Source organism: Coleofasciculus sp., from assembly GCF_046565525.1.
In the GTDB taxonomy this organism is placed as follows: domain Bacteria; phylum Cyanobacteriota; class Cyanobacteriia; order Cyanobacteriales; family Coleofasciculaceae; genus Coleofasciculus.
This window is the reverse complement of record NZ_JBKHUP010000003.1, coordinates 1-115,343: the sequence shown is the minus strand read 5'-3', so window position 1 is coordinate 115,343 and position 115,343 is coordinate 1. Positions and strand designations below refer to the sequence as shown.

The following is a 115,343-nucleotide window of genomic DNA, read 5'->3' as shown; positions in this document are numbered from 1 at the left end:
TCAATATCCACCTCCAACGCCTTCGCCCGATTGCGGTTTACCTCAATCTGTAACTGGGGGGTATTGGCTGCATAAGTACTAAACACCGCCTGCAACTGGGGATTCTGATTGCCAGCACCCAGTAATTTCCCCATATTTTCAATCAACCTATCTAAGCTAAAATTACCTCGGCGGTCTTGGAGTTGAAATTGGAACCCGCCGAAACTACCCAATCCCCGAATAGAGGGTGGATTCACAGCAAATACCCTGGCTTCTTTAATCCCAAACAAAGCACCACGGACTTTATTAATAATTGCTTCTGCTGACTGAGACGGATCAGTCCGTTCTGACCAAGGTTTCAACGTGGTAAAAACGATCGCGCTATTCGCCGTATTGCCACTAAAGCCAAAACCCCCCACCGCAAACGTGGCTCGCACTTCATCCAAGGGTAAAATAATATCTTCAATCTGCTCAATCACATCATGGGTGTAGTTGAGAGACGAACCCTCTGGTCCTTGGACAATGGTCATAAAATAGCCTTGGTCTTCATCCGGGAGAAACGCCGACGGGACACTTTCGTAAACCCACACCGTTAGTGCCAACAAGCCAATAAACGCCACAATCACCAGAGTTTTCACGCGAGTCAGGATAATCAGAAGTCTCCGATATCGCTGCTGCATTCCCTCCAGGAACCAATTAAATCCATCAAAAAAGTGACCCCAAAACCCCGTCGCCTCTGGCTTTTGCCGCAAGATTAAGCCAGAAAGGGTTGGGGTCAACGTCAGCGCCATAAAGGTGGAAACGGCAATTGAAAACGCGATCGTTAAGGCAAATTGTTGATATAATGCCCCCGTTGTCCCCGGAAAGAATGCCACCGGAATAAATACCGCCATTAACACCAATGACGTGGCAATTACCGCCCCCACCAATTCCCGCATGGAAATAATCGCCGCTTGCCGAGATTTTATCCCCCCCCGTTGAATCTTTGTGGTGATATCTTCAACCACCACAATCGCATCATCCACCACCATCCCCGTGGCTAGGGTCAAACCAAATAGGGTTAAACTGTTAATCGAAAAATCAAAAATCTTGACAAAGGCAAACGTGCCAATGAGAGACACAGGAATCGTAATTGCCGGAATGATAGTCGTGCGCCAATCCTGTAAGAAAACAAAGATAACCAAAACCACCAATCCCACCGCTTGTAGCAGGGTAAATACCACTTCCGAGAGCGACTGATTAACAAAATCTGTGGTATCAAACCCGATATCATAAGTCATTCCTGGTGGGAAATCCTCCGCCAGTTTCGCCATTTCTGTTTTAACGGCTTTCGCCACATCCAGGGCGTTACTTCCGGGAACGGTAATAATTCCTAACCCGACGGCTTCATTTGCTCGAAATCTCAGGAATGTGCCATAATTTTGCGCCCCCAATTCCACACGCCCCACATCGTTAAGTTTAATCAGGGTGCCATCTTCATCTGTGGCTACAATCAGTTCTTCAAAATCCGACACCGTTTCCAAGCGGCTAATTGCCCGCAGGTCAATTTGATATTGCTGTCCCTCTGGCGCTGGGGGTTGACCGATACGCCCTGCACCTATCTGGAGATTCTGTTCCCGCAGTGCATCGACGACATCTTGAGCCGTCAGGTTACGACTCGCAAGGCGTTGCGGGTCTAGCCAAAGCCGCATCGCATAAGTACGTTCGCCAAAAATTCGCACATTACCCACCCCATTAACCCGTTTCAGGGCGTCTACGAGATAAAGGTCAGCGTAGTTACTTAAAAAGAGGTTATCGTACTCGCCATTTTCTGAGTACAGACCAAATCCCATCAGGAAGTTATTAGATTCCTTATTTACCGTGACCCCGGTTTGGAGTACGGATTCTGGCAATTGGGGTTCAGCTAAAGACACGCGATTTTGGACATCAACCGCCGCGATATCCTGATCTTTGTTGGCTTCAAAGGTGATATTGATTGAACTGGTGCCATCATTGCTACTGCTTGATGTCATGTAGCGCATCCCATCGACACCGTTAATTGCCCGTTCCAAGATAGTCGTCACCGCATTTTCCACGGTTTGAGCATCGGCACCGTTATAGTTGGCTTGGACACTGACTTGTTTGGGACTAATATCGGGATATTGGGCAACAGGTAGCGTGGGAATACTAATTGCTCCGATTAACAAGATGATCAGGGAGCAAACAGTGGTAAAGACAGGTCGTTTAATAAAAAATTCGACAAACATTTAAATGGTTAGAAACAATTAAAGTTAACGGTGGGGAGTGTCATTGGTCATTGGTCATTTGTGGTTAGGTTTGTAGGGGTGAATATATGGGGGACTATCTGTTGTCACTGTCACATCAATGCTTCTTCCCATATATTCACCCAAACCCGAGAACCCAAAAATAAGGAATAGTTACGAAACACAAAGGACGAATGACAAAGGACAAATGACTAGGAATCTGGAATAATCGGAGCGCCATCGGATAAATTGAGGATACCTGAGACAACGATTTTATCTCCGGGTTCAATACCTTCAAGGACTTGGTATCGATTCCCTTGAATATTACCCAATGTCACGGGTCTTTGCTGGGCGATGAGTTCAGGGGCGCCCGGTTTGGCTTCCTCTGGGGGTTGGGCGACAAAGACAAAAGGTTTCCCAGCTAGACGAGATACAGCATTGACGGGAATTAACACACCAGGGCGTTTTTCCCAGATGACTCGTGCATCCACTTTCTGCTGATCGTACAGGCGACCATTTGGATTAGAAAAGGTGGCTTTTGTCAAGAGGGTTTGGGAATCTCTATTCACTTGCGGTGAAATAAAGCTAATTCGCCCGGTAGCAATGGGGGGTTCGGTTGCTGGGGTGCCTTGGTTTCGCAGTTCAACGGGGAGTCCCTGGCGCACCCTCTGGCTTTGCTGTTCGTCAATGGGGATTTCTACGTCTAAGGTTTGGTTTTGAGTAATGGTGGTTAGGGTATCACCCACATTTACATAGTCTCCCACTTTGACGAGAATATCCCCAACCACTCCATCAATCGGGGCGACGACGCGATTAAATTGCAACTCCTCTTGCCTAACTTCCACATCCGCCCTAGCACTGGAGAGGTTAGCGGCGACTCTGGCTTCAGTGGCTTGGGCGGCTTGGACTCGTTGTTGTGCCACATTCAGGGCTTCCTTAGAGGCGGCTAAGGCTTGGGCGGCGGCGTCACGGGCGGCGATGGCTTGATTGCGATCGCGTTTTTTATCATCGAGTTCTTGTCTGGGTTGAACCCCTTGATCTACCAACTGTTCAGCCCGTTGATAGTTCACCCGCGCTAATTCTAAGTCTGCTTCTCGACTTTGCACTTCAGCCGCTTGACGCCCCACTTCGGCTTTGAGACGAGCAATATCAGCTTGGGCGGCTCTGACTTCGGCTTGAGCATTATTCAGGGTAGCGGTTTGGGCATTCACATCTGCGATCGCACTTCTGAGTTCGGCTTCACTCCGTTCCGGCTTCAGTTGTAAAATTAAAGCGCCAGCTTCTACGCGATCGCCTGATGCAGCCACAATTCGGGTAATTCTACCAGCGGCTTCGGGTCGTAATTCAACCTTTTGTTTTGCCTCTAAAGTACCCACAAACTGAGAACTTTCTTCCAGCGTACTCGGTTGCACCTGTTCCAGTTTCACGGGGACATCCTGAGGTTGCTGGGCGGTTGGGGGTGAGTTGTTTTGCCGTAAAAAATGCCACGCCGCCCAACCACCACCACCAAACACTAAAACGGTGAATAACAATCCCAGCCATAATTTTGGCGTGGGTGACGATTTTCCCTTGGGTTGGTCGGCTTCAGAGATAATGGAATCCGAGGATTCCCACGCTTGGTTGGAAGGGTCAGGGATAGATGTTTGGGAGTCGGAGGATGCCATAATTGTGTTTTGATGATGGAAATTCTGATTTGACGCGACAGTCCATCGTTGACTTGCTGGTTCAGATCGTGAGAACTGTCAGGTAGATGCCGCCAGCCAAGAGGGTAAACCTGTCCTCACTTGTTTATATTACTTAAGACTTGAACAAAATATATCCTCCAGTCGGGTATATCGAGGTGGGGGACTCCTAGTGCAGCGATCGGGGAGCTAGGGTTGTAGAGACGTTACATGGAACGTCTCCTAGCTGGGGGAGATAGTAGCTTTTGGCGTTATTTCTGCCTTCTTGCACTAGAACCCATCAACGTTAAATTGAAAACGATAAGAGGCAATAACAATGACCAAGAGATTGCAAGATCTATCTTCCGCTAGATAGCTATCTCTGAAAAATACCGCTTACGATAAGCATCATCTTTAAATAATCTTTACTTCACCCCAAGGGGGTCAATTAAATGGCTGCTCCCATTGAATTTTCTTTGTTTGCTCCTTACAACCAAGGAGCCTCATTGATTGGCTCTTTCTCTAATTGGCAAGAAATTCCCATGGAGAAAGATGAGCAGGGCTATTTTCGCACATCCGTTGAACTTGAGGATGGTATTTATAAATACAAATTCCGGGTTCAATCCAATTCTTGGTTTTTTGAAGCCGATCAATGGGTAGATGTCAATGATCCCTACGCTACCGATATTGAAGATCCGACTCAAAACTGCGTCGTGCGGATCAAAGATGGAGAACGCATCGTCGATACTTACGTTTGGATGCATGATGATAAACCCCTACCTCCTGATCATGAATTAGTCATCTATGAAATGCATGTCGGTGACTTTTCTGGTGGCGAAGATGATGCTTATCCACGGGGGAATTACCAGCATGTTATTGAAAAATTAGATTATCTGGTGGAATTGGGAATTAACGCCATTGAGTTAATGCCTATCAAAGAATATCCCGGTGACTACAGTTGGGGGTACAATCCTCGCTACTTCTTTGCTACTGAGTCCAGCTATGGTTCGACAGATGAATTGAAACATCTAATCGATGAGTGTCATGCCAGAGGAATTCGGGTGATTATGGACGGTATCTACAATCACTCAGAAGCGGAAAGCCCTCTCACCCAAATTGACCATGATTACTGGTATCATCACGCTCCCCGTGACCCAGATAACAACTGGGGACCTGAATTTAACTACGAACATTACGACGAAAATCTAGAGACTTACCCAGCGCGGAAGTTTATCGGAGATGTTGTCCGTTTCTGGATCACTGAATATCATATTGATGGCATCCGTTACGACGCAGCGCGGCAAATTGCCAACTACGAATTTATGCATTGGATTGTTCAAGAGACTAAAAAAACAGCAGAGGCAAAGCCATTTTACAACATTGCTGAATATATTCCCGACAATCCCAGCATCACCAATGTTGATGGACCGATGGATGGTTGCTGGCATGATAGCTTTTATCACACGGTCAAACCTCATATCTGTGGTGACAGGTTTGATTTAGAATCTCTTAAGGATGTGATTGATTGTAAGCGTCAAGGCTACCTGGGAGCGACTAATGTTGTAAATTACCTAACTAACCACGATCACGAACGCCTGATGGTTGAGTTAGCCAATCGGGAAATCTTTGATGAAGAAGCTTTCAAACGGCTCAAGTTAGGGGTAGTTTTGTTAATGACAGCAGTCGGTATTCCCTTACTGTGGATGGGTGAAGAGTTTGGGGAATATAAGCCGAAATCTATGGAATCGAGAAAGATTAATTGGCAATTACTAAGTAATGATAATAATCGCGTTTTGTGTGACTACTATAAAGGGTTGATCGGACTGCGAGAAAACAATCAGGCTCTCTATGCAGAGAACATTAATTTCTTCTTTGAAGATGCAGACGCCAAAGTTCTGGCGTATGTGCGCTGGAATGGTGAAGGCTCTCGTGTTGCTGTCGTTGCCAATTTTTCTGATAATTTCCTCGCTGAATATACTCTTTCCAATTTTCCGGAGAATGGCATTTGGCACGAATGGACAGGTAACTATGAGGTGGAAGCCCGCGATAACAATTTAACTCTTGACATTGGCGGATACGAAGCCAAAGTGTTTGTCTGGCAGTAAGGAATCCAATCCGCTCCGCGATCGCGTCTTTAGTAGGGTGGGCATTGCCCACCTTATTTTTATGAATAACATTGAAATTTTTGTCAACACAAAGTAGCAAACCGCAGTTAGCGATAGCCAAAATTTACGCATTCATAACATTCGTATTCGTAGGGGAGAAGCATTCGCGCCCAGATTTTTCGGTTCGACGGCTAAATTGCCGTCGCGAATGCTTCGCCCTGTCTGTCTTTCTGAAGATAAATTTGTATAGTCTATAGTTTCTAGTTCGGTGGGTTCAACCTCAATTGGTTCTGAATCAGTATTGCAAGCATTCCATAACTCCTGAGAAGATAGTTCAGATAGAACCTGCTGGCGACAGTTTAAATAATCCTCAATAATTGCATTTTCTGAGTTAGCCATTTTATTGAAAAGTAACAAATTTGCAAAATAGACAATATTGGTGATATGATTATATATCAATTTTAGTGCATCTTTTGTACTCTACCTTATTGGCAAAATCGGTATCAGGCACACACAAGTCCTGTTAGCCAAGCCTTCTGTTTAGGAGCAACTCACAACCAGACGCGCCCCTGTGCGTCTCTACACTCAAAACTATTTAACTCAAGGACGGGTTTTGAGGTAACATTATCATCAATAGCTAGCGCCAAATAGCCGCTCAAAACTATGCCCGAAAAGCGAAGGGTAAAGTCGGGGCGGGTTTAGTCGCATCTGGGTAAGCCCAAAAACGATAGTCGTCAAACCCGCCCCTACAAACTCAAAACTCAAAACTCTTAAACTGATGCCTCAACTTCCTCCACTCAATACCGAAACCCTTTGGCAAATATTGAATGAAGAACTAGATGATGATACTGTAAATCAAATCGTCTGGCACTATTTGGGTTATCGCTATGACCAAAAAACAAACCAATGGGATTGTACCAATGTACCTCCGGAATGGCAACAGGACTATCCGGAACCGCCTAACTTTATCGAGAGTCGTCCCGCCACAGTTAAATTAACTCGTTCGATTCCCAAGGAAAATAAACAGTTATTGAAAGAACAGTTAGGATTTAAAGGCTATAAAATCGGCGAATTTGGTCCGAGACAGACTCGTCGAGCCACGGCTGCAAATTGGCTGTTAAGTTACATGAAAGATACGGGATTGAGCCAGGAGTGAATTTACTGATCACGAATAGCATCACCAGCTTAATATTAACCAACCTTGGGCAATGGTTTAGCGATCGCATCCTCCTGAATGTTCCCGTCAGCGAGGGTGAGGGGAATGTCGCAGAACTTGTCAGTTTCCTGATTATTCTGTTATTAGTCGCCACAGGAGTGGCTTTGATTTCGCGACGATTCCGTATTCCTTACATTACGGGGTTAGTGTTAGCCGGATTAGCGATTACGGAACTCTTACCCAGTCGCGTCGGGTTGGATTCGGCGCTGATTTTTAATCTCTTTTTACCGATTCTCCTGTTTGAAGCGGCAATTAATACCGATATTTCTCGCCTCCGCAGCACGATTAAACCCATTGTTTTTCTCGCCGGACCTGGTGTTTTACTCTGTGCGGGGATTACCTCAGTTTTATTGAAATTTGAGTTAGGCATAGATTGGATACCCGCTGCACTAGTAGGTGTGATTTTATCCATTACCGATACTGCTTTAGTCATTGCTGTCTTTAAAGAGGTTTCGGTTCCCCACCGATTGGTTACTCTAGTTGAGGGAGAAAGCCTGCTCAACGATGATGTCGCGTTAGTCTTATTTAGTCTAATTTTGACAATTCATGAAACGGGGGCATTATCGGCGCTGGATGTCGTTCAAGAATTTTTATTCGTACTCATTGGTGGTGCTTTAGTTGGCGCGGCGTTGGGATATCTGAGTATTGGGTTATTGAGCAAAACTGAAGATCCCTTGGGCGGAATTTTACTCACCGTGGCTCTGGCTTTAGGCGCATTCCAAACGGGACAGGTTTTGCATGTGTCGGGTGTAGTTGCTGTGGTAATCGCGGGACTGATTGTGGGCAACTTTGAACATTCACAGGTGACATCCGCCTCGAATCAAGTTACTTTATTTAGCTTCTGGGAATATGCCGGATTTGGCGTTAATACGTTTATTTTCTTACTGATTGGCTTAGAGATTAACGTGATTACCCTGTGGCAAACCTTACCTGCTGTTTTTTTAGCCTTAATCGCCTATCAAGTTGGGCGAATGTTGACTGTTTATCCCTTGCTATCCTGGGTGCGTTTTTTTGATAAACCAATTCCAGTACGTTGGCGACATATCCTCTTTGCCGGTAATATTAAAGGCTCACTCTCCACCGCCCTAGCCTTGAGTCTACCTGCTGATTTGCCGGGACGAGAAACTCTGATTGCGATCGTTTTAGGCATTGTTTTAATTTCTTTGGTGGGACAGGGGCTAAGTTTACGTTGGGTGGTACGGCGTTTGAAGTTATCTTATCGTTCAGAATCCTATCAGCAGATTGAGGAACTGCAAGCTCAATTGATGACGGCTAAAGCGGCACAAGATGAATTAGACAGTCTCCTGAAAACTGGGGTATTACCGAAATCGATTTATGAAGAAATGCGAGCCTCCTATCAACTGCGAGTCGCCACGGCTGATAGAACCTTGCGGGAAATCTATAATCAGCGTTCAGAAGACTCACCAGAAAATCGGCGCGATCGCACGAAACTAGAAGCGATTCGTCGGCAATTACTCTTAGCAGAAAAAGGAGCGTTAACAGACGCCCTGCGGAAGCGGATTCTATCTGAAGCTGTGGTGCAAGAGCGGATAAAAAAAATCGATGAGCAGTTGTTGACATTAGAGGATGATTAGTGCAGCATGGCGTAAATTTAGGCTTACCTCCTTTATGTTATAGTTAAACAAGTAAGTGTATGGCTAGATATAAAATTAAATACCAAGATGTTCAAAGAGACTGCTTTGACAGCAAAAGTGAAAAAGGGATGAGCAAGATTATCACTGACCGTCGAAATTCATTAGCAGTGGCGATAGAGGGTTGTCGTTATCATGTTATTGGTTACCCAAATAAGGCGATCTATCCTGTCCATCGTCGTCGGCAGCGTATTAAGGGGAGTAGGGGAACAACAGTTTCCGGTAATACTTCTCAGCTAATCGCTGCACAAACTTTGAATCCACCAAAGGAACAAACTATCACTTCCGATTCTTTAACGATGAGAGCTATACAAGCTTTCATGGATACTGAGGATGAATGGGCAGAGGTGTACGCTAATCTTGCCAAATCCTGAATTTATTCCAGAAGATGCCGTTATAGCTATCCACGAACGATTAATAGAAAGGTTTGGTGGGGCGCTGGGTTTAAGAGACAAGGGCTTACTTGAATCAGCTCTTTCCCAGCCCCAGCAAACTTTTTTTGGTGAATTACTCCATCCAACTATTCATGAACAAGCCGCCGCTTATCTTTATCATTTAGCCAAGAATCATGCTTTTATAGATGGCAATAAGAGGATTGCCCTAGCAGCAGCAATTACTTTTCTTCAACTTAACGGTTATAAACTAACTCTTTCCAAGCCTGAAGCTGAGCAGTTGGTATTGAATGTGGTTGAATCAAAGATAACGAAAGAGGAACTTTTCGTCATATTCGATAACCATATTCAATCCCTAAAAGTTTAACGTAGGGACTTGCAATAAAAACAGATTAGAGCAATAATTTCCCCTTGTATTCCCTGTTTTGTAAATCTATTCGAGCGGCGCAAGTTTAGAACCAACCCCTAAAAAATTGATGACTTGGTGCAACAGTTCCGCTTTTGTCACAACAAGTATCGTTGATCCTTGTTCGAGTACCGTATTGTCATGAGGAATTACTAAATCTGCATGAGGATGGGATTGATAGCCAATAATTAAAGAACCGACAGGAAACCGAGAATCCTGAATCACTTGAGTCACAGTACGACCCGTTACATCCGACTCTCCAGGTATCCCAAGTTTAAATACTTCCACCTGACCCTGTTCATAGTGCATAATCGATTCCACTTCCGGATATTCTATCGCGTTGACCATACGATTTACGGCTAAGTCAACGGTGCTAATGATATGATGAGCGCCAGCAATGCGTAGAGGCTCTTTAAAATCCCGTTGGCGGATGCGAGTAATAATATGGGGAACCCCATAGTGTTTAGCCAAGGTAACCATTGCTAGATTCAAAGCATCATCTCGCAGCACCGCCGCCATCGCATTGGCTTTGCGAATCCCAGCTTCGAGTAGCACTTGGGTAGTGACGGCGCTCCCTTCAAATGCCATAACCCCCACTTGTTCGCGAGCATACCGACAAGCTGTAGGATCTGTATCAATAATCGCGATCGTATGTCCTAATTCCACTAACTGCTGGGCTAAACTCAACCCCACTAATCCCGCGCCGCCGATTAATACGTACATGATTCCTTTGTCCTTTGTCATTTGTCATTTACTTCCCCAGCTTCAAGAGCTCCCAGAGGTGTCATGGCACCTCTGGAACATTGCTTCCCCAGCTTCCCCTGTTTAGCGGATGACAGAGGCTGACGAAAAATGGTACAAAATCATAGTTTAAAAATGGGATAATTAAGCGAGGAAGCGGAATGTACATTATCCAGGTTGCCTCTGAATGCGCCCCTGTGATCAAAGCCGGAGGCTTAGGGGATGTGGTATATGGTCTAAGCCGGGAGTTAGAAATTCAGGGACATTGCGTCGAGCTGATTCTGCCCAAATACGATAATATGCGCTATGACCACATCTGGGGACTCCATGATGCTTATATTAATCTATGGGTACCGTGGTATGGTGCGGCAATTCACTGTTCCGTCTATTGTGGTTGGGTTCATGGACGAGTCTGTTTCTTTATTGAACCCCATTCCCAGGATAATTTCTTCAATCGGGGCTGCTACTACGGTTGTGATGATGATAACGTGCGGTTTGCTTTCTTCTGTAAAGCCACGTTAGAGTTTCTACTGCAGAGTAATAAACGTCCTGATGTCATCCACTGTCACGATTGGCAGACGGGTTTACTCCCAGTCATGCTCTTTGAGATCTACAAATATCATGGCATGGGGAATCAACGGATATGCTACACCATTCACAACTTTAAGCACCAAGGAATGGGGGGAAATGAGATTCTTGGGGCAACCGGGTTGAATCAGGAATCCTATTATTTTCAGGATGATCGCTTGAAAGATAATTTTAATCCCTTTGCCATAAACTTTATGAAAGGCGGTATTGTGTACTCTAATGCCGTTACAACTGTTTCTTCTCATCATGCCTGGGAAGCTCGTTTCACGCCCATAGGATGTGGGTTAGGTCATATCTTACATTTGCATCAGGATAAGTTTACCGGGATTCTCAACGGCATTAACGATGTTTTTTGGAATCCGGAACAAGACCGCTATATTCCCTATCCCTACGCTCCAGATACCTTTGAAGACAAAGTGAAAAATAAAAAAGCGTTGCGGGAACAGCTGCTGCTACAGGATGTCGATAAACCGATTGTGGCATTTATTGGTCGTTTAGATGATCAAAAAGGAGTTCATCTCGTCCATCACGCCATCTACTATTCACTCCACAAGGGCGCTCAATTCGTTTTATTAGGTTCAGCCACAGCGGCGGCAATTAATTCCTGGTTCTGGCACGAGAAATACTACTTAAATGATAATCCTGATGTCCATTTAGAACTAGGCTTTAATGAAGAATTATCTCATTTGATTTATGCCGGATCAGATTTTATTCTGGTGCCTAGTAATTACGAACCCTGCGGACTAACTCAGATCATTGGCTTAAAGTATGGAACCGTACCAATTGTGCGGAGCGTGGGGGGACTTGTTAATACTGTATTTGACCGCGATCACGACTCGACTCACCCCATGGAAAAACGCAATGGGTATGTATTCAATCACACCGATTATTATGCGTTGGAATCCGCGATGGATCGGGCGTTGGGATTGTGGTATGACTATCCTGAAGAGTTCCGTAAATTGGCACTTCAAGGTATGGCGTATGATTACTCGTGGAGTACTTCGGCATCTAAGTATGTGAAAATTTATGACATGATCCGACATCAATAGGGTCTGCTGAATAAGTGCAAGCGGTGGGGGTAGAGAGATGGGGAGATAATGATCAATATACTGTAGGGGCGACCCGCCTGCATCAATGAACACCACTCATCCACTCCATTGTATCGGGTCGCCCTTTACTCAAGAATTTCCAGAGAAGATGGTTTAAAATCGCCTAAAAGGGTCGAAAAAGAATGGAAAAGGTAATCCCATTGTCTTGCAGAGAACCTCCTTCATCCTCAACACTATTCAGGGGAATCCCCCAATACAGTTGCGCGGACCAAGACGGATCTCGTTGCCACAAAAGTCCTAACCCAATACTGGTTAAGGTGTTAGGACTCGTAACTTCATCCTCGTGGTTCCAAACTGTGCCAATATCAAAAAAAGGAGCGATTTGGACAGTCCCAATCCCCTCCGGTTGGCGGATAATCGGTAAACGAACTTCCACGGAACCAATAATTCCATTGTCAGCCACACGTTGATTTTGGCGATAGCCGCGCACGGTATCAATTCCACCAATACTGAACTGTTCTAGAGGTAAGAGAGAATCATTCGATAGTTGCGCTCCAGCGCGAGCGATAATGATACTATCAGCGCCTAAAGCCTGCACCCACTGAAACTGTCCCACCCAACTCATAAAACGCCCATCAATTCCCGTATCATTGATTGTGGCATCAAAAGCATCTAAACCAAAACTAAACTGCGATCGCGCGGCTAAGACGCGATCCGTTGAACGATTTACCCAGTCTTGGCTAAACCGCAATACGGTTACTTTCGATTCCCCATCTTCAGGTCCGAGGGAAAAGGAAAATGGGATATCCTCAAGGACAAAAGTTTGACTTTGACGCAAATCCAGGGACAAGGAAAGGGCAAAGTCACTCGTCGGCTTGTGGACAATCGGTTGGCGAAACCCAACTGAAAAGGTTTCCGAGTGGGAGTTAATGTCTAAGACTGAAAACGGATCTTCGACAATTTCACTATCGCTATGGTTATAGCTGAGCCTTAACTTACCATCCCTGGGATTTAAGGGGATTTCATAGCTAAGACCATACTGATCAACACCTTCAGTTATGCTATAGTCTGCACTCAAGCGATCGCCTAATCCCAACAGATTCCGATTCTCTACTCTCACTGTCCCCCCTAGGGAACCGACACTGGGAGAGTCTCGATTTTCTATAGTCACAGCACTTGTCCAAGGTTTTGCCTCTTCTAGCTGTAGGGTTAAGACACTCGTACCTGCTATCGTTCCCGCCGATAACTCCGCTTGAATTTGATCGAGTACCGGATCAAGTTGCAGCAGTTGCAGTGCTTCTTCCAAGCGACGAAGATTCACCGGGGTTTGAGCCGCCAACTGAATCCGCGATCGCACATAATCCTCCTGCAAACGTTCCAATCCTTGAATATCAATCCGTTCAATACTACCTTCAACCACCTGAATACTCACCACACCATCAGTAATATCCTGAGACGGCAAAAAAGCACCAGAGGTGGTGTAGCCATTATCCGTATATAACCGGGTAATCGCCGTGCGAATCGCTAATAATTCTTCAAAGGAAGCATTTTGACCAATAAAAGGCGCAACAACGGCTTGTAATTGAGTCCCAGAAAAAACCGTACTCCCTAATACCTCCACTCGTTTTATCTTGACATTTATATCTAAATCTGGTATAGATGTTGGGTTAATTTCCGGAGTGGGTGTGAGTGGGGGAAGTGATGGGGGCGTCTGTGGGGGCGTCGTCGGTAAAGAAGGCAGAGTGGGACGGGTGGGTTCCAGGATACCCGGTGGAATATCCGGATTAGTTTGACTCATCGATGGCAAGTCTTGAGCTAGGGCGGTACAACTCCAGCTCAAGTACAGCATATTTAAAGCCCAAAGAAACCGTTTAAACATGAAACCGTAGCGCAAAGGTCATCGGTTGACAAGGATGCAGAGAAACCCCGGACTGTTTTAAGCGTCTAGTTGCCCAAAAAAATAATTCATACCCCATTGCCTTCATGCTAAGTAATATTCTTTTATTTCTTGTTCTGCTTTTATCATCAGTTACCGGAAGAAATACAATATAGTAGCAGCTTGCGAAGACTAATTGTCCCCTGTTTTTGCACGTTGAGAAATCCTGAGATTCTCAAATTTAGACCACCCAGTTCCGGTGGAAATTTCCTAAAATAGAGTTAATCGTTATCGTTGTTCCGAAAAATGTCCCACGGTTGGCAGCTTTGGCGTCGATTTATTGGATTATCCTTAGCCAGCCTTGTCTTTTGTATCAGCTTTCATCCCTGGTCCACTGGGCAAGCCGAATCCGCAACAGAAATTCAACAGCAGCAATTGCTCACACCAACTGCTGAAAAACAGCTCGTGTCCAAGGGAATTGAATCCTATCAAATCGGAGAATTTGCCCAAGCCATTACCTTTTGGGAACAAGCCCTACCTCAAATCACCGACGAAAAAGATAGAGCAATTGTTCACAATAACCTAGCTTTAGCCTATCGGCAAATGGGGGAACTAGCTCAGGCGATCGCGCACTGGGAAAAGGCGATCCAAATTTACCAGGCTTTGCCCGATGCAGAAAACCGCAAACAGATCGCGGGGCTATTAACTGAACAAGCCCAAACCTACAATGATTTAGGACAGCATCCGCGAGCGATTACTCTCTTAGAGTCAGCCATTGAACTCACCACTAAATACCCAGATCCCTTAACGCAAGCAGCCGCTCAGGGCGCTTTAGGCAATGCTCACTGGAGTTTGGGAAACTATGATCAGGCGCTGTCTGCCCACAAACGTAGCCTAAAAATTGCCCGCGAATTGAATAATACCAGCTTTATCGCCACAGCTTTGAATAACTTGGGGAATGTTTACATGAGCCAAGCCACCCGGTATAGTTATCAGGCGCAGGTGGCTGAGTTAGAAGGAGATATTGAACAGACAACGCGCTTAACCCAAGAAGCGATTCAGGATTGGACCCAAGCAAGAACATTTTTTGAGCAAAGTCTACAAACGGCTCAAGCCTTAGAGAGTTTGACCGAAATTAAAGCCTTAATGAATTTAAATCGCTGGGTGATTAGTCGTCATCTAGTCAATGTTGGTAATAATTCAGCCCAACCATTGAGTAGTGCTGATCAAGAATTTCTCCAGACGAATTGGCAACGAGTCAGAGAACTCCTAGTCAGAATACCCGATTCGCGACAGAAAGCCTATACGTTGATTAACCTAGCAGAGAGTTTTCAACGTATCGAATCAGAGGCTTCGACACAGGAGTCGATCCAGCTTTTGAGCCAAGCCATGATGGTTGCTCAAAAGATTGGCGATGCTAAAGCTCAATCCTTTGCCCTAGGGAGCTTAGGACAATTGTATGAATCAGCCGGAGACTACAGCACGGCGATGGAGTTGACTCGCCAAGCGGAATTTAGAGCCCAGCAAATTCAATCATCCGATAGTTTGTATCGCTGGCAATGGCAAGCAGGGCGGATGCTGAAAGCTAGAGGAGCCACCACTCAAGCCATTTCCGCTTATGAACAAGCAATCGTGACGCTGCAAAACATTCGCGGTGATTTAGTCACGAATAAAGAGTTACAACTGGATTTCCGGGAACAGGTTGAACCCGTTTATCGGGAATTGATTGATTTGCTCCTGAATGCTTCTAGTGGCGATTTGAGCGATCCTAATTCCCAGGTAGCAGCCTCACCCCTGAAAAAAGTCATCGATATCGTCGAACTGCTCAAACTAGCAGAGTTGGAAAACTTTTTCGGCGATGAATGTGTGCAAGTAGCGAAAGACAAAGCCCAAAATGAGAAAGGATTAGCCGATGCCAATGCGGCTGTCATCTACTCGATCATTTTGAACGATCGCGCCGAAATGATCCTGCGCTCGCCCGATGGTTCCCTGAAAAACTATCCTGTCCCCATCAGTAAGGAAGATATGGAAGCCGAGATTGAGCAGCTACGCTACTTTCTCGAACTGCGAACCACAGAGCAATATATCTTCCAAGCAAAAGAAATTTATAATCTGCTGATTCGTCCTCTGGAAGCTGATTTAGCTCTCATGCAACCCAAGACGTTAGTCTTCATCAACGATGGCGTCTTGCGTCAGATACCCATGAGTGCGCTGCATGATGGTCAAAAGTTTTTGATTGAGAAGTATCCCATTGCGATTACCCCCAGTCTGTCATTGACTACGAGTCAACCGTTAGATCACAATCACTTAAGTGTGTTGAGTATGGGTTTAACGGTTGCTAGACCTCCCTTTTCCGCCCTCACGAATGTAAAAGCTGAGCTAAATGCGGTCGAAGAAATATTAGGCGGGACTGAGTTAATTGATCAGGAATTTACATTCTCGAACTTGCAAGCAAAACTACGACGCAAAAATTTTCCCGTTGTTCACATGGCAACCCATGGCAAATTTGGTGTCGATTCCCAGAGTACATTTCTACTGGGTTATGATCAACAAATTAGTATTGAAGAACTCGACAATTTATTGCGTTCTCGCGGTCGTCGAGAAGCGGTGAAACTCCTCACCTTGAGTGCTTGCCAAACGGCGACGGGTAACAATCGCTCAGCCTTAGGAATTGCGGGTGTCGCTGTTCGAGCGGGTGTCGAGAGTGCTTTAGCGACGCTGTGGTATATCAATGATGAAGCGACTGTTCCGCTGATTGCCGAATTTTATAGCCAACTGAGCCAACCTGACATCACCCGGGCAGAAGCGTTAAGACAGGCGCAGCTTCAGATGATCTCTAATGTCAACTATAATCATCCTGCGGTTTGGTCGCCGTTTATTCTGATTGGGAATTGGAATTAGTTAGGGCTTGCTCAATCGAAGTGAACAGTTAAAACTCAAAACTCAAAAGAGGGAGTAGGGATATACCATTTATCCCTACTCCCGTTATTGCACGAATGTTCACGCTCTACCCGCTTTCCGTTACATAAGACCTACTCGAAGCTAGTGGGCTGTCCACTAGAATGTTGATAGTCTTGTGGCAACATTGAGCCGTTCTTGCTGCGTCACTTGAGTTAAACCAACTTGCTCAAGCAGTGCCAGAAAATCATCGTTGGTGGCTAACTCATGGGAATTAGCTGTTGGAACTTTGGACATCGCCGCTAAGGCATCGTACCAAAGCCCAGATTCAGCATAGCTCCAAGCGCGATCGCGCCACACCTGTGTTGGCACATTGCTCTTGGTAGGAGGAGTCGATGGCAGTTGTTGTTCTAAAACCCCTGGTGTGCGTACACGCTCAATCCAGCTAATAAATACGGGATTGGCTGACGGACGCTTGGTATTACAGATCAGAGTTACTGACCATTTATAGGTTCGTCCGGTTTGCAGTTCAGGTCGGTCTTTGGGAAGTTGCAACTGCATCATTCCCATCTGGGGAGAGTCAATCTGTTTCTCAAATAGCGGTTCAGGAACTCCAGGTTCCACTAGAGCAAACCGCATGGGTACAGAGACAGGCTGTGATAAGTGCCAGAAAAAGGTAGGATGACCCGATGTGGTTTGTCCAGCATAATCCTCCGATGGGATCAATAACGTAACTAAATCGTTGGTTAACGATTGGCTACAGCCGCGTGAACCCGACCCAATCGTCCGCCGTGGATTACTTGCCACGGGTGGTATATATTGTTTAGACGCACGATTGGTTGACGTTGATTTTAACTCCGCATTGGCGGGTAGATCTTTCCAGGTCGAGGTCAGAACTTCTAATTTTTTTGACGACTGAAAAATCAGGGGTTCAGGTAGATCTAAAAAGCCGAACATTTGCAGGGAAAGAATTGAAGCTGTCCCGGCAATGATCGTTACTAGTTTTTGCCGAGTAGTGTTCATGAGGTTAAGTCCTTCGTTTCATAAGGGTCTTTTTACAAAGGGTTTGGATGTGATGCACCTACTCTCTCTAGCTTTTGAAAAATTTTGCCTGAAGAATTTTAGACTCAATAGCGCTCTTTGCTGGCAAAATCTAAATCATTATACAGGGCATTTTGAACAACTACAGCAAAATTTGATAAACTGCGGTTAACTGTTCGCGCCCTTTGAGTCTAACCTGACCGATCTGTTTCGTGGGGAATTGATTTTGCAGATGCTGATAGGTTTCTTCATTGATTAAAATCCGGCAAATTCCCCCATCTAGAGTTTTATCGTAACTTTCTAATCGAGCCGCGACATTCACGCTATCTCCTAGGGTGGTATAGTCGAGCCTTTGAGAGTTTCCCAAGCTACCTGTGACGACATCTCCTGTAGCAATTCCCACGCGCATCGCTGTTTGGGGATAGCCTTGACGTTGCCACTCTTGATTGAGGGTTTGCAGTTTCTGTGCCATGGCTAAAGCACAGCTGACGGCGGCTATAGCATCTTGAGCAATTTCCTCGGATGTCGTGCGTTTAATCGGCACGCCAAACACAGCCATCACCGCATCTCCGATAAACTTATCCACAACACCGCCATGGTCTAGCACCGTCCCAGCCATAGCATCCATATATTGGTTCAGCCAAGCCATAAGCACTTCCGAACCCATATTTTCTGCTACTGTACTAAACCCTTTCAGGTCTGAGAACAGAACCGTGGCAGTCATTTTCTGACCACGTAGACGTCCTTCTTTGAGAAGTTGTTCGCGATCGCGCCAAATTGCTTCGGCGATTTGCTTCGTTACATGGCGACCGAATAAATTCATAACAGTGTGTCGCTCTTCACGCTCGAAGTTGGCGATGTACCCCGTAGTTGCTGTAGCGGCACCCAATAAAGCCAAGGCGGGAGGAATTACAGGAATCCACCAACTGCTGATGATAAAGGCTAAGTAGCTGCTCCCCACCAAACCTGCCAGCGCAAACAAAAGGCTGATTAGTGTCCAACGCGGCAGTAATTTAGCCAAACCTCCAGCATCTCGCAAAACCCAACACAGGGTTGCACCCGTTAAAGACCAGAGGAAAATCCAGACCACTTCGATGGGTTCGGACCAAGTTTTGAGTCCAGAACGTCCGTCTAAGGCTGAACTGAGCAATTGACTAATTATGTTAGCCTGAGCTTCTATCCCAGGTGTGCGCTCTTGGGTGGCAATTTTATCACCACTATAAGGGGTGTAGAAGAAATCATTCAGGCTAGTTGCCGTTGCCCCAATTAAAACGAGGCGATCGCGCATTAAGTCTGGTGGTATCCGATCTTCGAGTACCTCTGTCAATGACACCCTGGAAAAGGTACGCGCCGGACCCCTATAGTTTAGCAAAATCTGGTAACCCCCGTCATCTGCGCTAACATAACCGCCGTCATTCGCTGAAAAAGGTTGAAATGTTCCCTTCCCTAAATGAAAAATTTGGGGATTCGTTTGTGACGGTTGAGCTATGATATTTTGCGCTTCTAAATACATCAACGCCAGTCTCATGCTAAACGAGACAGTGGGTTGATCGTTTTTAACCATATAAAGCAACCCTCGACGCAGCTTGCCATCTGCATCGACCACCACGTTATTAAACCCCACTTGTCCTTTTTGGTCTAACATCGGTGGGGGAGCTACACTGGCGTTAGGATCTTGCTGATTAATTTTTTCTATCCCGATTAAATTGGGAGTTGTTTCAAAAACATTGACTAATTCGTTCTGACCGGGCAAAACAGGTAAATCTCGATAAAGGTCAAGACCAATCACTCTGGGGTTTTGACCTTTTATGGTTTTGAGGAGTTTAGCCAGGACAGAATCAGGAATGGGCCACTGTCCAACCTTTTTTAGATCCGCCTCACTAATTCCCACAATCAGAATTCGTTCATCAACAGGTTCTTGAGGACGCCAACGAAAGTATTGGTCAAGAGCTGCCCATTCCCAAGGCTGTAAAAAGCCGAGCAGCCGTAATAAAATAACGAGTCCAGCTACACCAGGAGCAACAGTCCAGACACCTCGCCCTGCCCAAATTTTTTGTCTCAGTTCTTTCCACATCCTATGTATCAGCGCTCCTTGATGGTTAGAAGGCTAGTACAAAAAGGCAGATGGCTGCACTGGTTTAGGGTATCTGCTTTTTCGCCTATTGTTAACGGGTAGATGTTTGAAGCGGCGCTGCACTAGCTCTTTCACTTTACCTTATTCAAGGGTGAAGTAATTGGAACCGAAAAATTAGGTTTTAAGGAATAAATTATTATTGAAACTTTAAATTCGCCCTCGATAAATACTGTTTTGGAATAATTATTCCTGATGATCAGGATGCTTTTAGATCACTTGTACTGTAACGGGAGCGAGAGCGAACTGCTATAGAACACCAGTCGATGTAATCGAAATCGATCCCCTAATTCCCAAAAAACCGTAACAAAAACTACACACTTATCCCTCTTGTAGAGACGTTCCACGCCTTACGTCTCTACCAACTGCTATTAGGGGACTCGCTATTCTTCTGGTGATGCCGCCTGATAGCAGATTAAATCATCAGTGTTAATCATCGCCACCAGTTCAGGAGCAGTACCCACTATGATACGTCCATCAGACGTTACCATCATACCGCGAGCTTCTTGAATTGGGTCACCGGGTTTCCAGAAACTGGGGGTTGAGGATGGGGAATTGACCCTTGGCGTCGTTGCTTGTTGTCCCCCATCGCCAGTAATTCCCTGAACCTGAGTGACAGTATAGCGACCCTGTAGTGGATCATAGGGGGTATTGGGTAAACCACCCGTACCTGTCACGATAAAGCTTCCTTGCTCTTTATTGCGATGGGTAAGGCAACTATCGGCAATTACTTGCTCTGGAGGGACAAAAGTAGTGGATAGGGACGAGATAGAATTTTGATCCAAGCTCAGAGAAGATACTGATAAGCTACCAGACGTCGCCGTGGAACTCGTACCCAATGCCTCTACTGAAATATCCACTCGCTCATTCCCGCGAAATGGTTCAAAGGAGCCTGGGTTGCGACCTACGGCTGTTGCTTGACCACTGGAGAAAAGGTCTGCCAGAAACACGGGAGAGACAATCTCAATATTACCTCCCCTGCCATCAAAGGCATTTGCCAGAATGTCACTATCTTCTAGAGCGATAAAAACATCGGAGTTAATTGTAATATTACCGCCGCCGCCAATACTCCTAAAAACGCTGGCACTAATCAAGCTACCGTCGCGTAGACGAATATCCTCAGCCGTGATGTCAATGTTACCTCCCCCTGCTTGAGTTGAAGTAGCCCTGATTTCCGCTCCATCTCGGAGTCTTAAGTTATTGGTTGCAATCTCTAAATTTCCCGCATCACCTGTTCCTTCGCTGGAAACTTCTAATCGGCTAGGAATAACCCGACCATCTCCTCCTAAACCCTGACCAATAACTTCGACAGTATCTGATGCGCTTACCGTTAAAGTTCCACCTTGACCAGTACCGGAGGTCACCGCTGATATTTTTCCTCCATCTTGAATTCTCAAGTTATTAGTGGTAATGGCTAAATTTCCTGCATTCCCTGTTCCTAAGCTATCCGTTTCTAAGGTACTAGAAATAACTTGACCGTTTTTATCAATACCGATGCCGCTAATTTCCACAGAATCGGAAGCGTTTACAACTAAAGTTCCTCCCTGACCAGCAGCAACGGTCGCCGCAGATACCTGTCCCCCAGCTCGAATAATCAACTGTTGGGTATTAATCTCTAGGATTCCAGCATTTCCCGCAGTATCCGTTGCCACTGTTACTGCACTTGCTCCCCCTTGAGGAGAACTGCCTATTATTTCTACCGACTCTGATGCCGTGATTCTTACGTTGCCACTTTGACCCTTAACAGAGCTAGGGGTCTGTATTGGAGAGAAAAACGTAGAACTTGTAGATACTCCAGCTCCATCTTTAATGATTAATCGTTCAGTTGTAATCCTCAAGTCCCCCGCCTTGCCATCACTAAATGTGCGAGTATCTAAATTACTGGAAAACCCCTCTTCTGAAGTTCCAAGGAGTTCTAAGGAGTCTGAGGCAATTACATTAATAGTTCCGGCGGATACTGACCCGACCGTTATCGAAGAAATTTGGGAGCCATCAGTAAGGGTGATATGGTTACCTTGTACCTGAACATCACCACTGCCAATGTTAGCAAAAGGAATGATTTGAGTAACATCAATTATTGAAGCTTGGGAGAGGTGAATATCTTGAAAATTTTGCACCTCGTTGTAGCTTAGAGTTAAAGTCTGGTTAATAAATTTCAGGTTGACAAAATTATTGATGGCAACACTTCCTAACTCAACCCTCCCTCCTGGTGCAGTCAAATTACCTCCCTCCAACAAGACTTCTCCACCAATGAGAGCCAAGGTTTTACCGAGTTGGACTTGCAAACCTGCTGGCTCTGCCAGAGCATTAGTTGCTCCATTTGGACTGGCTTGAGAGCGATTGATAATACTTCCCACTGAGTTTCCAAATTGCAAACCTACTGGAATACTCATGGTCAGTCGTGGTGAGGTTGAACGATCTCTCGCACTGAACTCTATGCCATCATCAAATTTCAGGCTATGGGCTGTACTTGCTATAAAGGAACCACCAATGTCCAGTGCAGCATTAGAACCGAAAATAATGCCATTTGGATTGAGAATAAATACATTGGCAGTACCATTAGCTCTGATTAAACCATCAATATTGGAAATTGAGCCACCCGTCACACGGTTGATGATATTCTGGATATCCAAACCGTTGTTGAAGATAGCTGATCCATTAGTTGGTATGGAAAACTGATCAAAGCTATGGAAGAGATTTCCACCAACTTTACTATCTCCTGTAATGGTGAAATTTAATTGGTCAGAAGTCTTAACATTTGTTGATAATGTTCCATCGGGAGTAATTTGGGCTTGAACCAAAGTAAGGGGACTTAGTACAAACAGAGAAATAGCTTGAACTGTGCAGAATATAGACCAGTGTCGTATCATACAAGCATCTCCTACCTTAATAGCATAAGTTTAACAACTTTCTATCAAGGTTGAAGATCCGAGCTTTTGACAAACTTGTAGGTCAACTATCTTGTCGCTTGCCTGAAATACTTTTGTCACTTTGATATTTGCCTTCACGGACAAGGAAAGAAAGCACACACAGCTCTCAAATTTAAATTAGATTTTGTCGCATCCTCTATCTGCTGTTGAGGACTCACAGGCTGGTCTTGCCTGACCCTATTCTCCATGGTGGAATTTGCAGTAACAGGAGCTGCGCCAACTTGAGTAGAAAATGTTAAGCTGAGAGCGATCGCGGTAGATGCAACGAGTTTCATTTTTCCTTTCTCCGTGTAGATGTACGAACCTGTGAGCTTGGTGCTGATTCACCTAGCCCGAAAATTTTGAGAGATAAACTGCTCTTATCAGAGACTTTTTCTTCAGTTGTTGATTTAACCTGTTAGTGGCACACCCGATTAGTAGAAGTTTGAGAGAAATCTTTTTTTGCCACTGCTCTATAATTAAACTATAGCAAGATAAAATCCCAGATCAAGGATCTTTACCAAAGCTTCATTGAGAGTTTATACACCCTTAATAAGTACGTCTTATGCTTTAAGTTTTCTTCACAGAAGTTCCGGGTTAAGGGATACACCGAAGTTACTAGGTTTGAGTAAAGTAAACGTAATACACAAAACTGTAGATTACCCACTATGACTATAGTTGAACCGAAATACACTTGAAATACGTCCTAGGTTTAGTGGTGTTTAAGTTCTGACTATCAGTTGAATCAGGTTAAATTATTCGTTGATCCGGAGGGTGACTTTCCCTTTCCCTCAAAGTGGGTGCTATTGATTCTCTCTCTGGGAGTTGCCACAGTGAAACCCTGATGATAGAAGGGGTGACTTTTATTCTCTCGTCAGAGTTTTTTAACCAAGCTAGTCTATGCTAAGAATTGTAATGTAAGATTTGCTTATGTTAAGAAGTGTGACTCAATAATTCGTAACATCAAAGTTACTATAGAGTTGTTCATATTCTTTAGCTTCACTTTCATAAAAGCTGGGTCGTCAGTAAGTATTTTTACTCGGTCTCCTAAAGATAGATCCCTTTTCCTGGCAGGTTGTTCCAGACATACCCTTCCTATCGGCGTAATGGGCAATTGCCACAAATCTTGCTTTAAGTCCGTTTTTGGCGTAAATAAACTCAACCCCATCGTATTTATTGAGCGACAAGCTTACCTCGAACTTACATCCACCATTAAAAATCTCAATCGTGAAAATTTTGTGAAAGGTAAATCAAGCCCTTCTCATCAAACAAGATGTTCCGCTATCTCAGGAGACGGTTTACCCAGTAAGCTTCTCTCTTAAATCGCTATAATCCAAATCTCGCAATAGTTTTAGCTGCATTGTAGTACTTATGTACTTTTGTAAGTCAGGTTAAAAAACTCTAATTTTTCTCAATTTTCCGTTTATGACAGACGTAGCAGGCTACGAACTTACACCGATGATCGAGAAACCTGAAGCGCTGTGTCGGGGAAGTCACTGAATAGTGCGTCAATTCCCAGGCGATAGAATTGCTGATACTCCAATTCAGGATTACCTTGATAGTCTGGGGCGAGAAAAACCTCTTCATTGCGGAATGTCCAGCCATGAACCTGCAAACCCTGAGCATGAGCGTCATCGAGTAACGAGGTGGGGGGTAACAAGTAACCATCCGCTCCTGTGGGTACAATCAGACGTTTGTTAATCCCGATCGCATCTGCATAATCAGCAATTTCCCTTAACCCCTGAGGCGTTACCAGATCTCGATACGTCCGATTGCTACTGTCATGGTGTTGAGGATGAGCAATAAAATCGTAGGGTTGACCGATGTCATTCACTAACTGTACCAAGGATACATCGGTGATTTGCTTGAGCGCTTTCAAGTTCGCCGTTTCAAAGGATTGAATGAACACAGGAGAGTTGCGATCGCACCAACCGTACTGGTTGAGGATTTCTACCAATGGTTCTTCTAGCGAGAGTCCGATCGCGTTAAAGTAGGTGGGATGCTTAGTTTCTGGGTAAATGCCAATCCTGTGTCCAGTTGCAGCATTTTGGCGTTGGAGGAGTTCCAGAATTTCTACCAGGGTAGGAATATCAAACAAGCCATCAAATTCTGTCGAACGCAGGTGAGGTAATCGTTCTTTGACTCCTAGGGTTTTTAGTTCGGCGAGAGTAAAGTCTTCAGTAAACCAACCGCTGATAGTTTGCCCATCAATCATTTTAGTGGTTTGGCGATCGCGAAATTCTGGACGAGTCGTCACATCGGTAGTACCCGAAATTTCGTTCTCGTGACGCGCTACCAATACCCCATCCTGTGTCATCACAAAATCGGGTTCAATGTAATCCGCCCCCATCTGAATCGCTAATTCATAAGCAGCGAGGGTATGTTCGGGACGATAGCCACTTGCGCCTCGGTGAGCAATCACCAAAGGACGGGAAATTTTGTCACGCGATCGCATCCTTATATTATGTCCGTTATTGTATGGATTATCCCCTGACTCAATACTAAGACGTTCCGCCGGAACCTCTCTACGTCTTCCCCACCACTAACTGCTATGACTGGAGCGACGCTATCGGGGTTGTCTGCAAAATGTTAGCGGTAAAACCCACCCCGACAACCCGACTCTTGGAGCGACTCAACGGAGCTTACCAAGGAAGTACTTCCCCCTGCGCGTGCCAAAACGTACCAGAATTTTCCAAGTTGAGCTGATCAATTCGGGCTAAAAGTCCCTGAACTGCTTCCTGGGGAGGAATGCCATTATGATCGGTCATATCTGTACTAACCATACCCGGATGGAGGATAGCCACAGCAATTTGGCGAGGTTTTAAATCAATCGACAGGGATTTACCCGCCATGGATAGTGCGACTTTAGACATGCGGTAGCCGTAAGCATTACCAGAGGTGTTGTCTTGAACGCACCCCAGCTAAATTAAAAATTCTAGCTGGGGATTCTTATGCTAGGCTTTACTCAGCCCCCAAAGGGTACTGAGCGTCACTGGCGTTCGCAGCGTCTGGGAGGAACCCTTCACTTCGTTCGAGGGCATGCTTCTGCCTTCCCAGACCCTAGTAAATTTACTATTAGTTAATACCGCATACCAATATCTGGCACCGATGTTGTAGGAAGCGGATAAGTCGGCGTTGTAGCGCTTCCCATCCTGAAATACAGCTTGGGAATACTTCTTGTTACTCCGCTTAATTTTCCCGCTACCGTCAAAGGCATAAGCACTAGTGTACTTAGCGTTGACTTTGTTTACCTTTCCACCTAACTCGGAGAATTTCTGAATAGTTAACTCAACCAGTTTGTCCTTGCACCATTGGTGGAAGCGCTGTTTCTGTAAAGACCCATGCTTCCCACCTTTAGCTTTCCAATTCGACAAGTCCTCAAACACAATCACGCTGACATGATGCTCTTGAGCAAACTCAACAATCTGCCTCGAAACGGTTTGAGCAATATGTTTGTTGATGTTTTTAGACTTTCGATATAAGCCTTGGCAGAAGCCCTTGGGCAAATTCTGGTTGATGATTTTCCGAGTCAGCTTGGACTTAGTAGCAATACGCTGCTTACGTTGGTCACGCCGGTCTATGTCTCTAGCAGGATCGATAAATTTCCTAGCTTTTACAGTACCGTCTTTGCCAACTATTGAGCAGGTTGCTGTTGTGTTTATGCCAATGTCAATAGCACAAACATAATCTGAATCAGGCAAAGGTTGAGGATTAACCTCAACAGGCATGGAAAGATGGATACTTCGCTTGTTGGCAATTAGAGAAGGGGATAACAGTCTTGTTCCTTCCCTGGTGTGCCGACTTTTTCCATGCTTTTTGATGGAAACACCTTGCATCCAAACCCAATCAACACCATTCCATATTTTCAGCTCTACTGTATTGAAGTTGGAATGGTACTTAATTTGCTGACCCTTGTACATTACTGGATAGCTGTTGCACATCGAGGTCAACTTGGGAGGCCTATGATACCGATGTCTCCGTTCCCCTTTCCTCCAAGCATCCCATCGAGAAACAAAGCTGCTCACAATGCCCAGAGCGTCCTGAATTGCAGCACGCCTCAGGTAGCTGGGAAACTTGCGGAATGAAGGGTGGTTACTGAGGGCTTTGTGGAAGTACCAATAGTATTTAGGGTTGGGGTTGTTTGCTGTCTTGTGAATCAGCTTTTCTAAAGTATTAACTCTATCGGAACTGTTTAACCCAGAGAAGTTTCCCCAATTCCAATAGCTAATGAGTACCAACGGCTTCAGAAAAAATCGATATTCAGCTACGGTGAGAAGTGCTAATCGGCGCTGTTCTTGCGTCATAGCTAATTGCCAAACATCGGTTCTGATGTTTGGCTCTTTTTGCGCCTTTTTCCGCTTGGATTGCTTTTTAGCCTTCTTTTTAACCATAGCCTCGACCTAAGCCTGTATGGATATCATGTTACAATTGAATGGCTTAGTTGTCAACTTAGTTGCAAAATTAGCTGTATGACTACAACAAGGCTCAAGACTCGCTCCAATTCAGCGTTCCGGTTGATTTATCATCTCGTACTTGTTACCAAATTTAGAAACGAAAGCCTGACCAACGAAATGGTTGACAGGCTCAACGAGATATTTAGAGAGACGTTACATAAATGGGATTGCGAGTTGGTGGAGTTTAATGGGGAAAGCGACCATATCCACATTTTGTTTGAGACCATCCCCAGCATTGAGCTTTCCCGGCTGGTTAACAATCTAAAAACCGTCTCATCTCGATTGATGAGAAAAGAGTATGAACAGCATCTCAAACAGTTTTACTGCTCACCCAAACCTATGTTTTGGGCTAGTAGCTATGCCCTAATTACAGTAGGAGCCGGGGCAACCCTAGACAAACTCCTAAAGTATGTGAAAAATCAGGAAAAACCAGACTAAGGATGCTGCCGCTTATTACCTTCGTTTCGCTTTCCCCCATCTAAATCAAAGATTCTAGATGGGGACTGCGCTCAACTATTTCGTTAAATGTTAGACAACCTGCCACTTGGAAAGCTAAGTTTCCGATTATCCAGGCTGAACTGCTTTTTGATCAAGAATAGACAGATTGATTGACTTAAAGAACTGTGAATAACTGAAAGACTTGCCCTAGGGCAAAGCCAGAGTGAATAACTGAGCAAATTAATTAAATGCAGTTATGATGAATCCGCTAAATCATCCGATTCTAGAGCAAAGTTTCGCTATCATTGACCAAGAAATTGGTAAACATAAGTTTACGCCTGATGAATATGCTATTGTCCGGCGGGTGATTCACAGTACGGCGGATTTTGAATTTGCTAAACTAATTCATTTTAGTCCAGAGGCAATTGCATCCGGAATTACAGCTATCCAAAATAAAGCCCCGATTATTACTGATGTGGGTATGGTTAAACAGGGAATTACTGGAATGGTGGGCAAAACCTTCAGGAATCCGGTAATGGCTGCGGTTGAACAAGCATCTGTGGCGCTTCCTGGTAAGACTCGCACGGAAACGGGTTTATTAAGTTGTTATTGTCAGTTTCCTGAAGCCATTTATATCTTTGGTAATGCACCGACTGCACTTTTAGCATTATGTGCTGAGTTACAACAATCTTCAGTAAAACCAGCTTTAGTTATTGGCGCACCTGTAGGATTTATTTCTGTCGTGGAAGCAAAAGAGGCTTTAACAAAAACTCTAGTTCCGCAAATTCGGATTAATGGGCGCAAGGGGGGTTCCCCTGTCGCGGCGGCGATTCTTAATGCTTTAATTGTTTTAGCCTGGGAAAAATCGTGAACTTAACTCTTGTTTACCCTACATGAAATATTAATAACTGACTTAAGGCTGGTGGGCAGTGCCCACCCTACATAAAATATTAATAACAAATGACGTAGCTTGCTTCTCAAGGAAGCGAGTATGACAAATGACTAATGACATTCATGTAGTCGGAATCGGTTTAGATGGTGCGGCGGGACTCACAGAATCCGTGCGACAATTAGTAGAATGGGCGACTCTGTTAGTAGGGAGCGATCGCGTCCTGAGTTACTTCCCCGATCATCCCGCACCCCGCTTGGTTTTGGGCGATTTGACGCAGGTGATCCGTGAGATTCGTCGTCAGTTGGCAAAGAATGACCAAAATTGCTGTATCATTGTGTTAGTAAGTGGCGATCCCTTGTTTTTTGGCTTGGGACGTTTATTATTAGCCGAATTGCCACGAGAAAACCTCACCTTTCATCCCCATGTCAGTGCGGTACAATTAGCATTTAGTCGGGTTAAAGTCCCTTGGCAAGATGCGGTGACGATTAGTAGTCACGGGCGTTCTTTAGAAAGGTTAACCCAAGCGCTACAACAGGGGACGGAAAAAATTGCCGTGCTTACGGATAAGATAAATACGCCGAGTGCGATCGCAAACCTGTTATTTGATCTGGATTTACCTGGTGATTACCAGTTTTGGTTGTGTGAAAACTTAGGTGGAACCGATGAACGAGTGAGGTGTTTACCTGTGGATGCGGTACACTTAGAAGCGATCGCGCCTCTGAATGTCGTGATTCTCCTGCGTCACCCTGAACCCAGTGATACTCCCCTAGATGTCGCCACATTACCCATTTTAGGGTTATCGGATCACAGCTTTGCCAGTTTTCGCGATCGCCCGGGCTTAATGACGAAGCGGGAAATCCGTACCCTGATTTTAGCAGAACTATCCCTACAACCGGAACAAATTATCTGGGATATTGGTGCAGGAACAGGTTCAGTGTCTATTGAAATTGCCCGATTATCGCCGACGTCTCAAGTCTATGCTATCGAAAAAACGGCGATGGGAACGGCTTTAATTGAACAAAATTGCCGTCGTTTACAGGTTACGAATGTTACCTCTATTTATGGTACAGCACCGGATATTTTGTCACAGCTACCCACACCCCAGCGTGTTTTTATTGGCGGAAGTGGAGGAAACTTGTTAGCAATTTTAGATCGCACGCAGGGGCAACTCGTGGATAATGGAATAGTCGTGTTAGCCTTGGCAACCTTAGAACATCTAAATCAGGCAGTCAATTGGTTTAGCGATCGCGGTTGGACATATCGATTGTTACAGGTTCAGCTTTCCCGTTCCATTCCCATCGCTCAACTCACCCGTTTTACCCCCCTGAATCCGGTGACGATTGTTAGAGCCATCCGACCGGATACAATAGGGTTTGCTGAATAAGTATTGTGGTGGGGGTAGAGAGCAGGGGAAGCAGGGGAAGCAGGGGAAGCAGGGGAAGCAGGGGAAGCAGGGGAAGCATAACAATAATCCCTCTTGCTCCCCTCTCCCTATTCCCCCCATGCAACAGAAGCGAAGCATCCTCTGGCTTCCCCCGTGCAAAAAACGCGAAGCATCCTCTGGCTTCCCCCTTTTTAAGGGGGACGGGAGGAGGATCTATAAGGGGGGTTAGGGGGGATGGAGAGGGGCTGGGGGTGAGGGCTGTATATTAAAATGGGTTACTAACAACTGAACCACAAAACTCGCCCGGATTCCTAAGTCGTAGATTATGTAGAGATGTGCCATGCTACGTCTGTAATCAGTCACATGAAGCAAGTTACAGTTTATCTCAACCACGGAAAACACTGTACCGGAAGCTCCGATAACGGCAAAGCGACCACGGAGAACTATACCTTGTATCCCGGTGATATGTGTATTGTTGATCCCGCCCATTCAAACAAAAACAAACATAGAGGTAGAATTGGCAGACTGGATGGCACTCAACGAAAAGGCATTCCCCGACTCTGTTTCACCGACAAAAAAGGGGGTTATGGTTACATTAATCCCGTTGATCTCTCCCCTCTCCCCGCCAATTTACCTGCTATAACCAGCATTAAATCATCATCCCAAAAACCCCATCCCACCTTTCCGGTAGACTTACCGCCAAAACTTCCTGGCGATAAAGATAGTCTACAACGCGCCATCTGTCTTTTGGGAAATCGCACTAAATCGGAACTCAAACCCAAGCATCAAACCGAATTAAGAGAACTCATTGGCACCTATCCCAACCCCCAGAGAGCCGCCGATTGGAAGAAAGGGTTAAAACAAGTGGTTAAACAGTCCGATTAAATCAAGTAATCCCCTTTTGTCACGGCGATTAAAATCGCTGCTACACTTGCCTTTCGTCCGCTTGACAAGGACTGGGTTATAAAGGGAGTAGTGCGATCGCGCCAGCACTTCCCGATGTGCCTCTGTTTGCCAATATGATAGAAGGGGGAAAAACTCCTGTGCTATCGGGGCAACAACTGCAAGAATTAGGCTTAAAAATCGTCGTCTATCCCCTCTCTGGCTTATTTGCAGCGACAAAGCCAGGATGGATTGTTTGAGTCATTTGCGCCAACAGGGGACTACCGCAGGCTTCACCAATCTCGTCTCCTTAAGAGAATTTGAGCAGCTTATTGACGTACCTCACTATCGCCAACTCGAACAGCAGTTCACAGTGTCAGAAGCATCACCACCGGGGGAAGCGTGAGGGTGATGGGGAAGTTAATTCAACATTACTTGGTCAGGCGGGACGCAATACTGCTCGGATAAGCTTCTCCCTCTGCTCCCCCGGCTCCCCCGGCTCCCCCAGCTTCTCTGATTGATCCGGTTGACCAATAGAACAAACTAAGTATAGATGGGTAGAAAGGGACGCCTTCTTCAGACCTTAATCTAAATTCCCTGAAATCCCCTGTAGACGGCAACTACACCCAACTATTACGGTTCTGCCCACTGATGGAGTAAATCATACAGAGGTAGAGTGTTAGTGTAACGTACATAAAAATTTACAAAAATGGTGATTAGTATATCACTTCACCACGTCATAAACCCTTCGGTAAAGGAAACCCATCATGTTTGAACATTTTACAGACAGAGCTATCAAATCTATTATGCTCGCCCAGGAGGAAGCCCGTCGCCTGGGACATAACCTCGTGGGAACTGAGCAAATCCTCTTGGGATTGCTGCGAGAAGGAACCAGTGTAGCCGCAATTGTCCTCAAAGAGATGGACATCACCCTAGAATCGACCCGGAAAGTCGTAGAACGAATTATTGGTCGCGGCTCAGGCTTTGTTCCGGCTGAAATTCCCTTCACTCCCAAAGCCAAACGCCTGTTTGAGCTCTCCTTTAAAGAAGCTCGACAACTAGGACATAATTATATCGGTCCAGAGCATTTGTTACTCGCCATTCTGCAAGACAGCGACAGCGTCGCGGGTAAAGTGTTGCAAAGTTTAGGCGTCAACTCAGCAACTGCCCGCACTAAACTGATTCAAGCTATCGGTGAAGTAGCGGCGGCTGCAAGCGCTAGAGGACCAGGGACTTCGATGATGGGCGGCACATCAAAGTCCGCCACATTGGAAGAGTTTGGCAGGAATCTCACCCAGTTAGCCGCAGAAGGTAAGTTAGACCCTATGGTGGGTCGTGTCAAGGAAATCGAACGGATTATTCAGATTTTAGGACGCCGAACCAAGAATAACCCCGTATTATTGGGAGAACCGGGGGTCGGCAAAACCGCGATCGCAGAAGGGTTGGCACAACGGATTACGGATAAAAATGTGCCGGAACTGTTGGAAAATAAGCAGGTAATCAGCTTGGATATCGGATCACTGATTTCCGGTACCCGTTTCCGGGGTGACTTTGAAGAACGCATCAAGAATATAATGGCGGAAGTGCGTCAAGCGGGGAATATTATCCTGGTGATTGACGAAATCCATACCTTAGTCGGTGCTGGGGCGATAGAAGGCGGATTAGATGCGGCAAATATCCTCAAACCTGCTTTATCCCGGGGTGAACTCCAGTGTGTAGGGGCGACTACCTTGGATGAATATCGTAAGCATATTGAGCGAGACGCCGCCCTAGAACGCCGTTTCCAACCGATTATGGTTGGTGAACCCTCGGTTGAGGAAACCATTGAAATTTTGCAGGGGTTACGGGATGCTTATGAACAGCATCACCGGGTAGAAATCTCCGATAGTGCTTTGGATGCGGCGGCGAAACTCTCAGATCGCTATATCAGTGACCGTTTCTTACCGGACAAAGCCATTGACCTAATTGATGAAGCCGGAAGTCGTGTCCATTTAATCCATTGTCAGCCCTCCCCAGCCACGCGAGACATCAAGCGTCAATTGCGTCAGGTGACCAAAGAAAAAGAAGAAGCCGTTCGTCTCCAGGACTTTGAGAAAGCCGCCCAATTGCGCGATCGCGAACAGGAACTAGAAGGGGAGCTGCAGGCGATTCTGCAAGAGGAAACCGATGCAGATACCCCCGTACAGACGCCTCTGGTAAATGAGCAAGATATTGCCCACATTGTCTCCTCCTGGACGGGTGTACCAGTTAACAAGCTGACCGAATCCGAATCAGCCCTGCTGCTGCACATGGAAGATACGTTGCACCAACGATTAATTGGTCAAGAAGAAGCGGTTACAGCCGTCTCCAAAGCGATTCGGCGGGCGCGAGTGGGGTTAAAAGACCCGAATCGACCCATCGCTAGCTTTATCTTCTCTGGACCGACGGGAGTTGGTAAGACAGAACTGGCGAAAGCGTTGGCGGCTTACTTCTTCGGGTCAGAAAATGCGATGATTCGCTTGGATATGTCCGAGTACATGGACCCGCACACTGTCTCCAAGCTCATCGGTTCGCCTCCAGGATTTGTCGGCTATGACGAAGGCGGTCAACTCACAGAAGCCGTCCGGCGTCAACCCTACACAGTACTCCTGTTTGACGAAATCGAGAAAGCACACCCCGATGTCTTCAATAGCCTCCTGCAACTGCTGGATGATGGTCGTTTGACGGATGCTAAGGGTCGTACCGTAGACTTCAAGAACACGCTGATTATCATGACCTCGAACATCGGTTCGCGGGTGATTGAAAAAGGTGGCGGTGGTTTCGGGTTTGAAGACTCAGATAATCTGGCGGAATCTCAATACAACCGGATTCGCAGCCGAGTGAATGATGAACTCAAGGACTATTTCCGTCCAGAGTTCCTCAATCGCCTTGATGATATTATCGTCTTCCGTCAGTTAACGCGAGACGAGATTAAGCAAATTGCCGATCTCCTACTTGTGGAAGTTTCAACTCGCCTAATTGAACAGGGAATTACCCTAGAAGTGACAGAACGGTTCAAAGATCGTTTAGTCGAAGAAGGGTATGATCCCAGTTATGGAGCGCGACCGCTACGTCGGACAATTATGCGGCTATTAGAAGATAGTTTAGCCGAAGCCATGTTAGCAAGTCAGATCATTGAGGGAGAAACCGCTGTGGTTGATGTAGATGAGAATGGTAAGGTGAAGGTTTTACCGGGTGAATCGCCAGCGCGGTTGCTACAACCTGTAGGCTAGTTTTGTTCCTAGGCTCTGCCTAGTCGTCTCGTCGTCTCGTTCCCAGGCTCTGCCTGGGAATGCTTTTAGGGAGGCTCTGCCTCCTTTAGCATATAATCCAAGCTAGGAAGCTTTCGTGAACTGAAGATCCCCCGGTGCAGATGTACTACACAGAGCCTTAATCCCCACTCCGTAACAGTTTTAGCAATTGACCTTTCTTTATTCGTACCCATATATATTTAAGATTTTCTTAAAATAAGATACACAATTTATACCAACTGACATCTATCTTTGGGTATACTTGGCAAAACAGTAACTTTCTGGTGCAGACTCCAGACCAGAAAATCCTAGGCAGAAAAAGCAAAAGCCAAGTATGAACTCTTTGGAATTCGACCGAGAAGCTGACCGGATGGCGAGAGCAATCATGACTCGCAACAGCCAAATTGGGTCAGCCCTTATTGCCGATTTAACGACCAAACTGACCCTTGAATATATTGCTGCTGTGTTGGTTGTCAGTATTGAACGTGTGATTTGGTTTGAGCCAGACTCAGTTATTTGGGCTGTTGAAAACCTTATTCCTGCGGACATCATGCAGGAAATTCACAGAATTACTTCATTTACTCTCTATAAACAGTGGGTGCTCAAAGGATACGTACCAGGAACAGATTTGAGTGTTGATGTTAGCGGCAATGTGATGCTAAATAATCCACTCAAAAAAGCGGCTTAAAGACGTAGGGTGGGTACTACCCACCCTACAATCTAGGAGATAGACTATGCCAGCGCAATCTAAAATTTATAGAGAGTAGGGGCGCATGGCGTGCCATGCGTGTCACAAATCCTAATTTTCAGCGAAGGTGTCCCTGTTCCCTATACAAGTCATAGTTCCCTCGGAACACCTCCATAGGGCTTCCTCTGCTTCCCCTACTTTTGGCGCTTAAGTTGACACCAATGATGGCGTGCGCCCGATTCAATGGTAAGATCTATTCCACAATTTTAGCTGTGTCAAGCCAGTAGGTTGGGTTGGCGCATGTTACTAGGGCAGCATCTAGGGCTAAAGCCCTGACTACAAGCCTACTATCCCAGATGAGACGTTGCCAATCTTACACTATGGCGGTTTCCCACTTCAGATAAGGCAACTTCATCGCTGTCTCCCGAATTTGCTCAACTTGCTTCACCAGTTGTCCGCAACTATCCCAAGTCCCTGTAATCAGAGTTTGCCTTACCCCTTCAGGCATTGAAACAGAGGATTGGAAGTCACCACAGCGAACCTCCATTGATTCTAAATCTACCGTTATCGGCGCTTGGGGATTCTCTTCCAGGATTCTCTGTAACTGCTTCACTGTTTCCGGTTCAGCCGTAACACAGGGAACCCCCATTGCCAAACAGTTACCAAAGAAGATTTCAGCAAAACTTTCACCGACAAGGGCTTGTATGCCCCATTTTTGCAAAGCTTGAGGCGCATGTTCCCGCGAAGAACCACAGCCGAAGTTACCGTTAACCACTAAAATATTTGCCCCTTGATACTGAGGGCGGTCAAAAGGATGTTGCCCTTTTGCCTGGGCGCGGTCATCGGCAAAGGCTTTGTCTCCTAATCCTTCAAAGGTAACACAGCGCAAATAGCGAGCGGGGATAATTCTGTCGGTATCAATATCATTACCCACAACGGGAACGCCTTGTCCTGACACGGTTTTCACTTGACTCATGAATTCACTCCTTTTTTTCTACTAACAAAATATATCTCCATTTATCTTGGAGTAGAGTGTAACATCAATTCAATAAGAATTACCCATGGACTCGTGTCAGGTTACTAATTGAGAAGTCGTCTCAACTCATCACAGGCATGATGTAAGGAAGACAGGGCATTACTATCAAGTCCTTGAGGACAGATTTCCCTCGATAATTTTTTTGCTGAGGATTTAGCTAAATCGATACGTAAATCGATCCTATTCCATTTTCTAATTGCTGGAGAATTCTTATAATCTGTCCTTTCATCGCAATTGCGTTCAATACTAATGTAATAAAACCAGGTTTCAATATTTCTGGCTGGCACAAAAATGGCAATTTTCTCGTTAGGTAACCTTGGGTCTCGATTTAACTTGCCTTCCTGCTCGTCTAATGCTATGTGCAAAGAGCGCAATATGTCATTTATGCTATTAGTGTCGGTATCAATCATCACGACTATGGCACGATTTTGAAAATTTTTGCTTCTGTAGCTTTTAACAAGAGGTGCATAGTGCTTGATAACGAAGTCATTATTATTATTGACTTTCCTTCCTTTGACATTAGGGAAATTTTTGATTTTGCGATCCTCGAATCCACAACAGATAAGATACTGTCTGATGAATCGTTCGTGATCAATATCTTCGCATAAAATAATGACTTCTGGTTTATTGTCTTTACTCGTCATAAATCCATCCCAGTTCGATTAGTTTAGCCAGTGATAATCCTGTATCTTGTTGATCGGTAATGGACTGTAGACGTATAATTCCTTCATTGGCTCTCTCAAACCAATAACCAGAACTACTAGCTAAATAGTTAATGAGTGTAGGGTGATGGGAGATTAAAATGGCTTGTCCGTGACTTTCTGCACCTGAACATTGATCAAAAAGTGTACTCAGCCAAGGCTGTATTTCCGGTAAAGCGAGATAATTTTCTGGTTCATCAATACACAAGGTATAATCTTCATCAGGCGCACAATATATCAAGGTATATAGTGCAATCAAAACTCGTTGACCATCTGATATTTCGTTAAGTTTGTAAGGCTTTTTGCTGAGATTCGGGAAAGATAATGATAGAATTTTTGCCTCCCCAATTGGTTCATTTTTAAATGAATGAAATCCATCTATTACCTGTTTTAATTTCATTGTGAGTTCAAATATTTTTCCCTGATCTCCAGACAGATAAGTATACCAAGCCGCATAGTTTGACATATCCCATGCTGGATACCTATCTTCTTGGCGACTCTCTGCTGTCATGGAACAAGGATTAATGTGTACAATTAAAAAACGATATATCCGCTTTTTAAACCAAGTCAGTTTTTGAGTATCCAATCTCTCAGATACCAAACCTACAACAGAACGTGAGTAGTCCACAAATGGAATAAATTCTCCTTGTTGGTCAGGAGAATCATAGTATATCATTGCTTTCACAACAGGTTGATCCTGCTCTATTTCAATCCTGAAATCTGATAGTGGTTGTTCATTAAAACTCAATCTCTCACGATGCATTACAGGAGGGGCATAATCGCCTTGATGTTCAATTTCTAAAGAATATTTGTAAATTCCTCCATTTCCTTCAATGTCTAATTCAAATTTTTGGATCGAGCGAGTTTCCCAGCGAGTTAAATCTGTTCCTGGAAAAATTTGATCAACTTGAAACCTGTTCACAATAAAATATTGCAGTTTCTGTAACGCTGCGAAGACTGTGCTTTTACCAGAACCGTTAGATCCAAGAAATAGGCTAATATTATCTTCCAACTTTATTTCAAAGTTCACAAGACATCTAAAGTTGTCTATATACATTCTTTTTAACATAAATTTACTCCTTAAAGTTTGGGCAAAAAAGATTGGACATGAATATATGATCAACAGCAGAAATAGGTTGGGTTTTATGCCTTAACCCAACCTACCTAATATTATCACCTACTACCATTCATCCCTAATTTTCATAGAGAAGGCGATTGAGAATTTCTTGTCCTGCGGGATTGAATACCTGAAGACGAATAATTCTTGGATCATTGGGACGCCATGCAACTTGATACTGAAAATCTCCGTTTTGCCAAATATAAATACGGCGTTGAGGATTTCCCCGTACTTTCGCACCTCTGAGGATCAAGTTATCACCGGTTTGTTGATTAGTACCGTAGTAAGTGAGGGCGTTGTTGCTGTAGTTAATTGTGACCGACCATTCACCACCCTCGAATGTCCCCAGAGGAACCCTGGCTTGGGCGACGACAGGTGTTTTAATGATAAACTCGGTAATTGTAGGCGCAGATAAACCGAGAATGGTAGCAAGCGCGATCGCTCTGATATTCATAGTATTCCCTCCGTTGCTGTAACATAAACCTGGAACGCAATTTCCGGCTAAAACGGTTCACTATACTTTAATTTCAACCCGTTTTAACTGAAATCTGGCAAAATTGGTAATACACCCCAAATGACTCGCTCGGTGGGCAAAAGCAACTAACTCTAATATAAGCGTTTCCCGCGTTATAATATTTACCCACGATGGCGGCGTGACCCAGCTAAAATGGTGGCATTAGATTTGACGATTAAATCGGGCGCACGCCGTGCGCCCCTACGGTTTCCGGGCTAATGGTTAATTCCTCAAATTTGGCTCAAGCTTACTCCATTAAAGTCTTTGAACCCGTTTTAACGGGTTTTAGCTTTCAGCCAGAACTTTAGTTCTTGGCTGGCTGGCTCACAATAACTGTCTAACATCAGAAACTTTCCCATTAACCGCCGCCGCTACCACCATCACTGGACTCATCAACAATGTGCGTCCCGTGGCTGAACCTTGACGCCCTTTAAAATTGCGGTTCGAGGAGGATGCACTAATCTGATCCCCTTGTAACTTATCGGGATTCATCGCCAAACACATGGAACATCCCGGTTCACGCCACTCAAACCCCGCCTCTACAAAGATTTTATCCAATCCTTCGGCTTCGGCTTCTTTTTTGACTCGTTCTGAACCAGGGACAACAAATGCCTTAACGCCCTCCGCGACTCGCTTTCCTTGGGCAAATTGGGCGGCTTCGCGTAAATCCGTCAATCGTCCATTGGTGCAGCTTCCGATAAAACAGACATCCACTTTGGTTCCCTGAATCGGCGCACCGGGGATAAGCTGCATATAACGATACGCTTCTTGTGCGATCGCGCGTTCCGATTCAGGTAAACTATCAGGCACAGGAATCGCTTCATTCACGGCAATTCCCTGTCCCGGTGTAATTCCCCAGGTCACCGTTGGCGCAATCTCAGCCGCATCAAAGGTAACGATATCATCATAAACGGCATCGGCATCAGAACGGATACTCATCCACCATTCCACCGCTTTATCCCAATCTGCCCCTTTTGGCGCAAAATCTCGCCCTTTGAGATACTCAAACGTCACCTGATCCGGATTAATATAACCACATCGGGCACCGCCTTCAATGGACATATTGCACACCGTCATCCGTTCTTCCATCGTCATCTGCTCAAAGGTCGTGCCAGCATATTCATAAGCGTAGCCAACTCCACCTTTGACCCCTAACTTGCGGATGATGTGTAAAATCACATCCTTGGCGTAAACACCAGGAGGGAGTTTCCCATTCACTTCAATTTTGCGAACTTTGAGTTTAGACAGGGCTAGGGTTTGAGAGGCGAGGACATCACGGACTTGAGACGTACCAATCCCTAACGCGATCGCACCAAAAGCGCCATGAGTCGAAGTATGGGAATCACCGCATGCGATGGTCATTCCGGGTTGGGTTAATCCCTGTTCTGGGGCAATCACATGAACAATCCCTTGATTCCCCGATCCTATATTATAGAAGCGAATCCCATAATCCTTACAGCTTTGCTCCAACACCTGCATCATCTCCTCGGCTAAGACATCAGCAAAGGGACGCGCCTGGTTTTCGGTGGGAACGATATGATCCACAGTCGCCACCGTGCGTTCGGGATACAGCACCTTCAATCCCCTCTCGCGCAGCATCCCAAAGGCTTGGGGACTGGTAACTTCGTGGATTAAATGTAAACCAATAAATAGTTGAGTTTGACCCGAAGGCAGAGTACCGACGGTGTGGTAGTCCCAAACTTTATCGAATAGTGTTCTCTCGCTCATTTGCAAAAGGTCGTCATAAATAGGATTTAAGGATAATGACCAATCATCTATAGGGATAGATGCTTTAGTCTTCTATTTTATAGCGAGTATGACATTTTCTGAGATCTGTTAAGATAGAACCTAATCCAGGTAAAGGTTATGCTGTAACAGCAAGGGTTTCGGACTTTTTTATTAGGGTTGATTTGCCGGACATCATATTACAACTATAGATTTTATGCAAGAGCGATCGCACTCCTCACAGAAAACATGCGATCGCTTGTTTTAGACTTAAGTTCCCCCCATCCCGATTGACGATAGAAGCCTAACCCCTACTAAGTAAGCGTTTTAGCCAACTAGCCCCCTCCATTCTCACCCATGTATATTTAAGATTTTCTTAATATTTGTGGGAGAAAATCTGTGGAACAGAGGACATGGCACAGATTCAAGAGTTTTTGGACAATATCAGTGGTTGCGTTCACTTGGTTCTCGTTTGGAATAGGCGTTATTTAATATCTATCTGAAACTTTGCCAAAACCAATGGTCTTTAAGTTTAACAACTTCAAAGATAGCTAAGCAAAACATTGAACTAATTCCCCAAGGAATTAAAGCGGCTTAGACAAACGTAGAGACGTTGCAGGTAACGTCTCTACATCGACACCGCTCAATGAAATCGCTTATGAGCGAGGAGGCTGCATCTGACGCGCCATCTCTAGGAAACTACTCATACTCGGACCCGGACGCCGCCGACCACTGTTAGCTTTGAGTGGCAATAAGTTGTTTGGCGCAAAGGTGAGTCCTGGTTGAGGCTCTGCTTTGCCATTGCTAGCTGCTGCGGGTGTCGCTTGGGGTGCAGCTTTTTGCGGTTTGGCTTCTGGTGCTTTAGCGGCTTTAGCTGCTGGCTTCTTCGCTGCTGGCTTTTTCGCTGCTGGCTTTTTCGCTTCCGCTTCTGGGGCTTTGGTTGCTTGAGCGGGTTCCGGTTTCTTTACTTCCGGTTCCGATTTGACCGCCCCAATATCGTCTAGCTCCAAAAAGTAGTCTTTACTTTTTTTTCTTTTCGGAGCCTCTGACGATTGGTCTTTAGATTTATTGCCACCTTTTAAAAAACCGAACATTTACCGATACTCCTGTCTTTTAGAGAAAACTTAACAAATTTGCCAAAGAAAGATAGATGAGAACAAACGACGCTAATGTCTGCCATTTCTGATTGTACAGGCAAAACGCTACCTCAATCAGTTGGGTTAGCTTTTTGGCTTTGGGCTGAACTATGCCAACCGCTTAGCTTAGACTCATAATATCTAAGACTTTTTGGCTCATTTTACTACTCAATGGGGATTGACTTGTCTGGCAATTGAAGGGTCTTACTTGCCTCATAATTTCAAGGCTTTGAATTCAGGTTTTTCTAGATAGACGAACTTTATCTCTTCTTCTATCGTCGTTGCTTAGCGCACTTGTTCAACCTACTTCAATTTATCATCCAAACTCCAGTAGAGAGGTCAATAACTATTTTTATTTTACCGTTTAATGGTAGTTTTTCGCTAACTCAAATACGGCTTTTGATGACTTGACAGCAATTCATAAGGCTATCCGTACTCCAGGTTGATCTTTTCTGGGATAACGCTGCTCTATACATCGCCGTCAGATTAAAATTATGAGTTTTGAAGGGGGATTAGTGCAAGGTTTCGCTAACTTTCTTTACAAAAATTTACAATCTGACTAAACAAATAGTCTACTGGCGTGACACGACTAAAAAGTTAGCCGCATTGTCTACTACCGCCAAATAGCATCAGCCACCCGACATACATCGTGCATTTCGGAAACGTCGTGAACCCTAAGAATATCAGAGCCTGAAGCAATAGCCGCACAGCAAGCCGCCGCCGTTCCCCAGACCCGTTGCTTGGGGTCAGGTTGGTTAAGAATGCGACCGATAAAACTTTTGCGAGACACTCCGACTAAAATTGGCACACCGAGGTAACGAAAGGCAGAAAGTTGCTGTAGCAGTTGTACATTTTGCTCGGCGGTTTTGGCGAACCCAATACCCGGATCAATGATTAGGCGCGATCGCACAATTCCTGCATTGATAGCCGCCCGAATTTGACCCTCTAGAAACTGGTAGATTTCGTCGATGATATTGTGATAATCGGTCAGCTTTTGCATCGTTTGGGGGGTTCCCCGGATATGCATCAAAATGATTGGCACTCTCAATTGAGCAACCACAGGAAACATATCCGGGTCAAACGTACCACCGGAAATATCATTGACCATATCCGCACCCACCGCCACTGCTGCTTTCGCGACAGAGGCTCTGGTGGTATCCACGGAGATAGGAACAGACAGCGAGGAACGCACCGCCTTGATCACAGGTAGTACACGCTGGAGTTCTGCGGCTTCCGAAACCTCCTCAGACCCCGGTCGCGTTGATTGTCCGCCAATGTCGAGAATATCCACACCAGCATCTACCAGCCGCTGAGCTTGTGTCAAAGCCGCCTCTGGGGTATTAAACTCCCCCCCATCACTAAAGCTATCCGGCGTCACATTCAAAACGCCCATGAGATAGGTGCGTTCTCCCCAGCAGAAAGAACGATCTCGGATGGTTAGTTGTCCTTTGTCATTCGTCATTTATCCTTTGTCATACTCAAGGAAGCGAGAAGCTAGCTACCTCATTTATCCGTTTTTTCAACAAATGACCGATAAACCTCAAGCCAAGAGCAAGCCAAGAGCAAGTTAAGCGACGTGGTTTCAACCCGTCGCTGAACAACCTCTTAGAATCCACGTTTTTCAGGGTGGTCAATGATAATTGACTATTCGGGCAAATCCCCCCGGCTCTAGACTAGCTCCCCCAACTAACACCCCATCAATTTCAGGTTGCGCCATAATTTGATCAATATTCCCAGGCTTGACCGAACCCCCGTATTGAATAGGCACATCGGCGACTTTTAGTTGAGAGCGAATCAAACCCATGATCCGATTGGCTTCTGCGGCTTCACAGGTATCTCCTGTACCAATTGCCCAGATCGGTTCATAGGCGATCACGAGTTGCTGCTGATCCACATCCACCAAGCCTTCTATGAGTTGCTTGCTGATGTGAGATTCTGTTTCTCCAGCATCTCGTTGTTGCTTCGTTTCACCGACACAAAGGATGGGAATTAACCCATGACGCTGGGCGGCGAGGAGGCGTTGGTTTACGGTTTCGTCCGTTTCACCAAAGTACTGACGCCGTTCACTGTGACCAACTATGACATAACGTAAGCCGAGTTCGGTCAACATCGCTCCAGAAATTTCACCGGTGAAGGCGCCTTCATCAGCCCAGTGGATATTCTGCGCCCCTAGCTGCACACGGCTATTGTGCAGATTTTTGGACATGACTCCCAAGTCTGTAAAGGGAACACACAGAACAACTTCCCGCTCTGGGGGTGTTTGCTCCAGCTTGGGCATAAAGTCTTGTAAAAACTCAGAGGATTCCCTTTGAGTCTTGTACATTTTCCAGTTACCGGCAATGACTATTTTTCGCACAGCTTAAATAAAATCGTCTCAAACTTGATGCATCCTTCAGTTTATAGCCTTGAGGCGCAATTGACAGAGCCAAGTTAGCTGTTTGAGATCACCAATCCTTGTCTAACTCCTACTGCATCAATGGTCTAGCGATCGCGCTGTGGCAAACTGAAAGCAGCACAGAAATATGTACCAGACGTGCCATGGCGCGTCTGTTGGCGCGTCTGGAAGGGGGTAGGGAAGGGTTTTACCAATAATGTTCGTCGATATCTGATAACTTGACTAAACCCGCCCTTTTAAGCCGGGGAAGTAGGAGGAATAATGAGAAAAATGTTTGGCTGGGCTTTTGTGGGATTGGTAATTTCTGGCGGTTTTAGGTCAGATCTTGCCTTTCAAGCTCAGGAGTATCATCCTATCCCCGTTAGTCAAGCGACAAATCGTTCTAAAGATACTCCTGGAGGCGGGGAAGCTTGTAGAGACGCAGCCTGCGACCTTTTGGAAGTAGAGGACGAGGAACTTATAAAGTATTCTTACTTGTCACGGGATGTGGAAAACCTCTCTGCAAACTTCTCTCCTGGTAGGAGAGAGGCTTTGGTTTTTCCCCCTTCCCAGACATTATTGACCGATACCCAAAATGTCACCGTCTCTGAATCAATGAGTTTTGCAACTGATGAGATCGAACAGTTTCAACAGGTCATGGAATGGGCAATTGTCCAACACCTGCATGAGCAACCCCTGGCTGATATTATACAGGCGATCGCACACCAGTTTGTGGGGACACCCTATAAGGCAGGCTTATTAGACCAGTCAGCAGAAGAAACCTTGGTGGTGACGCTTCAGGAATTTGACTGTGTGCTATTTGTGGAAACAGTACTCGCGATCGCACGAACTATAGCGCGACAGGATTATTCCTATCCCACCTTTGTCGCTCATATTCAGGATCAGCGTTACCAGAATGGTCAACTCCATGGCTATTGTAGCCGTTTGCATTATTTCTCAGCCTGGATTCATGACAACCAGAAACGGGGAACAGTCACAAATATTACCCAGGCGTTGGGAGGAATCCCGTTAAATAAGCGGCTTAATTTTATGAGTACCCACCGACACCGTTATCCCCAACTCGTGAATAATCAGGCAAATTACGACTGTATTCTAGAGATGGAAGCTCAGCTCAATGCTGTCTCCTTAGAATATATTCCCACCGATCAGGTTCACCACAGCTATAATCAGTTACAATCTGGAGATATTATCGGCATCGCCACGAATATTGCTGGATTAGATGTTACCCATACCGGATTCATTGATCGCCAGTCAGATGGTGGAATTCGTTTGATTCATGCCTCACCGGCTGGAGCGGTGACGATTTCCTCAGACTTACAGCAGTATGTGGGCAATATCAAGAACGCGATCGGTATTTTAGTCGTTCGTCCGAATGATTTGCGTTAGTGAGTGAGCCAACCTCTCCCTAGGATGAATATCAGGGATTCTCAAAGGATACTTCGAGACGGATTAAAGTACCGCCCCTGCGTGTCTTCTTAGAAAGCTTTTCCCCTTATTAAATAAGGTATTACTTTTGTGGATATCTACATTCTTGCCTTGTTGCTTATTGGCTCACTGCTCCTTTTGGTCACAATGGGTTCAGGCTGGATTAAGCGATTACCTCTTTCTTACGCTCTCATTTACTTAGTTGTTGGAATTTTTCTCGGTCCCCATGGAGTTGATCTGATTCAACTTCAGCTCCAAACCGAATTTTTGGAGCGCGTCACAGAATTTGTTGTAATTGTCTCTCTGTTTAGTTGCGGCTTAAAAATGAATCGCCCTCTGAGAATAGGAGCTTGGAATTCAACAATTCGGCTCATCGCTTTTCTCATGCCGATTTCAATTTCTGCCATAGCAGTAATTAGCCATTGGTTGTTGAGCCTGAACTGGGGAGCCGCTGTTTTGTTGGGGGCAATTCTCGCACCAACTGACCCGGTATTGGCATCAGAAGTCCAATTGGCACATATAGGAGATAGAGATGAGTTGCGATTTGGTCTGACTTCTGAAGGGGGATTGAACGATGCGTTAGCCTTTCCTTTTGTCTATTTTGGGATTTATTGGTTAGAAAACGACAATTGGCAAGTTTGGTTAAAGCAATGGATTCTTGTTGATTTAATTTGGGCGATCGCGGCTGGAATTGGTATGGGTATTTTGGTCGGCAAGGGAGTCATGAAAATTAATCAGCAGCTCCAAAGATTTCGACCCATTGATGTGTTAATGGAGGACTTCCTTGGTCTCAGTATTATTTTAATAACCTATGCGCTGACCGAACTCATTAACGGTTACGGATTTTTAGCGGTATTCGTTGCTGGGTTGATGGTACAGCGGATTTCTCATAATCATAATCGGCGAATTTCTCAACTGGAATTCACCGAACAACTTGAAAAATTGATGGAAGTGGGAACTATTCTCCTCTTAGGTTCCCTCCTGCGAATTGAGCCAATTCTAGAATTCGGTGGCGAAGCCCTTCTCATCGCCGGGTTATTAATTTTTGTCATCCGACCTTTAGGCGCTTGGATTAGCACTACCAACTTAGGTTTTGCCAAGTCACCTCGCTCACGCTTTCACCCAGCAACCCGCTGGTTATTTGGTTGGTTTGGCGTTCGAGGAGTCGGCTCTCTCTACTATCTTTCCTATGCTCTTGGCAAGAGTTTAGAGGGAGAATTGGGTGCCAGAATTGCTTGGATAACGTCCATAACTGTTGTACTATCTATCATCATACATGGAATTAGTGCGACTCCTTTAATGAAGTGGTACGAGAAAACTGATCAGGAAAGAAGTTAAAATTTCTGACTGAATAATAGCCCAATTATGTACCCGATTTAGTTTTTAATAGAACTCACGGCGTCCATCTTCTCTAGATGCAATCGCAAGTTTTGAAACCTTAGAGCATCTTGTTGATCCGGCTTGTGCTCTGTCCAAATTTTCTCACTTGTTAAAACCAGGTGGCTTTCTCATTTGCTCGGTTCCGAATGTTTTATATGAACCGCGTGATGAAGCGGGATTACCCACGAATTCTTATCATAAGCAACTTTTTAGCTATAAATCGCTGTGTGATTTACTTGATAAAAATGGGTTGAGGATCAATTACCGAGTCGGTCAAGCCTGGTCAAACGGTGGGAGTTTCTGTGTTCCTTGACAAAATTATCGCTGAACTGGGTCTTTCTCGCTCAGTCGTTTCATTGCTATATATGCTGGGAACGTTGACCGGCTCGTTTTCTTTGCCGTTTATCGGACGGTTTATTGACCGCAAGGGACCACGAACAGCAGTGGCTGCGATCGCATCTCTATTTGCCCTAGCCTGTGTGGGGATGGGATTGGTGCAAGGTCTAGTTACTCTAGGATTAGGCTTTATCGCTATTCGCGGTTTAGGACAGGGTTCACTCGGATTAGTCAGTACCAATGTGATCAATCTCTGGTTTGTTCGGCGTCGGTCGATTAGTGGTTTGGCAACGACTATCGCTGTCGCGGGTACGGCTTTTGGTCCGGTGTTATTTGCTCTTGGGTTTGAGCAATTTGGCAGTTATGCACCCGTTTTGGGATTAGCCATCGTAGTGCCTTTCGCGATCGCATTAACTGCACTTTGGGTTGAGATAGCACAGAAAACAAGTTCAGCCGCCTGAAAAAAGTTAGAGTAAAAGTGGCTCTCCCGTACTTGTGGTGGAAAAGCCTATATTGATGAATTGACATTATTTGTATTCCTAAATAAAGGTTTACCCGAACCGGAAGTCAGCTAAGAATATAGCCCCGTTCAGCCGACAGAAGGAAAAGATTTGTCAGTTCCATCGTAACTATACTCTTGCTTTTGTCGAACTAAAGCCAAACCTTCTTGCAATGCAGTCAGGCGATCACCCATCCAGTGCTGTCCGGGAATTAAACCGGCAATACCTAAGGTTTCTAAGCGACGTTTTACTTTCCCGGTTGCGCCAACCACGATCACCTCTCGTCCGGCATCAATCGCCTCTTGAATGGCATTCTCGATTGCCAAAGAAGATGTTACTCCCAGGATAGGAACGTCACCTAAATCGACAATCAAAACATCATAGTTAGCAATCGCACTATGTTCTCTGGAAATAGCTTTTGCCACACCAAAAATCATCGGACCACTCAGATGGAACAGTAAAACTCGCCCGTTCGCTAAATCTAAAAATTGCTTTTCTTCCTCGGTCAGGACAATTTGATCATCAGCGTCAGTAATTGCTTTAACCGAATCAGATTGAAGTTGCTCAAGACGTTCAATCGTCAAGATATTCGCGATAAATACCCCAACAGCTACAGCTACCATTAAATCTACAAACACTGTGAGCGCTACCACACTGTAGACAATTCCGGCTGCCTTCCAAGAGATTTTGTGAACCCGTTTGAGAAAGCCCCAATCAATAATATTGATTCCTACTTTTAAAACAATCCCAGCTAAGACAGCCAGGGGAATCACAGACGTTAAGGGAGCAGCCCACAATACGACGATTAAAAGCACTAAAAGACTCCTGCCATCATGATGACGGTAAATGCCATTGCCAGACCAGTTTCAGCAGGATTATTAGCAGTTAGTTCGGCAATGACGGCGGTGACAATGACTGTCATGGGGCCTGTTGGCTCAGAAATTAGGCTCGGTGTACCGCCAAATAAAGCCGCAAAAAATCCGACTAATATTGCCCCCCATAAACCGGCAGAAGCACCGGCTCCAGAAGCGATACCAAACGCTAATGCCATCGGTAAGGCAACAACCGCCGCCGTTAACCCCCCAAGAATATCTCCTTGTACGTTACGGAAATGGATTTGATTGGTTATGTTCACGAGAATTTTTCCTCCATTTAAAAATCAAGCTGAATTTATAGATGTTGAGTTAACGAAATAGCAATACAGGAATATTGCTACTTCTCAGCAGTTGGGCAGTGATACTACCAATGACTAAATGCCGAATGCGGCTATGCCCGTAAGCGCCCATTAGTAAAAGACTGATATTTTGCTCGGTAACATAGTGAGCAATAGCTTTTTCTGGTTCACCTGCTATCAAGCTAAAAACTGGCTGAAATCCTCCTGTATACAACCATTCTTGAGCCTCATTCAGTGTGACCATTGCTGTTTGATCTGAGTTGCTTTTAGCCACCGTCAGCAGATGTATCTCTAAACTTTGAAAGACAGGAGAATCTCCTAAAAATTGCAGGATTTTTTTCCCACTTAGACTACCGTCATAGGCAACCAAAATGCGCTCAATCGGTTTAAATTCGCGGGGAGTAACTAAGCATGGCTTACTACTACTACGAATAATTCGATCTATATTGGCTCCTAAATGTCCCGATGCAAACTCTGCGGCTTCTCCCCGTTTACCTAAAACAATTAAGTCGGAATTTTCTTCAAATTCATGAAAGCAATCTACCAAAAATCCTATTTTGTTGGTTAAATTAAACTTTTCTACACCCTCAGCCTTGAGAAATTTAGCTGCATTTTGTAAAATCAACCTTGCCCGTTGATTATTCAGCTTTGCTTTTTCATGTTCTAAATTAACCAACTCATTCAGTAGTTGTTCTGAAGCACCAAGTCCAATACTACCGCTCAAGTTTCCAGTAGACGCTACTTTTTGACTGCGAATATCAGTAACAAATAAAACATTGATTTGGGCATTGAATTTGGTAGCAAACCAAGCTCCATATTTATAAACATTTTCAGCAAAAGATGAGCCATCGGTACAAAGCAAAATAGTCTTCATTATGGTTTTATCCCCTAAAAGTAAGAGGGTTAAAAGGCAAAATTTTACTGTTTTTTCAGGGTATCGGAGTTTTGATAAATTCCCAATTTATTCAGCAAGGTAGCACTAGCGTCATTCAGTCCAATTAGCTCCACTTCTACTCCATTGCGGCGAAATTTAAGTACCGCTTTATCGAGTACCTCCACTGCCCCCTGATCCCACAGGTGAGCATAGGTTAAATCAATGGTGACGCGCTCGACTAGTTCTGTAAAATCAAAAGACTCTAGAAACTCATCTCTGGATAAAAAGAAAATTTGTCCGGCTACTTTGTAGATGCAATGAGAGCCATCGTCACTCAGCACTTTATCCACAAAGACTAACTGGGCAATCTTGCGAGAGAAGAATACGGTACTCATGACGATACCTGTCACCACGCCGAGGGCAAAATTACGGGTGAAAATTGTCACAAACATCGTCGTTAACATAACAGCGGTTTCAGTGCGGGGGATGCGCGGGATATTTTTGAAGGATGACCAGCGAAATGTACCGATTGACACCATAATCATCACGGCGACTAGAGTTGCCATCGGCATTTGCTTGACCCAATCTTGTAAAAACAATATGGCAACTATCAGGAAAACCCCAGACGCAAGAGTTGATAGTCTTCCCCGTCCGCCAGACTGCACATTAATCACCGATTGTCCAATCATTCCACACCCCGCCATACCCCCAAAGAAGGCAGTAACCATATTGGCGATGCCTTGTCCTTTGGCTTCTTGGTTTTTATCACTGGGGGTATCGGTGAGTTCGTCCACCAGTGAAGCCGTGAGAAATGACGCCAACAAACCTACGATCGCTAAGGTCACCGAATAGGGCAAAATAATCCTGAGTGTCTCTAGAGTTAACGGGACTTGAGGCAGGGCAAAACTGGGTAGCGCAGTGGGTAACTCTCCCATATCCCCAACCGTGGGAACATCGAGCTTTAGTGCGATCGCGGCTATCGTCATCACCGCCAGTGCCACCAAGGGAGAAGGCACTGCTTTGGTAAAGCGAGGCAGAATGTAAATAATTGCCAAGGAAAGAACAGTCAGCACATATACAGTCGGCGGCACATTCGTCAGTTGGGGCAACTGGGCGAGGAAAATTAACACCGCCAACGCATTGATATAGCCAATCATCACCGCCCTAGGAATAAATCTCATTTGGCGGCTCAGTTTTACCACCCCAAACAGAACTTGAAAGACCCCTGTTAACAAGGTTGCCGCTAATAGATACTGCAAGCCATGATCTTTAACTAAATCAATCATCAGCAGCGCCATCGCTCCTGTGGCGGCAGAAATTGAACCGGGTCTACCTCCTAAAAACGCCGTCATGACCGCAATAATAAACGAGGCGTAAAGCCCGACTTTGGGATCTACCCCGGCAATGATCGAAAAGGCGATCGCTTCCGGAATCAGAGCAAGCCCCACAACTGCTCCTGCCATAATGTCGCGCTGAGTGTTAAAAAACCACTCTCGCCTCAGAATTGCCCTGTTCAAGTTTCCTCCTAAATGTAGCTGTCCGAAAAAAAGCAAGACTTTTGACGCACTTGGTTTGCTTCTCACCCATCATGCGATCGCGAGAGAAACAAGTACGATAAGGAGAAAATAAGCTGTTGCTAGCGCTTTAATTTAGAGACTTAAAGAGCGCACTGCACTAGCTAAATGCTATGTATTGGTGAAAACTCACAGCTTGCACCAGTGGCAACAATCCGCCAGTGGTTTTAAGCACTGTCTCATAGCTTAAGTCGTCTTTAGACGACTGGATAAGAGTTTTAGTCTACTTAAGCCGTAACGCCGGAGTTTTAACTCTGGGCGGGTGAGAGCAGCTTCCTGAGAACGGTGCAAAATCTCAGTTAACTCACTGACTGCAACGAGAACCAATCCAACTCAGACCAGCATTTACTCGCCAAGCTTTGTACTGGTGGATGAGAGCAACTTTTCGTCACAGTAAAACTTTAGTTCCACGCTAGGGTGGACAATTCCAAATACTTAGGGCTACTGAAGAACTCACTTTTTGCAGCATTACTTGCATCTGTTGCTGATGAATACCCACAAGGAAACTTATGGTTTGAAGTCAGCATATCACGACAAGTTTACAAGTTGCAATAAAAATATAATTTTCTCTTTGTCGCAGAAGTTGTGGGGCTTCTTGCGAATTCAGCTAAATCTCACGAACTCTAGCCACAATTGCCGCGATCGCATAAACTCTTCATCACTAACCACTCGAATCCCAGCTTGGCGCACAGATGCAAGATCGGGAGCGGGTAGATCGGTCACTAGACCTGCACCTCCATCTACCCATAGGGCTGTCCACAGCGCATCAAGGAGCGATAAAAGCACCAAGAGCAGTCCGAGAATAAACAGTAGAACGTTCACCGCAGTCTTAAATAATTCAACATTGAGATTCTGTACTGCGATATCTTTGCATGCAGAGCAGTTTACCGAACCTAACTAAAGGCATAAACTTAGAGGCTAGAGCCTTTGGGACGTAGTCTTTCCATGATTCTGGCTTCTGGATGTAACGGAGGTTACTGATTTGAGTCGGACTGAAAAGCTCCAAACAGTATTGGTCATTACAGCTATCTTTATTGGGCTAGCGTTAGGTCAAATATCTTGGTTCTCTGAAAATGCCGTTCATTTAATTGTCCCGGCTCTGATGGTGATGCTCTATGGAGTATTTCTGAATATTCCATTTAATCGCTTAGCGAATGCGTTTCAAAACTATAAAGTGACAGGGCTAAGTTTAGTAATAAACTTTCTCTGGACACCCGTTTTTGCTTGGGGACTTGGAGCAATTTTCTTAAGAGACACTCCCGATCTATGGGTAGGACTGATTATGCTGATGGTTACACCCTGTACAGATTGGTATCTTATCTTTACTAGCCTTGCTCAAGGCGATGTTGCGCTTGCCACTGCTCTACTGCCCTGGAATCTGCTCTTGCAAGTCATTCTCTTACCCGTTTATCTCTTGATATTTACTGGAAGCCTGATAGATATTGATGCAGCGATTCTGCTTGAAAGTGTGGTGTTGGTTTTAGTTGTGCCGATGCTTTTGGCATTTATCTCAAAGCGTTTAATCCAACCGCAAAATCGTATTTTGCACCGCTTGATACTAAAAATTGCTGCTAATCAATGGCTATTTCTTTGTGTGGCGATCGCTGCCATGTTTGCCTCACAAGGAGAGATTTTGATTGAACAACCTGAGTTGCTATTAAAAATGCTGCTCCCGGTCTTAATATTCTTCGTTATCAACTTCTGGCTAGGTCAAATCATTGGGCGTTTAGCTCACTTTAGCTATGAAGAAGTGGCTTGCTTTAATTGCACAACCCTTGCCCGGAATTCACCCATTGCCTTAGCGATCGCCACTTCTACTTTTGGAGAACGTCCCTTAATTGCCCTTGCCTTAGTCATCGGACCTCTGATTGAACTTCCCGTGATGGTTTTAGTTTCTCAGTCATTACTGCGGCTACGTCATCAAAAGGGACGTTTTTAGTTGCGAAATCCTCTTAACCTTGAAGTCGAATATAGGGTTTATAGTGGATTTAAACGTTAGAACTAAACGTCGAAGACTAGGTAAATGTGTAGTGACAAAAAAGATTAGGATTTTCACTTTTGCCTCAAGCCCTCACCGGACAAATTTAAACATTAGCTGCTCAGGGGCAACTGTCATTGTTTTGGATACCTGATAACCTTGGGTAAGGTAGATTTTGGCGAGCAAAGGCTTGCTTGGCACGGCGAATCAGATCGGTTTTATAGATAAATTCATCGCGGGCATCCATTGGGTAAGACCGCAGCTTGAACTGAGTACCCCAGAGTTGTTCTTGCATAACAACTAAAATGGGGAGCTTTAGCTGCGTATATTTGCTACTGTAAGCTGCCTGGTATAGAATCTGGATGACTTGTTCAGCATCTACAGTATGAGCAAAATAAAAGTCAGTGAGAACCTGAGCTTCTAGCTGTCCGCTGTTGGCATTGGAGACAGCTTCAGTCCAGATTTTGTTGTGGGGAATAGAGACAATGTTGTCGTCAGGAGTCTGGATTCGAATTTCACGCAAACCATAGTCCACCACTTCACCGTAATGAGCTTCAATTTGAATGCGATCGCCCACTCGATAGGTAGCTTCAAACAGTGCAACTACTCCTGCAATAATTGAACTCACGTAATCCTTAAAGGCAAATCCTAGGGCAATAGCGATCGTGCCTGTCAATGCGAGGAGGTTCTCCTGAGACAAGTTCAGAAACAGATTCAGGAGATAGGAAACCGTTAGGATCAAAATCAACCCTTTCAAAAAGGGCAAAGATTGTTTGATCAATAATCGAAAGCGGCGGGGAACTCGTTCTGAAATCCAGCTGGTGAGCGACTGAATGACAAATATGCTCCCATAAGCGATCAAAATAACGACGAGAGAACGAAAAATTTTTTGCAGCGTAATATTGGCAAGAACTCGTTGCGGTAAAATTTCCGATGCCTCGATTTGTGCCAACAACGCCGGCATTGTCTGAACAAAACTGATCAATTCAAAACCCGATAAACTCATGGTTAATCCTCGCCAACAAAAAAGTTATTATTCGTCAATTCAATCTTCAGCTTGGCATAATGGGCAGCACGTACTGATAGCATGCCATTGCTGCTAGCTAGTACCCCGGCTCGCAATAACCCCTGAATCTGAGCTTGGATTTGGCTTTCTGCTTCACCCAAGCTCAGGGCAAGATGGGTATGGCTCATTTGCCCATGAATTAGCAACGAATGAAGTAAATAGCGGTCAATCCCCGTTAATGATGGCAAACTAGGCAATGTGGGTGTAGTTTGACGTAAGGTAAAACGGGTTTTGTTGGTTGTCGCTGTCTCGCTCAAGTTCAATTGAGATAAATTACCATCCTCTAGTTGATCGCGCTCGATTCGTAAGCTATTTAGCCATACGCCAACGGCAATACTACTGACACCAGAGGATTGACTGGCAAGAGTCCTCCAATATGCCTGACCAAGATTATCTTCTGAGTCTTCTATCGCCTCTGGTTCAACTATCGTTTTGGCAATCGGGTTTAACCAGGTTTGAATCATCGCTCCATCTAGTTCCGGTAACGGTTTCACCTCGCTAAAATAGGCGCTAATCTGGCACACAAAATCCAGAAAATCCCAAGCCCAATGGTTACAGCCTATAACCCAAAAGCAATTGCGATTATGAATGATCATGTCTCGTAAGTATTCAATGCTATTCCAACCCCCAATACAGCGCAGAAAACATTGCTCCAGACAGGGAATCATCACCAATGTTTTTCGATCATCCAGGGAGTCTGCCTCAAGTAGACCGTCAGTATCCTTAGGGTTTTTAACATCAATCTGTGGGTAGGCTTGCAGGGCTTGCTGAATTTGTTGAGACATGATTAATGGATCATGAGGGCGCATTCGGTAAGGTAGAGGTGTGAATACCTCTACGGGGGGATTGTGCCAGGTTTGCAGACTATCGCTCAAAATTTTGGCAATTGGTTCTACGGGGCTGCCCAAAATGATCAAACTATTGGCGGCATCCAGGTGACGTTGCCAGTTTTCAACCCCATCGGTGATCGCCTCTTGCACTGTGGTTTGATAGACCTGACAACAGGGGAGTGCCTGGATTTTTTGCTCCAGTTGAGTCTGAATCCCATCGGGCAACTCAACCTCTTCATCCTCGATTGCTACTGCTGCTTGCGCCTGGGTAAACCACGACTGGAACTTTTGCCAAATTGAGTGAACTAAAGAATGAGTCATCAGGTTTCTCCAGATGATTCATAAGAAGGCTGTTTCATTAACAATACTGCTATAAGTTTTTGAGAAGCTTTAATTAGTGTAAATTCAAAAGGCGGCGGCGGCAAGTTGGCATTTCAGATTTATGTCTTTTGCTAGATTCGGTAAATTGCGCTTCAGGCAAAAATACACCGGAATGAAGTCTTAATCCCCGTCGCGGCGGCTGGGAGATTGCGGCTGCTTTTACAACGCTTAGCGGGATGTTTATGATTACGATGGTGGTTAGTTTCTTACTGTCTGTGATTGGAGGCGTGACGACTAAGCAATAACTTTATGTGCTAATACAGAGGAAGATACAACTATGCGTATCACTGATTAAGCCGAACCCGGATCGCTAACGTCAAACTATCATACCCACGATGCGACCTGACTTACAGGGACTAGAAATTACCCAAGGAGAACTCAAACATTTGAGTGGAGTAAGCGTTCATACCCTCCTGAAACCCCCAACTCTGCCCAAATTTATCGCAGAGATTGCTAAAACCCTTTTGATTATTCTGCTGATTAGTTTAACTGGGTTTGTGCTGATCCAGGTTTTTCCAGAACATTTTACGTTATTAATTTCTGTCCATTCCACTCTTGCCATTACTTTATTCTTAAACGATATTCGCAAAATTGCCATTAGCCGCAAATGTCGCAATTTAGTCAGACTGTTTGAAGATGTGCACCGATTTAATCGGGTGATTAAAGCCATTGATATTAATGATAAAATTGAAGCCGTCGGCAATCCTGGTGTAAGCTTAAAAAATCGAGGACAAGTCATTCAGGCACTTCGGCTAACCCGTGACGATATTATTCGAGCCTTGAAAACTGAACGAATTCTGAGAGAAAATGCCCGATTTATCAAATACAATTCTGAACTATTTGATAATAATCTCATGGCATTGACAGCTTTACAAGTTAGCGATCAAGCTACGGAACATGGACGTTTACTTAATGAAGCGTTACAGATTGTTGTGGATGTGCGACAGGAAATGAAAGCGTTACAAAATCGGCACTTATAAACATAAAATTTTGAATTCCTCGTTTCCATTTCCTTGACGAATGACGAATGACTAAGACTTTTTCAAAGCGTACCCTAGTAACCAAAACAATAATATAGCAATGAGCGCGATCGCGGTGGATATAGGCGACTTAGAAACAGTAATCACCACACTGATAACTGCAACAAGTAGGAATATTACCTGTGAAATTAATATTAGCGGTCGCTTTCCGATAAAATTGCGACTTTGAAACGCGGCTGGACTTTTCAATTGTAACCACCAGTAGACGAGTTGTAACGATTTATTCACAAATTGATAGCTTAAAAGCCCTTGAAGTTTATTCGCACGTCGCTTTCCTAGAGTAGTAATCATAATATCTCGCAGGATTAAAGCCGCACGAGTCGCAAGATTTGCCAGCACAATTCCGGGAATATCTTTTAAAATAGTTTCTTTACCAATCCGGTATTGATTGCGAAAGAAGTCTTCTTTGGCTTGAGGCGAAAACCTACCAATAGCATCTTTGGCTAATTTTCCCGCTGCTAAAGTATTCACCGTTTTCTCAAAATAACCGGGAACGGGTTGATAGCTTGGTGGTTCATCACCGAGTTGAGTCAGTAATCGTTCCACATCATCCGGATCAGTCGGTTTAACCCGCTGGCGATTCCAGGTTAATTGTTCGCTGATTTCATCTTCAATCACGGTTTCTAAGTCAGTCATTAAAATTGAGCGATGACCTTCTAAAACCAGATCGTCTAAAATGATATGCATCGCTGCATCAGACAGGTTTGGCTCAGCTAATAGGCGAAGATGGGATTTTAGTTTCTGGCGAGTGTTGACTGTGCAATCGGGGAAACAGTCTTGAATGAGTTGTTCGATGTATTCATCTTCTGTACATCCTTCTTTGTAGGTTTGTCGCGCCAAAAAACGTGAAAAATTTTGCACCGATTCACGGGTAACTAAGGCTTCAACAATGCGATTGAGTCCATCCAATCGCCCCCACAACATATCATTGGAACGCCAGGATTTCTTAAAAAATCCGCCAAAAGCTCGAAAGGTATCCCCCGCTAATTTATCATCTAAGGTTTTCCCCTTACCTAAACCTAGCTGAGCATCATCTGGACTAAAGCGGATTGTCTCAATGATATCTTTTTCGGAAAGATTGGTTAAATATTCAAAGGGATAAAGTACCCGATCTAAGTGACAGAAATTTTGATAACGATTGATAATATCGTCACAATGAATGAGGTTACTATTTTTAATTAATGTTTCTGATGCCTGATCAATTTGATAGAGAATGGAGCAAAAGAGTTCACTACAGTTGTCCGACTCGCTATCCTGATATTTTTGAGCCAACCAAATACGATTAAGGAGTGATGGGTCATTATCGAGTTGACGAATTTTTTGCTGGAATTGTTCAATAATACTGGAAATCTGTTTTTGCGGTAACCAGTCCCTCGGTTTTTCCTGTAGTTGGTCTAATTCTAATCCTAACTGTTCTGCAGCGGTGGGTAATGTCTTAAAAAAGTTGGCGGGAACGAACTCTAGGCGATTTTGGTCTAAGCCGGATGGGGAGAGGTCATCTAAACCATCCGCATCCAAGAAGAAGCGGTGCAAACGCAAGAGGCGATCATAGACTTGCTTGCGCCACTGTTGTTGAAATTCCGAATCCGAATTTTCTAAACTTTCCTCTAGTAAACTGTAGAAGGATTCACTAACTTGAGTATGACTGAGTAATGTATCTAAACTAAAGCGAATAACTTCTAGCAGTTTAAGTTGTCGATTTAAACGACTGACAAGTAATCGCTGCTTATTATATTCAACGATATCGGTTGTTTCATCGAGATGTTTAAAGAGCTTATCAATAATATAGAAATGCTTCCTCAAGGCATAGTCTATATCAAGATTACGAATTTGCTGACTGGCTTGTTGAAGAATTATGTCTTTATCTTGACGGTCTGCCGGGGTAGTGATACCCGCTATTAGCTGTTGTCCTGTTTTATCTAAAATGACTTTTTTATCCTCCCCTGAAGCCGTGGTTTGCTCTCGATCCATGCGTAAAATCAGGGGGAGGATGCGATCGCGCAAACCAATCAGGCGACTGCGGAGGTAAATCTCTTCATTAACGGTAATTTCGTTAGCTGTACCCGGTTGGGCTGGGTCTTTTGTTTCTACACTGGTGAGTAAGCTATTATAGCGGTAGATTTTATCATTTTGGGCTTGGATTAACTCCAAATCGTTGCTAATGCTTTCATAAGTCGGGAGTCCGACTAACGCATCCTGAAGCACTTCCCAGGTGCTAGGCTTTGCCATCGCATTAAATTTGGGATTTCCCAAGAAGCGATCGGGATTGGGGTCGATATAAATCAGCTTGCGATCGACGGGACGGTTAGCGGTGCGAAAATAGATATCTTTAATCGTGTAACTAAACGGGCGATTATCCAACACTCCACCATCAATAAAATGGAGTTGATAACCCTCTTTTGGTCGTTGTTCTGGTAAGTCACGGTTCTCCAATTGTCCCCATTGGATCAGTCGCTGATCGACATCATTTGTATCTTCCTTTAAACCCACATTAACCGATGGAAAAGCCACGGGAAAGCATGAGGTAATTCGACAGAGTTTTGCCAGGGATTGATAGGTTTGTTCCGGAGTCCGACTTAAATCTGCTGGGTCACTATTCGGATTAAAGGGTTCGTGGCGTCCTTGACGATGCTTGAGGCGAAAAATCTGGCGGTGATTTTTGACTTCAATGACTTGACCGGTATCGTCAAATACCTGGGAAATGCGTCCCAGCATATCGGTTCCGGTGACGAATAAATCGAGTTCATTAAACTCAGATACCCACTCTCCCTCTGGCGCATCCGTGCGATTATAAATGCCTTTTTCAAACGCTTCCGCTAGGGCTGTTTGATAATACCCTGCACCATCCAAAACCGACTCCCGTTGGGTTTCCTGGGTTGAGGGGTGATGCATTAATTCGCGGATATTCCCACTCTCACGCCAAATTTGCCCAAATTCTTGAAAGTCAACAACGGCGTCTTTGGTGCTATTGGCAAGGGCGTAACTCAGCAACACGCCATTAATACCGCCGGCTGAGGTTCCGGAGAGGATATCCACAACAATATCCGCATCCGTTAGGGCTTTAATCAGCTTATAGATACCTCGACCCCGTACAGCATTATAGAATTCGCGGCAGATACCATTCATATAAATGGCGAGAGAAACACCACCATAAACGACGAGTCCTAAGCGATGTTCGCGACGAAATTCCGGTTTTGGGAGGGGGTGACTGGGGGTAGGCATCGTGCGATCGCGTCTTGAGGTGAGGTGAGATATCCCCTATTCATAGCACGTTATGGCTCATTGGGGAAGTTCCCCGACAAGTGCATCAGCGCGGGTTTTGCCCCGTCGCGCCTATCGGTGATATCCTCTCCCTAAACCTTCCTCTACCTGAATTAGGGCGGGTTTAGTCACATCTTTTGTGCAACCGAAAAGATAATAGTGAAACCCCCATGACACGTTATAACCCAGTCCGCGCAGGCGGACTTTGTTTGTGTAGCCGCGATTTCAATCGCCGTGGCAAAAGGGGGTAATAAAGGCGGATTTGGTATCAATCCCCAAATAAAAAAGAGAGCCACTCTCTCATGCAACTCTCTGGGGTACATCTACTACTCTTATAATCGCCTTGGGGGATTAGGAGTGTCACACTCAGTTTAAGATCAGTAGCACACAGGTAATACTGATCTGTTATTTTTTGCTGAGAGACTATTACAGGCGTTACACTGACCTTAACCATTAATTGGGCGGTTAAAACCGCAGCTACACAAACAAAACCCGCCTGCGCGGGTTTCCACACCCCTAGTTTTTCTTTACAGCGCTTTGCATCTAAGTGGAGTATACCCCTCCCCAACCCTCCCCTTGCCAAGGGGAGGGTGCGCTCTTCTCGCGGGTGGGGTCTAAATGTACTTCACCGACTTGCAATCTGCTGTAGTCCGCGTAGGTGGACTTTGTTTCGTTTGGTTCCGCGATTTCCTTTTCAACAAGGTTTAAGTGGACTTTGAGAGTTGTTTATTGTTTTGTTCACCTAAGAACTACAAATTTTTAGGAATAGTGATGGTTTTTGGATGCTTATCTCTCAGCAGGTGTTTTCTCAACTCTATGGCTTGTAGATACAAAGGTTCCGCTTCGGCGTACCTTCTTTGTGACTTGTAAAGACTTCCTTGAGCAGAGTATAGATTAGCCAAATTATCAAGGCATAAAGCGACATGGGGATGCTCATCTCCCAGCCTTTGTTTCATCAACTCTAAGGCTTGTTGAAACAAAGGCTCGGCTTTATCATACCTTCCCTGTGATGAGTAGAGATTACCCAGATTGTTGAGACTGGTTGCCATATCGGGATGTTTATCACCCAGCCGACGTTTTGTCAACTCTAAGGCTTGCTGTAACAAAGGTTCGGCTTTATCATACCTTCCCTGTGATGAGTAGAGATTACCCAGATTGTTGAGACTGGTTGCCACATTGGGATGGTCATCCCCCAGCCGGCGTTTATCTAACTCTAAGGCTTGTTCATACAAAGGTTCGGCTTCTTTATACTTTTTCTGTAAATAGTAGAGACTACCTAGATTGTTGAGACTGGTTGCCACCTTGGGATGGTCATCCCCCAGCAGGCGTTTTCTCAACTCTAAGGCTTGCAGATACAAAGGTTCGGCTTCACTATACCTTCCCTGTGAATAGTAGAGATATGCCAGATTGTTGAGGCTGGTTGCCACATCAGGATGGTCATCCCCCAGCAGGCGTTTATATAACTCTAAGGCTTGCAGATACAAAGGTTCGGCTTCACCATACCTTCCCTGTGATTCGTAGAGATATGCCAGATTGTTGAGACTGGTTGCTACATCAGGATGGTCATCACCCAGCAGGCGTTTATATAACTCTAAGGCTTGCAGATACAAAGGTTCGGCTTCACTATACCTTCCCTGTGATTTGTAGAGTGCTGCCAGATTGTTGAGACTGGTTGCCACATTGGGATGGTTATCTCCCAGCAGGCGTTTTGTCAACTCTAAGGCTTGCAGATACAAAGGTTCGGCTTCACTATACCTTCCCTGTGATGAGTAGAGTCCTGCCAGATTGTTGAGACTGGTTGCCACATTGGGATGGTTATCTCCCAGCAGGCGTTTTCTCAACTCTAAGGCTTGCAGAAACAAAGGTTCGGCTTCACCATACCTTCCTTGTGATTCGTAGAGTAGAGCCAGGTTGTTGAGACTGGTTGCCAGTTTCGCCAACAATAAGCAACTTGACCTGCCTGACTTAATCCATCGGGAAAATTGAAGTTTGAGAAATTTACAAGCGCAAACTCAATCAATTGGGTTTCTAACTCAGCACCCTGAAGCTTCAACCAGCAACAGCCACCCGGATAATCTTCTAAATATCGCCATGAGTATTGAATTGCTAATTCGGTTTTACCCACCCCGCCTTGACCTGTAAAGTCGGTAATTGTCACAACTGGATTGTCCTGCAATAGCTGATGCAATTGTTCTATCTCCAGCTCTCTACCAACCAGTTTACGGGCGGTACTATTGGGAATATTGTGAGGAATATCAAATGGGTTAGGATGATAAATATCTGTATCGCCATCCCAACTTCGTCGATAAAAATAAGTGGGGAGTTGTTTTTTGTCTAATCTAGTAAGTTGCTGTTTAACTTTCTGGGCAATTGTCTCCATATTTGGTAGACAGCCGTTCTGAGAGTTATCGGCTAACGCTTCCATCACGGCTTGGGAAAAGTATCCCGTTTTCTTGCCAGTATTAACTTTGGCTTGTTCTCCCTCTCGCGTCGCCAGCAACACAAACTGCTGACTTTTTGTTCTCGGCTTGCCACTGGGAAACGTTTTTCTGCCTAAATTCGTCGGTCGCCCATTAGACTCTAAAATATAATTTGCACAGGCATCAATGATGCAAATATGATGGGAAATTTTAAAACTATCTGAACTTAAATAAACCAGTAATGAATCCAAATCCAGATTCTGCCAATTCCGTTTGGTCGCATTAGCACAAAGTAGGCGACGGTTTCGGGTTGAGGTAATTAAACCATGTCCCGCCCAAAATAGATAAAGTAAATCCCCTTTTTTCTCAGACAGAACATCGGTAATTAGAGTGGTAATATTTGACTCGGTTGCTTCTTCTATTACCCATTCTGTTGACTCAGCCAATGTGCCATTTTCTTCTAACGGTGACAAGCACAGGCGAATATTGTCTCTGGGAACGCCTCGCGCACTAAGCCACTGAGCAAACTTTAGGGCATCATTTACCTGTCCATCCACATTCCAACTATTTTCTTGGTATTTCTCGATACCAACAACTAATCCATAAGTTTGTTCTGGTTTAACGCTAAATTTCATGTCCGCCTAAAAGGAGGATGTAGAGATGTGCCATGGCACGTCTGGGAGCTGGGGGAGATATCACCTTTGTAGTTATACCAAATCCGGGGAACACTATCCCCCTTATAACCCAGTCCGCGCAGGCGGACTTTGTTTGTGTAGCAGCGATTTCAATCGCCTCCTCTTGCTTACTTACGCTCTACCCAACCTACAAGGTAACTCCTTTATGGCAACCGGGGGATAATTGCCTTCCATACTGCTTTATTTGTCCAGTATGCCCCATGCGATCGCGGAAAGGGTTGTTTGCTATCCACCAATACATCTTGCACCTTATTGGGGAAGACATTTGCGCCAATATAACTCAGAAAATCCCGTAAGTCATAGATATTCAACCAACTGGGAAAATAATCCGGTAGCGGTTCCCCGTATTCTAAACTGTAGAGGGCATTAATTTCATAGAAAAACGGGGCTTGAGAACCCGCTGTAATCAGCAATTCCACTGGCGGGAGAGCCTGTTGAACCAGCAAATCCACACAAGCAATCCCACCTAAACTATGCGCCAATAAGACGACAGGAGGTTCAGCCTGCTCGATTTTAGCGCGAATGAAATCACGGATGCGATCGCCCCGACCTTGATAGAGCAAAATATCACAGGGCGTCGGTGAAACAGACTGGGTAATGATTCCCCGCCTGCGCTTAAGGTAAAATGTGCCAATTGGCTGTGCTAATTGAGATAGAGGCTTAACCACCCAATCCCCGATTCCCAACTCCGCCTCTCCCAACGCCAGACTCAGGAGTTTCACCACCTCATCTCTTAATTCAGCATCGGTGAGTATGGGAGGATGCTTTTCCTGCTGCTCACAATCCAACATTGCCTGAGCTACAATCGCTCTGGCTATAGCGTCACGGTACTCCCCTAACTCCTCTGAGGCGTTTTGCAATGCTTGATGATAAGCCTCACTCTGGATAACGGTATCTCGCGCCGGCTCAAACACCTCAGCGATTCCCGCCACATCCAGTTTGGCTTGGAGTTCAGTAGACGGATTCAGGCGTTCGACGCGAGAGTTTAATTCATCACCCGGTTTTTCTCCAAAGGGATTCCCCGCCGTCTCATCCCCAGGTTTCAGCGATAGTACCTGCAATTCATAGAGAGGATTGTTGTAGAGTTGTTGCCAAAGAACAATGGAATAATCCTCTTCTTCCTCATCTAAAGCTAACGTGGAATCATATAAAGGAATAGAAGCGCCTTGAGCATTCAGTTTTGTCCCTAATTTATCACCCCAAAGACAACGCTCAACCTTTACATCTGGGCGTTCAAGATGAACGGCTTTCTCGATGAGTTTGAATGTTTCTTCATATCCAGGATTCCGGACTCCGGTACCGTGGACAAACAAAACTGTTGTCATCGTTTTTTAACAGGGGCTATGGCTGAATGAAAGGACAAATCAGCTTTATTTCAGTAACGTGAAAACCAACTGCTTTCTCAAAATTCTCAACAACTTGAAAAGCCGGGTTTTTTAACGAAGAATCAAGGTTTCCAATCCGTTAGCCTTTACCGATTCAACCAATGCACATTATCTCGTCTTTGTCAACCTTATTGGTACAGTCATCCCACGCCATAATCGTTGATTTGGCGTGGGAAACATCAGGCTAAATCAGCTATACACTCGCTGTCACTTGCGCCTTCGAGGTCAACCGTTCGTAAGTGGATCGCATCTTCAGACCGACCAGAATTTGGAACAAGCCAGAGCCATTGTTAGAACCGGGATAGTCCTTGTGCTTGAGCAACAGTTCGGTCATCTCGCCATAGTATTTCGTGGAGGTGTTGCTGAGGTGACTTTCGATGTAAATCATCTCCTCTAGATTGTCAAACTGACCATCCACTTCCAACACAGAAACATCATGACCGAAGTAGCTATCTGGACCATAGTACAGCTTGATACCAGGATAGGCACAGGTCAACTTACGACCGCAGGGTCTCCAGTCAATGGTTGATCCTTCATCAAACAGATACACAGGCTCAAAGCCTTCTACACCATCTTTCTGAATCAAGCGCACCCGCAGGATCTTGGATTCCTTATCTTCTTTGATCAACTGAGTCGGTAATATCTGAATTACGACATCAGCAAACTCTTTTTGGGGTTCGATGTAAGCGGTAAAGTCAGGGCGTCTAGCGTTAATAGATGCCAGAATATCTTCGTAGGTATGTCCCCGTTCTGCCATGTCACGCTGGATTTTCCAGTTAATCTTGACTTCATCGCTGATATCAAGATAAACGCCGAAATCAACCAGCGATCGCACACGCTCATCATACAAGGGGTGCAATCCTTCAATGACCACGACTTTATTGGGTTCAACCCGTTCCGGTGGGTCAAGTTCACCCGTCTCGTGGTTATAAATTGGCTTATCAATTGCCTGACCATTTTTGAGCGCTTTAACTTGCTCATACATCAGGTCAAAATTGTTCGCCTTGGGGTTAAGCGCTGTCACCCCTGCCGCTTTACGTCCTTTGCGGTCTAAGCTGTGATAGTCATCCAAGCAGATGACCGTCATAAACTCTTCACCAAACAGATCTGCCAAGCGACGCAGAAAAGTTGACTTCCCGCATCCAGAGTCTCCAGCAACGGCTATTAATACCACGCGGTCTAGCTGAGTGGTCATAGTTTCCCTCTAACGCAAAAAATAGTTTCAAATAGAGTTTCCAGCAATCCAAGTCCCAAGTCTAGTCAACCCATCTGTTGATCGCGTGCCTTTAACCCGTTACAGATTGGCAACAGGTGTGAGTCTTTCCCAGGGGATAAGACTCCAGTCAGACACGGGTTAAGTATTTTATACTAGCGGCTGTTTGTGGATTTTACCAAAATGAGATTTTGTCTACAAGACTTAATGTTTCTCCTTAATTCCTTAACATAATCCTAAAGGGAGTTGTGCCAATTGGATCAATAAATTTAAAATTGACTCCATTTTGACCCTGGATCGGTCAGTGACTGAGTTCTCCTAGTTGAGCCATCTGCGGGAAATGGCGTCCTGGGCAGATGCCCATGGGAGTCCGATAAGTTGGAGCTTTACGAACTCAACCGATTAGACGTATTCTAAAGTATACATGAACGCACTTGTAACCTAATTCATTCCCTCGCCTTGAGCCGAGGGGAGTTGGGAGCGTTGCAAAATGTTAAGCTGATAGTACTTTCTTAAGGCTTTACTGGGTTAATCTCAAACTCGGCAGTAAAGTCAGCTTGTGTTGCCAAAGGCAATTTTTGGTAAAGGATTGCACAAGTTCATGCATCGGCGTCATAGAACCCGTCGTTAACCCAAACAGGTCTGACGGGGGCTTGTAAAAAAGCATGGAGCGACTGAAACCCTGATGGGGAGGTTGCTTCTTTCGTCGCGGATTGATGAAGTGCTGTACTTATCAACATATCGTACAGAGTTGGTTTGGAGAGAAATAAAGCAATGTCTAGTTCAAAAGCGGCGGCTAATTCCGCAAACACCACAAACTTCGCGAATCGCCTGTTTCTTTACGAAGTGGCGGGCTTAAGTCAGAATACGGAAACTGACAAAATGGGCTATCCCATTCGTAGCAGTGGCAGCGTCTATATCACAGTGCCATACAATCGGATGAATCAAGAAATGCAACGAATCACCCGCATGGGTGGCACAATTGTCAGCATTCAACCTCTTGATGGCATGATGAATTCTAAGAATGGAGTCAATGGCAATAGCCAATCGACGGGTTCAGCCCAGCCAACGGCGTCCGCACAAAAAAGCCAGCCGATCATTCACGGAAAATCTAAACCGGGAGTTCCCGTTAATCTATACAAACCCAAAAATCCCTATCTGGGCAAATGTATTGAAAACTACGAACTGGTTGCCGAAGGGGGATCAGGTACGGTTCGCCACGTTACCTTTGATGTCTCTGGGGGTGATCTACGGTACCTGGAAGGTCAGAGTATAGGCATTATCCCACCTGGAAAAGACGAAAAAGGAAAGCCTCATAAACTCAGACTCTACTCCATTGCCTCCACTCGTCATGGTGATCACGAGGATGATAAGACTGTCTCGCTTTGTGTTAGACAACTGGAGTACAAGCACCCAGAAACCGGGGAAACCGTCTATGGCGTCTGCTCAAGCTACTTGTGCAACCTGCCAGTCGACACCGATGATGTCAAGATTACTGGACCGGTTGGGAAAGAAATGTTACTTCCCGAAGATCCAGAGGCTACCGTTCTCATGATGGCAACAGGTACAGGGATTGCCCCCTTCCGGGCTTACCTGTGGCGGATGTTTAAAGAACAGCACGAAGATTACAAGTTCAAAGGGTTTGCTTGGCTGATTTTTGGTATCCCCTATACAGCAAACATTCTGTACAAAGAGGAATTAGAAAAACTACAGCAAGAGTTTCCTGATAATTTCCGTCTCACCTACGCCATCAGCCGTGAACAGAAGAACAAAGAGGGTGGTAAGATGTATATCCAGCATCGGGTGGATGAACATGCCGATGAACTGTTTGAGTTAATGCACAAGGATAATACCCACACCTACATTTGTGGACTCAAGGGTATGGAAGATGGCATTGATTCAGCACTCTCCGCTGCAGCCGAACGGCAAGGGATGAACTGGACTGATTACCAGAAATCTATGAAGAAAGCTGATCGCTGGCACGTTGAAACCTACTAATACGGCTTCCTTAACAGCTTCAGGACTTACGCCAATTTACCGTTGAATCACCATCTGTAGGGGCACGACATGTCGTGCCCCTACTCTATGCTGGGTTTGTGCCTAAGTCCTAAGCTTATAGAGTTGTCGCCATAAAGGTGAGGACTTTCTTGACGCCGCTTCCAACTGCCTTTCTCTATAAAGTTGGCTCAGAAAGTTGCTCAAATCCTGAGAATTACGTTAAATTTAATTAAGCAGAAGTAAAGTTTCCTATTGAAACCACCATTTAAGCTGGGCTTTGTGCTAAACAGGAGGCTCTTTGAGAGCAAAAGCCAAACCAGAAAACAAATATCTAGAGGCGAATAAGCGATGAAATTTTCCTGGAGAATTCTCCTACTTTGGACAATACCCGCCCTTGTCATTGGGTTTTTCCTATGGCAGGGGACATTTTCTCCGGCTGTTGGTGATTTAAATCAAAATACTGCCAGCACCCGGATGACTTATGGTCGCTTTTTAGACTACATCGAGAAAGGGAGAGTCACGAGTGTTGACCTCTATGATGGCGGTCAAACGGCAATTGTAGAAGCGATCGACCCGGAGCTGGATAACCGAGTTCAGCGTCTACGTGTGGATTTGCCGGCTAACTCTCCTGAGCTAATCACTAAGCTGAGAGAGGCTGATATTGCTTTAGATACCCATCCAGCACGTCAGGATGGGGCAATTTGGGGCATCCTGGGAAATTTAATTTTTCCGATTTTATTAATTGGGGGGCTATTCTTCCTGTTCCGTCGTTCGAGTAATATTGGTGGCGGTCCGGGTCAAGCTATGAACTTTGGTAAATCCCGCGCCCGGTTCCAGATGGAAGCGAAAACAGGAATTGTTTTTGATGATGTGGCGGGAATTGAGGAAGCCAAGGAAGAATTGCAGGAAGTGGTGACGTTCCTGAAGCAGCCCGAACGGTTTACGGCGGTAGGCGCACGTATTCCTAAAGGGGTGCTGTTAGTCGGACCTCCGGGTACAGGTAAGACATTACTGGCAAAAGCGATCGCGGGTGAAGCTGGGGTGCCTTTCTTTAGTATCTCCGGTAGTGAATTCGTGGAAATGTTTGTGGGTGTGGGCGCGTCTCGTGTCCGTGACTTGTTCAAGAAAGCCAAGGAAAATGCACCTTGTCTCATCTTTATTGATGAGATTGACGCCGTAGGACGACAACGGGGTGCTGGTATCGGCGGCGGTAACGATGAACGCGAGCAAACGTTGAACCAGTTGCTCACTGAGATGGATGGATTTGAAGGCAATACTGGGATTATCATTATTGCCGCGACTAACCGCCCTGATGTACTGGATTCAGCCTTATTGCGTCCCGGACGGTTTGACCGCCAGGTGATGGTCGATGCGCCGGATCTAAAAGGACGGATTGGTATCCTGGAAGTCCATGCGCGGAATAAGAAACTTGCACCGGAAATTTCCATTGAAGCGATCGCGCGACGTACTCCTGGATTTACTGGGGCAGATTTAGCTAACTTGTTGAATGAAGCCGCTATTCTGACCGCCCGTCGTCGTAAAGAGGCGATTACCATGCTGGAAATCAACGACGCGGTTGACCGGGTGGTAGCGGGTATGGAAGGCACACCGCTGGTGGATAGTAAGAGTAAGCGGTTAATTGCTTACCATGAAGTTGGTCATGCGATCGTGGGGACGGTGCTCAAGGATCATGATCCCGTGCAGAAAGTGACCTTAATTCCTCGGGGTCAAGCTCAAGGATTGACCTGGTTTACGCCGAGTGAAGAGCAAGGCTTAATTACGCGGGCGCAGCTTAAAGCCCGGATTACCGGGGCGTTAGGCGGTCGTGCCGCAGAAGAAGAGATTTTTGGTTATTCTGAAGTTACCACAGGTGCCGGTGGTGATTTACAGCAGGTGACGGGGATGGCGCGACAAATGGTGACTCGTTTCGGCATGTCCGATTTAGGTCCGTTGTCTCTGGAAAGTCAAGAGGGAGAAGTGTTCCTCGGTGGTGGCTTGATGAATCGGGCGGAGTATTCCGAACAAGTAGCCTCTCGTATTGATGAACAAGTGCGCCGCATTGTGGAACATTGTCACGACGACGCCAAGCGGATTATGCGGGAAAATCGCGTCGTGATTGACCGTTTGGTGGATCTGTTAATTGAGAGGGAAACCATTGACGGCGAGGAGTTTCGTCAGATTGTGGCGGAATATACTCATGTACCGGAGAAGGAGCAGTACGTTCCTGTGCTGTAATTTCGGACAGTTTAACTAATTCATTGAGTAGGGATGGTGAAAATCATCCCTATTTTTTTTGAAGCCAAGCTGCACTAGGGAATTAGTGATTTATGTTCTTGATTAAGATAGAATCACGCTCATTTCAACCCATGAGGCTGTTACAATGAGGTCTTCATTACCTAAATCCAAGTTGCCACCGTTGGAGAATGGCGATCGCTTGACTCGTCCTGAATTCGAGCGCCGTTACCACTCCATGCCAGAACTTAAAAAAGCCGAATTGATTGAAGGAGTGGTGTACATGGCTTCGCCGTTACGCTTTACACCCCACGCTGAACCTCATGGACGTTTAATCACTTGGCTGGGAGTTTATCAAGCGGCTACACCCCAAGTGCAAATGGGTATTGAGCCTACCGTTCGCTTGGATATCGACAACGAACCCCAACCTGATGGTGTTTTATTCATTAGCGAACAAAGCGGTGGACAAGTGACTATATCTCAAGAGGGATACTTGGAAGGCGCACCAGAATTAGTGGTTGAAATTGCCGCGAGTAGTGCAGCGATTGATTTAGGGGATAAAAAACGTGCCTATCGGCGCAGTGGTGTACAAGAATACATTGTTTTGCAGGTATTTGACCAAAGAATTGATTGGTTTAGTTTACAGGATGGCGATTATGTTCCTTTGATACCGGATGAACAGAATAGGATTTGTTCTCTGGTGTTTCCGGGTTTGTGGTTAGATGTTCCTGTCATGTTACAAGGAAATATGCAGCAAGTGTTAACTGTTTTACAAACAGGCATTAATTCGGCGGATCATCAAGCATTTGTCCAACAGTTAATCGAATCCCAGCATGGAGAAAGCTGCTGATGATTAATGTGATCGTCAAACCCAATACCATCGAGTTGCCAGCCGGAGCAGTGGTGAGAGTTCCTGGAACCTGGCAGGATTATCAAATATTGCTGGAACATTTAGGCGATAGCACTTCCCCTCGTGTCAAGTACCGCCATGGAGAACTACTGCTGATAGTTCCTTTACCTGAGCATGGTAAGCAACTAGACATTATCGTGGAAATGGTCAAGGTGTTGCTACGCCATCAGGGACTGAGGTTCGACTCTTACCACGAAACCACGATGGATTTACCCGATCATAGTGGTGTTATCCCGGATCATTTTTTCTATATTGGGGAGTTACCTGTAGTGGGAAAACGTCGGATTGATTGGAGTAATGATCCGCCACCGGATTTGGCAATTGAGTGCGATGTTACCTCATTCACCAGTGTTAATGATTATTTGCCTTATCGAGTCAGGGAACTTTGGATTGTTCGCCAACAAAAGATTAAAATCTATCAGTTTCAGGATGGGCGGTATAGTTTGGTTGAGCAGAGTCAGTTTTTCGGTGGATTTGACCTGAATGCGATCTTTACTGAGTGCATCAAAGATGCCTATCAACTTGGATCTGGCGCGATTGATAAATTGAGCGATCGCTATCCTCGCCAACGGTGAAGTTGTGAATGGGGGGATTGGGTGTTAATTTTGGACGAGAGTAGATGTTGGATTTCATCCGATCCGGTTCAGCCGACGGTAACACTAGAAATAAGCGTTCCGCTGTTAGCAGTTGAGTAAGAGTTAGGTAGAACATAGATGAGCAGTTTCAATACAGGTTCCCAAAGGGATAATGGTTTGCCAATTTACAATGTTCCATGGCGAAGAAATAGGGGAGAATTTTCTTAACACGCGATCGCACGGCATTCCCCTGGATTTCCTGGGACAGATTTAGGTAAAATACCATTACCACAATCCCTAATGTAACATTCTTGAACTCAACATGACGTCCTTACCACAGAAGCGCCAACCAAGACGGGGACGGATATTCCCAGAATATACCATCCCGCCAGAAGAATTAGCCAGACGCAGAGCGAAACGCATTGAACTGGGCAAGCGTTGCCGAGTTATTTTTGAACGACTTCGTCCGGAACTGATTGAACAATACTACAATTGGTTCATTGCCATAGAACCGGATAGCGGCGACTATTTAATTGACCCAAAACTAGAAGGAGTGCTTCAAAAACTACGAGATCGCTATGCTAGCACCGACAGCAAACTAACAATATTTCGACTTAATGAAACAGGCACCTGTGGTACGATATGATTGTCGGCAGATTCGGCGAAACAGGCGAGTTATTTTTTGACATAGAACTGATTGCAGCAAACGACGATTGCTTTGCCGTTGAAGCACTTCTAGATACAGGTTTTACGACAGGTTGGCTAGCAATTAACTCTCAAGATATAGACGCTTTGGGGTGGTCTTTGATTTCATCTGAAATTGAGATGAAAACGGCGCGAGGAGAGGAGCTTTTTGATATCTATGAAGGAAAAGTCATTATTGATCACCAAGAGTTTACCATTCCCGTTCACGTTGGAGAAGGACTACCTGATATTTTAATCGGTTCCCAGTGGTTAGAGATTATCGAACTAATCGTAAAGAAACGAAAGGGTATTTTGACTTTAGAAGTTCTGGAAAGCCAGTAAGGTTAAGTACTGTGTTAGTCCACTACAAATGACGAATAACAATCAAACTTCAACCAAATTCCCCACCACGCGATCGCGCCCTTGCACCTTTGCCTTATAAAGCGCTTGATCTGCCTCAGCTATCAGCCTTTCGGGTGTAGTTCTTGGCGGCGGAACCACGCCAGCTACCCCAAAACTCAAGGTGAGAAACTTACTCACCAAAGACCCCTCATGGACAATCGCCCGAGCCTTCACTTTCAACCGAATCGATTCTGCCACCTGCATTGCACCTCTGAGGGACGTATTCGGTAAAATAATCACAAATTCCTCACCCCCATACCGAGCCACCACATCCGCTGGACGCTTAACCGCTTTACGCAAAATATCAGCCACCTGTTTCAAGCACTCATCTCCCGCTTGATGCCCATAAGTATCGTTGTATGGCTTAAAAAAATCAATATCACACAAAATTAACGCCAGGGGCGCTTGCTCCCGCGCCAATCGTTTCCACTCCTGCTGCAACGCCTCATCAAACGCCCGACGATTGGCAATCTGGGTCAACCCATCCAAATCAACCAACCGCTGCAACTCCTGATTCATTTCCTCTAACTTCGCCTTCAACACCCGTTCCTGCTCAATTTTGCGACGCAACTCTGCCATAATCCAACGGGTTTGCAGTAATCGACGCACCCGTTGCCGCAGCACCGCCCAATGAATCGGTTTTGTGATATAATCCGTAGCGCCTGCCTCAAAAGCTCGGTCTACCGATTCCTGATTATTGAGTCCAGTAATCATCAGGATAGGGGGACAGTCCTGACCAAACATTTCCTGTAACTTAGCGCAACAGGTAAAGCCATCCATCACCGGCATCATCGCATCTAACAAAACAATATCCGGTAACTGTTCGGTGCAACGCGCTAGACATTGATGCCCATCCCCCACTTCCAACACCCGATAGCCCTCCTGCTCCATCGCCCGACGTAGCACCAGGCGTAGGGTCTTTTCATCATCCACAATCAAAATCAAGGGTGAGTCATGCTGAAAGTCAGGCTCATTCATCATCGTTTCCTCGGATGCTCTTGTTGCAACGCGGCGACAACTCGCTCATACTCTGCATCAAACTGGGAAAGCAGGGTTAAGACACTCTCTAGGTTTCCCGTGCGACCCCGCGCTTCTAAATCCGCACACAGTTGTGCTAAACCCGTTGCACCAATCGTCAGACTTGATGATTTCAACGCATGGGCGGATTGGTGCAGAGCATTAGCATCATCATGAGCGATCGCACTATGAATCGCTTGTACCCTAGGAGGGGAGTCTTCCAGATAAGAGTCAATCACCTCCGCGATTAACCCCTCAAAATCGTCTCCGGCTATTTCTCTTAAATCTTGCAGCACTTGACGATCTAGGGCGGGAGTTGCACTAGAATCTGAGGGTGTTTCTGGCACCAATACGTCCTCATCTGAATGATCCGTTATGCTATCTCTGCCTGCTTGAGCCAGCACCTGGGAATAGTTATTCAACGCTTGAACCAGGGCTTCCGGTCGAATCGGTTTACTGATATAGTCATTCATGCCCACTTGCAGACATTGTTCTCGGTCTCCCTGCATCGCATGAGCCGTCATGGCAATAATCCAAGGTTGGCAAGCTGACGCCCCTTGAGCCCGGATGCGGGTAGTTGCCTCCAATCCGTCCATTTCAGGCATTTGCACATCCATGAACACCACCTGATAGGACTTACGACCCAGGGATTCCAGCGCCTCTTGTCCATTGTTCGCCACATCCGCGCGATATCCCAATCGCTGCAACATCTGGCGAGCCACCTTTTGATTGACCGCCACATCTTCGACGAGCAGAATGCGTAACGGTAGATTCTGGGCAAACTGAGCCTCAAGCAGTCCCGATAAGCGCTCGCCCGGACGCACCGAGATTCGCCTACGTCCTAAAATTGCCACAAACACATTATAAAGCTGGGATTGCTTAATCGGCTTGGTGAGAAACGCCGCAAAGTTAGGCATATCATCGGGTTGGTATGGGGTTTGGCGACCCACAGAACTGAGCATGACCAAGGGAAGTGGTTCACTCTTCGGTAACGCCTCAATGCGTAACGCTAAGGTAAAACCATCCATTTCTGGCATTTGCCAATCCAAAACCGCCAGATCAAAAGGTTCTCTTGCGGCTAACCAATTCAACGCTTGCTCTCCCGATTCCGCCGTTATCACCTCCATCCCCCACGACTGCGCCTGTAGGGTAATAATTTGGCGATTCGTAGCATTATCATCTACCACCAGTAACCGTTTTCCCCGTAACTCCGGTTGGGGTGTATCCAACTCAGCCGTGACCGAATGGGGGTCTGATTTCACCACAATCGTGAAATAAAACGTCGAACCTTTGCCCACCTCACTCTCCGCCCACAAGCGCCCACCCATCCGTTCACTTAAACGCTTACTAATCGCTAAACCCAGTCCCGTTCCGCCATAATTGCGGGTCATAGACGCATCCACCTGAGAGAACGGTTTAAACAAACGATTCATGCGATCGCGCGGAATGCCAATTCCCGTATCTCTGACTGTAAATTGCAGTTCGTAATCTTGGGCGTTGTCAATCCCACTTGGATAGGCTTTAATCTCCTGTCTAGGGGCTTCCAGACGTTCCACCGGAACGTCTCTACGGGCTTCCCCAGACACCGCCCGACTCACCACTGACACCACCACTTCTCCCTGTTGAGTAAACTTCACCGCATTACTCAGCAAATTCACCAGAATCTGTCGCAGGCGGGTAATATCACCCACCACATTGCTTGGAGTTTGGGGTTCAATTAAATAAGCGAGTTCCAATCCTTTCGCCGCCGCTTGGGACGCCACTAAATCTAACGCTTCCTCAATACAAACATGCACATTAAAGAGATGTTCTTCTAATTCCAGTTTGCCGGATTCGATTTTCGAGAAATCCAGAATATCATTAATAATCGTCAGCAACGCTTCACCACTACTACTAATCGTATTCGCAAAGTCTCGTTGCTGAGGCGTCAGTTGAGTATCCAACAACAACCCAGCCATACCAATCACCGCATTCATCGGCGTGCGGATTTCATGGCTCATCATCGCCAGAAACTCACTTTTGGCTCGATTGGCGACTTCTGCTTCCCGTTTGGCTTTATGGAGGGCGAGGTTCTTCAGCGTCAGTTCTTCCCGCCGTTGTTTTTCCTGTTCTAAGAGTTGAGCTTGAGCTAAAGCAATCCCAACTTGCGCCGCTACCGCCTCTAACAATTCAATCTCATCGGCATTCCATTCCCGGAAGCGATCGCATTGATGTAAACAAATAATACCATTGGTCTGCTCCTGATAGGAAGTACGCACCGAAAGCATGGATTTAAGACCAATCTGACGACAAAGAAAATCCGCCCCCTCTAGTCGTGGATCAGTATAAACATTCTCGGAACTCACGGCTTGATCTTGCGCTAGCACCGCTTGGGTGTGAGGATTACCCAAAACTGGAATCCTTTGCTCTCGGGTAGACTCATAACCCGGTTCTAAATATTCCGCCACCAACGGAATTTGGGGAGAAGGCTTTGCCAAATAGGTATGAATCAAGCAACGATTCACGCCAAATACCTGACCCACTTGCGTCGCCGCTGTCTGAAAAATATGGTCACTATTTAAGCTTTGGCGAATTTCTTGGGTAATGTGTTTAAGCAGCAACGTGCGTTGTAATTGCCGCTCTAATACAGTTTTAGCTTGTTGACGTTCGATCTCATGACCTACCCACTGTGCCATGAGTTTGAGCAGTTGATGGGACGCCGAGGGATTTTTGGCGGTGAGGGTGGCGGGACGTTCTTGAACACTGAAAAAGCACAGCGCCCCATAAATGTTTCCGGCTACCTTGACACTCGTACCCAGATAAGATTTAATCCCAAACGTTAGACAGGCTGGATAATTTGCCCACTCTGTATCTTGATCCAACTCAAACGCGATCGGTTCTTTGGCTTGGGTTGTTTCGCGACAAATCGTCTGTTCTAATTCAAAGCTATCCCCCGCCTGCACTTGTCTCGATCCATTGGGGGGAACTTGAGCCGCAATCACCAGACAGCGCCCTTTCTCAATCCGAGACACAATACCGACATCGTGACCAAAATGACGCCGCCCCAGGGCTAAGAGTCCTTGCAGGCGTTGCTCAAACGTGAGTTTGGGTGCAGCCGCGACTCGATATAAACCCCGAATTGCGGCTTCGGCTTGGCGCTGTTGTTGCTCAATCTGTTTGCGCTCGGTAATATTACGGATAATCCCAATAATCTGATTATCCAAAAATGGCACGAGTCTGGCTTCATAGTTTTGCTCTCCTTTTGCTAAGGATAAGGAATACTCCAGACTCACCGGGGATAGGCTTTGAATCACCTGGGCGATCGCCTGATGAATTTTCTCACTCACATCAGCAGGTAGGACATTGTATACAGGCTGTCCTAGAAACTGTTCTGGCTCGACATATAATTCACCCTGGTTGGTGGCTTTATAGTCGAGAATGGTTCCATCTTGACTCAATCTAAAATACAAATCTGGAAGGGCATTAAAAATCGCTTGCAGTTCTGAGTTTTTCTGATGTAAGGCTTCCTCAGCTTGTTTGCGATGAGTGATATCCCCAAAGGTAACGGCAAACCCATCCCCTAATTTGACGGCGGCGATTTGAAACCAAGCCTGAATCCCGTCGTAGTGGTAATGAAATTCTCGCTCAATGGGGATACCGATTTCTGTTACCTGAACATAGAAATCAAAGAGTCCTTCTTGGCGATTTCCCGGCATTTCCACGAGTAAATGCCTACCCATGAGTTCCTCACTCGTCCGTCCCACCATGCGTTCGGCGGCGGGATTGATCAACAACCATTTAAAATCAGTAATAGTCCCTTGGCGATCGCGAACGGCTTCAAATGCCATTACCCCATCCAGGGAACTATTTAATACCCCAGATAGCAGGGATTGGGAATATTCCAGAGCGGCTTGACTTTCTTTTACATCTGTGATGTCGATGCAAGAACCGATATAACCCAAGAAACTGCTATCGTCACCAAACCGAGGAATACCTGTATCTAAGAGCCAACGGTATTCCCCATCAGCGCGTCGCAGTCGGTATTCCATGCGAAAGGATTGGCGACGGTTAAAGGCATAACTATAGGTTTGTCGGCAATTAGGCTTATCCTCTGGATGTACCGCCTCTACCCAACCCTCGTCGAGTTCATCTTCTAAACGGCGTCCGGTAAATTCTAACCAGGGGCGGTTAAAAAACGTACAACACCCATCGGTTCCAGCCACCCAAAGCAGTACAGGCGCACTATCTGCCATGGTACGGAAGCGGGCTTCACTCTCTCGTAAGGCGGCTTCGGCTTGCTTGCGTTCAGTGACGTTGTGAGCAACACAATAAATTAATCCGTCTTCCACTAAGGCTTTGGCATTCCACAACAGCCAGCGATAGGAACCATCTGAACAGCGATAGCGATTTTCAAAGGCGATGGCGTCTTTCCCGGTTGTGAGACTTTCGGCTTCCGCCAGAGTCGCGGCGCGATCATCGGGATGAACCAATTCTAGATAAGGTTGGGCTAAGAGTTCAGCTTCACTCCAACCTAAGGTTTTTTCCCAGGCGGGATTCAGACGCCTAAAATAGCCATCAAACCCCGCAATACAAAGCATATCAACGGACAGGTCAAAGATGCGATCGCGCTCTTGTTCGGCTTGGCGACGTTCGCTAATATCCGTTTGAATGCCAATATAGTGGGTGAGTTTGCCGTTACTATCGCGGATGGGGGAAACGGACAGTTCATTCCAGAAGCGTGTACCATCTTTGCGAGAGTTTTGCACGATGACATGAGAGTCTTGTTCGTTTTCTAACGCCGCTTTCAGCTTATCTAAGCCAGGTTGTTGATGATTATCCCCTTGTAAGAAGCGACAATTTTTTCCCAAAACCTCTGGCGCTGAATAACCCGTAATTTTCTCAAAGCCGGGATTGACGAAAATAATCGGGTTATCGGGTAAATTTGGATCAGTAATCAGGATACCATTACTACTCGCCGCGATCGCCCGTTCCAACAGTTGTAAGCGCACCTCAGCCTGCTTGGATTCGGTAATGTCGCGGGTGACTTTGGCAAATCCCCGTAGGTATCCGGTTTCATCGCGCAGTGCTGTAATAATGGTTGTACCCCAAAACTGCGAACCATCCCGCCGCATACGCCACCCTTCATCCTCAAATCGACCCATTTGGGCGGCAATTTGTAAAGATTGTTCAGGTTTGCCGTTTTCTTGGTCTTCTTTTAGGAAAAAACACTGATAATGTTGACCAATGATCTCTGAAGCTGAATACCCTTTCAGACGTTGAGCGCCTGCATTCCAGCTAACAATTTTACCCTCAGTATCAATTAGGTAAATCGCATAGTCGTTAATCCCGTCAATCAGCAGGTTTAAGCGTTCATCACTGGCTTGCAGGGCGAGTTCAGTGTGTTGGCGATCGCTAATATCATGAATCAGCCAGAGAATTACGACAACCTTTTCTTCCCTATCTTTAATGACGCTATTGAGGGTTTCACCGATAAAATTGTCCCCATTTTGGCGTCGATATTTAATGGGTTTAGACTGATTAAAATCCACAGAATCAGGATTCCAACTCTGTCGCTCAAACTCCTGGGGATTAGTATACAACTGTTGCCAGGGTTGTCCCACTACGGCTTCTTGCTGGTAACCAAATAGGTGAATAAAGGCTGAGTTGACCTTAAGGATAAAACCCTCTGTATTGGTAACAATGACCGCTTGGGGAATCGCTTGAAACAGGGTGGCGTAATCAACTGGTATAGTTTCAGTCAAGGTTTTGGGGGAATTGGGTTGAGCGGTAGCGTTTCTTTGTCTTTGAGTTTGTCTTAAGCCGGCTAAACCTGTAGCCAATAACCCAATTATGGCGAAAACACCGCCACATATTAACACTAGATGAATTGGGCTGGAACCGGATAGCCCGTCATTACAGCAATGAATTAACCCATCGATTAACAGTCGATTGAAAAAGGACAACATATAAACTCTACCGATCACAGAAACTTGGGCTTATTTGGCGCCAGTGATAAAAAGACTGAACTTCAGGTTAAGGGTATGACTTTAGAAACATCCCTGTTGCAAAAACGGGTCGGTTATATCTGCCATGCATAGAGTTGAACAATTAACTCGTGTATCTACCTACAACTAGACTGCAAAGATCCGCGCGAGTTTACGGATTTTTTATGTTAAACGGTAAAGAGTTAAAGAAAATTTACGTTTTTATCAGTAAATCAATCAACAAAGCTGACACCATTAAATGACGAAAAAGTCAAACCAATATTTTGTAGTTTTCCCTGAGAAATTCACCATTCAATGAAGCAACAAACATTGAGAGTGGCAAGCCGTCTCTTGATTGTGCCTAATCTGGCTAGAAGCGATTATCAATGTTCTAGACATTTAGATATTTTGCCGCTACCCACTTCAGCATTCGTTTGTTAATGATTTCTACGGGTTAATGGCAACATAAAAAATAGAACAGCTCAATTTCTATAATAAACGATCAAACACACTGTTGAAATACTCGGTGGTGTTAGCCGGGGCAAATAGAGACAGTCATAGACGTACCCATCCCAGAGTCGTCGGTATGCTACCTTAGCTGGGGACTCACCAAAGCGTGTATCCTCAACCCTGAGAATCCCAACCACAGTGAAGCCAATGCAAATCTATACCAGGCAATTGCGGGTGCGGCATTACGAAATCGATGTCCTCGGACATGTAAACAATGCTGTTTACCAGAATTATCTCGAACAAGCCGCCGTGGAACACGCCCAACTCCTGGGCTATTCTTTGGCACAATGCCGAAAACTGGGAGGTGTGTTTGTCATGCGTCGAATTGAAATAGACTATTTGCGTCCAGCTATAGCAGATGATACCCTAGAAATCACCACTTGGCTACAGCAGATGAAATTCATCGATTAGCACAAGTGCAACCCTTAGTTATTGCCGAAGCAATCTGGGTGTGGGTGGATTTAGTTACGATGCGCCCACGGGGAATTCCTAAAGAAATTTTGACGGGTTTCGAGCAAATTCAGCCCGATAATAAGCTGTCAAAGACTTGATTTGAATGGTACTGACTTAAGCTTAAGCCTAGGACTAAAGTTTTGGATTATTCAGTAAAGTTTAATTGACTTTATATTTAAACTTTAAATATATTTACAGGATCTTAAATTTTTACCGGAATGCAGAAACGAAAGCGCTTATTTAAGTTGATATTTTTATTAATTTTGGTCGCATTGGTTCTATCGTTTGTTATTAATATTTTTCTATTCTCTCAAGCAAAATCATACTACATACAGCTAAATAAAACCAATCTCGATCCCTTCGGACTACAAACATTTAATAACGATTCATTGCCCGATAGTTCATTAACTACATCCCCAGTAACCGTCGTCTTCTTTGGGGATTCGCGAGCAGCTATGTGGGTTGCTCCAGCAAAGCTCAATGGCTTTTCTTTTATTAATCGCGGCATTGGCAATCAAACCTCAACTCAGGTATTGGGACGTTTTGAGCAACATATTTTACCCTTAAACACCGATATTATCGTTGTCCAAGTGGGAATTAACGACTTAAAAGCAATCCCACTATTTCCTCAGCAAAAAGCCACCATTATCAGCAACTGCAAGGCTAATATTCAACAGATTGTCGCTCGTTCACTAAACCGTGATGCAACTGTGATATTAACAACCATTTTTCCCATTGGTCCGGTTCCGCTGATTCGTCAACCCTTTTGGTCACCTGATGTCGCCCAAGCGGTTAAAGAAGTCAATGCTTACCTCTACTCACTAAAAGCCAAAAATGTCTTAATTTTAGATGCCTATTCGCTCCTGGATGAGAATCAGCAAGTGCAAAGCCAATACGTTTACGATACTTTGCACATCAACCGCAGGGGGTATAAAGCGCTTAATCAGGAGTTGACAAAGATGCTATCGACTTGGTTGATAGATAACAGTATTAATAATTCATAAGTTAATTGTCGGCACAGGTTTAGCTACTGTAGGGACTCTCTCAATTGATCAAGAAAGCAAATCTGACCTGCTCACCTTGAGGATTGGCTTTGATTATAGAATGGGTAGATCTATCTACGGGCAGAAGCCAAGGCTGTCGTTAGTAGCTAGGATATCATTTGATATTTCAAATCAAGTTCGGGTTGACGCCGAAAAGGAGATTTCAATGCCACAATTTTTGATCATTTTTCAGCGACGGATTGGCACAATGCTGTGGGCTTTCAGTTTAATCACGTTAATAAATCTAGGGAATTTATTGCTCGTGAATCATCAAGCCGCTTTAGCCGCCTCTGATACGCCCTTAACGACTCCACCGACAGCAGAAAAGACTGAATTAGGATTCTCGTCGCCGCAAGAGAAAGAAGAGGCGTATGAGGAAGCGACAGAAGCACTAACGAAAGATCCCAAAAAAGGGGTGGAAAAACTTTACGACGAGGAAATGGAAAAATATAAAGAATCTCAGCCGGATAAAAATGTGTTAGAAAAGGCGAAAGAGGTGATTGAAGGAATAACAAACAACGATTAAACGGAAGTTCCCCCCAGCCCAAAAATCGCCACTGTTTCACCGTGCGACTTTGCAGCATTGTTTAGTCGCCCTACTTCCATACAATCGAGCCAAACCTTGAAGTAGGGGGGATTCCAACCTATTTTCAGCCAGAGTGCTATCCGCCTAACACTGGACAACCGTGGACAACACGATCAATCCATTGATGGATAGCCAGTCTAAGCAAACGCTACGTTATTAGGGTCATGGAATCTATAAGTGCTTGCCAGCTCATAGTCTAAAAGCCGTCTTTCGTTTAAACAGGTGATTTAGGTATAGCCAGTGACGCGAGGCTAAACAAGCCTTAATAACATTGACGAGGCACAATTTACCCTAGCAATAGGAGTTTCGTATTATGCGAGTTTTCGTAATTAGTCAAAACCAGGAACCGCTCAACAGTTGTCATCCCGCTAAAGCCAGAAAGCTTCTTTCTTCTGGTAGGGCGGCTGTGTGGAAACGGTATCCCTTCACCATTATTTTGAAACAGGAGGTAAAAAAGCCCATTGTTACGGAACATCGACTAAAAATTGATCCGGGCTCCCGAGTAACTGGACTAGCCATTTTAGAAGGAAACCGAGTCGCATTTGCGGCTGAACCTGGTATTGAGTATCAGCAAGGAGAACTTTTTGGTTACGAAGTCCGGGAGTATCTATTGGACAAATGGAACCGCAAGTGTGCTTACTGTGGAGTTTCCGGTGTTCCCTTACAGATTGAACATATCTACCCCAAATCCAAAGGAGGCAGCAATCGAATCTCTAATTTATGTCTAGCTTGTGAGTCATGTAACCTGAAAAAAGGAACCCAATCTGTAGAGCAGTTTCTCAAAAAGAAACCGGATGTTCTCCAACGAATATTAGCTCAAGCCAAACGTCCCCTTAAGGATACTGCTGCCGTCAACTCTACCCGATGGGCGTTGCAAGAACAGCTAAGGGCTACGGGTTTGCCTGTTGAAACGGGGACAGGTGGCAGGACAAAGTTTAATCGTACCCGCCTAGGTTTACCGAAAACCCATTGGCTGGATGCTGCAAGCGTAGGACAATCAACCCCAGAGAATTTAATAACTCGCAACATTAATCCTTTGGTAATCAAGGCAACGGGACATGGGCATCGGAAAATGGCACAAATCAATAAATTTGGTTTCCCACGCCGAAAAAAAGATGGCAGTCATAGCGTTAGAACTCGCACCAAAGAGTTTCATGGATTTAAGACAGGTGATATTGTTCGCGCCATTGTCCCCACCGGGAAAAATCAAGGAACGCACATTGGGCGAGTGACAGTGAGAGCTTATCGGGTCTTTGACTTGACTACAGTCAAAGGAAAACTGCAAAGCATCAACTGGAAGTATTTTGAGTCAATCTGGAAAACAGATGGTTATGCTTATGTCCATACATTCCAGAAATGAGAGAGTGAATTAGCGATTAGAGGAATAGCGATCGCGCTGATATTATAAGTCAGAGCTATATACCAGCTTTCGACAGCGCAACTACAAACCGACTAAATGTTAACTTTATCTTAAAAAAGTAACAAAAACTACACTTTATTGACAATTTAATCAAGTCTCGTGAAATAATCATAGTAAGGACAAATCCCATCGGCTTTAATCTTTCCTCGAAAAAGGAGAGATTAAAACGCTGCTTTGTTCATCTGTAAGCGCTATCCGTCGAACAGTGGACAGTAATGGACAACAACCCCACTCACCCAGCACGAGCAAGACGCTTGCTTGTCTCAGGTAGAGCCTCAGTGTTTCGCCGTTATCCGTTGACCTGAAATCGCCATTCTTCCCCATCCTCAAAGCAAGTGAGCGTCCAGCTCACGACGCTTAGGGTGGGGAGGAATGGCGGGAAAGGGAGGGACGGAGGCATCCAAGAAGATGCTAATATGAAGCTATCTCGTGAAGTAATCATGCAGCAAACTCTAACCGCCAAATTAAAACTAGAAGTCACCCAGGAGCAAAAAGAACAGCTTCGGGTGATTTCTTTGGCATATAGGGATGCACTGAATTACACGTCCGGTGTGGCTTCTGAGATGGGCAAAACCTACAACGGCACCAAGATCCAGAAGGAAGTTTACTACACCCTGCGAGAGCAATTTAAGCTTTCTTCGCAAATGGCTTGCAATGTTCCTCGTCAAGTTGGGGCAACCTACAAGTCATTACGGACAAAACTTAAACAAAACGAGGAGGCAATTAAGGCGGGTCGTACCAAGAAACGATACAAGGGATTGGATAAACCACCCAAGTATGTTTCTCGTACCTGCACATTAAATTACCAACGCGACTACTCATTTGTTAAAGACCAAAAAGTGAGTGTCATCACTTTAAATGGTCGGCTCAAGGTAAATTATCATGGCTACTCCAAGCACCTTGAAATGATTAAGTCTGGAGTAGCTAAAATCGGGGCAGCAAAGCTTTGGTACTTACGCGCCACCAAAACTTACTACTTGTTGGTGAGCATGGAGGTAGAAGTACCAGAGCTAACACCAACCGATATCAATAGAGTCATGGGCGTGGATGTTGGACAACGTTATATTGCCGTTGCAGCAGACACTCGGAATAAGACTCAGTTTTTCAGTGGCAAACAGGTGAGACATAAGGCTGTGTTGTCTGGTAGTTTGGCTGTAAAAGTAGATGCTCATTACACTTCTCAGGCTTGTCCGTGCTGCGGTCACACATCTAAAGAAAATAGACCTCAAAAGGGTCTAACGTTTGTGTGTCAGCCGTGTGGATATACTCTCCATGCTGATTTAGTTGGTGCCAGGAATGTTGCGCTTAGAGTGTTGCTCTCTCGGCAAGACTGGGAGAGTACGGGGCGTTTTTCAGCCGTCCCTGATGCGTCGTCGGATGAAACCAAAGGTGAGCGCCTCTCCAGGTACTTGCAGTTGCGGTGGACGACAGATGCAATCCCCAACTGAGCGCGAAGCGACGCCTCAAGGCGAAGCTGAGTAAGTTGGGGTAGTTGAATCGTCAAGCCAGCAATGCTGAGGCTAACGCTGGTGATTGAGTTCCCCAGTTCAACCCAACCCCAGGGGGGATTTGCCTTGCTGTGAAATTCTCTCGCGTCGTCAATCCAATAGTCCAATAGGAGGAACAATGGAATGTCTGATTCATTATTAGCCGATGCTGGCACCAGATTGCAAGCCGCGATGAAACATGTCTTAATTTCTGAGGATGCGATCGCACGCTTAAAGCATCCCAAAATGAGCCTTAGTGTGTCCATCCCGGTTCGCATGGATGATGGCTCATTACAAATGGTACAAGGGTATCGGGTGCGATATGATGACACCAGGGGACCCGGAAAAGGTGGTGTACGCTATCATCCCAACGTTTCCCTGGATGAAGTTCAATCCCTCGCCTTTTGGATGACGTTTAAATGTGCCGTCTTAAATCTACCCTTCGGTGGTGCTAAAGGGGGAGTGACAGTAAATCCCAAAGCCTTATCCAAACTAGAACTCGAACGCCTCAGTCGCGGTTACATTGACGCGATCGCAGATTTTATCGGACCCGATGTTGATATTCTCGCCCCTGACGTTTACACCAACGCCATGATTATGGGGTGGATGATGGATCAATATAGTATCATCCGCCGTCAAATTAGTCCTGGTGTCGTCACCGGTAAACCCATCACCATGGGTGGAAGTGTGGGACGCGACGGCGCAACCGCGGCTGGGGCTTACTTTGTGATTGAATCCATAGCGCCTAAACTGGATCTGACTCCCCAATATACCACAATCGCGATTCAGGGATTTGGTAAAGCCGGGGCGGTATTGGCAGAATTGTTGGCAAAAGCCGGGTATAAAGTTGTCGCCATCAGTGATTCTCAAGGCGGAATTTATGCCAAAAAAGGCTTAGATATTCCCAGCATTCGTCAGTATAAAACCTCAAGTCAAAGCCTGCAAGCGGTTTACTGTCAAGACACCGTTTGCAATATTGTGGAACATGAACAGTTAACCAATGCGGAACTCTTAGCCTTAGATGTAGACATTCTCATTCCCGCCGCGTTGGAGAATCAAATTACCCTGGATAATGTCAATGATATCCGCGCCCGATATATCTTTGAAGTGGCAAATGGTCCAATTACCTCCGAAGCCGATAAAGTTTTAGATAGCAAAGGAATTCTCGTCTTTCCCGATATTTTAGTCAATGCGGGAGGGGTGACGGTGAGCTATTTTGAATGGGTGCAGAACCGCAGTGGACTCTATTGGACATTGGCAAAAGTGAATGAGCATCTGAAACAGAAAATTGTGGAGGAAAGCCAACAGATCTGGTCAATTTCTAAGGAGTTAGCTGTTTCCCTACGAACCGCCGCTTACGTTCATGCGTTGAATCGGTTAGGGGAAGCTCTTAATGCTAAAGGAACCCGAAACTACTATATCAATGGTCACATTCCTGTCGTGAATTCCCGGTAATTCAGGTAGTTATCAGTTATCAGTTATCAGTTATCAGTTATCAGTTATCAGTTATCAGTTATCAGTTATCAGTTATCGATCACTGTTCACTGTTTACTGTTCACTGACCACTATGCTGGAAGCATGAGTGACAACAATCCTCAAATTGCCATTTTCGGGGCGGTGTTGGGAGGAATATCACAGCGATTGTCAGTTTCAAACTCACAAGTCGGTTAGTCGCCATTGCGATAACAGTGGCGGGAACTCTAGCGGGGTATGGGTTTGCGTTTCTGGTGGGAACGAGTGCGATCGCGTTTTTAAGTGGGCAAAAGCTAAGTTTGGGAGTTGTCTGGAGTTGTTTATCGGTGAGTTTTCTCTGGCTGACGATGCACTCCCTGATCCTCGCCGTTCGAGAAATTAGAGATTTTTCCGGGACATGCTTTAGAGGTGCTGACTTGACGAATGCTGTGTTTGAGTCAAATCTGAGAGAAAAAAGCTAATTGCAGCAGTTCTAGTCTGGATAGGCAATTCAAGTGGATATAACAGTCAAATAAAAGAAGCAGTTGCAATCCCTCTATCTCTATTGATGGAGGTTGTCATCTGATTTCCAGACTATCCTAAGCAGTATCTCAGGGTACATCCCTGTTCATTAAATCTTTGAGGCTTAGCTATAATTTATGCAATATAGAACAACGATAGGGTGGTCGCTTTTTACTTCGGGAATCGTAACCCTCTTGCTCAAGAGTTTCCCTGGCAACTCTCTTTGGTGGGGAGTTGGTTTTCTAGTTATGGGAATAGTTATACTCCTTGTGCGGAAAGCAGTTTAGCGAATCCAGCCTGAAGGGGTGACAAAATGACAACATCCCGGAACGGGTTCCGGGATGAGAAGATCGCATTAGCCGAAAACTCAACTAAAAAATTAGATCCCTGTTTGGTTTGCGCGATCGCGAAAATTACGGATCAAGCTGACACAGCAGCTAAACTGGCTGGAATTTTTCGCCCGACGGCGGCGGCGACGGGGTGTAAGTTGTGAACCAACTGCACCATATCATCTAACGATAACGCTTGACGGGCATCAGATACGGATTTTTCCGGTTCTGGATGACACTCAATGATTAATCCATCCGCACCCACTGCGACAGCCGCTTTCGCTAAGGCGGGAATTAATTCCCGTTTGCCCGTCGCATGGGAAGGATCTACAATCACAGGTAATGAGGTCATCTGCTTGAGTGCCACAACTGCCCCTAAATCCAAAACATTCCGGGTATAGGTATCGAAACTACGAATCCCGCGTTCACACAGCACCACCTGAGAATTCCCATGACTGAGAATATATTCAGCTGCCATGACGAATTCTTCTAGAGTCGCCGCTAGTCCCCGCTTCAGCAGAATCGGTTTATTAACTTCACCCAAGGCTTTGAGTAAATCAAAGTTTTGCATATTACGACTACCCACTTGAAGCATATCAGCATGGGCAGCCACTAAATCGATTTGGGAAATGGACATGACTTCCGTCACCACAGGAATTTGATGACGCGATCGCACCTGAGATAATATCTCTAGTCCCTCTATCCCTAATCCTTGGAACGAGTAAGGAGAAGTACGGGGTTTGAAAGCACCGCCGCGTAACCCTTGAACTGGGGCGCGTTGCAATTGAGTCGCAACCGTTTCCATCTGCGATTGACTCTCAACCGTACAAGGACCGGCTATAATCACCAGTTCCTCACCCCCGAAGGTGATACTATTCGACAGATGAACCAGAGTTGGGCGATCGGATTGAGTGGCAAGTGTAGCATTCAACATCAGACGAATTCCTTTATACAATCAGTGGACAACAAAAAAACCCGGTTCCTTGCGGGTTCCGGGTTCTGACAAAATTTAAACGCAGCATCACCTACCCGGAACCACTTCCGAACCAAAAAAAGTAAAATAAGGTAAACGAGTTACTCAGGTAGGTTGTCATCAGAACGCCTCCGTTGTGGGAAACCCCGTGTCTTCAGACCGGGGATGAACGCGCGGTAGCGGTTTTAACCGCCTCTAATATTGAATTCCCCTTTCGGGGTGGAGGGGTATGGTTGCCCCTCCAATGAGGTATGGTTGCCTCAATCTCCTTTCGGGTAAAGTTAGCTTCGCCAATGTTATCGGTCGGTAACTATCCAAAAAGCACTGTTTCAGTGACCTTAAAACTGTTTAACTTTTCGGTTCTAGAGCAGCAGACTAGCTACGCATCCACTGGTAGGTCTTAAACACTTGCCGATAACGTAGTCAATTAAGACTTAGGCTGGTAAGCACAGCTTCAACTTGCTTGGCTTTTGCTCCGCGTCTTTAGACCGGGGTTGCTTACCAGATACTCCTTAAAAAACAAAAAGACCGCAGCTTTCGCTCTGCGGTCCACCGGGGGGTTCCATGAGGAACTCTACTCACCTCCGGTGAACCTCCCTAAACCAAAAATAAAAGTAGTTGTTGTAGTTGAGCATAGCTGAGGACTTTCTATGAAACTTTAACGAGATGCCTATTACTGGACACGATAGCAAGCTGTTGTGCCTAAGTCAATACCCAATCTAAATAAAGTTTCCGTTTTCCACAGGTGTGGAGGCAAGATGTAGGTTGGGTTGAGGGACGTAGGCGAGGAGCCTTCTCGAAGAGTAACCCAACTCATATATATATCGCACTACACGGTGTACCCAAACACAATGGTAGAGGCGACCCGCCGCATTCAATTAACATCACCCAACCCTTCATTTGATCAGGGGAACCCCGTATTAGATAGCGGAAACTATCTGACACCGCATTTGGACAAGGGCGAGTCGATATACCTTAATTCTCACACCACCTACGATATGCAGCGACTCGCCCCTACAACCGCGAAAATCCCGATAATCCCAATAATCCCGATCAGGTGGGTGTCGTAGATTTTGTTGGGGTTGAGGACTTCCTTGCCAAAACCATTTGATAAATTTCTGGATGTAATGCTAATCTCCCATTTTAGCTGTGCCACGCCACTATCCTGTGGGTCACGCAGATTTATCCCACTCCAACTTTTTTAAGTGCTGCTTCGGCTGCAAGTTTTTCAGCATCTTGTTTACGGCGACCTTTTCCGACACCGTAAACTTTACCATTTACGCGCACTTCAGCAGTGAATTCCTTAGCATGATCTAGTCCCGACTCATCGATAATAAAATATTCGGGATTCTGGACGAACTTTTCTAATGCCCACTGCTGAAATCGACCCTTGGAGTCCACGAGAATACTATTATCTAGAGTTGTTTCAGTGGAACAGAGGTCTCTAATTGCAGAACTTAACAAAGGTTTAATAAAAGTGATAACTGCCTCAATACCTGAATCGAGAAAGTAAGCACCAACAACGGCTTCAAACGTATCACTGAGCAAAGACGGATTTCTGCGTCCTCCTTCTTTTATAGCACCATGACCTAACCTCATTTTTTTAGATAAATCTAGTTCTTTTGCAAATATTGCTAACTGTTGCTCTTCAACTAATTTAGCTCGCAGACGTGTAAGTTGAGATTCGCTCATCTTCATCGCTGGATCATAATTATAGAGAAACGCACCACTAATAAAATTTAGTACGGCATCACCGAGAAACTCTAAACGTTCGTTGTCTTCACCTGCACTAGGGTTTTCGTTAATGTATGAACGGTGGGTGAGGGCACGATTGAGAAGAGAAGGGTCGCGGAAGGAAGGAAGTTTGGATATTTCATCTAATCTTTCTATGATGTGGGATTCATCAGCAATATCAATTAGACTCTGACTAACCCCACCTTGTTGAGCGAAAATTATGACTTTCTTCCCTTTATTTTTTAAGACATGACCTAGACTGGTAAAGTCACCATCTCCTGATACGATAATGAAGATATTAGCTGAGGCATTACTATAGGCTTCTTCAATACAATCAACTATTAGTTGATTGTCTACGCTGTTCCTGGTGAAGGAGGGAACATTAATTCTTTTAAAACCAATACCACTTAAAAATTTGGCATAGTCTTTATTTTCTCGCTGCCAATTGGAATATGCTTTTTGACAAATTACATCACCTTGTTCGTTGGCAAATGCTTGCAAAAACTCGGCTCTCTCTTGGCTGACTTTAACATTTTGGCAATCCCAATAAAGTGATACTAGAGGAGATGAATTATTTATCGTACTGCTTTTTAAAGTGTTATTTTTTTTCGCCATACTGATATATTAAATTTTACAACAATGAAACATTAAACTAATTTACTAGATTAAGAATTATTTATTTTTAGTTTTTGAACATTAAATCATTTAGTAATATGGCTGTTTTCAATAAATTGTGTGTGAACGTAAAAGTATTTGAAAAACTTGTCCAACCAAGGCTGCTATTTTACAAAGGCTTGAAACTAGCTATATACTCAAGATACCCCAAAAGCACTTCCTGAATTGGCAGTAAGTTTTTATAATTCTGCATCTCAAGGGGCATTTGCTGGATAGTTTCCCTTAAATTATGAGCCATCTGGGGATTATCTTCAAGCACTCGCAAAGGATGTACATAAGTACGCACGGTAAACAGTATGTCACCACTCCCGGTTAAGCGTCTTAATGTCTGACGTTCAAGTCTCAAAAACAGCTTATCCCCAGCGTTTTGGCAATTTATCGTTGTCTCCCAACCGGGTTTTGCGTTCTCTGGAGGGAAAAATAGTTCGGGGGACTCAACAATACTCCAGTTTAATCGCCAAACCGGATGACTAGATTTGAGGCGATTGAACACACTATCCACAGAATGCGCCAGTTTTTCAGAATATCCGGGAACCGGGGCGTGGATTTGAGTCAGGGGACACCCCAACTTTTCTCGCAGTCGCCAACGTAAAGGAAAACAGAGAGAAGCCGCGACTAAACGATATCCTTGACGCGATCGATCCATCAATAATAAATCCTCCTGTACCAGACGCCCAGCTAAATCCAGAGGTGCTGACTCAAAGTCAGGAATATACCAAACTTGATTTGTTGCGATCGCCTCAATAGTTTGATCATGGCGTCGATAATGCTGGGGAAAGCGCTTCAGCAGATGATCCAGCAGTAAATCTAGAACCTGATACATTTACGCGACACAATACGGGAAATTCCCGGACAATGCAGCGATAGCAACACCATCTGAATTGATGGTGAAGGCGGTATCCCGCAAAGCTTTGAGCATAAAGCCCAAAGCGCCATTCATGTCTCGCGGCAAAACATGACCGCAAGATGGGCATTTGAAAACCTTAGAGCCTCCCAACGTTTGATGAATATGACCACACTTAGTACAAGTTTTGGAAGTGTAGGCTTCTGAACCTGTAATGACAATCGTGTTGGTCATCTCAGCTTTTTGGTTGAGGAATAGCTCAAAACGGTAATGCGCCCAAGTCAACATCGACCTAACTGTTTTTGACCGAATCTTTCTGCTTGCTTTGGCAACCATTTGGGAAGTCTCAAAAGTCGGCAGAAATATGACTCGGTAATTATTAGTTAGATAGCCGACAATCTGCTTGTGTGCCTCATCGATGAGGTGGCGAATTTTAGCCCTCATTCGATTAGCGGCTTGGCGCATTCTTCGCCTCTGCTTTCTTCCCGCTTTACTCATCCGACTGTAAAGATTGTCGAGGTGTTGGCACAATCTAGTAATACGCCCGATGTCACCCCGACCCAGCTCAACAAACCTCGACCCATCAAACCCTGTCAGAAACGTTCTGACCCCTGGATCTAATGCAATAACGCCATCTTTATCTTGTCTATTAACTTTCACTTCTTCTGGGATAATGGCGAACCATCTCCCCTTAGAAAATGTAAGTTGCGTGGCATTTGAGCAAGCTTGAGGCAATGGTTCAGAGGCGATAAACTCTAACCCTTTGGTAAGGCGAGGATACCAACACCCTGAACTAAAGTTACTATCGTTAAACTTAATTATTTGCTGGAAGTCCCGGCAGCTTCTAAATTTAGCATTAACACTTGCATTGTCGGCTCTATGAGCATCGAATATGGCATTTTGTCGGATATGGCAAGGGGTTTCTTTGACCCATCCTGGCAAATCGGATTGCATGACAATATTTCTCAGCTTTAACTTCCCAACTCTTTTATTTTGTCGTTGATAAGCAATAGCTTGGTTGAAACAGTATCGACAAGCCGCTAACCATTTACGCCAAACTTTATTGAGTTCGACGCTTGGGTAAATCTGGATCTTCCGAGATCTGAGTCTTGTATTTGCGGAGTCCGTAAAGCCTTGAACTGAAGCAGTGAACAATGGCGAGGATGTCTTCAACCATCTCCTCGCAAGGAGAGAGACTTGACTCATTGAGAACCACGAGTTCACACCCGTTTTGTTCACAGAGCCATCTAAACAAGTCAAATCCGAATCTCGCCAATCGGTCTTTGTGAGCAACCACAAGGCGTTTGACATCTCCTGACATGACTCGTCCCAATACGGCAAGCATCTTTTTGCGTTTGAAGTTAAGCCCTCCTCCAATTTCTGAGACAACTTCTCCGTCTGGGTATCTGGAGACGAGATATTCGACTTGTCGGTCGAGAGCGGGCTTTTGAGCGCGAGAACTGACTCTGGCGTAGAGGATGTTGATTCGGGTGTCCAAGCCAGATTTAGCTCTAGCTGTATAGCTTTCGACGTTGTATCGGCGCTGCTTCCCTTGGGTCCAGATTGCTTCGATTTTCCCTTGTTCATGCCAGCGCCTGAGTGTCCGCTCATTGACCCCAAGGATTTCGGCTGCTTCCCTTGGGGTGACGTATTTGACAATAGTGGTATCCTCAATTCTTGGGAGCATTGTACCACTATACCCGGATATGTCCGGTTAATTAAAGATTAAGTCAACCTCTTTCTGACTGGCTTCGGTTCCGGGGAGACTAGCAAATACCTCTGAATGTCGAGACTTGAGCAGAGTATCTTTTTGTAACAAATACTTGACAAACTGATCATCAATTTCAATCCAATCCTGGGGAGCAAGGGCTTTGAGACTCATTCTCATTTGTCATTTTCCTTCTGCAAAGGGTTGGCGGATCATGGGTCGTTGAGAAAGCCGAATGGGTTGAGTAATGGGCGACCCGATCCAATTGAATGGACTAGAAGTGTGATACCAAATCCGGGGAACGCTACCCCAGTTATAACCCAGTCCGCGCAGGCGGACTTTGTTTGTATAGCAGCGATTTCAATCGCCTCCTCTTGCTCCCCCTGCTCCCCCTGCTGTTGGCGCTTAAGTTGACACCAATGCAAGCGGGTCGCCCCTACAGGTTCCTTCTGATAGTGGATGAGGCTTAGGTCACCGAGCGCAACTCATCCAACCGTGCCAGTACTTCTGTACTATGAATCGCCGGTCGAACGCCGAGAAATGTCTCCCGTAAGATGCCATCAGGATCAATGATATAGGTATGGCGTAGGGAGACAAACCCCATCCAAGAGCCATACGCCTTACTCACTGACCCATCTGTATCTGCCAAAAGGGGGAATTTCAACCCCTCTGAGTCACAAAAATCGGCATGGGAGTCTACATCATCTGCACTCACTCCCAAAATTTGGGCATTTCTCTCTATATATTCAGGCAAATCTTGCTGAAAGCGACGAGCCTCTAGAGTGCAACCTGAGGTAAAATCCTTGGGATAAAAGTACAGAACCACCCATTTCCCCCGGTAATCGGAGAGCGATACCTCCCCATCCCCACTATTAGTCGGTAGCGTAAACTCTGGTGCAGGCTCATTTAGTGGCGGTTGTTTACCGCCGAGAGCATAAGCGGCGGGAGTGACGTGTAACCAAGTTAAGCAAGCTAGACAACTTGCCAAGAGAATGTTCACCAGGGTGCGACGAGAAATCATGATCGATACAGCGTGTTTGTTTTACATAAGTTTACAATCCTAATTTAGATCTTGTCAGAATCTGTGATTGCGCTATCATGTCTAGCAAGGTAAGAGTCAGTCGGAGGTAAAGCTCCCTTTGTAAGTCAGCCGGAGAGGCATGTCTGGGTGCAGGGGGTGTCAGGAAAATTCATATAGACACGCTCCTGAACATATTTGCTGGTGTAAGCAACCCCGGTCTAAAGACACAGGGTTTCCCACAACGAAGGATTTTTATGAGGATGAGTCCGATGGATAGGGGAAGGGGAATTATGGATGTTCAAAAAAAGATTCGTGTCGATCGCGCTCTATTAAACGTATAAATTCTCTATCTTAATTATAATAAGTTTGTCTAAATAAACACAAAATGGATCGATAAATAGACAAGGTTTGACGCATCTAGCTGGGGATCATTGAAAAATGTAAGACATCTAAACTAATGACGTATAACAACCAGAGCTATCATTCGCGTTACCAACCCAAATAAACAATATTATTGTTGCTAATATCCATATAGATAGTGGCTTTATTTTTTTAGATTAGCTGTTACGGCTTGTCTATTTTTTGATAGTCTGCTATGGTAGAAGTGTTCTGAAAGAAAGGACTGTTTCCGACTTTTCTAGTCTCCTTTAGCTAAACAATTCTTCAAGGAGAACGCTGTAACTTTTCAACGCTACAAACTCGCCCAAGCGCGACAAGGCTGGGTTTGATATATCTACTCCCTAAGTCAAAATCTAAAAAATTGATGAAGATAAACATCAATTAAATCTATCCAGACTATAGGGATAAGGAATGATAGTCTAGCTGACGGCTTAAACTCTCAAGTTGAGTTGATGCCTAGATTAGCGATGAACATGACTGTAACCAGACTTCCCACAAGATAAATGTGTAAATTACTACTAAATGTGTAAATTACTACGAATTTGATTGTGAAGTATGGTTCTATAAAAAACAGCCGATCCTAAAGAAAAGATTACCTAAAGTAATTTTCCAGGCTGACTCTCGGTAAACTGAACCTGAAACCAAAAGTAGGAGGAAATACTGAATGGTTGCAGCTACTGAAACAACAACATCTCAATCGTCCAAAGAGCAAGCTCTTATTCTGTGGTTTGAAGAGGTAGGAATTGTCGATGTTCCCTTGGTGGGTGGTAAAAACGCCTCCCTGGGTGAAATGATCCGACAACTGACCGCTAAGGGCGTCAGAGTTCCCACCGGATTTGCCACGACGGCTTATGCATACCGTTACTTCGTTAAGGAAGCAGGTTTAGAAGAAAGGCTACGCGAACTGTTTTCTGACCTCGATGTCGAGGATATGAGTAACTTGCGAGTCCGGGGTAAGCAAGCGCGGTCTTTGATTCTCAACACACCATTCCCGGAAGATCTGCGAACCGCGATCGCAGAATCTTACCTGAAGCTGTGCGAACGGTATGGCGTCACCGCTGAATTTTGCGATCGGTTTGAGCCGGAATACCAAGAAGAGTGCAAGGAGAAAAGCCAAGCTGTTGACGTAGCCGTCCGTTCATCCGCTACGGCTGAAGACTTACCTGATGCCAGCTTTGCAGGTCAGCAAGAAACTTACCTGAACGTCTACGGTGTCATGGACGTTTTAGACGCTTGCCATCGTTGCTTTGCCTCCATCTTCACTGACCGCGCCATCTCCTATCGCACCCTCAAAGGGTTTGATCACTTTGAAGTCGCCCTGTCAGTTGGGGTGCAGAAAATGGTGCGCTCTGACTTAGCCTCTTCCGGTGTCATGTTCTCCATCGACACAGAAACGGGCTTCAAGAATGCCGCCCTAGTCACCGCCGCCTATGGTTTGGGTGAAAACGTTGTTCAAGGTGCTGTCAACCCCGACGAATACTTTGTATTCAAACCGACGCTCAAGGACGGGTATCGCCCAATTCTCGAAAAGCGCTTGGGCAGCAAAGAAATCAAGATGATCTATGACATCGGTGGTTCGAAACTGACCAAGAACGTATCCGTGTCAGAGCCTGAGCAAGTCAAATACGCCATCAACGACGAAGAAATTCTCCAACTCGCTCGCTGGGGTTGTATTATTGAAGACCACTACTCCGAAGTCCGGGGTGTCTACACCCCTATGGACATTGAGTGGGCGAAAGACGGTGAAACGGGTGATTTGTACATCGTCCAAGCTCGTCCAGAAACCGTCCAATCCCAGAAGTCAAAGAGCGTCCTTAAGAGCTATCAGCTGAAAGGAACCTCCGAGGTGGCTGTTACCGGTCGCGCCGTTGGCGAAATGATTGGTCAGGGCAAAGCCAAAGTGATTCTGGATGTCCACAAGATTGATGAGTTTGAACCCGGTGAAGTCTTGGTTACCAACAAGACTGACCCCGACTGGGAACCAATCATGAAGCGGGCATCAGCCATTGTCACCAACCAAGGTGGACGGACTTGCCACGCGGCAATTATTGCTCGTGAGATGGGCATCCCAGCGATTGTCGGTTGTGGTGATGCCACAGGTGTACTTAAGAGTGGACAAGAGGTCACCGTTTCCTGTTCCGAAGGGGAAGAAGGACGGGTTTACGAAGGGCTTGTACCCTTTGAAGTCCAAGAAACCCAACTGGAAAACCTACCCACAACCCGCACCAAGATTTTGATGAACGTGGGGAACCCAGAAGAAGCCTTTGGTTTGGCGGCGATCCCCTGCGATGGCGTGGGATTAGCCCGCTTAGAGTTCATTATCGCTAATCATATTAAGGTGCACCCCTTGGCACTGCTGAACTTCGATAAGCTCGAAGATGCCACCGTCAAGCGGGAAATCTACAAAATGACCTACCTCTACGAACGCAAGGCTGACTTCTTCGTAGACAAGTTGGCGCGGGGTGTGGCGATGATTGCGGCGGCATTCTATCCCAAACCAGTTGTGTTACGGATGTCCGACTTCAAGAGTAATGAATATGCCAACCTCCTCGGCGGTCAGCAGTTTGAGCCGAAGGAAGAAAACCCGATGATTGGCTGGCGTGGTGCGTCTCGTTACTACGATGAAAACTATGCCGAAGCCTACGGCTTAGAGTGTCAAGCCATCAAGCGAGTTCGGGATGACATGGGCTTAACTAACGTAATCCCCATGATTCCCTTCTGCCGTACCCCTGAGGAAGGGCGCAAGGTGCTGACAGAAATGGAGAAATACGGCTTGAAGCGGGGCGAAAATGGACTGCAAGTCTATGTAATGTGCGAGATTCCCAGCAACGTGATCTTGGCGGATCAGTTCAGTGAAGTGTTTGATGGGTTCTCCATTGGTTCCAATGACCTAACTCAGTTAACCTTAGGTTTAGACCGTGACTCTGCCTTGGTGGCTCACATCTTTGATGAGCGCAACGACGGGGTTAAGGAAATGGTACGGATGGTGATTGAGAAAGCCAAGAAGAATGGTCGCAAGATTGGTATCTGCGGTCAAGCGCCGAGTGACTATCCTGAGTTTGCCAAGTTCTTGGTTGAGTTGGGTATTGACTCGATGAGTTTGAACCCTGACTCTGTGATGAAGACACTGTTGATGGTGGCTGAAGTTGAAGCGCAACAAGGCTAAGTCTTGAGTGTCTAGAGTCTGCGTTCCTGATGGGGCGTAGACTTGGGTAAGAGCGATCGCATGTTTTCTGTGGGGGGTGCGATCGCTCTTTTATCACTAGGCTTACTGCAAAAAGCGGAAACCTTTAGTCATTTTTCAGGAAAACCAGTCCACTGTATAGCTCAAAGGCAGAATCCCAGAGGCTTTCTTGACGGCGAAACAGGTCAATGTGAGCAGGTAAACGAGTCAGCATTTCTCGGTAATCGAGAGCAGTTTCGGCAAAGCTGGTGAAATCTGACCAAACTGGGGTTTGAGGAAGCTGGCGGTTGAGAAAACCCCGCAGGTTATTCCAGTTGATTCTATTGGTTGTATGGCTTAGGGAAGATGTGGATTTTCCCTGGGTTGGGTGGCTCTTTTGCTGGAGGGATAGCTCAATTCCCTGTTGAAACTGATAATCGCGATCGCACAAACGCAGGATAGTTTTTCTTGTCGGTAAATGCAAGTCGCAAAACTGGGCGTAGTCTTGGGTTTGAGTCTTACGCTGTAATTTACCACGAGCGTCGAGATCCACAACTTGTTCAAAAATAGGCAAGCGTCCCTCCACCAGTTGACTAACTTCTGACCACTGGAAGGGGAGAGAACCCAGTTGACCTTGATCATTTTCGCAGACAACTGTAGCTTCCTCAGAACTGACTTGGGAAAAATAATGGACGCTAAACACATTAAGGGATTGAATCTGCGCCAGAATTGCCCAAAAACAGGGAACTGACCCCTGCTGTAGGGATGACGCATAAAATTTTAATTCGCCAATGGGTCCAACTCGATACAACCGCCAGCCGCGTGTAGGGAGTTGCAGGCGTGCTGTGTAGGGATCAATTTGCATGATCTTCGCCAAAGTTTGGGCGGCGGTGGGTTTGGCTTGGGGTTCAATAGGTTCGAGGATTAAAATGCCAAATTGGGTATTTTGGGGGTCAGCCGTGGCTTGGGCTAAAGCTTGGCGACGTTTTTCCTGTTCCCTGGCTTCTAAACGCCCAAGTCCCTGACGCGCTTGAGTCATAACTTTGGGATGCGTGGTATTTTTGAGTAAGTTGCGGTAGGCGGTTTCTGCGGCGTCTAGCTTACCCGTGGCTTCATGTAAGCGTCCGATATAGAGTCGCACCCAAGGGTTATTGGGTTCTTCCTTGGCTAACTGTTTGAGTAACCGAGCCGCTGTGCGGTAGTCTTTTTGTTTAAAGGCATCAGTAACTTGGTCAAGCATAATCGTCGAGAGCAGGGGGAGCTTATCTTGACGTTTCGGTGGAACGTCTGGAAACAAGGGGAGCAAAACTCAATAATATCTAATCCTTTTTTACCGGCTATTTACCTGTTGTACCTCTAAACTAGCGGCAATTAAAGAGAGAGCCATGAGCGGGGCGGTAACAGCACGTAAAATCCGGTGTCCTAGTGAAACGGGTTGAAATCCAGCAACGATGGCTTGTTCGATTTCTGCGGGAGTCCAGCCGCCTTCGGGTCCTGTCGCAATGGCGATAACAGGAAGTTTTGACCCTTCACTGGGTTCGAGGACATGGTTTTGACCCTTCACCGCGTTCGAGGGAACCTGGTTTTGAACGTAGGGATGGGTTTTACTACTATCGTTTGTTGTCACCCTGAGGTTACTAAACCCGCCCCCATCTCCCTTTTCTGGTTTAGAGTTGAAAACTTCTGAGTTGGGTAAGCAATTTAACAGATGAGGAACGTTACCTCGTGCGACACAAATATAACAGTGGCTGGCTGAGTGGATAGCTTGTTCAATAGCTGAGGTAAAATCCAGGGGATCAAGAATCGTAGGTACAATCTGACGTTCTGATTGTTCCGCGGCTTCTTGGGCGATACGCCGCCAGCGTTCCAGTTTGCGGGGACTGGGGTTGAGAATCGTGCGATCGCTCTTAATGGGCATGATACAGGTTACACCGAGTTCGGTTGCACCAGAGATGATATCCTCAAATCCACTCCCCTTTGGCATCGCTACCATTAAAGTAATAGTACAGGGTAATTCGGTTTGGATAGGAATAGATTCAATAATGATAGCTTGGGTCAAGTTAGCCGCTAACTCGCTCAACCACCAGTTTCCCTGTCCATCCATCGCAATAAAGCGATCGCCTTTACTCAGTCGCAAGACTCGCACCAGGTAATGCTGTTGGCTGTCGGTGAGGAGAATGTGTTGGTTTTGTCGTTGCGTGGGTGAGATGACTAATCGTTGCAGGTTCATTGTTGAGATGAATTTTTTATTGGGTTGTGCAGTTTGGGCATATAAGGGTTGGATAGGTGAATTTTATCCGCCGAAGAGTCAAGGGGGACAATTGCTGCATCTTTATAGTCAGCGGTTGAGAACTGTTGAAGGAAATACCACATTTTACGCAATTCCCAGTTCAGAAACGATCGCGCAGTGGAAATCCCAGATGTCACCCGGTTTTCAGCTTTGTCCCAAATTGCCGCGATCGCTCACTCATAATGGATTCTTGAAACCCTCCATTTCAGAGGCTTTGGCGTTTTTGGAGACGATGCGAGGGTTAGGAGAACATTTAGGTCCGGTGTTCCTCCAACTTCCCCCCAGCTATGAACCTGCATTTTTAGAGGATTTGGCAGCCTTTCTCGAAGCTTGGCAGAAAACCGAAGCTGCGATCGCAACAGAAGTGCGTCATCCTGATTGGTTTGAACAACCCCACGCCAGTCATCTAAATGAACTATTGACCCAACTGGGAGTAGGACGAGTGTTGTTGGATAGCAGACCTGCTTATAGTCACTCAACTCATTATAAAACGCCACTAGAAGTTCGCAAGCCCAAACTACCCGTGCAACCTGTGGTGACAGCAGAATTTAGTTTTGTGCGGTTTATTAGTCATCCCGATCAAGAGGTGAATCAGCCATTTCTCGAAGAGTGGGTAAACTGGGTGAATCAGGAGTTAAAGTTAGGGCGACAGATTTATTTTTTCGTTCACTGTCCCATAGAAAACTATTCTCCAGGTAATGCGCGACAGTTTCAACAGTTATTACAGGATCATGGTGTACCCGTTCCCCCGTTACCGTGGAATCAGATTGATCACTCACCCATACAATTGAGTTTGTTTTGACAGGGAAATAAAGCGAAAGGAGGGAAAAGCCAACACTACTGGGAGTATATCACCTCTAATCCTGATGTAGGGGCGACCCGCTTGCACAAATCTACAACTGTATCCACTCAATTTTATCGGGTCGTGCCTACCTACTTAAAATGCTTAATTGGTTACAATATAGACGCTCAAAAAGAGATAGAATATCTCAGCCTAAACCAGAATTTCCCAAAAAAGCAGTGATATACGACTGCGAGATTGTCCGTTGTATCCCTAACAACGAGCCTTCACCTGACCTAGAATACTGCCAAGGCTGGAAAGATTTTCCGGGAATGGGGATATCAGTTATCTGTGCTTACTCATCCTGGCAGGATCGATATCATATTTATTTAGAAGATAATCTAGCAGAATTCCAAGCACTAATCAATCAAGCCGAAGAAATTATCGGTTTTAATTCTATCGCCTTTGATGATCAGCTTTGTGCCGCCAATGGATTACACGTCAAGACGACATACGACCTATTGTGCCATGTCCGTGTCGCCGCCGGAATGCCGCCTGATTATGTTAAAGGTAAAACTCGTGGGGGTTACAGTTTAGAGCAACTAGCCAGAGTTAATCTGGGGTATGGGAAATCAGGGAAAGGAAAATTAGCACCAGAACTTTGGCAACGCGGGAAACGAGGACAAGTGATTGATTATTGTATGGGTGATGTTAGTATCCTCAAAAAGCTTTATCAGCAGAGGTCAAGACTTCTAGATCCTACCAATGGAAAAATATTAACTCTAGACTGAACCTTCCCCAGCTCCCCCAGCCAAGAGACGTAGCATGCTACGTCTCTACATTGCTCCCCCAGCTTTTAGCGCTTAAGTTGACACCAATGACATCGGTGCGGCGTTGGCTGAAACCAAAGAGGAAGCGAGAGCAATGCTTGTGGCGAGTAAGCTGGAACCCAGTAAACGAGAGGTGAAAGTTGTCATATTCTTGTGCTTGGCTTGTAGGATTAGAAAACTTATGAGACTTTTTTAGAATGGCAGAAGAATCAGCACCCTCTTCTTATTTACTACGTTACTGAATGTTTTAGTAGGTTGTCTATAAAAAGTATCTAAGTTTACAGAAATTTCAGCAAAATGCCTTGATTTATGAAGTCCTGATAAACGGGAGGAACGAAGACATCCTATCTCTCCTCAGCTAATTCTTTCAGACTGTAAAAATACCTACACTTAACTAGACACGGCAATTCAAGCCTTGCTATCAATATATGAAACGCTATATACAGCAAATTTGGTGGTTGATGAGGTACAGTCTATCTAGGCAAGATAGATCCCCGACTTCGTAGAAGTTGTCGGGGATCTGTTTGTATACCTCACTTACTACCAAAAGCGCTGTAAGCATTCACAACAACGAAAAAAAGGGGTTAGAAGTATCATTTAACTTTCAACCCCAATCAGCCAACCGATTCACACTCAATATTTAGCAAGACTGGCGATAACGTGCGGCTGTGGCGGCGATAGAACCAACTATCAAAGCAAAACTTATTAGCATAGTTGGTTGGGACGCAGAACCATCATCATGATCCGGGCTATGCTCAGGAATATGAGGCATTGTATTCATAACTATTCTTCTATTTGCTTCGTTGACTTGAACAACAGCGTCAGTCGTAAGCGTATTTGTTGATGTGCTGGTGTTATCCAAGGAAATAACTGAGGCTTGTACCGCGTTAGTTGAAACAAAACAGGATATAAGTGTAAAACTGGTAGCAAGTAAGCTGTAACTTAGGAGATGTAAAGGCAGTTGTTTCATGTTCAATAGAGGGGTGATAGGATTATAAAACTCAGGAAACTCGGATTGAACAACTAAAAAATTAGTCATTCCTTATATTTTTATATTTTACTTAATCTGTGATTGCCTTGTCTATAGAAATGGAATGATTTCACAGAATATTCAGCAAATATTATAGATTTGTAAAATCTCAATAAATATGAATTTAAATTGAATATATGTTAAAAAATGATGAATTAAAAGGTTAGGAAGAGTAAATTTATGGCGTGGCACAGCTAAAATGGTGGAATAGAGTTTAGGGTTTTCAGAGGACACCATCCTTTCATCCTTGTCCACTTAAGCCACAATCCTTGCCAATTATTGTTTCGAGCAGTTCGACACAAACTGGGGCGTGAAGCTTTCTCCCTAAGCTATTACAGGAGAAAGTTTTCACCTTAAGTTGACACGGATGTCTGACCCCTCCCGATGCCTCCCCTGCAAGGGGAGGGAAGCGGAATATATTTGTTTATTTGGAGGGGCTTTCAGACCTTACTTTTCACGGAATCTGCAAAATCTCTCTCCTGCAAGGAGAGAGGCTTTGAATTCTTGGCGGATGCTGGGGCTGACTGAAAATGGTGCAATATGTGAATTTTAACAGGTTGTCGATTAGATAATGTAAATTGATTTTACCGCTAATATTATATCCTATCTAGCTCCTTTGATTCTCTAATTGTGCCAATTTATTCTGAGCAAACTCCCTAACTTTTCCATCAGGATCATTTTCGGCTCTGTCGCGCAGCAAGGGTAGAGTCTGGGGATTATCAGGATATTGTTTGATAATAATTTCAATTGCTAATTGCCGAGGATTGTCTTGCCAGTCGTTCTCACGCACAAAGGAATCATTAAGGGCGCGATCGCGTAATAATTCAAATAGCCATGGCTCATCTTTCCAGCCTTTTGCTAGTTCTTTCACCGCTGCACGTCGCACATACTCATCATCATCAGATTGGGCTTTTTTCTTGAGAATAGGTAAGGTGTCTGGGTCATCTTTCCAGCCTTTTGCTATTTCTTCCATCGCTGCACTTCGCACATCCGGATGGTGATCAGATTGGGCTTTTTGTTTCAGCCAAGGTAAGGTGTCTGGGTCATATTTCCAGCCTTTTGCTATTTCTTCCATCGCTGCATATCGCACAGCCCAATAGTCATCAGATTGGGCTTTTTGTTTGAGAATAAGTAAGGTGTCTGGTTCATCTTTCCAGCCTTGGACTAATTCTTTTACCGCTGCATATCGCACATCAGAATCGTCATCAGATTGGGCTTTTTGTGTGAGAATCGGTAAGGTGTCTGGTTCATCTTTCCAGCCCTTGGCTAATTCTTGCACCGCTGCACTTCGCACAGCCCCATGGTTATCAGATTGGGCTTTTTGTTTGAGTATAGGCAAGGTTTCTGGGTCATCTTTCCAGCCTTGGGCTAATTCTTGCACCGCTGCACGTCGCACAGCCCAATGGTCATCAGATTGGGCTTTTTGTTTGAGTATAGGCAAGGTTTCTGGGTCATCTTTCCAGCCTTTGGCTAATTCTTCCACCGCTGCGCGTCGCACAGACGGATGGTCATCATATTGGGCTTTTTGTTTGAGCCACTGTAAGGTGTCTGGGTCATCTTTCCAGCCTTTGGCTAATTCTTCCACCGCTGCTTGTCGCACACGCCAATGGTCATCATATTGGGCTTTTTGTTTGAGCCACTGTAAGGTGTCTGGGTCATTTTTCCAGCCTCTGGCTAATTCTTGCACCGCTGCACGTCGCACAGCCCAATAGTCATCAGATTGGGATTTTTGTTTCAGCCAAGGTAAGGTGTCTGGAGAATCATGCCAGGTTGTCGCAATTGCCGCAACCGCTTGGGTGCGAATTTCCTGAACTAAATCGGCTTCCTCGTTATAGGGTTCATAATAATGAGGGAAGTCGTACTGGGTTAAACCCTTAATCTGGTTCAGTAATTGAGTCGCTGTCGATATGATAACCGAACGATTCCTCACCTCATTCAGGCAATCCGCCGCTAGAAACACATTAATAAACGTTTCCGCTTCTCCCGGCTGATTCCTCAAATAATCCAGAATCTCCCCAGCTAACTTTGGCTCAATCATCCCCACAATCAACCGTAACACTTCATGCCAAGACTCATCCTGCCAATGCTTGCCAAAAACCTCGGTTTTCAACTCATCCAGAGAAATTGTTCGTTCCTTCTCAAACTGCCAAACATATTCCCAGGCGCAGAAATATTCCAAAAACGTCCGATGCACAAAGGCATAATAATCAGCCCCCATGAAACATAATATAAAATTCCGTTCCCGCAGTTGCTTTATCATCACCCTAGCCACCGCCCTGGAATTATTGATGTCTATGGTTTTCAGATAATCGGTCAAAATTCTCTCTAACTTATCCGCCGCAATTAGATTACCCGCTAACCCTTTCTCCGCTGCTTGCATCTGATAAGCCACCTGACGCAGCATCGCCTGCTTATCTTTATAATCAATCGTTTGAATCTCTAACTGCTGATGTTCGACTAACGCCCGTTCCACATCCCATTGATGCAGCAATACCCGCGACGCTTGGTTATATAATTCGGGTCTATCTCTGGGTAATTCCTGATTGCGATTTAATATTGCCATCATGGTTAGCAATAAGGGATTTCCAGCGAGTTCGCGAATCGCTTTTGAGGTATCAATTGCCCGTTGCAGTCGTTCCTGCTTCCTCTGTTTATCTACTTGATCTGTAAACGTTAAATCATGCCAACGGTTAATAAATTCCTTAACCTGAGTTTCCTCCAAATCTTGCAACATAAAGTGATGAAACTGGGCATCTCGTAACCGCTGCGGTTTATAGCCAATCACGCGAGAGGTGACAATTACCCGCACATCAGGATAGTCATTGGTGAAGCGATGAATATCGGTAATTACATCCTCCCGTTTTCCCGGATCAAATACCTCATCCAAGCCATCAAACATCACTAAAGCATTTCCGGCTTTTAACTGTTCCACCAGTTGATGCTGATTCAGATGACAGACAATCCCACTGCTATCATGGAAGAATTCCAGGAAATTCTTACATTGTCCCACATCGCGATTCCGCATGTAGGTGCGTAATTCAATCAGCAGGGGAATTGGCTGGAAACTGGCATCATTGGGTGTAGAATTTGCCCAATCTAATGCTAAATATTGCAATAAGGTAGATTTACCCGAACCCGGATCACCGAGAATAACCAGATAGCGATAATTATCTTTATCTTTAATAATTTCCCCAATCGGGCGAATTGGTTGTTGAGAATAAACCTGTTTATAGTCGGTTAAGTCTTCCAGAGACACATCCGCGTCAAGTTGATGACTCTCTCGCAGTCGCCGTTGATGTTCTTTGGGCAGTTCATAGACTTGGGGCAATACCTGATGAACTTGTCGCACATTTTGCGGGATGAAGACTTGCCAGAGTTTCAGTTCATTATAAGCGCAGCCTGTTGTATCTAAACTGGATAAATTTAAATGACTGTAGCGTTCGCGTAATCCTTCTTGATATTTGAATATATTAAAATCGGGATTAATTCTGGCATTTTCTCGAACCTGTTCTTCAATGGATTCTAGAATCTCTAATTCTAAAATTGCCTTTAACTCTGGCGAATTGCGGACAATGCGTTTCACTTCTTTGAGATAGGGCTTGGTAATCTCCTCCCAGTTAAACCCAGTTGGCATATCGGGAGAATAGCGCTGTACCCAAATTATCCTTAATTGATTAGCGTCTATGACTCGACAATCTTTTTCAAAGGCTTTTCCTAACAGGGGTTTGACTTCATCGTCTTGGATAAACCGCCCAATTTCTAATTGATAGGTGTCTCGAACTTGGGCTTCGGTTAAATATAAGAGTAATTCATCTTCGATGAGTTTGAGGAATTGCTGTAAAGCTTCACCCAGCGCTTTTTTCAGGACATCGGGTTGGGCGGATTGTACCCCAGTTTTAATGCTGTCTTTGAAAAAATCTTTTACATAGTCTTCTAATGTTTCTTTCCCTAGTTTCAGGAGGATGTCTTTTAAGACTAAATCTTTTAGGATAGAAACGCCCAGCGCTGTCCAAAGTTCCACCATGCTGCGATGACTCAAGGATGGTTTATGGTTTATTATAGCCCTTCGGGTAAATGATGATGACACATCCTCAATTTGATAAATGTTTGTGGTTATATCCCTTCGGATAAACGATGATGGGCGAAGCATTTGGGGAGTAACCTGATCCGACACATCCTCAAATTTTGCACCCAAATGCTTCGCCCCTACGCCCCTACGCCCCTACGCCCCTACGCCCCTACGCCCCTACGCCCCTACGCCCCTACACCCCTACATTCCTACGCCCCTACACCCCTACGATTTCGGCTAAACAACGCCCGATAAATGGGTTGTCCGCAGGAGATTGTGTAGGTTTCTCGTTCGGTGGGAACGGGTAGAGGATTGGTGGCTAACCATTCGGTTCCTTGAGGTTGAAAAGCGGGATTTTCGGTAAAGCGATCGCGCATTTCTTTTGCTACGGTTTCCACGTCAGATTGAATCAGGGTTTCGCCCCCTTCTTTTAAGTATTTTGCCAACGTATTCACCAATTCTGGCTTAACCACACGGCGTTTTTCATGGCGTTTTTTGAACCACGGATCAGGAAATTGAATTGTCACCCGCTTTAATACTCCCTGGGGTAAAGAGTCTAAAATCGGTACTAATGAATTATCAACATTGCAAAATATAAAATGAACATTCCTTAATCCTAACTCAGCCACCGCTTCTTGGGCTTTCTCAACTAAAGGTTCCCGAATTTCTAATCCCAGAAAATTCCAATCCGGTTGCAGCGTTGCCATTTCTAGCAAAAACTCACCCCTAGCACTTCCTATATCCAGATGCAGGGGTTGCTTATGTTGATTGTAAACCTTTTCCCAGTGGGGAGGCGTTATCGGAGTCAGGTATTTTTTACTCAGGGGATTGACATGTTGGCGCACGCGAATTTTCGGCAATTGTTTCACCTCCTTTTTTGACATTTTAGATCAGGGGATTGGGGATTGGTGATTAATTTTGTCGGGGTGGGTTTGATGATTCCCAAAGGCAAATATACCCGCCCCACGCCAATTGTAGAGACGTTCCATGGAACGTCTCTACATTAATTAACCAATGGGAAGTTCAATAATAAACTCGGCGCCCTTTCCCGGTTTGGACATACAACGTAATTTTCCGCCGTGTTTTTCCACTACAATCTCATGACTAATCGATAATCCTAACCCGGTTCCTTTGCCAAAGGGTTTTGTCGTGAAAAAGGCTTGGAATAGTTTGTCTTGCATCTGTTCAGGGATACCGGGACCATTATCAGAAATACGGATTTCTACTCGCTGGCGATCAATCACTCCGGTACGAATCCAGATAGTGGGAGCAGTTAAGGTTTTGTCCCTCTCTGAAATTTCCGCTGAATTTTGCTTTCTAAATTCTGCTTCCTCTAACGCATCAATCGCATTCGCCAAAATATTCATAAACACTTGACTCAGGCGTCCAGGATAGCATTCAATGGGCGGTAATTTGCCGTATTCTTTAATCACTTGAATCCCTAAATGTTTCCCGGAGGGTTTGATTCGATGTTGCAAGAGAACCAGAGTACTGTCTAACCCCTCGTGCAAATCAATCATCATCATTTCACCCGCGTCAAGGCGGGAGATATTCCGTAAGCTTTTAATAATTTGGCAAATGCGTTCAATGCCCAATTCCATTGAGTGAAATGTTTTGGGAAAGTCTTTGATCAGAAAGTTTAGGTCAATTTCTTTCGATTTAGCTTGAATTTCTGGAACTGGATTCGGATAATGTTGAGTATAGAGGTGCAGGAGTTGGAGTAAGTCTCTGCTATATTCACCCGCACAGCTTAAATTACCATGAATCGAACTAATGGGATTATTAATTTCATGGGCAACTCCGGTGATCATTTGTCCCAAACTAGACATTTTTTCATTTTGAACCAGCATGGCTTGGGCTTGTTGCCAATTGGTTAGGGCTTGGGCAAGTTGATTTGTCCGTTCTTCCACCCGTTGTTCCAATTCCTGAGTTAATGTTTGCAACTCGGCTTCTGCTTTAGCCCGTTGTTCAACTTCCTGGATCAGTCGTGTATTTTGTTCTTCTAGGGTTTTAGTTAAGGTTCGCAGTTTCAAATGCACCTTAACTCGTGCTAATACTTCTTCCTGCTGAAAGGGTTTGGTGATATAGTCTACTGCGCCTAAATTTAAACCCTTAACTTTATCAATTGTATCCGTCAGAGCCGTCATAAAAACGATGGGAATCTCTTGAGTGGCGGGATTAGCTTTCAGGCGACGGCAGGTTTCAAATCCGTCCATTCCTGGCATCATCACATCTAGCAAAATTAAGGTTGGTGGATCGTAGGCAATCTGTTCAAGTGCGGTTTCTCCATCAAGGGCAACGGCAATTTCAAAACCAGCGCTGGTCAGGGTTTCTGATATGATTTCTAGATTGTTGGGACTGTCGTCAACAATTAAAATAATCGTTTTACTTAAGTTATCTATTGGATTGTTGTGTTCTTCTATCCGGTTTAACGTCATTGAATTAGAGTTAATCATGGATATAATTTATTAGGGGGAGCGACTTGTGAAGTTTGTTTAGTGAATGCACCTATTTTTGGCGATAAAATCCCTTATTTTTTTGAGCTGAAACCCTTTAGCGAGTTGGCGGATATATTGAGCAAATGGAGCAAACTTCTGATCTGATTTTTCGATACTATCAATTTTTTCCAGTAGAAGATTAATGCGACCTTTCATGGCTAAATCCCAGAGGATATCTAGTTCCTCTTCAGGAAAAATAATCGCTTCGGGTTTACCCAATTTTTGGGACTCAGTTGTTGTTATCTTAACAGCCACCGACTGACTGCCCTTTCCTGATGCGGACTCGTAAATCCATGTCAGTCCCAAATGTCGCTGTAACGTCTGCAGCAACTCATCAAGTTGAACGGGTTTGGGCAGAAAATCATTGCCCCCGGCTGCCAAACTGTGATGCCGATCCATTTCAAAAACACTGGCTGACGATACTACAATTAGCATATTTTCCCGCTGTTTGGACTGGCGAATGTGTCGCATCATCTCAAAGCCGTCCATAATCGGCATGAGTAAGTCGGTAATGATCAGATCGGGCGATGCTGTCATGGCGATATCCAATCCTTCTTTACCATTATTCGCCTCAATCACCTCAAATCCTAAGGGTTCGAGTAAATTGACGAGAACTGAACGATTTTCCCACCGATCATCGACGACGAGAACTATGCGGGATTTGCCCTGATAGCCAATAATTCTACCCTGAGTGGGGGTGGTGGTTACCTGCATCCATTCTTTGGCTTCTCTTAAGGCTAGATCTACGGTAAATACACTCCCCTTGCCTAATTCACTTTGGACTTGAATTTTACTTTCCATTAGCTGTACAATTTTTAGGCTAATTGCTAAACCCAGTCCAGTTCCCTCTGCCTGAAGTTTGCGATCGCTCACTTGCTCAAAGGGTAAAAAGATGCGCTGCAACTGTTCGGGAGTCATACCCACTCCTGTATCTTCGATTTGAAACCGAATTCGGTGATGGGGATTGGTGAATTTTTTGGCTTGACTAGATAATAATTCTGTGCTATGTTCATCCTTTAACCCAATGCCTGGATTGTCTTGACTCTCTACATATCCGACTTTAAAGGTAACGCCTCCGGTATCGGTAAACTTAATCGCGTTGCTGAGTAAGTTAATCAGAACTTGTCGCAGTCGCTTTTCGTCTACGTGCACACCGGCGGGGAGGGGTGAAGTCGGTTGATAGATAAAGGAAATGCCTTTCCCATCCGCCCGGATACGGCAAATTTCCACAACACCACGCAGGAACGAGGGAAAATAAATATCGCTATGATGAAGTTCCATCTTCCTGGCTTCAATTTTCGCTAAATCGAGAATATCATTAATCAGCATCAACAGATGAGAACCGCACTGATGGATAATGCGAATACCATCAAGTTCGCGATCGCTCATTGTTTTTGAACGTTGAAGAATTTGGGCATATCCCAACACCCCATTCAGTGGCGTTCGCAATTCATGACTCATATTTGCCAGAAATTCACTTTTGGCTTTATTCGCCGTATCCGCATCTTCTTTTGCCATTTTCAGTTCCGCTGTGCGTTGTTCTACGCGCAATTCTAGTTCCGCTTTGGCATTTTCTAGGGCGGTAAAGGATTCTTGCAACTGCTGCGCCATTTGGTTAAAGGATTTGGATAAAATCCGCAGTTCATAAATCCCTTCAACTTTTACTTTTTGATCAAGTTCCCCACTCGCGATCGCGTAAGACGCCGCACTCAGTCGCAGAATCGGTTGACTAATCCAACGAGAGGTAAATAATCCCAACAGGGTGGCGAAAATCAACGCCCCCACACACAGCCGAATTGTCAGGCGTGTGTTGGCGTGGATACGTGCCATAAATTCATCTTCTGGCACCACGACAACAATTAACCAATTCAGTCCTTTATTATCTTGAAAAGGCAAAACTTGCACGAATTGCTTCTTATTATCTAGCTGAAAATCTAACTGATACTCCCCTTTTATATTCTCAAAGCTGCCAAATTTACCCACCAAAAAGTCAGCCGTCGCCTTAATCAGCGGATTTTCACTGGTAATCGAGTCATTCCGCTCTGATTTATTATGATTACTAGATACCACCGTATCTTCACTCATTGATGTGGCGACTAATGTTCCCTTCCCCTTGGGTTCTAAAATAAACGTCTGTCCAAATTGAGTACTTTTCAAACTTTTTAGGAATTCCCCAATATGAGACAGAGACAGAATCGTACTGGTTACCCCCAGCAACGTATCATCCTCGTGGTAAAGGGGCATACTCGCCGCGATTGCTAATGTATCTTCATGTTCATAGCGGAAAACCTTACTCCAGGTTGGCTGACCGGCTTTTACCGCCTCTTTGTACCAAGGTCGATTTCGGTGATCATAATAGATACTATTTCCTAATAACCTCGTCCGATTTCCTTGCCGATCCACCTGATAAATATTTTTGGTATAATTAATAGACTGGTGAATTTGAAATTTATCCTCCTCTTGCCGCACCACTTCAATATATTTACCATCTTCTGTAGCAATTGCTGTAGCACTGACGGGAAAAACTTGCATCTGATGCCAAAACATTTTCTGGCAATAGATTAAACGACTGAATTCTAACTGAGTCAAACAAGTTTCATTGGCATTTAGTTGATTGAACCCATGGGGTATTTGCAAATAACTGTCGAGTTTCTGTTCAATTCTGGCAGCAATTTCTTGGCGTAAATCACTGGCAAGTTCATTAACCGCTTCTTCCCCATTGCGTAAGGAAAGCCAGCCCGTTAATCCTACAGCAGCAGTAATTTGCACTAGGAAAGGAACGACAAGGACGAGGCGCAGGGGCATTTTGAAAGAGGATTTTGGCAAAAAACTGGGTAACATCCGTCAGAGTTAGTTTATGAGCAATGAGTGGATTGACGACTCAGATGCTACCCTAACCTGTCAAGATAATCTTTTTACCAGATCCCCGACTTCTTCAAGAAATCGGGGATCTACTTTAATTAACTTTCATCCGTTTAATCTACTCCTTCAATCGGGGCAAACCCCTGACGCTGAATATTTTCGGTAATCGTGCGCGGTTCTAAAAATTGGAGTAAATAATCGGGTCCTCCCGCCTTAGAACCTACCCCTGATAGTTTAAACCCGCCAAAGGGTTGGCGCGAAACAATTGCCCCCGTAATCGTGCGGTTAATATAGAGATTGCCCACTTCAAACTCTGTAGATGCTTGGTCAATATGAGACGGTGTGCGGGAATATAATCCTCCCGTCAGGGCATATTTTGTCCCATTTGCCACAGCCAGGGCGTCTTGAAAATCTTTGACTCGAATCACCGCTACAACCGGACCAAAGATTTCCTCTTGGGCAATTCTGGCATCGGGTGAAACGTTAGTAAAAATAGTTGGACTAACAAAATAACCCGTTTCTGGGACTTCACATTCCACCGCAATTTCTGCCTCTTGCCGCCCTTTTTCAATATAGTCCTGAATTCGATTTCTGGCAGTATCATCAATCACCGGTCCGACTTGAGTACTGGCTAATTCAGCCGCACCAATATTGAGCGATCGCGTGGCTTCGATTAATCGTTCCACTACGGTATCATGGATAGGGTCGAGGACGATTACCCGTGAACAGGCAGAGCATTTTTGACCACTATACCCAAATGCCGACTTCACCACTCCCGCCACGGCTTGATCCAGGTCAGCACTCTCATCCACAATAATGGCATTCTTACCCCCCATCTCGGCAATCACCCGTTTCAGGTGAGTTTGACCCGGTTGGACAATCGCCGCATCGGCATAAATCCGACATCCCACCTCTTGAGAACCGGTAAAGGCGATTAAATGAGTATCTGGATGCTTCACCATATAAGCACCCACCTGGGAACCCTTACCGGGAACATATTGAAACACTCCCTGGGGAATTCCGGCGGCGACTAAAATTTCTGCCAGTTTCGCCGCAATCACGGATGAGGTTTCGGCGGGTTTGAGTAGGGTACAATTTCCCGCGACTAACGCCGCTACCGTCATTCCTGTAGCAATTGCCAAGGGGAAATTCCAGGGAGAAATAACGATAGCAATTCCTCTGGGTTGGTAGATATAGCGATTGGTTTCCCCAGCCACATCATAGATATACCCTCCCTCTAGCCGTTCCATTTCATCCCCATAGTAACGGCAAAAGTCGATGGCTTCTGAGACTTCTGCATCGGCTTCCCGTAAGGCTTTGCCGACTTCCAAGCATATCCAAGCGGAGAGTTCTTCCCGGCGCCCTTCCATTAATTTAGCCGCTTGACGCAGAATATCCGCCCGTTGTTTTACCGGGGTGCGACGCCATCCGGGAAAGGCGGCTTTGGCGGCGTTTAATGCCGTTTCGGCTTGTTCAATGGAGAGTAACCCAACTTTACCGATAATTTCACTGGGATTGGCGGGATTAACGGAATCAACGGTTTCGGTTGTGGGTTGATAGTCGCCGTTAATTAAGGGATAGTAGGTTTTTCCTAGTTGTTGGCGCACGGTTTCCAGGGCGTTTTGGGCTTTTTCCCTGGCTTCGGCTTGGGCGTAATCGGTATCGGGGGCGTTGGGGAATTGGGGATGGGGGATTGGGGATGGGGCGGGTTTAGTCAAGTTATCGGTTTTTGCGATAACGTTATCTGTAAAACCCGCCCCTACAGGTTCCTCATCCACAACCGGAGGGGCGATTAATTCCTCAACGGGGCGTTCTTCTAAACTTTGGCGTAGGAAGGAACTATTGGCGGTATTTTCTAGTAAGCGGCGAATCAGATATGCCATTCCGGGTAAGAGTTCCCCGTAAGGCGCATAAACCCGCACCCGATGTCCCCGTTGCACTAAGGCTTTTGCCAGTTGATCTCCCATTCCGTATAGAACTTGCATCTCGAAGTTGCGACGGGGGATATTTAACTGTTCTGCAATGGCGATGGCTTTGGCTTGCGATCGCACGTTATGAGACCCTATGGCAGCATAGAGATACTGGTGATTTTCTAGCAACAGTTGGGTCATTTCCTCGAAATTGGCATCGGTGGCGCTTTTTTGGTTATAAACGGGTTGTTGCCAATGGTTTTGTAAGGATTTAATCGTTTCTTGATCCCAATATGCTCCTTTAACCAGACGCACGGTGAGGGGGTTGCCACGTTCTTTTGCCCAGGTGATAATATCCTTTAGATCCCTTTTACTATCTTGTAGATAGGCTTGCAGGGTGATACCTAAGTCGGTGCGATCGCGGAATTCATCTTCCATCAACAATTCTTTGAGAATGCCCAGAGTCATGTCTTTATAGACATACTGTTCCATATCGAAGTGAACCGCCGCCCCCAATTCCTTTGCACGACGTAACAGAATCCGGATGCGATCGCACACCTGTTTTTTGCTACCCTCTGGATCTAGGGGGTCAAATTGGGAATAGAATGCGGTTAACTTAACAGAGACTTGAACTTGTGATAATTCTTCCCCATCTGCCTGGTCAATTTCCGACACCGTTGACCAATTTTTCGCTTCCTGGGTAAGTTGTTCCATCAAATCCAGATAGCGTTCCAGATAAGACTGGGCTTCGGCTTCGGTAATCACGGCTTCCCCTAGTAAATCTAGGGTAAATGCCATCTTATCTTTCCGCAGGCGTTCAATTGTTTTAATTGCCTGCTTAATTGTTGCCCCAGCGATATACTTATTTGCCAGGGTTTCCACGGCGGTGGATACTGTTGAAGCCGCCAACTGTCCCGGCATCGAGTCAGGATTGGCAAAGTTGAGTAGATTTTTCAGGGCGGCGGGAAGTTCTACAGATTCATCCCCCAAATATTCTTGCAAATGACGGGCAACCTCCGTCTTACTTCCCAGGGCGGGTAAGGCATCAATGAAGCGAAAAAGCTGCACCCGCAAACCTGGATTACTCATCGCCCAGGCTAGGAGTTTATCATCCCAGCGGATATGATCACGCATTTGGGCAAAAAAGGAGCGTTTTTGCCGAGTGGCGTCTAGGAGGTGTTTGGCGATTTCGGTGGTTTGGGTTTCGTAGATGCTGTTGGCGACTTGTACAACCACGGGCGGGTAGACTCCTAATTCTGGGCTAAGGCATTTATCTCGAACTCTTTATTATATCCTGCTAGAGCCAATTGTGCAGGTTTCGATCCCTGATAGGGATTCCAAGCAGTTATCAGTTATCAGTTATCAGTTATCAGTTCAGTTATCAGTTATCAGTTATCAGTTATCAGTTATTTGTTATCAGTTTTCAGTTATCAGTTTTCAGTTATCAGTTTTCAGTTTTCAGTTATCAGTTATCAGTTTTCAGTTTTCAGTTATAGCGCTTCGCGCTGGTGTATTTACACATTAGATAGGGATGCTTGATCAGGAGGAATTTAGAACACTTGTACTGTAACTACGCGAGAGCGAACTGCTATATTTGTTATCCGTTTTATTGTTGTTTCAATCCCTGATAGGGATTCAGGGGAATTCCAAGTTTCATCAATTCCAAGGAACCAATCAGTTGAAACCTGTTTCAATCCCTGATAGGGATTCAGGGGAATTCCAAGAGCGGTCATCTGGAAGCCTGACAGTATGCAGTTTTCATGGTTCAGTTGCGCGACTGATAAAAATAATAGCATTTCAGGGATAGGGTTTGGCAAGAGGTAAAATTGACACTCCCACGGCTCAAAGCGCGTGGGATTCTGTATTCAACGTCAAAACTTGCTCTACCAGGCTTGCGCCAAGTAGCGTAGAGGCTCCAACTCC

The 115,343-nt window shown here is 45.3% G+C and carries 85 protein-coding genes and 5 pseudogenes (1 of these 90 running past the window's edge); 40 read left to right on the top strand and 50 right to left on the bottom strand.

The genetic code is table 11. From position 1 onward, the window contains the following. Both ACLGGO_RS01830 and ACLGGO_RS01825 read right to left on the bottom strand, forming a co-directional pair. Positions 1-2,225, bottom strand: partial view of an efflux RND transporter permease subunit gene (locus ACLGGO_RS01830; RefSeq protein WP_446418064.1) — the 5' portion only. It extends 955 nt beyond the left edge of the window; only the first 2,225 of its 3,180 coding nucleotides appear in the window; the start codon lies at positions 2,223-2,225; its stop codon lies off the left edge, out of view. A 209-nt stretch (positions 2,226-2,434) separates the two neighbouring features. Next, positions 2,435-3,886, bottom strand: a complete 1,452-nt coding sequence (locus ACLGGO_RS01825) for an efflux RND transporter periplasmic adaptor subunit (protein WP_446418063.1) — start codon at positions 3,884-3,886, stop codon at positions 2,435-2,437. Between the two features lie 449 nt (positions 3,887-4,335). On the opposite strand from ACLGGO_RS01825, the gene ACLGGO_RS01820 reads away from it, so the two are divergent. After that, positions 4,336-5,988, top strand: coding sequence for an alpha-amylase family glycosyl hydrolase (locus ACLGGO_RS01820; RefSeq protein WP_446418062.1), 1,653 nt, complete (start codon positions 4,336-4,338; stop codon positions 5,986-5,988). 132 nt (positions 5,989-6,120) lie between these two features. Here the strand turns inward: ACLGGO_RS01820 and ACLGGO_RS01815 are convergent, their stop codons facing one another. Next, on the bottom strand, positions 6,121-6,387 hold the full coding sequence (locus ACLGGO_RS01815; protein WP_446335596.1) for a hypothetical protein: 267 nt from the start codon (positions 6,385-6,387) through the stop codon (positions 6,121-6,123). A 379-nt stretch (positions 6,388-6,766) separates the two neighbouring features. Here ACLGGO_RS01815 and ACLGGO_RS01810 point away from each other — a divergent pair, with 379 nt between their 5' ends. The 4 genes from ACLGGO_RS01810 (at position 6,767) to ACLGGO_RS01795 (ending at position 9,615) form a co-directional block, all read left to right on the top strand. Continuing rightward, positions 6,767-7,144, top strand: a complete 378-nt coding sequence (locus tag ACLGGO_RS01810; RefSeq protein ID WP_446418061.1) for a DUF1823 family protein — start codon at positions 6,767-6,769, stop codon at positions 7,142-7,144. Positions 7,145-7,218: 74 nt separating this feature from the next. Next, the gene (locus ACLGGO_RS01805; RefSeq protein ID WP_446335652.1) at positions 7,219-8,799 is read left to right on the top strand and encodes a cation:proton antiporter; all 1,581 of its coding nucleotides are present in this window, start codon (positions 7,219-7,221) and stop codon (positions 8,797-8,799) included. Between the two features lie 59 nt (positions 8,800-8,858). Then, entirely contained in the window at positions 8,859-9,230 is a 372-nt protein-coding gene (locus tag ACLGGO_RS01800) for a hypothetical protein (RefSeq protein ID WP_446335598.1), read from the top strand. Continuing rightward, the gene (locus tag ACLGGO_RS01795) at positions 9,217-9,615 is read left to right on the top strand and encodes a type II toxin-antitoxin system death-on-curing family toxin (protein ID WP_446335599.1); all 399 of its coding nucleotides are present in this window, start codon (positions 9,217-9,219) and stop codon (positions 9,613-9,615) included. Before ACLGGO_RS01800 ends, ACLGGO_RS01795 begins: the two co-directional genes overlap by 14 nt. A 66-nt stretch (positions 9,616-9,681) precedes the next feature. On the opposite strand, the gene ACLGGO_RS01790 is transcribed toward ACLGGO_RS01795, so the two are convergent. Continuing rightward, entirely contained in the window at positions 9,682-10,377 is a 696-nt protein-coding gene (locus ACLGGO_RS01790; protein ID WP_446418060.1) for a potassium channel family protein, read from the bottom strand. 179 nt (positions 10,378-10,556) lie between these two features. On the opposite strand from ACLGGO_RS01790, the gene glgA reads away from it, so the two are divergent. Beyond that, complete coding sequence (gene glgA / locus ACLGGO_RS01785) at positions 10,557-12,032, top strand: glycogen synthase GlgA (RefSeq protein WP_446418059.1); 1,476 nt, start codon at positions 10,557-10,559, stop codon at positions 12,030-12,032. 163 nt (positions 12,033-12,195) lie between these two features. On the opposite strand, the gene ACLGGO_RS01780 is transcribed toward glgA, so the two are convergent. Then, on the bottom strand, positions 12,196-13,881 hold the full coding sequence (locus tag ACLGGO_RS01780) for a ShlB/FhaC/HecB family hemolysin secretion/activation protein (protein ID WP_446418058.1): 1,686 nt from the start codon (positions 13,879-13,881) through the stop codon (positions 12,196-12,198). Between the two features lie 321 nt (positions 13,882-14,202). Here ACLGGO_RS01780 and ACLGGO_RS01775 point away from each other — a divergent pair, with 321 nt between their 5' ends. Continuing rightward, positions 14,203-16,809 carry a CHAT domain-containing protein gene (locus ACLGGO_RS01775; RefSeq protein WP_446418057.1) on the top strand — a complete coding sequence of 869 codons (2,607 nt, stop codon included), beginning with the start codon at positions 14,203-14,205 and terminating at the stop codon, positions 16,807-16,809. 156 nt (positions 16,810-16,965) lie between these two features. Here ACLGGO_RS01775 and ACLGGO_RS01770 read toward each other — a convergent pair whose 3' ends face one another. From ACLGGO_RS01770 to ACLGGO_RS01740, 7 genes and pseudogenes are all read right to left on the bottom strand, one after another. Next, complete coding sequence (locus tag ACLGGO_RS01770) at positions 16,966-17,829, bottom strand: DUF928 domain-containing protein (RefSeq protein WP_446418056.1); 864 nt, start codon at positions 17,827-17,829, stop codon at positions 16,966-16,968. 160 nt (positions 17,830-17,989) lie between these two features. After that, complete coding sequence (locus tag ACLGGO_RS01765) at positions 17,990-19,921, bottom strand: CHASE2 domain-containing protein (protein WP_446418055.1); 1,932 nt, start codon at positions 19,919-19,921, stop codon at positions 17,990-17,992. 440 nt (positions 19,922-20,361) lie between these two features. Beyond that, the gene (locus tag ACLGGO_RS01760) at positions 20,362-22,848 is read right to left on the bottom strand and encodes a two-partner secretion domain-containing protein (RefSeq protein WP_446418054.1); all 2,487 of its coding nucleotides are present in this window, start codon (positions 22,846-22,848) and stop codon (positions 20,362-20,364) included. Positions 22,849-22,982: 134 nt separating this feature from the next. Next, a complete protein-coding gene (locus tag ACLGGO_RS01755) occupies positions 22,983-23,183 on the bottom strand; it encodes a hypothetical protein (RefSeq protein ID WP_446418053.1) in 201 nt (66 codons plus the stop codon). A gap of 1,154 nt (positions 23,184-24,337) precedes the next feature. Then, entirely contained in the window at positions 24,338-25,342 is a 1,005-nt protein-coding gene (locus ACLGGO_RS01750; RefSeq protein WP_446418052.1) for a glycerophosphodiester phosphodiesterase, read from the bottom strand. A 187-nt stretch (positions 25,343-25,529) separates the two neighbouring features. Continuing rightward, positions 25,530-25,808: pseudogene (locus tag ACLGGO_RS01745) on the bottom strand (SDR family NAD(P)-dependent oxidoreductase); the annotation flags it as partial. A gap of 33 nt (positions 25,809-25,841) precedes the next feature. Next, a complete protein-coding gene (locus ACLGGO_RS01740; protein WP_446418051.1) occupies positions 25,842-27,278 on the bottom strand; it encodes an IS200/IS605 family accessory protein TnpB-related protein in 1,437 nt (478 codons plus the stop codon). A 78-nt stretch (positions 27,279-27,356) separates the two neighbouring features. On the opposite strand from ACLGGO_RS01740, the gene tnpA reads away from it, so the two are divergent. The 8 genes from tnpA to ACLGGO_RS01700 all read left to right on the top strand — a co-directional run bounded on the left by tnpA (position 27,357) and on the right by ACLGGO_RS01700 (position 34,894). Further along, entirely contained in the window at positions 27,357-27,779 is a 423-nt protein-coding gene (gene tnpA, locus ACLGGO_RS01735) for an IS200/IS605 family transposase (RefSeq protein WP_446418050.1), read from the top strand. 259 nt (positions 27,780-28,038) lie between these two features. Next, complete coding sequence (locus ACLGGO_RS01730; RefSeq protein ID WP_446418086.1) at positions 28,039-28,650, top strand: cobalt-precorrin-8X methylmutase; 612 nt, start codon at positions 28,039-28,041, stop codon at positions 28,648-28,650. 127 nt (positions 28,651-28,777) lie between these two features. Further along, on the top strand, positions 28,778-30,055 hold the full coding sequence (cbiE, locus tag ACLGGO_RS01725) for a precorrin-6y C5,15-methyltransferase (decarboxylating) subunit CbiE (protein ID WP_446418049.1): 1,278 nt from the start codon (positions 28,778-28,780) through the stop codon (positions 30,053-30,055). A gap of 363 nt (positions 30,056-30,418) precedes the next feature. Next, positions 30,419-30,940, top strand: coding sequence for a hypothetical protein (locus ACLGGO_RS01720; protein WP_446418048.1), 522 nt, complete (start codon positions 30,419-30,421; stop codon positions 30,938-30,940). A gap of 116 nt (positions 30,941-31,056) precedes the next feature. After that, a complete protein-coding gene (locus ACLGGO_RS01715; protein WP_446418047.1) occupies positions 31,057-31,197 on the top strand; it encodes a hypothetical protein in 141 nt (46 codons plus the stop codon). Continuing rightward, on the top strand, positions 31,185-31,343 hold the full coding sequence (locus ACLGGO_RS01710) for a hypothetical protein (protein ID WP_446418046.1): 159 nt from the start codon (positions 31,185-31,187) through the stop codon (positions 31,341-31,343). Before ACLGGO_RS01715 ends, ACLGGO_RS01710 begins: the two co-directional genes overlap by 13 nt. A 361-nt stretch (positions 31,344-31,704) precedes the next feature. Further along, positions 31,705-34,188, top strand: a complete 2,484-nt coding sequence (locus ACLGGO_RS01705) for an ATP-dependent Clp protease ATP-binding subunit (RefSeq protein WP_446418045.1) — start codon at positions 31,705-31,707, stop codon at positions 34,186-34,188. 352 nt (positions 34,189-34,540) lie between these two features. Continuing rightward, entirely contained in the window at positions 34,541-34,894 is a 354-nt protein-coding gene (locus tag ACLGGO_RS01700) for a hypothetical protein (protein ID WP_446364240.1), read from the top strand. 373 nt (positions 34,895-35,267) lie between these two features. Here the strand turns inward: ACLGGO_RS01700 and leuD are convergent, their stop codons facing one another. The 8 genes from leuD to tpiA form a co-directional block, all read right to left on the bottom strand. Beyond that, a complete protein-coding gene (gene leuD, locus ACLGGO_RS01695; RefSeq protein ID WP_446418044.1) occupies positions 35,268-35,870 on the bottom strand; it encodes a 3-isopropylmalate dehydratase small subunit in 603 nt (200 codons plus the stop codon). Positions 35,871-35,974: 104 nt separating this feature from the next. Next, the gene (locus tag ACLGGO_RS01690) at positions 35,975-36,574 is read right to left on the bottom strand and encodes a hypothetical protein (RefSeq protein ID WP_446418043.1); all 600 of its coding nucleotides are present in this window, start codon (positions 36,572-36,574) and stop codon (positions 35,975-35,977) included. After that, positions 36,564-37,700 (bottom strand): AAA family ATPase, encoded by a 1,137-nt coding sequence (locus tag ACLGGO_RS01685; protein ID WP_446418042.1) that lies wholly within the window; start codon positions 37,698-37,700, stop codon positions 36,564-36,566. Before ACLGGO_RS01685 ends, ACLGGO_RS01690 begins: the two co-directional genes overlap by 11 nt. Before the next feature lie 124 nt (positions 37,701-37,824). After that, entirely contained in the window at positions 37,825-38,202 is a 378-nt protein-coding gene (locus ACLGGO_RS01680; protein WP_446418041.1) for a hypothetical protein, read from the bottom strand. A 384-nt stretch (positions 38,203-38,586) separates the two neighbouring features. Next, positions 38,587-39,990, bottom strand: coding sequence for a 3-isopropylmalate dehydratase large subunit (gene leuC, locus ACLGGO_RS01675; RefSeq protein ID WP_446335619.1), 1,404 nt, complete (start codon positions 39,988-39,990; stop codon positions 38,587-38,589). 653 nt (positions 39,991-40,643) lie between these two features. Then, positions 40,644-41,081 carry a hypothetical protein gene (locus tag ACLGGO_RS01670; protein WP_446335620.1) on the bottom strand — a complete coding sequence of 146 codons (438 nt, stop codon included), beginning with the start codon at positions 41,079-41,081 and terminating at the stop codon, positions 40,644-40,646. A 655-nt stretch (positions 41,082-41,736) separates the two neighbouring features. Then, entirely contained in the window at positions 41,737-42,585 is an 849-nt protein-coding gene (gene folP, locus ACLGGO_RS01665; RefSeq protein ID WP_446418040.1) for a dihydropteroate synthase, read from the bottom strand. A 168-nt stretch (positions 42,586-42,753) separates the two neighbouring features. Continuing rightward, a complete protein-coding gene (tpiA, locus tag ACLGGO_RS01660; RefSeq protein ID WP_446335622.1) occupies positions 42,754-43,479 on the bottom strand; it encodes a triose-phosphate isomerase in 726 nt (241 codons plus the stop codon). A gap of 98 nt (positions 43,480-43,577) precedes the next feature. Here tpiA and ACLGGO_RS01655 point away from each other — a divergent pair, with 98 nt between their 5' ends. The 5 genes and pseudogenes from ACLGGO_RS01655 (at position 43,578) to ACLGGO_RS01635 (ending at position 47,120) form a co-directional block, all read left to right on the top strand. Then, positions 43,578-43,715 carry a hypothetical protein gene (locus ACLGGO_RS01655; protein WP_446418039.1) on the top strand — a complete coding sequence of 46 codons (138 nt, stop codon included), beginning with the start codon at positions 43,578-43,580 and terminating at the stop codon, positions 43,713-43,715. Between the two features lie 64 nt (positions 43,716-43,779). Further along, entirely contained in the window at positions 43,780-44,904 is a 1,125-nt protein-coding gene (locus ACLGGO_RS01650; protein WP_446418038.1) for an N-acetylmuramoyl-L-alanine amidase-like domain-containing protein, read from the top strand. Between the two features lie 129 nt (positions 44,905-45,033). Next, positions 45,034-46,281 carry a cation:proton antiporter gene (locus ACLGGO_RS01645; protein ID WP_446335625.1) on the top strand — a complete coding sequence of 416 codons (1,248 nt, stop codon included), beginning with the start codon at positions 45,034-45,036 and terminating at the stop codon, positions 46,279-46,281. 79 nt (positions 46,282-46,360) lie between these two features. Then, positions 46,361-46,636: pseudogene (locus ACLGGO_RS01640) on the top strand (class I SAM-dependent methyltransferase); the annotation flags it as partial. After that, entirely contained in the window at positions 46,626-47,120 is a 495-nt protein-coding gene (locus ACLGGO_RS01635; protein WP_446418037.1) for an MFS transporter, read from the top strand. The pseudogene ACLGGO_RS01640 and the gene ACLGGO_RS01635, both read left to right, overlap by 11 nt. Before the next feature lie 128 nt (positions 47,121-47,248). On the opposite strand, the pseudogene ACLGGO_RS01630 reads toward ACLGGO_RS01635, so the two are convergent. From ACLGGO_RS01630 to ACLGGO_RS01615, 4 genes and pseudogenes are all read right to left on the bottom strand, one after another. Further along, positions 47,249-48,294, bottom strand: a pseudogene (locus ACLGGO_RS01630) (SulP family inorganic anion transporter). A 49-nt stretch (positions 48,295-48,343) separates the two neighbouring features. Then, complete coding sequence (locus ACLGGO_RS01625; RefSeq protein ID WP_446335628.1) at positions 48,344-49,207, bottom strand: universal stress protein; 864 nt, start codon at positions 49,205-49,207, stop codon at positions 48,344-48,346. A gap of 44 nt (positions 49,208-49,251) precedes the next feature. Continuing rightward, positions 49,252-50,670 (bottom strand): SulP family inorganic anion transporter, encoded by a 1,419-nt coding sequence (locus ACLGGO_RS01620; RefSeq protein ID WP_446418036.1) that lies wholly within the window; start codon positions 50,668-50,670, stop codon positions 49,252-49,254. 714 nt (positions 50,671-51,384) lie between these two features. Next, the gene (locus ACLGGO_RS01615) at positions 51,385-51,603 is read right to left on the bottom strand and encodes a hypothetical protein (protein WP_446418035.1); all 219 of its coding nucleotides are present in this window, start codon (positions 51,601-51,603) and stop codon (positions 51,385-51,387) included. Between the two features lie 160 nt (positions 51,604-51,763). Here ACLGGO_RS01615 and ACLGGO_RS01610 point away from each other — a divergent pair, with 160 nt between their 5' ends. Further along, positions 51,764-52,720, top strand: a complete 957-nt coding sequence (locus ACLGGO_RS01610) for an arsenic resistance protein (protein WP_446418034.1) — start codon at positions 51,764-51,766, stop codon at positions 52,718-52,720. Between the two features lie 160 nt (positions 52,721-52,880). Here ACLGGO_RS01610 and ACLGGO_RS01605 read toward each other — a convergent pair whose 3' ends face one another. Together ACLGGO_RS01605 and ACLGGO_RS01600 are read right to left on the bottom strand one after the other, a co-directional pair. After that, positions 52,881-53,765 carry a mechanosensitive ion channel family protein gene (locus tag ACLGGO_RS01605; protein WP_446418033.1) on the bottom strand — a complete coding sequence of 295 codons (885 nt, stop codon included), beginning with the start codon at positions 53,763-53,765 and terminating at the stop codon, positions 52,881-52,883. A 2-nt stretch (positions 53,766-53,767) separates the two neighbouring features. After that, entirely contained in the window at positions 53,768-54,976 is a 1,209-nt protein-coding gene (locus ACLGGO_RS01600; RefSeq protein WP_446335633.1) for a MarR family transcriptional regulator, read from the bottom strand. A 395-nt stretch (positions 54,977-55,371) separates the two neighbouring features. Here ACLGGO_RS01600 and ACLGGO_RS01595 point away from each other — a divergent pair, with 395 nt between their 5' ends. Then, the gene (locus ACLGGO_RS01595) at positions 55,372-56,016 is read left to right on the top strand and encodes a hypothetical protein (protein ID WP_446418032.1); all 645 of its coding nucleotides are present in this window, start codon (positions 55,372-55,374) and stop codon (positions 56,014-56,016) included. 51 nt (positions 56,017-56,067) lie between these two features. Here the strand turns inward: ACLGGO_RS01595 and ACLGGO_RS01590 are convergent, their stop codons facing one another. The 5 genes and pseudogenes from ACLGGO_RS01590 to ACLGGO_RS01570 all read right to left on the bottom strand — a co-directional run bounded on the left by ACLGGO_RS01590 (position 56,068) and on the right by ACLGGO_RS01570 (position 65,032). Continuing rightward, complete coding sequence (locus ACLGGO_RS01590; protein ID WP_446418031.1) at positions 56,068-59,298, bottom strand: patatin-like protein; 3,231 nt, start codon at positions 59,296-59,298, stop codon at positions 56,068-56,070. A gap of 788 nt (positions 59,299-60,086) precedes the next feature. Beyond that, positions 60,087-61,268, bottom strand: a pseudogene (locus ACLGGO_RS01585) (tetratricopeptide repeat protein); the annotation flags it as partial. After that, a complete protein-coding gene (locus ACLGGO_RS01580) occupies positions 61,181-62,392 on the bottom strand; it encodes a caspase family protein (RefSeq protein WP_446418030.1) in 1,212 nt (403 codons plus the stop codon). The pseudogene ACLGGO_RS01585 and the gene ACLGGO_RS01580, both read right to left, overlap by 88 nt. 203 nt (positions 62,393-62,595) lie before the next feature. Then, on the bottom strand, positions 62,596-63,777 hold the full coding sequence (locus tag ACLGGO_RS01575; protein ID WP_446418029.1) for a hypothetical protein: 1,182 nt from the start codon (positions 63,775-63,777) through the stop codon (positions 62,596-62,598). A gap of 253 nt (positions 63,778-64,030) precedes the next feature. Then, positions 64,031-65,032: a phosphoribulokinase gene (locus ACLGGO_RS01570; RefSeq protein ID WP_446335638.1), complete on the bottom strand. Its 1,002-nt coding sequence runs from the start codon at positions 65,030-65,032 to the stop codon at positions 64,031-64,033. A 792-nt stretch (positions 65,033-65,824) separates the two neighbouring features. Here ACLGGO_RS01570 and petH point away from each other — a divergent pair. The 4 genes from petH to ACLGGO_RS01550 all read left to right on the top strand — a co-directional run bounded on the left by petH (position 65,825) and on the right by ACLGGO_RS01550 (position 70,765). Beyond that, positions 65,825-67,048: a ferredoxin--NADP reductase gene (gene petH / locus ACLGGO_RS01565; RefSeq protein WP_446418028.1), complete on the top strand. Its 1,224-nt coding sequence runs from the start codon at positions 65,825-65,827 to the stop codon at positions 67,046-67,048. A 348-nt stretch (positions 67,049-67,396) separates the two neighbouring features. Continuing rightward, the gene (ftsH2, locus tag ACLGGO_RS01560; RefSeq protein WP_446335640.1) at positions 67,397-69,283 is read left to right on the top strand and encodes an ATP-dependent zinc metalloprotease FtsH2; all 1,887 of its coding nucleotides are present in this window, start codon (positions 67,397-67,399) and stop codon (positions 69,281-69,283) included. A 145-nt stretch (positions 69,284-69,428) separates the two neighbouring features. Beyond that, a complete protein-coding gene (locus ACLGGO_RS01555; protein WP_446418027.1) occupies positions 69,429-70,130 on the top strand; it encodes a Uma2 family endonuclease in 702 nt (233 codons plus the stop codon). Then, positions 70,130-70,765: a Uma2 family endonuclease gene (locus tag ACLGGO_RS01550; protein WP_446418026.1), complete on the top strand. Its 636-nt coding sequence runs from the start codon at positions 70,130-70,132 to the stop codon at positions 70,763-70,765. Before ACLGGO_RS01555 ends, ACLGGO_RS01550 begins: the two co-directional genes overlap by 1 nt. 148 nt (positions 70,766-70,913) lie before the next feature. Here the strand turns inward: ACLGGO_RS01550 and ACLGGO_RS01545 are convergent, their stop codons facing one another. Continuing rightward, positions 70,914-71,051, bottom strand: coding sequence for a hypothetical protein (locus ACLGGO_RS01545; RefSeq protein ID WP_446418025.1), 138 nt, complete (start codon positions 71,049-71,051; stop codon positions 70,914-70,916). Between the two features lie 36 nt (positions 71,052-71,087). On the opposite strand from ACLGGO_RS01545, the gene ACLGGO_RS01540 reads away from it, so the two are divergent. Further along, entirely contained in the window at positions 71,088-71,411 is a 324-nt protein-coding gene (locus ACLGGO_RS01540; RefSeq protein WP_446418024.1) for a hypothetical protein, read from the top strand. Next, on the top strand, positions 71,408-71,791 hold the full coding sequence (locus ACLGGO_RS01535) for an aspartyl protease (protein WP_446335645.1): 384 nt from the start codon (positions 71,408-71,410) through the stop codon (positions 71,789-71,791). Before ACLGGO_RS01540 ends, ACLGGO_RS01535 begins: the two co-directional genes overlap by 4 nt. Before the next feature lie 42 nt (positions 71,792-71,833). On the opposite strand, the gene ACLGGO_RS01530 is transcribed toward ACLGGO_RS01535, so the two are convergent. Then, positions 71,834-72,829 (bottom strand): diguanylate cyclase domain-containing protein, encoded by a 996-nt coding sequence (locus ACLGGO_RS01530; protein WP_446418085.1) that lies wholly within the window; start codon positions 72,827-72,829, stop codon positions 71,834-71,836. Beyond that, the gene (locus ACLGGO_RS01525; RefSeq protein WP_446418023.1) at positions 72,829-78,813 is read right to left on the bottom strand and encodes a PAS domain S-box protein; all 5,985 of its coding nucleotides are present in this window, start codon (positions 78,811-78,813) and stop codon (positions 72,829-72,831) included. The genes ACLGGO_RS01530 and ACLGGO_RS01525 overlap by 1 nt, the downstream gene beginning before the upstream one ends. A gap of 675 nt (positions 78,814-79,488) precedes the next feature. Between ACLGGO_RS01525 and ACLGGO_RS01520 the strand changes: the two genes are divergently transcribed. From ACLGGO_RS01520 to ACLGGO_RS01480, 9 genes and pseudogenes are all read left to right on the top strand, one after another. After that, positions 79,489-79,752 carry an acyl-CoA thioesterase gene (locus ACLGGO_RS01520; protein ID WP_446418022.1) on the top strand — a complete coding sequence of 88 codons (264 nt, stop codon included), beginning with the start codon at positions 79,489-79,491 and terminating at the stop codon, positions 79,750-79,752. Continuing rightward, positions 79,722-79,892: a hypothetical protein gene (locus ACLGGO_RS01515; protein WP_446418087.1), complete on the top strand. Its 171-nt coding sequence runs from the start codon at positions 79,722-79,724 to the stop codon at positions 79,890-79,892. Before ACLGGO_RS01520 ends, ACLGGO_RS01515 begins: the two co-directional genes overlap by 31 nt. A gap of 357 nt (positions 79,893-80,249) precedes the next feature. Then, positions 80,250-80,798 carry an SGNH/GDSL hydrolase family protein gene (locus ACLGGO_RS01510; RefSeq protein ID WP_446418021.1) on the top strand — a complete coding sequence of 183 codons (549 nt, stop codon included), beginning with the start codon at positions 80,250-80,252 and terminating at the stop codon, positions 80,796-80,798. 205 nt (positions 80,799-81,003) lie between these two features. Beyond that, positions 81,004-81,363 (top strand): hypothetical protein, encoded by a 360-nt coding sequence (locus tag ACLGGO_RS01505; RefSeq protein ID WP_446418020.1) that lies wholly within the window; start codon positions 81,004-81,006, stop codon positions 81,361-81,363. Between the two features lie 373 nt (positions 81,364-81,736). Next, positions 81,737-82,783, top strand: coding sequence for an RNA-guided endonuclease IscB (iscB, locus tag ACLGGO_RS01500; RefSeq protein ID WP_446418019.1), 1,047 nt, complete (start codon positions 81,737-81,739; stop codon positions 82,781-82,783). Between the two features lie 275 nt (positions 82,784-83,058). Beyond that, positions 83,059-83,145, top strand: a pseudogene (locus tag ACLGGO_RS01495) (RRXRR domain-containing protein); the annotation flags it as partial. 138 nt (positions 83,146-83,283) lie between these two features. After that, a complete protein-coding gene (locus tag ACLGGO_RS01490; RefSeq protein WP_446418084.1) occupies positions 83,284-84,291 on the top strand; it encodes an RNA-guided endonuclease InsQ/TnpB family protein in 1,008 nt (335 codons plus the stop codon). Positions 84,292-84,474: 183 nt separating this feature from the next. Next, positions 84,475-85,785 carry a Glu/Leu/Phe/Val family dehydrogenase gene (locus ACLGGO_RS01485; RefSeq protein WP_446418018.1) on the top strand — a complete coding sequence of 437 codons (1,311 nt, stop codon included), beginning with the start codon at positions 84,475-84,477 and terminating at the stop codon, positions 85,783-85,785. 233 nt (positions 85,786-86,018) lie between these two features. Further along, entirely contained in the window at positions 86,019-86,264 is a 246-nt protein-coding gene (locus ACLGGO_RS01480) for a hypothetical protein (protein ID WP_446418017.1), read from the top strand. A 460-nt stretch (positions 86,265-86,724) separates the two neighbouring features. Here ACLGGO_RS01480 and aroF read toward each other — a convergent pair whose 3' ends face one another. From aroF to ACLGGO_RS01440, 8 genes are all read right to left on the bottom strand, one after another. Then, entirely contained in the window at positions 86,725-87,567 is an 843-nt protein-coding gene (gene aroF / locus ACLGGO_RS01475; protein ID WP_446337282.1) for a 3-deoxy-7-phosphoheptulonate synthase, read from the bottom strand. Positions 87,568-88,597: 1,030 nt separating this feature from the next. Further along, entirely contained in the window at positions 88,598-88,762 is a 165-nt protein-coding gene (locus ACLGGO_RS01470) for a hypothetical protein (RefSeq protein ID WP_446337192.1), read from the bottom strand. 26 nt (positions 88,763-88,788) lie between these two features. Continuing rightward, complete coding sequence (rnc, locus tag ACLGGO_RS01465) at positions 88,789-89,955, bottom strand: ribonuclease III (protein ID WP_446418016.1); 1,167 nt, start codon at positions 89,953-89,955, stop codon at positions 88,789-88,791. Positions 89,956-90,124: 169 nt separating this feature from the next. Then, a complete protein-coding gene (locus ACLGGO_RS01460) occupies positions 90,125-90,838 on the bottom strand; it encodes a heme-dependent oxidative N-demethylase family protein (protein ID WP_446418015.1) in 714 nt (237 codons plus the stop codon). Beyond that, positions 90,839-92,014: an RNA-guided endonuclease InsQ/TnpB family protein gene (locus ACLGGO_RS01455; protein WP_446418014.1), complete on the bottom strand. Its 1,176-nt coding sequence runs from the start codon at positions 92,012-92,014 to the stop codon at positions 90,839-90,841. Further along, positions 91,920-92,519, bottom strand: coding sequence for an IS607 family transposase (locus ACLGGO_RS01450; protein ID WP_446418083.1), 600 nt, complete (start codon positions 92,517-92,519; stop codon positions 91,920-91,922). Before ACLGGO_RS01450 ends, ACLGGO_RS01455 begins: the two co-directional genes overlap by 95 nt. A 54-nt stretch (positions 92,520-92,573) precedes the next feature. Beyond that, positions 92,574-92,747 (bottom strand): heme-dependent oxidative N-demethylase subunit alpha family protein, encoded by a 174-nt coding sequence (locus ACLGGO_RS01445; RefSeq protein WP_446418013.1) that lies wholly within the window; start codon positions 92,745-92,747, stop codon positions 92,574-92,576. Positions 92,748-93,033: 286 nt separating this feature from the next. Further along, positions 93,034-93,588, bottom strand: a complete 555-nt coding sequence (locus tag ACLGGO_RS01440; RefSeq protein ID WP_446337195.1) for a peroxiredoxin — start codon at positions 93,586-93,588, stop codon at positions 93,034-93,036. A gap of 1,063 nt (positions 93,589-94,651) precedes the next feature. Here ACLGGO_RS01440 and ppsA point away from each other — a divergent pair. Next, positions 94,652-97,153: a phosphoenolpyruvate synthase gene (gene ppsA / locus ACLGGO_RS01435; RefSeq protein ID WP_446337196.1), complete on the top strand. Its 2,502-nt coding sequence runs from the start codon at positions 94,652-94,654 to the stop codon at positions 97,151-97,153. Positions 97,154-97,277: 124 nt separating this feature from the next. Here the strand turns inward: ppsA and ACLGGO_RS01430 are convergent, their stop codons facing one another. Next, on the bottom strand, positions 97,278-98,390 hold the full coding sequence (locus tag ACLGGO_RS01430; RefSeq protein ID WP_446418082.1) for a tetratricopeptide repeat protein: 1,113 nt from the start codon (positions 98,388-98,390) through the stop codon (positions 97,278-97,280). A gap of 90 nt (positions 98,391-98,480) precedes the next feature. After that, on the bottom strand, positions 98,481-99,380 hold the full coding sequence (locus tag ACLGGO_RS01425) for an RsmE family RNA methyltransferase (RefSeq protein ID WP_446418012.1): 900 nt from the start codon (positions 99,378-99,380) through the stop codon (positions 98,481-98,483). A 7-nt stretch (positions 99,381-99,387) separates the two neighbouring features. Between ACLGGO_RS01425 and ACLGGO_RS01420 the strand changes: the two genes are divergently transcribed. Beyond that, positions 99,388-100,242 (top strand): DUF72 domain-containing protein, encoded by an 855-nt coding sequence (locus ACLGGO_RS01420; protein ID WP_446418011.1) that lies wholly within the window; start codon positions 99,388-99,390, stop codon positions 100,240-100,242. Positions 100,243-100,460: 218 nt separating this feature from the next. Next, on the top strand, positions 100,461-101,012 hold the full coding sequence (locus ACLGGO_RS01415) for a hypothetical protein (RefSeq protein ID WP_446418010.1): 552 nt from the start codon (positions 100,461-100,463) through the stop codon (positions 101,010-101,012). Positions 101,013-101,691: 679 nt separating this feature from the next. On the opposite strand, the gene ACLGGO_RS01410 is transcribed toward ACLGGO_RS01415, so the two are convergent. The 6 genes from ACLGGO_RS01410 to pruA all read right to left on the bottom strand — a co-directional run bounded on the left by ACLGGO_RS01410 (position 101,692) and on the right by pruA (position 114,656). Beyond that, positions 101,692-102,090 (bottom strand): hypothetical protein, encoded by a 399-nt coding sequence (locus ACLGGO_RS01410; protein ID WP_446418009.1) that lies wholly within the window; start codon positions 102,088-102,090, stop codon positions 101,692-101,694. Positions 102,091-102,688: 598 nt separating this feature from the next. After that, positions 102,689-106,105 (bottom strand): NACHT domain-containing protein, encoded by a 3,417-nt coding sequence (locus tag ACLGGO_RS01405; RefSeq protein ID WP_446418081.1) that lies wholly within the window; start codon positions 106,103-106,105, stop codon positions 102,689-102,691. Positions 106,106-106,359: 254 nt separating this feature from the next. Then, a complete protein-coding gene (gene trmB / locus ACLGGO_RS01400) occupies positions 106,360-107,034 on the bottom strand; it encodes a tRNA (guanosine(46)-N7)-methyltransferase TrmB (RefSeq protein WP_446418008.1) in 675 nt (224 codons plus the stop codon). Between the two features lie 123 nt (positions 107,035-107,157). Beyond that, the gene (locus tag ACLGGO_RS01395) at positions 107,158-108,606 is read right to left on the bottom strand and encodes a hybrid sensor histidine kinase/response regulator (protein WP_446418007.1); all 1,449 of its coding nucleotides are present in this window, start codon (positions 108,604-108,606) and stop codon (positions 107,158-107,160) included. Positions 108,607-108,645: 39 nt separating this feature from the next. Then, positions 108,646-111,453, bottom strand: coding sequence for an ATP-binding protein (locus ACLGGO_RS01390; protein WP_446418006.1), 2,808 nt, complete (start codon positions 111,451-111,453; stop codon positions 108,646-108,648). Positions 111,454-111,623: 170 nt separating this feature from the next. Further along, entirely contained in the window at positions 111,624-114,656 is a 3,033-nt protein-coding gene (gene pruA / locus ACLGGO_RS01385) for an L-glutamate gamma-semialdehyde dehydrogenase (protein WP_446418005.1), read from the bottom strand. Between the last annotated feature and the right edge of the window lie 687 nt (positions 114,657-115,343).

What these genes read in the sequence shown, in the direction of transcription:
- ACLGGO_RS01535 (WP_446335645.1), top strand. Translation starts at nt 71,408, where the DNA reads ATGATTGTCGGCAGATTCGGCGAAACAGGCGAGTTATTTTTTGACATA.
- ACLGGO_RS01820 (WP_446418062.1), top strand. Translation starts at nt 4,336, where the DNA reads ATGGCTGCTCCCATTGAATTTTCTTTGTTTGCTCCTTACAACCAAGGA.
- ACLGGO_RS01490 (WP_446418084.1), top strand. Translation starts at nt 83,284, where the DNA reads ATGCAGCAAACTCTAACCGCCAAATTAAAACTAGAAGTCACCCAGGAG.
- ACLGGO_RS01425 (WP_446418012.1), bottom strand. Translation starts at nt 99,380, where the DNA reads ATGAACCTGCAACGATTAGTCATCTCACCCACGCAACGACAAAACCAA.
- ACLGGO_RS01420 (WP_446418011.1), top strand. Translation starts at nt 99,388, where the DNA reads ATGAATTTTTTATTGGGTTGTGCAGTTTGGGCATATAAGGGTTGGATA.
- tnpA (WP_446418050.1), top strand. Translation starts at nt 27,357, where the DNA reads ATGACTACAACAAGGCTCAAGACTCGCTCCAATTCAGCGTTCCGGTTG.
- ACLGGO_RS01705 (WP_446418045.1), top strand. Translation starts at nt 31,705, where the DNA reads ATGTTTGAACATTTTACAGACAGAGCTATCAAATCTATTATGCTCGCC.
- ACLGGO_RS01530 (WP_446418085.1), bottom strand. Translation starts at nt 72,829, where the DNA reads ATGAATGAGCCTGACTTTCAGCATGACTCACCCTTGATTTTGATTGTG.
- ACLGGO_RS01510 (WP_446418021.1), top strand. Translation starts at nt 80,250, where the DNA reads ATGTGGGTTGCTCCAGCAAAGCTCAATGGCTTTTCTTTTATTAATCGC.
- ACLGGO_RS01545 (WP_446418025.1), bottom strand. Translation starts at nt 71,051, where the DNA reads ATGGTATTTTACCTAAATCTGTCCCAGGAAATCCAGGGGAATGCCGTG.
- ACLGGO_RS01430 (WP_446418082.1), bottom strand. Translation starts at nt 98,390, where the DNA reads ATGCTTGACCAAGTTACTGATGCCTTTAAACAAAAAGACTACCGCACA.
- ftsH2 (WP_446335640.1), top strand. Translation starts at nt 67,397, where the DNA reads ATGAAATTTTCCTGGAGAATTCTCCTACTTTGGACAATACCCGCCCTT.
- ACLGGO_RS01540 (WP_446418024.1), top strand. Translation starts at nt 71,088, where the DNA reads ATGACGTCCTTACCACAGAAGCGCCAACCAAGACGGGGACGGATATTC.
- ACLGGO_RS01770 (WP_446418056.1), bottom strand. Translation starts at nt 17,829, where the DNA reads ATGAACACTACTCGGCAAAAACTAGTAACGATCATTGCCGGGACAGCT.
- rnc (WP_446418016.1), bottom strand. Translation starts at nt 89,955, where the DNA reads ATGGCGAAAAAAAATAACACTTTAAAAAGCAGTACGATAAATAATTCA.
- glgA (WP_446418059.1), top strand. Translation starts at nt 10,557, where the DNA reads ATGTACATTATCCAGGTTGCCTCTGAATGCGCCCCTGTGATCAAAGCC.
- ACLGGO_RS01405 (WP_446418081.1), bottom strand. Translation starts at nt 106,105, where the DNA reads ATGGTGGAACTTTGGACAGCGCTGGGCGTTTCTATCCTAAAAGATTTA.
- ACLGGO_RS01440 (WP_446337195.1), bottom strand. Translation starts at nt 93,588, where the DNA reads ATGATTTCTCGTCGCACCCTGGTGAACATTCTCTTGGCAAGTTGTCTA.
- ACLGGO_RS01780 (WP_446418058.1), bottom strand. Translation starts at nt 13,881, where the DNA reads ATGCTGTACTTGAGCTGGAGTTGTACCGCCCTAGCTCAAGACTTGCCA.
- ACLGGO_RS01605 (WP_446418033.1), bottom strand. Translation starts at nt 53,765, where the DNA reads ATGAGTTTATCGGGTTTTGAATTGATCAGTTTTGTTCAGACAATGCCG.
- iscB (WP_446418019.1), top strand. Translation starts at nt 81,737, where the DNA reads ATGCGAGTTTTCGTAATTAGTCAAAACCAGGAACCGCTCAACAGTTGT.
- ACLGGO_RS01800 (WP_446335598.1), top strand. Translation starts at nt 8,859, where the DNA reads ATGGCTAGATATAAAATTAAATACCAAGATGTTCAAAGAGACTGCTTT.
- ACLGGO_RS01700 (WP_446364240.1), top strand. Translation starts at nt 34,541, where the DNA reads ATGAACTCTTTGGAATTCGACCGAGAAGCTGACCGGATGGCGAGAGCA.
- ACLGGO_RS01690 (WP_446418043.1), bottom strand. Translation starts at nt 36,574, where the DNA reads ATGACGAGTAAAGACAATAAACCAGAAGTCATTATTTTATGCGAAGAT.
- ACLGGO_RS01460 (WP_446418015.1), bottom strand. Translation starts at nt 90,838, where the DNA reads ATGTATCAGGTTCTAGATTTACTGCTGGATCATCTGCTGAAGCGCTTT.
- ACLGGO_RS01620 (WP_446418036.1), bottom strand. Translation starts at nt 50,670, where the DNA reads ATGGCAGGAGCAGTTGTGGGGCTTGCTCTGATTCCGGAAGCGATCGCC.
- ACLGGO_RS01575 (WP_446418029.1), bottom strand. Translation starts at nt 63,777, where the DNA reads ATGACAACAGTTTTGTTTGTCCACGGTACCGGAGTCCGGAATCCTGGA.
- ACLGGO_RS01590 (WP_446418031.1), bottom strand. Translation starts at nt 59,298, where the DNA reads ATGCCTACCCCCAGTCACCCCCTCCCAAAACCGGAATTTCGTCGCGAA.
- cbiE (WP_446418049.1), top strand. Translation starts at nt 28,778, where the DNA reads ATGACTAATGACATTCATGTAGTCGGAATCGGTTTAGATGGTGCGGCG.
- ACLGGO_RS01755 (WP_446418053.1), bottom strand. Translation starts at nt 23,183, where the DNA reads ATGAAACTCGTTGCATCTACCGCGATCGCTCTCAGCTTAACATTTTCT.
- ACLGGO_RS01730 (WP_446418086.1), top strand. Translation starts at nt 28,039, where the DNA reads ATGAATCCGCTAAATCATCCGATTCTAGAGCAAAGTTTCGCTATCATT.
- leuD (WP_446418044.1), bottom strand. Translation starts at nt 35,870, where the DNA reads ATGAGTCAAGTGAAAACCGTGTCAGGACAAGGCGTTCCCGTTGTGGGT.
- ACLGGO_RS01570 (WP_446335638.1), bottom strand. Translation starts at nt 65,032, where the DNA reads ATGACCACTCAGCTAGACCGCGTGGTATTAATAGCCGTTGCTGGAGAC.
- ACLGGO_RS01555 (WP_446418027.1), top strand. Translation starts at nt 69,429, where the DNA reads ATGAGGTCTTCATTACCTAAATCCAAGTTGCCACCGTTGGAGAATGGC.
- ACLGGO_RS01520 (WP_446418022.1), top strand. Translation starts at nt 79,489, where the DNA reads ATGCAAATCTATACCAGGCAATTGCGGGTGCGGCATTACGAAATCGAT.
- trmB (WP_446418008.1), bottom strand. Translation starts at nt 107,034, where the DNA reads ATGTCAAAAAAGGAGGTGAAACAATTGCCGAAAATTCGCGTGCGCCAA.
- ACLGGO_RS01815 (WP_446335596.1), bottom strand. Translation starts at nt 6,387, where the DNA reads ATGGCTAACTCAGAAAATGCAATTATTGAGGATTATTTAAACTGTCGC.
- ACLGGO_RS01395 (WP_446418007.1), bottom strand. Translation starts at nt 108,606, where the DNA reads ATGATTAACTCTAATTCAATGACGTTAAACCGGATAGAAGAACACAAC.
- aroF (WP_446337282.1), bottom strand. Translation starts at nt 87,567, where the DNA reads ATGTTGAATGCTACACTTGCCACTCAATCCGATCGCCCAACTCTGGTT.
- ACLGGO_RS01525 (WP_446418023.1), bottom strand. Translation starts at nt 78,813, where the DNA reads ATGTTGTCCTTTTTCAATCGACTGTTAATCGATGGGTTAATTCATTGC.
- ACLGGO_RS01790 (WP_446418060.1), bottom strand. Translation starts at nt 10,377, where the DNA reads ATGTACGTATTAATCGGCGGCGCGGGATTAGTGGGGTTGAGTTTAGCC.
- ACLGGO_RS01720 (WP_446418048.1), top strand. Translation starts at nt 30,419, where the DNA reads ATGAAGCAAGTTACAGTTTATCTCAACCACGGAAAACACTGTACCGGA.
- folP (WP_446418040.1), bottom strand. Translation starts at nt 42,585, where the DNA reads ATGACGAATGACAAAGGACAACTAACCATCCGAGATCGTTCTTTCTGC.
- ppsA (WP_446337196.1), top strand. Translation starts at nt 94,652, where the DNA reads ATGGTTGCAGCTACTGAAACAACAACATCTCAATCGTCCAAAGAGCAA.
- ACLGGO_RS01650 (WP_446418038.1), top strand. Translation starts at nt 43,780, where the DNA reads ATGAGAAAAATGTTTGGCTGGGCTTTTGTGGGATTGGTAATTTCTGGC.
- petH (WP_446418028.1), top strand. Translation starts at nt 65,825, where the DNA reads ATGTCTAGTTCAAAAGCGGCGGCTAATTCCGCAAACACCACAAACTTC.
- ACLGGO_RS01550 (WP_446418026.1), top strand. Translation starts at nt 70,130, where the DNA reads ATGATTAATGTGATCGTCAAACCCAATACCATCGAGTTGCCAGCCGGA.
- ACLGGO_RS01595 (WP_446418032.1), top strand. Translation starts at nt 55,372, where the DNA reads ATGCGACCTGACTTACAGGGACTAGAAATTACCCAAGGAGAACTCAAA.
- ACLGGO_RS01445 (WP_446418013.1), bottom strand. Translation starts at nt 92,747, where the DNA reads ATGAGAATGAGTCTCAAAGCCCTTGCTCCCCAGGATTGGATTGAAATT.
- ACLGGO_RS01685 (WP_446418042.1), bottom strand. Translation starts at nt 37,700, where the DNA reads ATGTTAAAAAGAATGTATATAGACAACTTTAGATGTCTTGTGAACTTT.
- ACLGGO_RS01750 (WP_446418052.1), bottom strand. Translation starts at nt 25,342, where the DNA reads ATGCGATCGCGTGACAAAATTTCCCGTCCTTTGGTGATTGCTCACCGA.
- ACLGGO_RS01625 (WP_446335628.1), bottom strand. Translation starts at nt 49,207, where the DNA reads ATGAAGACTATTTTGCTTTGTACCGATGGCTCATCTTTTGCTGAAAAT.
- ACLGGO_RS01740 (WP_446418051.1), bottom strand. Translation starts at nt 27,278, where the DNA reads ATGGTTAAAAAGAAGGCTAAAAAGCAATCCAAGCGGAAAAAGGCGCAA.
- ACLGGO_RS01580 (WP_446418030.1), bottom strand. Translation starts at nt 62,392, where the DNA reads ATGAAATTTAGCGTTAAACCAGAACAAACTTATGGATTAGTTGTTGGT.
- ACLGGO_RS01600 (WP_446335633.1), bottom strand. Translation starts at nt 54,976, where the DNA reads ATGACTCATTCTTTAGTTCACTCAATTTGGCAAAAGTTCCAGTCGTGG.
- ACLGGO_RS01410 (WP_446418009.1), bottom strand. Translation starts at nt 102,090, where the DNA reads ATGACTAATTTTTTAGTTGTTCAATCCGAGTTTCCTGAGTTTTATAAT.
- ACLGGO_RS01485 (WP_446418018.1), top strand. Translation starts at nt 84,475, where the DNA reads ATGTCTGATTCATTATTAGCCGATGCTGGCACCAGATTGCAAGCCGCG.
- ACLGGO_RS01505 (WP_446418020.1), top strand. Translation starts at nt 81,004, where the DNA reads ATGCCACAATTTTTGATCATTTTTCAGCGACGGATTGGCACAATGCTG.
- ACLGGO_RS01390 (WP_446418006.1), bottom strand. Translation starts at nt 111,453, where the DNA reads ATGCCCCTGCGCCTCGTCCTTGTCGTTCCTTTCCTAGTGCAAATTACT.
- ACLGGO_RS01670 (WP_446335620.1), bottom strand. Translation starts at nt 41,081, where the DNA reads ATGTTCGGTTTTTTAAAAGGTGGCAATAAATCTAAAGACCAATCGTCA.
- ACLGGO_RS01765 (WP_446418055.1), bottom strand. Translation starts at nt 19,921, where the DNA reads ATGTGGAAAGAACTGAGACAAAAAATTTGGGCAGGGCGAGGTGTCTGG.
- ACLGGO_RS01825 (WP_446418063.1), bottom strand. Translation starts at nt 3,886, where the DNA reads ATGGCATCCTCCGACTCCCAAACATCTATCCCTGACCCTTCCAACCAA.
- ACLGGO_RS01810 (WP_446418061.1), top strand. Translation starts at nt 6,767, where the DNA reads ATGCCTCAACTTCCTCCACTCAATACCGAAACCCTTTGGCAAATATTG.
- ACLGGO_RS01680 (WP_446418041.1), bottom strand. Translation starts at nt 38,202, where the DNA reads ATGAATATCAGAGCGATCGCGCTTGCTACCATTCTCGGTTTATCTGCG.
- ACLGGO_RS01710 (WP_446418046.1), top strand. Translation starts at nt 31,185, where the DNA reads ATGGATTGTTTGAGTCATTTGCGCCAACAGGGGACTACCGCAGGCTTC.
- leuC (WP_446335619.1), bottom strand. Translation starts at nt 39,990, where the DNA reads ATGAGCGAGAGAACACTATTCGATAAAGTTTGGGACTACCACACCGTC.
- ACLGGO_RS01760 (WP_446418054.1), bottom strand. Translation starts at nt 22,848, where the DNA reads ATGATACGACACTGGTCTATATTCTGCACAGTTCAAGCTATTTCTCTG.